A 114,631-nucleotide genomic window follows, 5' to 3' on the forward strand; every position below is an offset into this window, starting at 1 on the left:
CGACAGCGGGGTGCCGAGCAGCAGCTCGGTCATGCCCAGCACGCCGTTCATGGGCGTGCGGATCTCATGGCTGATCTTGGCCAGGAACTCGGCCTTGGCGTTGATCTCGGCGTTGCTGGCGGCCAGTTCGCGGCTGGCGCTGAAGCGCTCTTCGCTGATGCGCCGCAAGCGCTCGCTGACGGCCAGGTTGAGCAGCAGGCCGCTGAAACTGGTGAGCCCGAGGAGAATGAACAGCAGCCATTGGGTCGGCGTGCGGGTCAGGCCGAGCAGGGCCGGCAACACCACCAGGCAACCGATGTTGAACGCCAGCATGGCCAGGGCGAACAGCCGCGCCGGGGCATACCCCTTGTACCAGTGGTAGCTGGCCACCAGCAGCATGCTCAGGCTACCGACGGCCATCAGCGCATAGGTCATCAGGTTCAGCGGCAAGGTATCGACGAACAACAGCAACAGGCCGCACAGCGCGATCAGCAGCATCTCGCCCTGCAGCAGGCGGCTCAGGCGCGGTTGCTCGCAAGGCGTGAAGAAGCGCAGGGTAAAGGTCAGGCCGGCCAGCGATGCCAGCAGGGCAGTAAGGTAGGCCGCCGGTGTTTGTGCCGAATGCCAGAGGCTCCACCAGGGGCCGCTGAGGTTGAGCAGAATCAGTGCGCTGAGCAGCATCAGCGCGTGGTAGACCGCCAGGGCCAGGCTGGTACTGGAGCGTGAGTAAGCGAAGCGGATCAGGTTGTGCAGCATCAGCATCAGCAGGCAGCCGAACAACAGGCCGAAGAACAGCGGCTGGCGCTGGTCGGCGGCGGCCTGGGCGGCAGGCTCGAGGCTGATGGCCGGACGCAGCTGGTGTTCCGACACCAGGCGCAGGTACACATCCAGCGGTTGCGTGCTGTTGGGCAGGGCCAGGACATGGTCGCTGCTGCGCAGGTAAGGGTCGCCGCTGTCGCTCTGGCGACCGTTGTGGATCTGCTTGATCAGCCGGTCGCCTTGCAGGGCGTAGAGGTCCAGCCGTGACAGGTCGGGGGCGAACACCCGCAGCAGTTTTTCCTGCTGTCCGGGTTCCAGCCGATAGTGCAGCCACAACGCCTGGTCGGGCGTGGCAGCGTTGAGTTCGTTGAGTTCGAGGGGACTGAACTGGTTGCGGTAGCGTTCGGAACGTACATCGCTCAATTGCAGGCTGGCCTGGTCGTCAAGCAATACCGCCCAACCACTGCCCTGTTCGGCCACGGCCGGGAACAGGCAGAGCAGGGTCAGCAAGCTGACGGTGAGACCAATGGCAATCCTGAGCCAACGCAAGACGAAATCCCTTCTTAGCCAAATGCCGGATGGTAACTATGCGCGGCGCGCCAAGCCGAAGGCAAGGCCCATGGCGGGCCCTGTCGACGAGCCGGGGGCAGGGCGCTCGTCGCGCCGCTGCCACCAGGCACCGGTTTACTCCTGGTGTTCACCGCGTTCGCGGGCAATGGCACGGTAGCCGATGTCCTTGCGGTAGAAGCTGCCATCCCAGTTGATCTCGGCTGCCAGGCGGTAGGCTTGTTGCTGGGCCGACTCGACGCTGCTGCCCATGGCGGTGGCGCACAGTACGCGGCCGCCAGTGGCAACTACCTGGCCGTCCTTGAGCGCGGTACCGGCGTGGAACACCTTGCCTTCAATCTGCGCTGCAGCATCCAGGCCGTGGATGACCGCGCCTTTGCTGTAGTCGCCAGGGTAGCCGCCAGCAGCCAGCACCACGCCCAGGCTCGGACGCGGATCCCACTGCGCTTCGACCTTGTCCAGGGCCTTGGCGAAAGCGGCTTCGATCAGCAGCACCAGGCTCGACTCCAGGCGCAGCATGACCGGCTGGGTTTCCGGGTCGCCGAAGCGGCAGTTGAACTCGATGACTTTCGGGTTACCGGCTTTATCGATCATCAGGCCGGCATAGAGGAAGCCGGTGTAGACGTTGCCTTCCTCGGCCATGCCGCGCACGGTCGGCCAGATCACCTGGTCCATGACGCGCTGGTGCACGTCGGCGGTGACCACTGGCGCTGGCGAGTAGGCGCCCATGCCGCCGGTGTTGGGGCCGGTGTCGCCGTCGCCGACGCGCTTGTGGTCCTGGCTGGTAGCCATTGGCAGCACGTTGTGGCCGTCGACCATGACGATGAAGCTGGCTTCCTCGCCGTCGAGGAACTCTTCGATCACCACGCGCGAACCTGCGTCACCAAAGGCGTTGCCGGCGAGCATGTCGCGTACGGCGTCTTCGGCCTCGCCCAGGGTCATGGCGACGATCACGCCTTTACCGGCGGCCAGGCCGTCGGCCTTGATCACGATCGGTGCGCCTTTTTCCCGCAGGTAGGCCAGGGCCGGCTCGATCTCGGTGAAGTTCTGGTAGTCGGCAGTCGGGATCTTGTGGCGCGCCAGGAAGTCCTTGGTGAAGGCTTTGGAACCTTCCAGCTGGGCCGCGCCCTTGGTTGGACCAAAGCAGTCCAGGCCGCGGCTGCGGAACAGGTCGACGACACCGGCAACCAGCGGGCCCTCAGGGCCGACGATGGTCAGGGCGACATTTTTTTCGGCGAAATCGGCCAGTTGCTCCAAAGCGCTGACGTCGATGTCGACGTTCTCGCACTTGGCTTCAGTGGCGGTGCCAGCGTTGCCCGGGGCAACGAAGACTTTTTCGACCCGTGGGTCCTGAGCGACTTTCCAGGCCAGGGCGTGTTCACGACCGCCGCTACCGATAATCAAAACGTTCATGTCAAAACCTCTATGAAGCTAATTCGGATAATGCTGGTTGGCGGGACTCTTGTGGGAGCGGGCTTGACCCGCGATGCGCTGTAACTGACAGATCGCAATCGCGGGTCAAGCCCGCTCCCACAGAGCCTGGCACCAGGTCCTGGTATCAGTGACGGAAGTGACGCATACCGGTGAAGACCATGGCAATGCCGGCTTCGTCAGCGGCGGCGATGACTTCGGCATCGCGCATCGAGCCACCTGGCTGGATCACCGCGGTGATGCCGACCTTGGCAGCGTTGTCGATGCCATCACGGAACGGGAAGAACGCGTCCGATGCCATGACCGCGCCCTGAACCTGCAGGCCGGCGTGCTCGGCCTTGATCGCAGCGATACGGGCGGAGTTGACGCGGCTCATCTGGCCGGCGCCGACACCGATGGTCTGGCGGTTCTTGGCGTAGACGATGGCGTTGGACTTGACGTACTTGGCCACTTTCCAGGCGAAGATCAGGTCGTGGATTTCTTGCTCGCTCGGCGCACGCTTGGTGACCACTTTCAGGTCGCCCTCGGTGATCATGCCGATGTCGCGGCTTTGTACCAGCAGGCCGCCGGTGACGCGCTTGAAGTCCCAGGCAGCGGCACGTTCTGCCGACCACTCGCCGCAGGCCAGCAGGCGCACGTTGGCCTTGGCCGCCACCACGGCGCGGGCTTCGTCGCTGACGCTCGGGGCGATGATCACTTCGACGAACTGGCGCTCGACGATGGCTTTGGCGGTTTCGGCGTCCAGTTCGCGGTTGAAGGCGATGATGCCGCCGAACGCCGATTCGGTATCGGTGGCGTACGCCAGCTCGTAAGCCTGGCGGATACCGCCTTCAGCGTCGGGGCTGACCGCCACGCCGCACGGGTTGGCGTGCTTGACGATGACGCAGGCCGGCTTGACGAAGCTCTTCACGCATTCCAGCGCGGCGTCGGTATCGGCCACGTTGTTGTACGACAGCTCCTTGCCCTGCAACTGCACCGCGGTGGCGATGCCGGCTTCGGCCGGCTTGGCCTCGACATAGAACGCCGCGCTCTGGTGCGGGTTCTCGCCGTAGCGCATTTCCTGGGCCTTGGTGAACTGGCTGTTGAAGGTCCGCGGGAATTCGCTGCGACCTTCGGTGCTGAGGGTTTCAGCGGCCTGGTTCACGGTGCCCATGTAGTTGGCGATCATGCCGTCGTAGGCTGCAGTGTGCTCGAATGCCTTGAGCATCAGGTCGAAGCGCTGGGCGTAGGTCAGGCCACCGGCCTTGAGGCTTTCCAGGACCTGGCCGTAGTCGCTGGCGTTGACCACGATGGCGACGTCCTTGTGGTTCTTGGCCGCCGAGCGGACCATGGTCGGGCCGCCGATGTCGATGTTCTCGATGGCGGTCGGCAGGTCACAGCCCGGCTTGGAGATAGTGGCTTCGAACGGGTAGAGGTTGACCGCGACCAGATCGATCGGCTTGATCCCGTGCTCGGCCATGATGGCGTCGTCGGTACCGCGACGGCCGAGGATGCCGCCGTGGATTTTCGGGTGCAGGGTTTTGACCCGGCCGTCCATCATTTCGGCGAAGCCGGTGTAATCGGCAACTTCCACCGCGGCAACGCCATTGTCCTGGAGCAACTTGAAGGTGCCGCCGGTGGACAGGATCTCGACGCCGAGCTGTTGCAGCTCACGGGCGAATTCAAGGATCCCGGTCTTGTCGGAGACGCTGATCAAGGCGCGGCGGATCGGCAGGCGGGTAGTCTGGTCGGTCATTTCAGATTCCATAACGCGGTGGAGTCAGCAAAAAAGGCGACCTCATCGAATGGGAGCCGCCTTTTCTGGTTTGGATGCTTGCTTACAACAAATCGTACTGCTTGAGTTTCTTGCGCAAGGTGCCGCGGTTGAGCCCGAGCAGCTCGCTGGCCTTGGTCTGGTTGCCCTTGACGTAGTTCATTACGCTTTCGAGCAACGGCGCTTCGACTTCCGAGAGCACCAGGTTGTACACGTCCGTGACGGCCGCGCCCTCCAGATGGGCGAAATAGTTGTGCAGCGCCTTTTCCACACTGCCGCGAAGGGTCTGACCCTCTTCGCTCGGCGTATTCAGGTGCTGTTTCAGGTTGACGTTGTCGCTCACGGGCGTTGTTCCACTCACTAAAGTCTCGGTCATCATCGTCATGCGGCCACCCCTTGTCCGTCCTCTGTCTCAAGGCTCTGTTCACGCTCGCTGAAGAAGCCGCGAACGTTGGCGCACTGCGCTTGCGTGTCTTCCAAACGGTTGAACTGGGCGCGAAACTCCTTGGCGCCCGGTAGCGTTGCCAGGTACCAACCAACGTGCTTGCGGGCGATACGTACGCCCATCACATCGCCATAGAAGGCGTGCAACGCGGTCAGGTGCTCCAGCAGAATTCGTTCCACTTCGTCCAGCTGCGGTGCCGGCAGTTTTTCGCCGGTACGCAGGTAATGCTCGATCTCGCGAAAGATCCATGGCCGCCCTTGGGCAGCCCGGCCAATCAGCAGACCGTCGGCACCGGTGGCATCCAGCACCGCCCGGGCTTTTTCTGGCGAAGTGATATCGCCATTGGCAAAAACCGGGATCGACACCGCCTGCTTGATCGCCGCGATGGTGTCGTATTCGGCTTCACCGGTGTAGAGGTCGGCGCGTGTGCGTCCATGTACCGCCAGTGCCTGGATCCCGGCCTGCTCGGCGATCCTCGCCACAGTCAGGCCGTTCTTGTTGGCCCTGTCCCAGCCAGTGCGGATCTTCAGCGTGACCGGCACGTCCACGGCGGCAACCACCGCGTGGAGGATTTCGCTGACCAGGGCTTCATCTTTCAATAAAGCAGAGCCTGCGGCCTTGTTGCAGACTTTTTTTGCCGGGCAGCCCATGTTGATGTCGATAATCTGCGCGCCGGCCTCGACGTTGGCCCGGGCCGCCGCTGCGAGCATCTGCGCGTCACCGCCGGCGATCTGTACCGAGCGCGGCTCGGGATCACCTTCGTGAATCATGCGCAGGCGCGACTTGCGGCTGTTCCACAGGCTCATGTCGCTGCTGACCATCTCCGACACCACCAGGCCTGCACCCATTCGTCGGCACAACTGACGAAAGGGCTGGTCCGTGACCCCGGCCATGGGCGCGAGGATCAGGGCGTTCTGCAGTGTGTATGGGCCGATGCGTACCGCCGACATAGGAGTTCCCTGTTGTGGGGGCCGATCTTAGAGTTCGAAAAAGGGTTGGCATGATACCCGCTCTCGGTGACCGGATAAAGATCGATTTGGATAAAATCTGAACAGTTGGCTTTGAGCTGCAAGCTGCAAGCTTCAAGCCACAAGAAAAAGCAGACCCGTACGCTGATCCGTTTTCACTTGCGGCTTGAAGCTTACGGCTTGCAGCTCGCCGACTATTCCGGCGACCGAAACGACAGGCTGTAGTTGACCGCCTTGGGGCCCGGATCGAGGATGTCCAGGGCGATGTGGATCGGCGTCTGGCTGGGCATTTCGCCCTTGCCGGCCAGTTCACCGCTGAGGTACTCGGTGGGCTTGAAGCGGCGGCTGGCGATCAACTGGCCATTGAGATCGGCAAAGCGCAGCTCCAGCAGCGGGAACGGCTGGGCGAAGGGCGCCCGGTTGTAGATGATCGCATCGACGATCAAGGCACCGTTGAAGTCCGGGTGGCTGCGCACCACCAGGTTACTGCTCTTGATCCGGGCGATATCGACCCGCGACGGCACCTGGCAACCGACGGTCGGACAGACCGCCTGGAACCACGGTCGGTAGCGGTCCTGGCGGGCCAGTTCGTCGAACTGGTACCAGATGTATTGGCCGGCCAGGGCCGCAGCGGCCAGCAAAATCAACAGGATCCACAGCAGGCGCCGGGCCCAGTTGACCTTGGGCTTCTGCCAGTCGAGCTGGATCGGATCGTCGACCAGGTCGAGCAGCGGCTCCTTGCGCGCCGGGCGGTTGCTGACCGGGCCCAGGCCCGGTTCGCGGCGCTCGTCGAACTCGGGTTCGGGGCTGTCCAGAGGGTCCTCAGGCTCGCGCGCCGACAGACGCTCGCCGGGCAGTTCGTCATCATCGGCGCGTAGCGCAGCGGCAGGTGCCAGCGGGGCGTCGAGGTCGTCATCGATGGCATCCAGCGACAGCGACGGCTCGGTACGCTCGCCGGGTGCCGGCGCGAGGTCCAGGGCTTCCTGCTCGATCAGCGGCGGTTGCGGCGCGTCGAGCTCGGCACTGAGTTGCTCGCGCTCGGCGGCCGGGCTGCTGAACAGGCTGTCGGGCCAGTGCTGGTCGTCTTGCTCGGGGCTGTCGCGGTGCGCGCTGAGGCTCTCTTCGCGTGGTGCAGCGGCCTTGAACTCGGTGGTCGGCTGGATTTCGCGCTGTTCCAGGCGCGCCAGCTCCTGATCGAGGTCGAGCTGGTCGAGGTCCAGCTCGGCGGCGCTCCACTCGTGCTGGTTCGGTGCTTTTGCGGGCTCCGCCACTGGCTCGACCGGCACCGGCGCTGCAGGCGGGTTCTGCGCCGCGCTTTGCTCCAGCAGTTGCCGGGCGGCGTTGAACACTTGCAGGCAGGCGCCGCAACGCACCATGCCGCGGGCCACGCTCAACTGATTGTGGCTGACGCGAAAGCTGGTCTGGCAATGCGGGCACTGGGTGACGAAACTGTCGGTCATGCGGCGGTCCGGGTTATGCAGAAGGTTATTCTAGGCGCACTTAGCGGCGGCGACCACTGATGCGTACCCAGCCATCGCGTACGGCGATCGGGTCGAGGTCGAAGTCCTTGGCGTAGGCCGCGGCAACTTCATCACCCTGCTCGGCGAGAATCCCCGACAGCGCCAGCAGGCCACCCGGACGTACCAGCCCGGACAGTTGCGGGGCCAGCGAGACCAGCGGGCCGGCGAGGATGTTGGCGACCAGTACGTCGGCCTGCATGGCCGGCATGTGCTCGGGCAGGTACAGGGCGAATTTCTCGTCGGCGATGCCATTGCGTCCGGCGTTGTCGCGCGAGGCTTCCAGGGCCTGCACGTCGATGTCGGTACCGACCGCTTCACGGGCACCGAGCAGCAGCGCGGCGATGGCGAGGATGCCCGAGCCGCAACCGAAGTCGAGCACCTGGGTGTCTTTCAGGTCCTGGCCGTCGAGCCATTCCAGGCACAGTGCGGTGGTCGGGTGGGTGCCGGTGCCGAAGGCCAGGCCCGGGTCGAGCAGCAGGTTGACCGCCTCAGGCTCCGGTGCCGCGTGCCAGCTTGGCACGATCCACAGGCGCTGGCCGAAACGCATCGGCTGGAAGTTGTCCATCCAGCTGCGTTCCCAATCCTGGTCTTCGATGACTTCGGCCTGGTGCTCCGGCAGTTCGGCGCTGGTCAGCAACTGCAGGTGGGCGAACACCGCGCTGGCGTCGGTATCGGCTTCGAACAGTGCCAGCAGGTGGGTATGCGACCACAGCGGGGTGGTGTTGAGGTCCGGTTCGAAGATCGGCTGATCTTCGGCATCCATGAAGGTGACCGAAACGGCGCCTACTTCGAGCAGGGCATCTTCATAGGTTTCGGCTTGTTCCGGGCTGATGGCCAGACGTACTTGCAGCCAAGGCATGGCGGGCACCTTTGGAAAAATCTACAGGGGCAGCCCGAGGCTGCGAGAAGCCCGCCAGTTTACTTGAGTGCGAGGGGTTTGTGGGAACCCTGTGGGAGCCCCAAAAAAAGACCCCGGTCACGGGACCGGGGTCTTTTTTACATCACTGGCGAATCACTCCTGGCTAGCCAGTTTGTGTTCCAGGTAGTGAATGTTGACGCCGCCTTTGCAGAAACCTTCATCACGCACCAGGTCGCGGTGCAGCGGGATGTTGGTCTTGATGCCGTCGACGACGATCTCGTCCAGGGCATTGCGCATGCGTGCCATGGCTTCGTCGCGGTCCTTGCCGTAGGTGATCAGCTTGCCGATCAGCGAGTCGTAGTTCGGTGGAACTGCGTAACCGCTGTACAGGTGCGAATCGACGCGAACGCCGTTGCCACCCGGGGCGTGGAAATGCTTGACCGTGCCTGGGCTCGGGATGAACTTCTTCGGGTCTTCGGCGTTGATCCGGCACTCCAGCGAGTGACCGCGAATCACCACGTCATCCTGGGTGAACGACAGCTTGTTGCCAGCGGCGATGCTGAGCATCTCCTTGACGATGTCGATACCGGTGACCATCTCCGAAACCGGGTGCTCCACCTGAACACGGGTGTTCATTTCGATGAAGTAGAAACGACCGTTCTCGTAGAGGAACTCGAAGGTGCCGGCGCCACGGTAGCCGATCTCGATGCAGGCATCGACACAGCGCTTGTAGACTTCCTGGCGGGCTTTTTCATCGATGCCCGGTGCCGGCGCTTCTTCCAGTACCTTCTGGTGGCGGCGCTGCAGCGAGCAGTCGCGGTCACCCAGGTGCACGGCGTTACCCTGGCCGTCGGACAGGACCTGGACTTCCACGTGACGTGGGTTGGTCAGGAACTTCTCGAGGTAGACCATCGGGTTGCCGAAGGCTGCGCCAGCTTCGGTGCGGGTCAGCTTGGCCGAGGCGATCAGGTCCTCTTCCTTGTGCACCACGCGCATGCCGCGACCACCACCGCCACCGGCGGCCTTGATGATCACCGGGTAGCCGACTTCACGGCCGATGCGCAGGGCTTCTTCTTCGTCTTCCGGCAGCGGGCCGTCGGAACCTGGCACGGTCGGAACGCCAGTCTTGATCATCGCGTCCTTGGCCGAAACCTTGTCGCCCATCAGGCGAATGGTGTCGGCTTTGGGGCCAATGAAGGCAAAACCGGAGTTCTCGACCTGCTCGGCGAAATCGGCGTTTTCCGCGAGGAAACCGTAGCCTGGGTGAATGGCGGTAGCGCCGGTCACTTCAGCCGCGGCGATGATGGCCGGAATGTGCAGGTAGGACTGGCTGGCCGAAGCAGGACCGATGCAGACCGACTCGTCTGCCAGGCCCAGGTGCATCAGTTCGCGGTCAGCCGTGGAGTGTACGGCGACGGTCTTGATGCCCAGCTCTTTGCAGGCACGCAGGATCCGCAGGGCAATTTCCCCGCGGTTGGCAATCAGGACTTTTTCCAGCTTCGCAGACATCGTTGGCTCTCCGCGGTTCAAACGATGGTGAACAGCGGCTGGTCGAACTCAACCGGCTGACCGTCTTCTACCAGGATGGATTCGATCACACCGCTGGTTTCAGCTTCGATGTGGTTCATCATCTTCATGGCTTCGACGATGCACAGGGTGTCGCCTTTCTTCACGGTCTGGCCGACTTCAACGAAGGCTGGCGAGGCAGGCGAGGCTTTGCGGTAGAAGGTACCGACCATTGGCGAACGGGCAACGGTGCCGTTCAGTTTTGGTGCGGCAGCTTCGGCTGGAGCGGCGGCAGCGGCCGGGGCGGCGGCTGGTGCGGCAACAGGAGCGGCGACTGGAGCCGGAGCGTAGTACTGCTGGGCTGGAGTCTTGCTGTGGCGGCTGATCCGTACGGATTCCTCGCCTTCCTTGATCTCCAGCTCGTCGATGCCAGATTCTTCCAGCAGTTCGATCAGTTTCTTGACTTTACGGATATCCATTAATCATCAACTCCCAAGGTTCGGTCAGGGGCGTAAATATAAAAACGTGTTAGCAAACGTTTCTTGTGAGCCCCGGCCCATAGGCCAGGTTCTCGTCATCAGGGCTTTGCGTTAGCAGCCAGGTGTTCCAGGGCAGACTCCAGGGCCAGGCGATAACCGCTGGCACCCAGGCCGCAAATCACTCCTACGGCGACATCAGAGAAGTAGGAGTGATGGCGAAAAGGTTCGCGTTTGTGCACGTTGGACAGATGCACTTCGATGAATGGGATGCTCACCGCCAGCAACGCGTCACGTAATGCGACACTTGTATGTGTGAAAGCCGCCGGATTGATCAGGATGAAGTCCACACCTTCGCTGCGCGCGGCATGAATGCGGTCGATCAATTCGTACTCGGCGTTGCTTTGCAGGTATTGCAGATGATGGCCGGCGGCGCGGGCGCGCTGCTCCAGGTCCTGGTTGATCTGGGCCAGGGTCACGGCGCCATAGACGCCCGGTTCGCGGGTGCCGAGCAAGTTCAGGTTGGGGCCGTGCAGCACCAGTAGCGTTGCCATCTGTGGTTCCTTTTTATCGTTAGGAAACTTTGCGCGGCGACTATGCCGTAAACCGGCGGGCACTGTCCAGTTACCAGCAATAGCCAGCACGATGACCGATATTCACGCTAAATATGTGACTAATTTATTAATTTCGGTCATCGAAAGCGGCTTTTTAGCGGCCCGAAGAAGTTATAGACCCAGATCGGCGCGAATGCGCGTCAGATGCTCGGCAAATTCGCCGGCGTTTATCTCGCCAACCACACGATCGGCGGTGATTTCGCTGCCGTTCGCGGCAAAGAACAACAGCGCTGGCGGGCCGAACAGCTGGTAGCGGTCGAGCAGGGCGCGCTGTTCAGCGTTGCTTTCTGTGATATCGAAGCGCAGCAACTGATAGTCCTTCAGTTGTGCTAGCACTGCGGGTGCATTGAGCACCTCGTGCTCGATCACCTTGCAACTGATGCACCAGTCGGCGTACCAGTCCAGCAGCACCGGCTGGCCGGCGGCCTTGGCGGCGGCCAGGGCGCTGTCCAGCGCCGCCGGGGTGGTGAGGGTCTGCCAGGCGCTGGCGCTGCTGGCCTGGGCGCTTGCACCAGTACTGGCGTTACTGGCTTGAGGCAGCGGGCGCAGCGGGTCGGTCTGCCCGCTCAAGGCGCCGTACCAGCAGGTCAACCCATAGAACAGCAGGGCCAGGCCGAGCAGCTGCGCCAGGCGCTGCCGGGTGGTTTTCACCGTGAACTCCAGGGCGCCAAGGAACACCGCGGTACCGGCGGCCAGCAGGCCGACCAGCAGCAGCGTGACCTGCCCCGGCAGCACGCGGCTGAGCAGGCCAATGGCCAGGCCCAGCAACAGCACGCCGATGGCGTTTTTCACCGTTACCAGCCATGGCCCGCTTTTCGGCAGCCAGGCCGCACCGCCGGTAGCGATCAGCAGCAGTGGCGCGCCCATGCCCAGGCCCAGGGCGAACAGCTTCAATGCACCCCCCAGGGCATCGCCGCTGGCGCTGATATACAGCAGGGCGCCGGCCAGTGGCGCCGACACGCACGGCGATACCAGCAGGCTGGAGAACACCCCGAGGATCGCCGCACCCATCAGCGATCCGCCCTTGGTCTGGCCGACCAGACGTTCCAGGCGACTACTGATGGCATGCGGCAATTTGAGCTCGAACAGGCCGAACATGGCCAGGGCAAACAGTACGAAGAACAGCGCAAACGGCACCAGCACCCAGGCCGACTGCAAGCGTGCCTGCAGGTTGAGGCCGGCACCGAACAGGCCCATCAGCGCGCCGAGCAGGGCAAAGCAGGCAGCCATCGGCAGTACATAGGCCAGCGACAGGGCAAAACCGCGTACGCCACCGACCTGGCCGCGCAACACCACGCCAGAGAGGATCGGCAGCATCGGCAGCACACACGGGGTGAAGGTCAGGCCGACGCCGGCGAGGAAGAACAGCAGCAGGCCTTGCCAGTCCCAGCCGGCCTTGGCGACCGTGGTGGTAGCTGGCGGCGCACTGCTGGTGATGCCATCGATGCTCAGGCGTGCGGTTTCCGGCGGGTAGCACAGGCCCTTGTCGGCGCAGCCCTGGTAGCCCACCAGCAAGGTGAAGGGGCGTTGTTCGTTGGCCGGGCGGGGGATTTCGATGTCGAGGATGCCGTGATAGACCTCGACGTCACCGAAGAACTCATCGTGCTTGGCTTCACCCGGGGGGATCTGCGCCGTGCCCAGGGCTATGTCGGCAGGCTCGCTGCGAAACTGGAAGCGGTGGCGGTACAGGTAGTAACCGTCGGCGGCGACGAAGCGCAGTTTCAGGCTTTGCCCTTGATCCTCGACCAGGCTCAGCTTGAAGGCTTCGTGCACTGGCAGAAAGTCGCTGCTGTTGTTCAGCGACGCGGCGCCCAGGGTGGCGCTGGGGCGATTGTCGAGCAGGCCGGCGCCGACGGCGGGCAAGGCCAGGAGCAGAAACAGGAGGCAAAGCAGGCGGCGCATGGCGGTCTCGCAGTACAAAAGTGCCTGCATGATAACGGACTTTGCAGCCCTGTTGCCTTCATCGCGGGTCAAGTCGGATCGCCGCGACACATCCTCACAGGCGAAAGGCCCGCACCGCCGTATTCAACTCGCCACCCAGGCGAAGCAACTGCTCACCCTGCTCACGCCCTTCACCAATACGTTGCAGGTTGTCTTCACCCAAGCCATGAATCCGCTCGCTGTGGTCACGAATCTCGCTCACCGCGCCGCTCTGCTGGGCGGTGACATCGGCAATCCGTACCGCTGTGGCCGAGATGGTCTGGATTGCCGCGACAATTTCATCCAGCGCGCCATCCGCCGCCTGGGCCTGGTCAGCGGTGGCCTCGGCATGTTCGAGTTGCGCGCGCATGCCTTCAACCGATTCGCGGGCCGCCTGCTGCAGGCGCCCGATCAAGGTCTGGATCTCACCGGTAGCGCCGGTAGTGCGCAGGGCCAGGGAGCGTACTTCTTCGGCAACCACGGCAAAGCCACGGCCCATTTCCCCGGCCCGCGCCGCTTCGATCGCGGCATTGAGGGCCAGCAGGTTGGTCTGCTCGGCAATCGAGCGGATCACCGTCAGCACGCCGCCGATGGTCGCCGATTCCTCGGCCAGTTGTTCGATCATCTGCGCGTTGCCCTGTACTTCGTCGACCAGCGCCCGCAGCCCGGTCAGGCTCTGGCCTATCACTGCCTGGCCTTGCTCGACCGCACGCCCGGCGTCGTGGCTGGCGTCGGCCGCCTGGCTGGCGTCGCCGGCGACCTGGAGGATGGTCGCCTCCAGCTCGCCGAGGGCATCACGGATTTGCGCGGTGTCGCCGGCCTGGCGTTCGGCGCCGTCGTGCAGGGCGCTGCTCATGCCGGCCAGGGCGTGGCTGCTGCCAGCGACCTGCTCGGCGTTGTGGCGGAGGGTGCCGACCAGCTCGACCAGGTAGACCCGCAGGCGGTTGAGCGAGTCCTGGATATCATGCATTTCACGGTTGCTGCGGCCCAGGGCAATGGCCTGGCTGAAGTCGCCCTCGGCCCAGCGCGAGAGTGCCGGCGCGAGGTTGGTCAGCACCCGCGCCAGGCGCCGCTGCAGGGTGTCGATAAGCAGTGCGATCAGCAGGATCAAACCGATCATCAGGCCCTGGATCACCCGCACTTCGCCCTGGATGGCGGCATGCTGGCTACGCACACTGGGTTCGAGCTCGGCGATGGCCTGCTGCACGGCGCCGATGCGCTCGAAGGTGCTGCTGGCCAGGGCGCTGCGTTGCTGGATCTGCTCGCGGGTGCGCTGCAGCTCGCCGGGGTAGCGCTTGATCAGGCTGTTGAGTTCGCGTTTGAGCGCCACCCCGGTGTCTTCGGTCGCTGTGCTGGCCTGGGTCTCCAGGCCCATCAGCGCGGCAAAGTCGTCGGCGCTCGAAGCGCTGCTGGCGGTCACCCCCAGCAGCGGCAATTGTTCGAGTAACTGCGCCTGGGCGGCGATCTGCGCAAGTTCGCGCTCGACTTCATCGGCCAGTTCGCTGCGGCCGCTGCTGACCATTTTGTCCCGCGCCAGGGATAGCCGCGACAGGTGCAGGGAGGCGTTGAACAGCAGCGGCGAATAGCGCCCGGCATCGCTGCTGGTGCTGCTCTGGGCATAGTTGGCCAGTTGCTCGAGGCTCGCACCCAGTTCGCGTTCGGCCTGCAGCAACAGGGCCTGCGGGTCGCCGGCCAGCTTGCCGGCGCCCAGCAACTCGTTGGCGGTGAAGCGCTGCAGGTTGTCCAGGCTCGGGCGCAGGCGCTCGGCAAGCTCTGCCGGCAGTTGCTCCAGTTCACCCTGCAGGGCGGCGGTGGTCTGCAGCGCCGTGGCATGGCGCAGGGCGTCGCCGCTGCTCAGGTAGTCCTGGATATTGCGCGCCGCCTGGTTCTGGAATTGCTGCGACAGCGACAGATAGCGCTCCATTAATAAATAGGGGCGCTCCAGGGCGCGCTGCGACCACCACAGGGTCGCGCCCAGGGCGATGCACACGGTAACCAGCAACAGGGTATTGAAATTGGTGAGCAGCTTCAGGCGCATGTCCGGTGTCTACCAACGGCCGAATGGTAAGCGCCTGAAGTTATTGCGTTTTTATGACCGGGTTATGACGGAGCGGGCGGTTCGGTGAAAAAAACTGGCACTTTGCCTTTATGCTTCGACCCGTTGCACGCAGTTGCGCCCGGCACCCTTGGCGCGGTACAGCGCCTCGTCGGCGGAGGTGGCCATGCTCAGGGCGTCCAGGCCTTCGCTCAGTTGCACCACGCCGGCACTGAAGGTGCAGGACAAGTCGCGCGGCTGGGCCGGGTAATGGATCTCGGCAAAGCGCCGGCGAATTTCGTCGAGCACCTTGTGCGCCGAGCCCAGGTCGGTGTTGGGCATGACGATGGCAAATTCTTCACCGCCGTAGCGGCCAATGAAGTCGGTCTTGCGCAGGCGCTGCTTGAGGAACAGCGCCAGGCTCTTGATCACCCGGTCGCCCATGGGGTGGCCGTGGCTGTCGTTGACCTTCTTGAAGTGGTCGATGTCGAGCATGGCGAAGCTCAGTGGCTGCGCTTCGCGGCGCGCACGGAAGCTGCAGTCTTCGAGCAATTGCAGGATATGGGTGTGGTTGTACAGCCCGGTGAGGCTGTCGCGCACCATCCGCGCCTTGAGGTTGCGCGCCCGGGCGGCGCGGTTGCGCACGGTGGTGATCAGGTGCCGCGAGCGGATCGGCTTGGTCAAAAAGTCATCACCGCCCTCGCTCATGGCGTCGAGCTGTTTGTCCAGATCGTCCTCGGCCGACAGGTAGATGATCGGCACGCTGACATAACGGTCGTTGTGGCGGATCACCTTGGCAAGCTCGGTGCCGGTGCAGGCCGGCATGTACATGTCGAGGATGATCAGGTCGGGCTGGAAGTCGGCAAGCTCGGCCATGGTCTGGATCGGGTCGATCAGGGTGCGGGTGACGATCCCGGCGCTGTTGAGCAGGCGCTCGGTGTGCAGGGCCTGGGCCCGCGAGTCGTCGATGATCAGCACCTTGAATGGTTCGTACTGGGTGACGCTGGTCAGCAGCTCGACCTTTTCCAGCAGGCTCGAGGCTTCCAGGGTGCCGGTAAGGAACTCCTGGCCACCGGCGCGCACGGCGGCCAGGCGCGTCGGCGTGTCGGTTTCGTGCAGGCTGAAGAACAGCAACGGCACCCGCTGCTCCAGGCCCTGCTGGGCCTGGGCGGCCAGTTGCAGGCCGACACCGGGGCCGGTGAAGTCGACGTCCATGACGATTGCCGAGGGCAGCCGTTCGCTCATGGTCGCCTGGAACGCGGCGGCGCTGTACAAGGCCTGTACACCGAGGCCGAAGAATTCCAGTTGCTGGGCCAGACGCTCGGCGCGGTCGTGGTCCTGGAGCATGATGTACACCGGCTTGCGCAGCGGCGGCAGCGGCACTTGCTCAAGTTGGTCGCCCTGGCGCAGGCCGGTGCGCGACAAACGTTGCATCAGCCGGTTGAGGTCGCTGATCAGCTGGCTGCTCAGGCGCGCGCTGTTGGCTTCGACCGCCTCCAGGGCATGGCCGATGGCCTCGGCCAGCTGGCTGTGCTCGGGCTGCTCGAAGCGCTCGGCATAGCGTTGCAGGCGCAGGTTGGCTTCGCACAGCTCACCCAGGTCGCCAGTCGACCACTCGCTGCGCTGCAGGCGCTGCCAGATCTCGAGGATTTGCCGGGCCTGATGAATGACCCGCTGGGCAAAGTGTTGCTTGAGGCGCTCACGATTGGGGTCTTCTGGCTCGGTCATGTCCTGACTACTTATAAGGGGTGAGGCTGAGTTCGAGTGATGGCTCTATGCTAGCACCACTTTCCCGGCAATCGAGTGCCTTGTATCAATTAACTGTACAAGTCCGTTTATTCATTTGCTGACCCAATAGTCGCTTATGCGAAGCGCCGTGCTTGATTTATAGTGCAGCGATACTTGCCGACCCCGGCAGGTGGCGCGCGGCATTAAAAGCCCATCGCGCTGGCACGAAGCCCGGGGGTTGCGGTCGAACCCCTTGAACCGACGTGACTGAAAGGACAACGCCATGCTGGACTGGAAAAACCGTACAGGCAAAGCCGAGGCGCGTGAGCGGGTCGAACCGCGCACCGCTGCCACCCGCAGTTATTTTGGCGGGTTGTTCTTCAGCCGCGCCCTGGGCTCGCTGATCGGCCTGTACCTGCTGGTGTGCGTGGGCCTGGGCTGGTACTGGAGCGCCGAGCCCGACCTGTTCCCGGTGCAGCAGAACGCCCAGGCGGCCGCCGAGAAAACCGGCAAGCAGATGGTCGTCGGCTACACCACCATCGAAACCCTCAAGACCGTGGCCGGCACCCTGCTCAACAAGCCCGGCGGCTATATTTCCAACGACCGCTTCCCGCCTGGCCTGTGGATGGACAACATGCCCAGCTGGGAGTACGGCGTGCTGGTCCAGGTGCGTGACCTGAGCCGCGCCCTGCGCAAGGACTTTGCCCGCTCACAGTCGCAGTCCACCGAAGACGCTGACCTGGCCAAGGCCGAGCCGCGCTTCAACTTCGACAACAAGAGCTGGATCCTGCCGTCGAGCGAATCGGAGTTCCAGGAAGGCATCAACTCGCTGACCCGTTACCAGAACCGCCTGGCCTCGCCGGATCAGCAGGGCGCGCTGTTCTACACCCGCGCCGACAACCTCAACAACTGGCTGGGCGACGTCGCCACCCGCCTGGGTTCGCTGTCGCAGCGCCTGTCGGCAAGTGTCGGCCGGGTCAAGCTCAACAGCACCCTGAAGACCGAGTCGGTGCTGCCGGGCCAGGTGCCGCAGCTTGACGAAGAAGTGGTCGAAACCCCGTGGCTGCAGATCGACAACGTGTTCTACGAAGCCCGCGGCCAGGCCTGGGCGCTGTCGCACCTGCTGCGCGCCATTGAGGTCGACTTCGCCGATGTGCTGGCGAAGAAGAACGCCACGGTCAGCGTACGGCAGATCATCCGTGAGCTGGAAGCCTCGCAGGAGCCGCTGTGGAGCCCGATGGTGCTCAATGGCAGCGGCTTTGGCATGTGGGCCAACCACTCGCTGGTCATGGCCAACTACATCTCGCGGGCCAACGCTGCCGTCATCGACCTGCGTCAACTGCTGACTCAGGGCTGATCGGTGTCGATCTCCGAGCAGGAGGCAGCGCACCGCGCCGCCTCCGACCGCGAACTGATTGCCTGGGTCGACGAAAGCGACCGCCTGCTCGGCGCCGTGGCCCGCGCCGAGCTGCGCGAGCGCGGGCTGATTGGCCGCGGCACCTACATCCTCTTGTTTAATTCCGCTGGCCAGCTGTGCGTACACCGACGCACCCAGAGCAAGGCGATTTACCCCGGGTACTGGGATGTCGCCGCCGGTGGCATGGTCCAGGCCGATGAGAGCTATGCCGAATCGGCGGCCCGCGAACTGGAAGAAGAGCTGGGGGTCGGTGGGGTCGAACTCACCGCGCATGAATGTTTTTTCTTCGACCAGACCGGCAACCGGCTCTGGTGCGCGGTGTTCTCGGCGGTCTGGGACGGGCCTTTGCGCCTGCAGCCCGAAGAGGTCAGCGAGGCACGCTTCATCGCCGTCGAGCAGGCCCTGGCCGACAGCCAGCAACAGCCATATTGCCCCGATTCACTGGCTGCCTTGCGGCGCTACCTCGACCGTCGAGCCTGACGTCGCTAAACACATGCAAAATGGCGCAGTTTTGTACTTAGCATTCGCGACTTTTATCGTTACACTGCGCGGCCTTTAAAGGCTGCCGCACGCTTCATGCGGCAGTTGCGCTGCCCCTGCCAGAGTGGGGCTTCGCGGTCGGTACCCCGCCAGGGGCGTCGACCAGTTTTTATCCTCACCGTAGAGGATCAAAAGTGGCCAAGAAAGCCGCATCATTCGCCGCCCTCGGTGGCCTGGTGTTCTCCACTGATGCAGGCCGGCATTGCCCGGACTGCAGCAAACCCATAGATGCCTGCATCTGCAAACAGACGCTCATCCCCGAAGGCGATGGCATTGCTCGCGTGCGTCGCGAAAGCAAGGGCCGTGGCGGCAAGACGGTGACGACCATCAGCGGCGTGCCGCTGCCCCTGGAACAGCTCAAGGATCTGGCCAGCACGCTCAAGCGCCGCTGCGGAACCGGCGGCGCGTTGAAAGACGGGGTCATCGAAATCCAGGGCGATCATGTCGAGCTGCTGCTGGCCGAACTGATCAAACAGGGCTTCAAAGCGAAAAAGTCCGGCGGCTGAAGACTGCATCGCGATTTTTTGCAATTCGCTTTCTAAACTCGTTCCCGTAGGAAGGGTCTATCCCTGAACACGGATAATCGTCACTTTCAGGTTTTACACTGCGCCCGCCCCATGCAGGCCGGTGTTTTTCGACTTTCTATATAGGGGACTTCAATGTCCGTACGACGCACACGCAAAGACGATGGCAGCCAATGGACAGTTGCGGACAGCCGCAGTGTTTACGGCATTCGCCATTGGGGGGCCGGCTACTTCGCAATCAACGAGGCCGGGCGCGTCGAAGTCCGCCCGAACGGGCCTGGCAGCGCGCCGATCGACCTGTTCGAACAGGTCGACGAACTGCGCAAGAGCGGCCTGTCGCTGCCGCTGCTGGTACGTTTCCCGGACATCCTCCAGGACCGCGTGCGCCAGCTGACTGGCGCTTTTGACGCCAACATCGCGCGCCTGGAATACCAGAGCCAGTACACCGCGCTGTACCCGATCAAGGTCAACCAGCAAGAAGCGGTGGTGGAAAACATCATCGCCACCCAAAACGTTTCCATTGGCCTTGAAGCCGGCTCCAAGCCTGAGCTGCTGGCCGTGCTGGCGCTGGCACCGAAAGGCGGCACCATCGTCTGCAACGGTTACAAGGACCGCGAGTTCATCCGCCTGGCACTGATGGGCCAGAAACTCGGCCACAACGTCTTTATCGTCATCGAGAAAGAGTCGGAAGTGGCCCTGGTGATCGAAGAAGCCGCCGAGCTCAAGGTCAAGCCGCAAGTTGGCCTGCGCGTTCGCCTGTCGTCGCTGGCCTCGAGCAAGTGGGCCGATACCGGTGGCGAGAAGTCCAAGTTCGGCCTGTCGGCGGCGCAACTGATCTCGGTGGTGCAGCGTTTTCGCGATGCCGGCCTGGACCAGGGCATCCGCCTGCTGCACTTTCACATGGGCTCGCAGATCGCCAACCTGGCCGACTACCAGCACGGTTTCAAGGAAGCCATCCGTTACTACGGCGAGCTGCGCGCGCTGGGCCTGCCGGTCGATCACATCGACGTCGGCGGCGGCCTGGGTGTGGACTACGACGGCACCCACTCGCGCAACGCCAGTTCGATCAACTACGACATGGATGACTACGCCGGTGTCGTGGTCGGCATGCTCAAGGAGTTCTGCGATGCCCAGGGCTTGCCGCATCCGCATATCTTCTCGGAGAGCGGCCGCTCGCTGACCGCGCACCACGCCGTGCTGGTGGTGCAGGTGACCGACGTCGAGAAGCACAACGACGAAGTGCCGCTGATCGAGAACAAGGAAAGCCTGCCCGAGACCGTGCAGTGGCTGGCCGACCTGCTCGGCCCGACCGATATCGAGATGGTCACCGAAACCTACTGGCGCGCCACTCACTACATGAGCGATGTGGCCGCCCAGTATGCCGACGGCAAGATCACCCTGGCCGAGAAAGCCCTGGCCGAGCAGTGCTACTTTGCCGTGTGCCGGCGCCTGCACAACTCGCTCAAGGCCCGCCAACGCTCGCACCGCCAGGTGCTCGACGAACTCAACGACAAGCTGGCCGACAAGTACATCTGCAACTTCTCGGTGTTCCAGAGCCTGCCGGACACCTGGGCCATTGGCCAGGTCCTGCCGATCCTGCCGCTGCATCGCCTCGACGAAGAGCCGCTGCGCCGCGCCGTGCTGCAAGACCTGACCTGCGACTCGGACGGCAAGATCAACCAGTACGTCGACGAGCAGAGCATCGAGACCAGCCTGCCGGTGCACGCGATCAACGAAGGTGAAGACTACCTGCTGGGTATCTTCCTGGTCGGTGCCTACCAGGAAATCCTCGGTGACATGCACAACCTGTTCGGTGATACCGACTCGGTGAACATCTACCAGAACCCGAACGGCAGCGTGTACCACGCCGGTATCGAGACCCATGACACCATCGAAGACATGCTGCGCTACGTGCACCTGTCGCCGGAGGAGTTGATGACTCACTACCGCGACAAGTGCGCCAGCGCCAAGATCACCGCCCGTGAGAAGACCCAGTTCCTCGACGCCCTGCGTCTGGGTCTGACCCGTTCGTCGTACCTGTCGAGCTGATCAGTGGTGCGGGTCGCGTGCAGTCGCTGGCTGCGCGTCGACCCGACTTGACCCGCGATGCTTTCAACTACTTCCAGCCAGCTCATGCCTCACATCTTTAGTCCTCAGGACTTGTGGCTGTCAGCTCGATGATCAACGGAATAGCCTGATCGTTCTCCCTGAGAATGGCGATGCTGGAGAATCGGTACACCGTCGATTGTGTCCGTGCCCTGATCCGCCGCCCGTCTACAGCGACAATCGCCCCGGATTGGCGGGAGACGAGAAACGGCGTCTGATCTTGCAGGTTGTTGAGCACTGCTTTGTCGTCGGGTTGTCGTTCTGCAACGTAATAAAGGTAGGTGTGGCCAACGGTGGCGCCGCCGCTATCACTTAGTACTTCATAGACCGCACTGTGTGTTCCAACGGGCAGGGTATTCACCACCGCACTCAGATGTGGCTGAGGCGCACCGCTCATGAATATCCAGGCGAATTGCAGTACCGCGATAACAGTGAAAATGCCCACCAGCCATTTAGTAGCCGAAAGATTTCGCATATTCGATGCCGGCCTTGATCCATTCCTGATCTTGAGGGTCGTCGCCAAATGGGACGTCTCCCCACCACTTTCCAAAGCCTGAGTCACTGGTGCCCGCTCGGCTTTGCGCCCAACCGGCAGCTCTCAACAAGACGTTAGGTGAGATCCCTGCCGCAGTTCCACATGCGCCGTACCTTCGAATAGAACCAGGAAAAAAGAAAACCAGTGCCACCATTCTTGAAGAAATTTCGCTCGAGGCTGGCCGTTTGCATATTTGAATATATGGACGCGCCACCAGGTGCCGGAGGAGGATACATAAAGAGCTTCCTGCAAAAGTTAGACTGATACAACTGATTGCCCCTCCATGGGTCACCCAGTGTCAGGAATTGGACTTTTGCCGGTCAAACCCAAGTTGTGACATTTCTTCGCACGCCACTGAGGGCGCTGATGTAAATCCGCGCCATCATTTAGCGCACAAACCACCCATCCCGCCGCTGCAACCGCCAGCCCATCACCCCCAGCGTTACCCCGCGCAAGGCCATGAACAGCAGAAAGCCCAGCCACAGGCCGTGGTTGCCCAGATCGCGAGCCAGATAGGCAACCGGCAGGGCGATGAGCACGCTGAGCAGCATGCCGTTGCGCATCTCCCGCGCCCGCGTGGCGCCGATGAACAAGCCATCGAGCAGATAGCTCCACACCGCGATCAACGGCAGCAAGGCCAGGTACGGCAAGTACTGGTAGGCAGTTTCGCGCACGTTGGCGATGTCGGTCTGCATGTTGATGAACAGATGCCCACCGAGCAAAAACAACACGGCAAAGCCGCTGCTGGCCAGCAGCGACCAGCCGCAGGCGACGGTCAGTGAGCGGCGCAGCGCCTGGCGATCGCCAGCGCCGATGGCGTGCCCGCACAGCGCTTCGACCGCATGGGCCAGGCCATCAAGGGCGTAGGCGGTGAGCAGCAGGCCATTGAGCAGCAAGGCATTGGCTGCCACGGTCGCTTCACCCAGGCGTGCGCCTTGCACGGTAATCAGGAAGAACACCGCTTGCAGCGCCAGGCTGCGGATGAAGATGTCGCGGTTGACGCTCAGCAGCGGCCGCCAGCTCTGCCAGCGTGCCAGCAGTGCCCAGGCGATCTGCCCGGGGTAAGCGCGCAGGGCCGGGCGGGTCAGGGCCAGGCCGAGCAGGGCGGCGCTCCATTCGGCAATCACCGAGGCCCGCGCCGAACCGATCACGCCCCAGTCCAGGCCGAGCACGAACCACAGGTTGAGGGCGATGTTGAGCAGGTTGGTGGTCAGCAGGATCGCCAGCGGCGCCCTGGCGTTCTGGGTGCCGAGGAACCAGCCGACCAGGGCGAAGCTGGCCAGCGCCGCCGGCAGGCCAAGCAGGCGGGTCTGGAAGAAGTCGTGGGTCGACTGCTCCAGCGCTGCCGAGGGCTGCATAAGTTGCAGCGCCAGGTGGCTGAACGGCAGGGCCAGAACACCCAGCAGCAGGGCGAAAAACAGCGCCAGCAACAGGCCCTGGAGCAACACCTGGCGCAGTGCTGCGCCGTCGGCACGACCCGCCGCCTGGGCGGCGAAACCGGTCGAGCCCATGCGCAGAAAGCCCATCACCCAGGCCAGGAAGGTGTACAGGCTGGCGCCCACCGCCACCGCACCGAGCTGATGAGCATGGGGCAGGTGGCCAATCACGGCGCTGTCGACCAGGGCCACCAGCGGTACGGAAATGTTCGAAAGTATCATCGGCGCGGCCAGCGCCCAGACCTTGATATGGGTCGGGCGGTCGCGCCAGTCGGTCAGCAAACGGGACATGAAAGCTCCTGGCAAGCCGGCATTGTAGCCGCTGCGGGCACCAAATCGTGCGAAGGCGGTCTCACATCCGCTCGCCGCATCACTGTTGCGGCGCGGTTGATATATAGTGCACCCCTAAGATTCCGCTGCCCGAGAGTTACTACTCCCATGCTCAACAAAGGATTGTTGCTGGCCTGCGCGCTGGCCTTGCTCAGTGCCTGCGATTCGTCTGCCCCGGACAAACCGGCCCCCGCGGCCCCGCCTGCGCAGACCCAGGACCAACCCGCAGCCCCGGCCCCGGCCGCTCCGGCTGCACCCGCAGACGCGACCAAGCCCGCTGCGGCCAAGGACGATGCCGCGACCCTGGCCAAGCGTTATGCCGGTCGCGAGCTGAGCGTGGTGGATGTCTCGGAAGTGCAGGTCGATGGCGCCAGCGCCCTGGCCCTGACCTTCTCGGTGCCGCTGGATGACCAGCAGAACTTCGCTGACAAGGTGCACCTGGTCGATACCGTCAAAGGCAAGGTCGACGGCGCCTGGGAGCTTTCTGCCAACAAGATGGAGCTGCGACTGCGCCACCTGGAGCCCCAGCGCAAGCTGGTGCTGACCATCGACGCCGGGCTGCTCGCGGTCAATGGCAAGCGCCTGCCCGCCGAGTCGATCAGCCGCCTGGAAACCCGCGACATGCAATCGACCATCGGCTTCGCCAGCCGTGGCTCGCTGCTGCCGACGCGACTGGCCGAAGGCCTGCCGGTGATCGCCTTGAACGTCAACAAGGTCGATGTCGAGTTCTTCCGCATCAAGTCGGACAAACTGTCGCCGTTCCTCGCCACCTGGGGCCGCAACAGCAGCCTGTACTACTACACGTCCAAAGAAATCCTGGACATGACCGAGCTGGTTTACAGCGGCCGCTTCGACCTCAACCCGGCGAAGAACACCCGCGAAACCGTGCTGCTGCCGATTGCCGGCATCAAGCCGCTGCAAGAGCCAGGCGTGTACCTGGCGGTAATGCGCGCCTCCGGAACCTACGACTACACGCAACCGGCGACGCTGTTCACCCTCAGTGACATCGGCGTCTCGGCGCACCGTTACCAGAACCGCCTGGATGTCTTCACCCAAGGCCTGGAAGGTGGCAAGGCGCTGAGCGGTGTCGAGCTGGAACTGCTCGACGGCGAAGGCCGCGTGCTGGCCCAGGCCAAGACCGACAGCGACGGCCATGCCCAGTTGCCGACGCCACCCAAGGCCGAAACCCTGCTGGCCCACCAGGGCGTGCACACCACCATGCTGCGCCTCAATAGCGCTGCCCTGGACCTGGCCGAATTCGACATCACCGGCCCCCAGGCCAACCCGCTGCAGTTCTTCGTGTTCGGCCCGCGCGACCTTTATCGCCCGGGTGAAACCGTGCTGCTCAACGGCCTGTTGCGTGACCAGGATGGCCGCCCGCTCAAGCCGCAACCGGTGACGGTGGAAGTGCGCCGTCCGGATGAGCAGATCAGCCGCAAGTTCGTCTGGGAAGCCGATGCCAATGGCTTCTATCAGTATCAGCTGCAACTGGCCGATGAAGCGCCGACCGGGCGCTGGCAGTTGCTGTTCGACCTCGGCGGCGGCAAGAAGCAGGTGTTCGAGTTCCTTGTCGAAGATTTCCTGCCCGAGCGTCTGGCCCTGGAACTCAAGGGCAGCGACAAGCCGCTGAGCCCGGACCAGACTGCGCAGATCAAGGTCAACGGTCGCTACCTGTACGGCGCCCCGGCTTCGGGCAATCGCCTGAGCGGCCAGGCCTATGTGCGCCCGCTGCGTGAAGCGGTGCCGGCACTGCCGGGCTATCAGTTCGGTTCGATCACTGAAGAGGAACTGAGCCAGGACCTGGAGCTGGACGAAGTCAACCTGGACAGCAACGGCAAGACCACCCTGAACATCGAAAGCAAATGGTCCGAAGCCCGTTCGCCGCTGCAACTGACCGTGCAGGCCAGCCTGCAGGAGTCCGGTGGCCGGCCGATCACCCGCCGCCTTGAGCAACCGATCTGGCCGGCCGGGCGCCTGCCTGGCTTGCGCGGTCTGTTCGAGGGTGAAGAAACCGATGGCGAAGGCCCGGTGGAGTTCGAAGTGCTGGTGGCCGATCCGCAAGGCAACAAGCTGGCGGTCAACAACCTCAAGGTGCGCCTGGTCCGCGAGCGTCGCGACTACTACTGGAACTACTCGCAGAGCGACGGCTGGAGCTACAACTACAACGAGAAATTCCTCATCCAGAGCGAAGAGACGGTCAACGTCAAGGCCGGCTCCACCGCCCGGGTCAACTTCCTGGTTGATTGGGGCCCGTACCGCGTCGAGGTCGAAGACCCGCAGACCGGCCTGGTGTCGAGCGGGCGTTTCTGGGCCGGCTACCGTGCCCAGGACAACGCCGACGGCGGCGCCGTACGTCCGGACCAGGTCAAACTGGCCCTGGACAAACCGTCGTATGCCGATGGCGCTACCGCCAATATCACCGTCACTCCGCCTGCCGCAGGCACCGGCTACTTGATGGTCGAGTCCAGCGAAGGCCCGCTGTGGTGGGAAGAAATCGATGTACCGGCCGAAGGCAAGAGCTTTGCCGTCAAGCTCGATCCGAAGTGGGCGCGCCATGACCTGTATGTCAGCGCCCTGGTGATTCGCCCGGGCGAGCGCAAGGTCAATGCCACGCCGAAACGTGCCGTGGGTGTGCTGCACCTGCCGCTGGATCGCCACGAGCGCAAGCTGGCGGTAACCCTCAATGCCCCGGAAAAAATGCGTCCCAAGCAGCCGCTGACCGTCAAGGTGCAAGCGCGCAACGCCGACGGCAGCGTGCCCAAACAGGTGCATGTACTGCTGGCAGCAGTGGACGTGGGCATCCTCAACATCACCGAGTTCGAAACCCCCGACCCGTTTACCGGCATGTTTGGCCGCAAGGCCTATGGTGCTGACCAACTGGATATCTATGGCCAGTTGATCGAAGCCGGGCAGGGCCGTCTGGCCAGCCTGGCCTTCGGTGGTGATGCGGCCATGGCCAAGGGCGGCAAGCGCCCGAACACCACGGTGACCATCGTTGCCAAGCAAAGCGCCCCGGTAACCCTCAATGACAAGGGTGAAGGTGAAGCGACGGTCGATATCCCTGACTTCAACGGTGAGCTGCGGCTGATGGCCCAGGCCTGGACCGACGAGCGCTACGGCATGGCCGAAGGCAAGACCGTGGTTGCCGCGCCGTTGATTGCCGAGCTTTCGGCGCCGCGCTTCCTCGCCGGCGGCGACCGCACGACTCTGGCCCTGGACCTCTCCAACCTGTCGGGCAAGGCACAGAACCTGACCGTGCGCCTGAGCACCGAAGGCCAGTTGAATCTGCTCGGCGCCGCCGAACAAACCCTGAGCCTCACCGAAGGCAAGCGCGTCACCCTGCTGGTGCCGGTGCAGGCCAGCGGTGGCCTGGGCCAGGGCAAGGTCAAGGTCGAGGTGCAAGGGCTGCAACTGCCAGGCGAGTCGGCCACGGCCTTCAGCCGCGACTGGACCCTGGGCATTCGCCCGGCCTACCCGGCAATGCTGCAGCACTATCGCGTCGCTCTCAAAGACCAGCCCTGGACCCTGCCGGAAGCTGACCTGGCGCTGTTCGAGCCGGTGGGCCTCGAGGCCTCACTGGCGCTGTCGAGCCGCCCGCCGCTGAACCTGGCCGAGCAGATCCGCGCCCTCGAAGCCTACCCGTACGGCTGCCTGGAACAGACCACCAGTGGCCTGTACCCGTCGCTGTACGCCGATGCCGCGACGCTCAAGCGCCTGGGCATCAAGGGTGAGCCGGCGGACGTGCGCAAGCGCAAGATCGAGATGGGCATCGAGCACCTGCTGGGCATGCAGCGCTACAACGGCAGCTTTGGCCTGTGGAGCGCTGACGACGAGGAAGAATACTGGCTGACCGCCTATGTCACCGACTTCCTCCTGCGTGCACGCGAGCAAGGTTATGCCGTGCCGCCCGAGGCCCTGAAAAAAGCCAGCGAGCGCCTGCTGCGCTACCTGCAGGAGCGCAACCTGATCGAGATCAGCTACAGCCAGAACGCCGAGCACAGCCGCTTTGCCGTGCAGTCCTATGCTGCCCTGGTGCTGGCGCGTACCCAGCAAGCGCCGCTGGGCGCCCTGCGCAGCCTGTTCGAGCGGCGCAGCGATGCGCGTTCCGGCTTGCCGCTGGTACAACTGGCCATCGCCCTCGACAAGATGGGCGACAAGCCGCGTGCGCAACAGGCGCTGCAGGCCGGCCTGGCGGTCACCCGCAGCGAAAACTCCTGGCTGGCCGACTACGGCAGCCCGGTGCGTGACCAGGCGCTGATCCTGTCGTTGCTGACCGAGAACAACCTGGCCAGCGACAAGCTCGATGCACGGCTGTTCGAGCTTTCCGACCAGATGGCGGGTAACCGCTGGCTGTCGACCCAGGAGCGCAACGCGCTGTACCTTGCCGGTCGTGGCCTGCTGCGCAAGCCTGAAGGCAACTGGTCGGCACGCCTGGACAGCGCCGGTGAAGTGCGCGAATTCAACAACGAGCAATCGGGGATGAAACTCGAAGGCCCGCTGCTGGCCTCGCCGCTGACCATCCAGAACGAAGGCAGCGAGACGCTGTTCCAGCAACTGACCCTGTCCGGTTATCCGCGCCAGGCCCCGGTTGCCCGCGGCAGCGGCATGACCATCCGCCGCGAGTTCCTCGGCATGAATGGCCAGGCCCTGGACATCAAGGCGCTCAAGAGCGGTGACCTGGTGCTGGTGCACCTGGCGGTGACGGCCAATACCCAGGTGCCGGACGCGCTGGTGGTCGACCTGCTGCCGGCGGGCCTGGAGCTGGAAAACCAGAACCTGGCGCAAAGCGCGGCAAGCCTTGAGAACGCCAGCAGTGCAGTGAAGCAATGGCGCGAGTCGATGCAGAACGCCGCGGTCGTGCATCAGGAGTTTCGTGATGACCGCTACGTGGCGGCGCTGAGTATCGACCAGTACTCCACCACCCACCTGCTGTACCTGGCCCGCGCGGTAACCCCGGGGACCTACAAGGTACCGCCGCCGCAGGTCGAGTCGATGTACCGGCCGAACTACAACGCGGTGGGCGAATCGCCTGCCGAGCTGGTGGTTAAAGGCCGCTGACACAGGGCGTTGTGGGAGCGGGCTCATCCGCTCCCACACCTTCTATTTAGTCAGTGAATGATCCAGCTCAGCACCCACAAACCCAGCACCAGCCAGATGATGCCGAGTATGATCGAGGCGCGCATGAAGGCGCGGATCGCCGAGTACAGCAACATCAGGCCGATGATCAGGGCGAGGATGCTGACCAGCGAAGTGTCCATGCCCAGGGTGCGTGACAGGCCCTCGATGAAATTGCCACCGGCGTTGGCCAGCAGGTTGAACAACCCGCTCAGGCCGTCGACGATAAACCGGATCACCGCCCCCAGCGCCTGGCCGAGCCACTCGAAAAAACCTTCTACATGCATAGTTGCTTCCTGATGATCAATTCGGCGAATGCGCCGTTGCCAAGCCTTTGGCCATGCCAGGGCCGGGTCGGTTCCCTGCGTAGCTGCTACGCCAGGAGGGCCTGATGCACATCTTAGCTCGCCTGCGTGGCGTCATCGGCAAACCCCTGGGTTTGCTGCTCGCCATCCCCTTGCTGCTGATTGCCTTGCTATGGCTTGCCGACCGCATCTGGCCGTTGCCGATGCCGGCCGATGACCTCGCCCGGGTAGTCCTGGCCGAAGACGGCACGCCGCTGTGGCGCTTTGCCGATGCCGACGGGGTGTGGCGCTACCCGGTCACTGCCGAGCAGGTTTCGCCTTATTACCTGGAGGCGTTGCTGACCTACGAGGACCGCTGGTTCTACCATCACCCCGGTGTCAACCCGCTGGCCCTGGGCCGCGCGGCTTGGCAGAACCTGCGCGGTGGCCGGGTGCTGTCTGGTGGTAGCACCCTGTCGATGCAGGTCGCGCGCCTGCTCGACCCGCACTCGCGCACGCTGCCTGGCAAGCTGCGCCAGCTGTGGCGTACCGCGCAACTGGAATGGCACCTGTCGAAGGCGCAGATCCTCGAGATCTACCTCAACCGTGCGCCGTTCGGCGGCACCTTGCAGGGTGTCGCCGCGGCCAGCTGGGCCTATCTTGGCAAGTCGCCGATGCACCTGACGCCTTCAGAGGCGGCCTTGCTCGCCGTGTTGCCCCAGGCGCCCAGCCGCCTGCGCCCGGATCGGCACCCGGAGCGCGCCCAGGCGGCGCGGGACAAGGTCTTGCAGCGCCTGGCCGAGTACCAGGTGTGGCCGCAGCAACGGGTCGCCGAAGCAGAAGAGGAACCGCTGTTGCTGGCACCACGTCAGGAGCCGGCGCTGGCGCCATTATTGGCGCGACGGCTGAACCGCCCGCACAGCCCGCCGTTGATTCGCACCACCCTCGATGCCTCGTTGCAACGGCGCCTGGAAGACCTGCTGCTGGGCTGGCGTGCGCGCCTGCCCGAGCGGACCTCGGCGGCGATTCTGGTGGTCGAGGCGCAGAACATGGCGGTGCGCGCCTACCTGGGGTCGGTGGACCTGAATGACGAGCGCCGCTTTGGCCACGTCGACATGATCAGCGCCCTGCGTTCCCCCGGCTCGACCCTCAAGCCGTTCCTCTATGGCATGGCCATGGACGATGGCCTGATCCATTCCGAGTCCTTGCTGCAGGACGTGCCGCGCCGCTACGGCGACTATCGCCCGGGCAATTTCTCCATGGGTTTCAGCGGGCCGGTGGCGGCCAGTTCCGCCCTGGCCCTGTCGTTGAACCTGCCGGCGGTGCAACTGCTCGAAGCCTACGGGCCGAAACGCTTTGCCGCGCAGATGCGCAGTGGCGGCGTGCCGTTGATCTTGCCGCCGCTGGCCGATCCTAACCTGTCGCTGATTCTCGGCGGCGCCGGTAGCCGGCTGGAAGACCTGGTGGGCGGCTACGCCGCGTTTGCCCGCGATGGCCTGAGTGCGCCGATCCGCTTGCAACCCAATGACCCGCTGCTTGAGCGACGCCTGCTGTCGCCCGGCAGTGCCTGGATTATCCGGCGGATTCTCAGCGGCCAGGCACGCCCGGACCGCGACCCTCACGCAGAGCTAGTGCAGCGCCCGCAACTGGCGTGGAAGACCGGCACCAGCTATGGCTTTCGCGATGCCTGGTCGATTGGCGTCGGCCCGCGTTACCTGATCGGGATCTGGATCGGCCGCCCGGATGGCACGCCGGTGCCCGGCCAGTTCGGCCTGGCCTCGGCGGCGCCGTTGATGCTGCAGGTGCATGATGTGCTGAGCAACCGCGACAGCCAGCGCGGGATTGCCACACCCCTGGCGGCGGTGCCGGCCAACGTCGGGGTTGCGGCGATCTGCTGGCCGCTCGGCCAACCCATGGCCCGCCAGGACCCCAATTGCCGGCGCCAGCGTTTTGCCTGGACCCTGGACGGTACCACGCCGCCAACCCTGCTGGCCCAGGACCAGCCCTTGAGTGTCGGCTTGCGCGAGACGGTCTGGGTCAACGATCAGGGCTTGCGTGTCGACGCTACCTGCGCCGGCGCCCAGGCCCGGGAAATCGCCCTCTGGCCGTCGCCACTTGAACCGTGGCTGCCAAGGGTGGAGCGCCGCGAGGCGCGCTTGCCCAAGGTCGACCCGCAATGCCCGCCGCAGGTGCCGGCCAGTGCGCCGCCGCTGTCGATCGTCGGCGTGCGCCAGGGCGATCAGCTACGCCGCCCGGCCACCAGCAGCGAACCATTGCGTTTCAAGGTCTCGGCCCTTGGCGGTAACGGACGCCACTGGTGGTTCCTCAACGGTGCGCCGTTGGGCGAGACCAGCGGTCAGGAGAACCTCACGGCAAGCTTCGAGCAGGCCGGGCGCTTCGAGCTGAGCGCCCTGGACGAAAGCGGTGAAACCGCCCGGGTCGAATTCCAGGTCAATGACTGACGCTCTCTATTAGACGATGACAGGGCCAGCACCTACGCTTGGATTGACGAGGCCGCCGCCCTGGCGGCCTTGTACTGTTCGGGATCATGGAGTGTCCGATGCGTGCGTTGGCCGTCGCGATAGTGGGGTTGTCCTGGGTGAGCGTTGCCAGCAGCGAACCCCTGCCGCGTTTTCTCGACAGCCACGAAATCGAACGCAACCTGCCGGCCCCCAATCTGCCGGCCGATGCCTACCGGCCAAGCAACCCGGGAGTGCTGGTGCCGGTGCCGGTAACCCAGGCCCGGCCGTTGCTGCGCGACACGCGGATCTTCCTGCGCAAAGTGCGCTTCGAAGGCGGCAGCATCTACCCCTTGAGTGACCTGCGCGACAACTACCAGAGCCTGGCCGGCCGCGAGGTCAGCCTCGGCGAGCTGATCGACGCCACCCAGCGCCTGACCCAGCGCTACCAGCAGGACGGCTACCTGTTGTCGCATGCCTACCTGCCCGAGCAGGACTTCGCCGATGGCCGGGTGCGGGTGGTGCTGGTCGAAGGCTACATCGATGAACTCGAGCTGCACGGCGAGGTGGGCCCGGCGGCGGCCTACGTTGAGCAACTGGTGGGCCGGCTCAAGGCCGAACGGCCGCTGACCCGCGCCACCTTCGAGCGCTACGTCGCGCTGATGAGCCGCCTGCCGGGCTTCAGCGTGCAGGCAAGCCTTGCGCCTGCCAACCCTGTCAGTGGTACCAGCCGGCTGATCGTCGAGGCCAGGCGCCGGCCGTTCAGCGGCAACCTGACCGTCACTGATGGCACCCGCGATGACCCCCAGGCCTTGCTCAGCGTGAGCAGCAACGCGCAGACGGCGCTGGCCGAACAGTTCAGCGTCACCGCCCTGGCGCCGCGCGGGGAAGATCACGAAAGCTATTTTCGCCTGGACTACTCCCAGTACCTGGACGATCAGGGCAGCCAGTTGCACCTGTCGGCCTCGCGTTACGACAGCGACCCCAGTGCCCAGGTGCTGCTCGGCGATGGCACCCAGCTCAAGGCCCATCGCGAGAACGACCGCTTTTCGGCGGGCCTCAGCCAGGTGCTGCTGGCCGCGCCCGGTGAGTCGCTCAACGTTGCTGCGCGTTTCTACATGGTCAATGACGATGTTGAGTATCGCGCGGTCGACGCGCCCTTGCGGCTGAGCAATCGCACCGATGTGCGTGCCCTGGGCTTTGAAGGCGAGTGGCGCAAGGCCGATGCCGACCAACTGCGGATTGTCAGTGGTGGCGCCTATCAGGGCCTGGATTACCTGGGGGCGAAAAGCAACAGCGATTTCGACCTGGATTTCCTCCGCCTGCGTTTGTCCGGTTTGCAGAGCGATCGCCTGTTTGGCAATTGGCAAGGGGTGGCGTCGGCGGCCTCGTACTGGAGCCGCGACAGCCTGCCCGACAGCGAGCGGGTGGTGTTCGGCGGGCAGAGCTTTGCCCGCGGTTACCCCGCCGACCAGGCCCTGGGCGACAAGGGCTGGGGCCTGGCTTATGAGCTCAATTACAGTTTCAACGGCGACGGCCGCTGGGTGAAGTTGCTGCAACCTTATGCCGTACTGGACACCGCGCGCACCTGGTTCAACGAGGTGGACCTGCGCGATGCACACTTGAGTTCAGTGGCTTTGGGGCTGCGCATCGGTGACGGGCGTTTCTACAACCTGGCACTGGAGCTGGCCAAGCCGCTGTCGGATGTTGCCCTCGACAGCTTTGACCGCGAGCCACGGCTGAGTGTGAGTTTCAGCGTGCAGCTGTGAACCGGCTCCTACAGGGGCCGTAGCCCCCGCAGGTTCATTGCACCAGTTGCATCCGCGGTTTGGGGAACAGGTTGTCGAGGGTTTCCAGCAGGCGGTTGTGGTAGATCGGCTTGCGGAACAGGTCCAGCACCTGCAGGCGCAGCAGGTCGCTGATGTCGTCCATGTCGGCATGCCCGGAGGTGACGATCACCGGCAAGTGCTGGCGCGAGGTGTGCTCGCGCAGGCGCCTGATCAGTGATATGCCGCTCTCCTCCGGCATGCGCAGGTCGGTGATGACCAGGGCCACGTCCGGGTGGCGGGTGAGTTGTTGCAGGGCGAGTTTCACCGAGGTGGCGGTGTAGCAGCAAAAACCCTCGCCCTCCAGCAATTCGGCAAGTTCCAGCAAGGCGTCCTCTTCGTCATCCACCAGGAGTAGCTGTTGACGGGGGGAAGAGGTCGGCATGGGGCGGTCCTGTGATGGGGGAGTTGATCAGTGCATTGGCGTGAACCGATGAATCCACTCGTCAGCTACCACCACTGCCACCGCCCGAAGCAGGCGGCGCTTTTAGCGCGTTTTCAATCTTGGTCATGACCCCAGACACATTGGTAGAAATGGGCGTAATGAACGCTGTCAGCGCTACAGCAACCATGGCCGCGACAATCGCGTACTCGATGCCCGAGGCACCATCCTTGCGGTAGAAGAATTCTTTGCAGCTCTTGAGGACTCGGGAAAGACGCATGGCATTTCTCCTTGCGCCGGAGGCGCAGATGACAGGGGTATTCAGTGATTCCCCTTTGCCACCACAGCATCGTCAACGGGCCAAATCTCGGCAAATGTAAGAAGGTATTAATACTAAAGTTATAACCAAATACCGACGCCAATAAGCTGTTGTTTTATGGGGGTGTCGGCTTTGCGACGGAAAAAAATCTGACGGGTAATGGCATTTTGTCCTAGCTGCGCTACCGTCAAATAGCGAAATAGTTGTTTCCGACTGCAGTGCTGTGGGCCATTTCACAAAAGTGAGCCTGAAGGACAGCTTGGGGAGAAGGAGGGCCAGCATGAGCAGTCGCATTACCATCATCCTTGCAGGCCTCTTTTTGATCGGTGCGCTGCTGGCCGGCTACTGGGGGCTGATGCTCAGCCAGCCGCCAAGCGAGCCGGCGCCGGCAGCCGCCGTCGAACCCGCGCAGGCTCCGGTGACCCGGGTGGTCACTGAAGCAACAGACGAACTGCGCAAGCCGGTTGTCGTGCTGCGTCGCGATGTCAGTGCATATACCCCGCTGGTGGCCGAAGACCTGCTGATCGAACGCCTGCAGGTGGCGCCGCCGGGTAGTTTCCAGACCCTTGAACAAGTGCTCGGGCGCAGCAGCTGGCGCGCCTTGAGCGCCGGCACCTGGCTGGAGCAGGGCAGCTTCGAGGCCGGTGGCCCGCTGGCACGGATGATTCACCCCAGTGAGCGGGCGCTGGCGGTGGCGGTGGACGAAGTGGTCGGCGCCGCCGGGCAACTGCGCCCGGGTGACTATGTCGATGTGCTGGTGTTCCTGCGTGAAGACAACAGCAACCCGCAAGCCTCGGCCCAGGTAGTGTTGCCGGCCTTGCGCCTGCTCAGTGTCGGTGCGCAGCTGGGCCTGGCCAACGATGGCCAGCCTGCCGAGGCGCCCATGGATGACAAGGCCCGTCAGGAACAACAGCGCAACCCGGTGCGCACTGTGGTGCTGGCGGTCCCCGAAGCATTGGCCAGCCGCCTGCTGCTGGCCGCTCAGGCCGGCAGTCTGCGACTGGCGGTACGCAGCGCCGAGGAGAAGCGCCTGGCCCAGTACTGGACTGACCCGCATGCCAGCGCCAAGGCCGTCGACAACGCCAACCGTGAACTCTATCGCTTCAGCCAGCTCGCCCAGGTACCGGCCGCCCGACCTGTGGCCAGCGCAGCGCCGCCACGCGGCATGGAAATCATCCGCGGTAATCAAGCCAACACGCCAACCCCCTGACCAAGCAAGGATGCCCTTCAATGAGCAGTCGTTCCGAGCGGGTAATCAAGCAGATGCTCTGCGCCCTGTTGTGCGCCGTGCCGCTCGCCCCAACGGCGATGGCGGCGTCCGGCTGCGCGGCGCTGGAGCAGGTGCCGGGCGTCATCGAGATCGATCAGGGCCTGCAGCAGGAGGTGCGCCTGCCGGTGGCAATCACCCGCGCGGCGATTGGCGAGCCGAAGATTGCCGACGTACATGCCAGTGGCACTGACGCGGTGCTGCTGACGGCGGTCGGCCCCGGCGCCACCAGCCTGATGCTGTGGACTGCCTGCGCCAAGACACCGCGCCAGGCCATGGTGTTCGTCAAGGGCATTGCCAGCAGCGAGATGGCTGCCAGTGCGCTGCCGCCGTCCGAAGATCCGCTGCTGCCCAGCCAGGTGCAGGCCGATATCCGCTTTGTCGAAGTCAACCGCACCAAGTACAAGGAGGCCGGCGCGCGGCTGTTCTTCAAGGGCTCCAACAACACCCTGATCGGCTCACCGAGCACCGTGCCGAACACCACCGTAAGCCCGGGGCAGGTGCCCACCGTGCCCGGCACGCCGAACATTCCCCTGGACAACGGCGTGTTCAACATCATTTGGGGCGGTGGCAGCAGTCGCTTCCTGGCCGCGATCAATGCCCTGGAAACCAGCGGTTTCGCCTACACCCTGGCGCGCCCCAGCCTGGTGGTGCTCAGCGGCCTGACCGCAAGTTTCCTCGCCGGCGGCGAGATCCCCATCCCGGTGCCCAGCAGCGGCAGCGACAGTGTCTCGATCGAATACAAGGAGTTCGGTATCCGCCTGACCCTGTCGCCCACCGTGGTCAGCCGCAATCGCATCCTGCTGAAAGTCGCGCCGGAAGTCAGCGAACTGGACTACAACAAGGCGGTGAATATCGCCGGTACCCAGGTGCCCGGCCTGACCGTCAGGCGTACCGACACCAGCATCTCCCTGGCCGATGGCGAGAGCTTCGTCATCAGTGGCTTGATCAGCAGCCAGTCGCGCTCGACCGTCGACAAGTTTCCAGGCCTTGGCAACCTGCCGATCATTGGCGCGCTGTTTCGCCAGTCCTCGGTGCAGCGCGACGAGACCGAACTGCTGATGATCGTTACCCCGCACCTGGTCCAGCCGCTGGCGGCCGATGCCCAGTTGCCGTCGCTGCCGGGTGAGGGCCTGCGTAACTACGACCCGAGCTGGGGCCGGCTGTTCTTTCTGGAAAACGGCGACTTTGAACGTCGCAGCGGGTTATCCCAATGAGTGAAAGCCTGAGCCAGACCTTCCTTGCCATCACCCGCAACGATGGTGACCTGCAGTGGTTGCAGGGCGCATTGGCGCCGCTGGGGCAGGTGGTCGGTGCCGGCAGCGGCAGCCTTGACGAGTTGCTGGCGCTGGTCGATGTCACCTTCGCCAGCCTGGTGTTCGTCGGCCTCGACCGCGAGCAGGTGGTCAACCAGTGCGCGCTGATCGAGGGCGTGCTGGAAGCCAAGCCGATGCTGGCGATCGTCGCCCTCGGCGATGGCATGGACAATCAACTGGTGCTCAACGCCATGCGTGCCGGGGCGCGGGATTTTGTCGCCTACGGCTCGCGTTCCAGTGAAGTCGCAGGCTTGGTGCGGCGCTTGAGCAAACGCCTGCCGCCGGTGACCAGCAACCCCAGCCTGGGGGGGCTGACCGTGCTCTATGGGGCCCAGTGTGCCGCCGACGGCGCCTTGCTGACCACGCACATGGCGCGGGTGGTGCAGACCAGCGGCCAGCAGACCCTGCTGCTCGACCTTGGCCTGCCGCGGGGTGACAGCCTGGCGCTGCTCGGCCTGGAAGCCTCGTTTCATTTCGGCGATGCCCTGCGCCACCTGCGCCGGCTCGACAACACCCTGATCGACAGTGCCTTCACCCGCGAAAGCTCAGGCCTGCGCCTGCTGGCTTATGCCGAGACCGACGAGCCGCTGGAGCGCACCAGCGCGGCAGAGCTGTACATGCTGCTCAGCGCCTTGCGCCAGCACTTCCAGCACATCGTCGTGAACCTCACCGGCCAGGCTGACAGCGAAGCCCTGCGCACCTTCGTCAGCCACTGCGACAAGCTGATCTGGTACACCGACCAGAACGTCCTCGATTGCCGGCGCAACCTCGAAGTGCTGACCCAGTGGCGCGAGAAGGGCATGAAGCTCGAACACGCAAGCCTGTTGGTCGACCGCTACCTGCGCGGTGTCGCGCCGGATTCCGAAGCCTTGGGCAAGCGCTACGGCCTGCCGGTTCTGCGGGTCTTGCCCTATAGCCCGGAGGTGCGCCTGAACGCCAAGAACCAGGGCCTGACCCTGTTCGCGCTGGCGCCGCGCGAGCCGCTTACGCAACAGCTGAAAAGCCTCGGTGAACGCCTGGCGCGGCGCTCGGAAAACAACCCGCCGGTGGTCGCCACCTGGCTCAATCGGCTGTGGGGGCACAAGTGAGCGGCGACGAGTTGTTCGGTGGCCCACGGCATAACCTGGGGGCCGACCCACAGGCGCTCAAACGCGCCCTGCACCGTTACATCATCGACGCCATCGAGGACAGCGGCCGCAACCTGCTCGAAGGTTCGCGCCCGGCCCTGGCGCAGTTCGTGGTGGAACAGGTCGGCGATTACATTGCCCGCCTGCACCTGGCGTTGTCGCGCTACGAGATGGAACGCCTGGCCGAGGAAATCGTCGACGAGCTGACTGGTTTCGGCCCGCTGGAAGTGCTGCTGCGCGATGCCAGCGTCACCGAGATCCTGGTCAACGGCCCGCACCGGGTGTTCATCGAGCGGGCCGGGGTGCTGCAACAAACCGACCTGCGTTTTATCGATGCCCATCATGTCGAACGGGTCATGCAGCGGATTCTTGCGCCCCTGGGGCGGCGCCTGGACGAGTCCTCGCCGATGGTCGACGCGCGCATGCCCGATGGTAGCCGGGTCAACGCCATCATCCCGCCGGTGGCGCTCGACGGCCCGTGCCTGTCGATCCGCAAGTTTCGCAAGGACATGCTCAAGAGCGCCGACCTGCTGGCCACCCGCACCATCGACCAGGGCATGCTCGACTTCATCCAGCTGGCGGTGGCGCGGCGCTGCAACATCCTGGTCAGCGGCGGCACCGGCACCGGCAAGACCACCCTGCTCAACATCCTCAGTCAGTTGATCAGCCCCCACGAACGCCTGGTGACCATCGAGGACGTGGCCGAACTGCAGCTCGATCACCCGCACGTGGTGCGCCTGGAAACCCGTCCGCCGAATGCCGAAGGGCATGGCGAGATCAAGGCCAGCGAGCTGATTCGCAACGCCCTGCGGATGCGCCCCGACCGTATTCTGCTTGGCGAGATTCGCGGCGTCGAAGTGCTCGATGTGCTGACGGCGATGAACACCGGCCACGATGGTTCGATGAGTACCGTGCATGCCAACACTGCCCAGGATGCCTTGCTGCGCCTGGAAACCCTGGTCGGCCTGACCGGTCGCCAGGTGGCCGAGAAAACCCTGCGGCAGATGATCTGCGCGGCGCTCGATGTGGTCATCCAGCTGACCCGCCTGGCCGATGGCCGCCGCTGCGTCAGCGAGGTACTGGAGGTGGTCGGGGTGCGTGATGACGTGTACGTCACCAATACCCTGTTCCGGCTCGATCGGCGCACGGGCGAAGGCTTTTTGCGCGAAGCGCCGAACCCGGCCGGCGACAAGCTGCGCCGCGATTACTCGGAGCTCCAGCCGTGATCGCCGCGCTCCTCGGGCTGATTTGCCTGGCCTTGCTCGGCTTGTCGGTGCACCTGTTCTACCGCGGCATGCGCAAGTCTGCCCAGGAGCGCATCCTCCGGCGTCTGGGTCAGGTCGAGCAAGCCGCTGCGCTGGCGCCGGTCGGGCACGACTGGCTGGACCGCCTGCTGCAGCGTGCCGGTATCGAGCGGCGTAACGAGCTGTTGTGGCTTTGGCTGGCCCTCTGGCTGCTGGCCGCGCTGTTGACCGGGCGGGTCGTGGGCTGGGTGGCAGGCCTTGGCCTGTTGCTCATCGGCCCGCTGCTGGCCTGGTTGTACCTGGGCTGGCGCTATCGGCAGCGGCTGCAACGGATGATCGAGCAACTGCCGGTGCTGCTCGATCACAGCGTGCGCAGCCTCAAGGCCGGGCGCACCCTCAGCGATGCCGTGCTCGGTGCCATCGATGCTTCCCGCGAGCCGTTGCACGGCGCCTTGCAACGGGTGCGGCGCAATGTGCAGATGGGCGTCAGCCTCGACGATGCCATGGCTGAACTGGCCGAGTTGTATGACCAGGACGAACTGCGCCTGTTTGCCCTGGGCCTGCGTATCAACCATCGCTATGGCGGCAACGCCAGCGAGCTGCTGGAGAACCTGATCAAACTGATTCGCGAACGCGAGCAGGGCGCGCGGCAGTTGCGCGCCATGACCGGCGAAACGCGCATGACGGCTATGGTCCTGGGCCTGTTGCCGGTGGGCATGGCCGGTTACTTCCTGATCAGCAATCCCAACTATCTGCTGACCATGTGGCGCGACAGCAACGGCCAGTTCCTCCTGCTCGGGGCCTTCCTCCTGCAGGCCTTGGGCTGCCTGGCGCTGTGGCGCATGTTGCGGAGTATCTGAAATGGCCCTGTTGCTCAGTGCCCTGATGCTGTTTGCCGCCTTTGCCTTGCTGCTGGCTCAGTTCCTGCGCCAGCGGCATCGTCAGCGCCTGGTCGCCCAGCGCTTGCAGGGCCAGCTGGGCGCGGACAACCGCTTGGGCAACTGGCTGCAGCAGCTCGGCGCCAGCCGCCTGGGCCAGCGTTCGTTGAGTCTGGACGGCGAGACACGTTTGCTGCTTGATCGCATCGGCTGGCGGCGTAGCCGGCAACGGGCGCTGTTCGCTGCCTGCCAGGTGGGGGCGCCGCTTCTGGCGCTGGGAGTGGGGGTGATCGCGCAGGAAACCCTGTACCACACCAGCCAGACCCCGTGGCTGGTACTGCCGCTGTGCGCCATGGGCGCCGGTTACCTGTTGCCCAAGCGCTTGCTGGCCTGGGCGGCGGCGCGCCGTCAGCAGCAGGTGGCCCGGGAGGTGTCGACCTTTATTCCGCTGCTGCGGATCCTGTTCGAATCGGGCCTGGCGGTGGAGCAGGCCTTGCGCGTGCTGAGCCAGGAATCACGGCAACTGTTGCCGGTGCTGAGTGAGGAGCTGCGGGCGATTCTGCTGCGGGTCGACTCCGGCCTGGCCCTGGCCCCGGAGCTGGAAAAAACCGCGCTATTGCTCAGCGTCGATGAGTTCAGCGACAGCTGCGTGATCCTCCAGCAGTTGCTGAGCCAGGGCGGCGGGGCGATGAAGTCGTTGCTGGCACTCAAGCAACTGCTCGATGACCGGCGCCTGACGCGCATGCAGGAGCGAATTTCGAAGATGTCCGGGAAGATGTCGATAGTGATGATGGTGTTCCTGTTTCCGGCCTTGCTGATTGTGTTGGCAGGGCCCGGTTTCACAGCGTTGGCCAAGGCCTTGGGTTCATGAGCGGAGGGATGTGCATGAAAGCAGTCATGGTGATCATGAGCCTGGCGCTGCTCGCTGGCTGTACCACTCAGGACGGCGCACAGTGGCTGGCCTTGCCGGGTATGCCGGTCAGTTGCAGCAAGCCGGATTCGGCCCAGGAGCTGGCCTTGAGCATGGCCGACGAGATGCTCGCCGAGGGCCGCCCGCATGCCAGCCTGGCGCACCTGGAGGCGTTGCCGGCGGACATGGCCCAGGTGCGATTGCGCAAGGCCCGGGTGTCGCGCCTGCTCGGGCGCAGCGAAGCCGAACCGTTGTACCGCAGCCTGCTCGGTGGCTGCCTGGCAGCAGAAGGCGAGCATGGCCTGGGGCAACTGGCCTCGGCCCGTGGCGACAACCTCCAGGCCCAGCGCCACCTGTTGCGCGCGGTGCGCCTGGCGCCGACCGACGAAAAGGTGCGCAACGACCTCGGCGTGGTTTACCTGAACCTGGGCAATGTCGAGCAAGCGCGTTTCGAGTTCCTTACCGCCATCGAGCTCAAGGACAACAACGCCCTGGCGGCGGTCAACCTGGTGAGCCTGCTGCTGTACCAGGACAAGTTCCAGCAGGCCGCCGACCTGGTCAGCCGCCTGCACCTGACCCCGGCGCAATTCAGTGAAGCCCGGGCGCGCGCCGAGCAACTGAAGAAACCCGCGGCGCGGACCGACCAGGTCGCGGTGGTAACCCCAGAAGCCTCAAGCGTCACCCAACAGTGAGGTCGTGATGAACAGGTCATTGCTCCTGCTTGCCCTCAGTGCACTACCCCTGGCCGCCCTGGCGCTGGAGGGCGGGCCTTCGTCCAAGGCCCAGCAAACCACCGAAGCCTGGCTGCAGCTGCAGGCGCGCAACCTCGAGGCGTCGAAGATCCCGCAGACGGCCACGCCCAAGGAGCGCGACCAGAGCATGCAGCGCTGGCTCGACAGCTACAAATATGTGATCCCGGACTTCTACCGCTGGGAAAGTACCGGTGCGTCCGACAAGTGACTCAGCCGCCAAAGCGCACTCAGTGCGCCGTGACTCGCTGATGCAGGGGCGAGGAGCCGGGTGACAACGCCAGCGCCAGCTGGGTGCGGTTGTGCATGTGGGTCAGGCGCAGCACCTGCGACACGTAGAGTTTCACGGTGTTCTCGGTGATGCCCAGTTCGCAGGCGATCTGGTAGTTGGTCTTGCCCTTGCTGACCAGTTTGGCCACGTCCAGCTGGCGCGGTGACAACTTGTCGAACAGCGCTGGCAGGTTGTCGCTTTCAGCTTCCGGCTCGATATCGCTGGCGCGCCGGTGCGCACCGAGCCCGCGGGCCTTGTCCAGGTCCTGGTAGAGATCGTCGATCGACTCGGCGAGAAACTGCAGTTTCTGGTTCAGGTCACCCAGGTGCTGGTAGCTGCGGCGCCGCTCCAGCACGGCGGCCTCCTGGCGTTGTACCCCTTCAAGCAGCTCGTTGAGGTCGACCGGTTTTTGATAGTAGTCGGCAAAGCCTTCGCGCAGCGCCTTGATCACGTCCTGCTTGGCCGCGCGCCCGGTGAGCATGATCGCTTCGAACTGACGCTGCGGCCCGGCAATGGCCTTGAGCGCGCGCATCAGTTCGAGGCCATCGCAGTCGGGCATGTGCAGGTCGCACACCACCAGGGCAATCTCCTGATCGACACTGAACTGCTCGATGGCCTGGGTACTGGAATGACAGGGCAGGCAACGGTAGCCGCTGCCCTGGAGAAATTCGCACAACTCTTCGACTATCAGTGGCTGGTCGTCCACGACCAGCACCTTCAACTCACTGACTGGCTTGCTCACATGCAACTCCCTGCGCTATTCGCCTTGGTGTTCCCGCGGCCAGGTCGAGCCTGGATCCATTCCTGGCACACACTAGAAAGTAGTCGCACTTTTTGACTATGTACAAGGTTTGTACATCCTTTTGCGTGCGGTATTCGGCTAATTGATCCAGACCGCAGCCAGTAGAAAACCGACTAGCAGGAATGGCGCGAACGGCTGTTTTTTTGACGATTCTTCGCTCAATTGCTTCAGACGGTTCTTAACCTTCTGACTTAAAAGGGACCACAGCCAACGGCGGCTGAGCAGCCAGGCGACAACTGCGACCCCGGCACCGATAAATGTCCCCAACAGGTGCATGCGATCAGTGGCCAGGGCCAGGGCACCGAGCAATTTCACATCGCCGGCGCCGAGGCGGCCAAGCATGTAGCCGGGCAGGGTCAGCAGCATGACGATGGCCAGCGCCAGGCCGCCTTCACTGGCCTCGGCGCCAATCCAGGTGTGTCCGGTAACGAACAGGTAGCCCAGGGCGCAGGCGGCGGCGCCGAGGGTCAGGGTATTGGCGATCTGGCGTTCGCGCAGATCTTGTTCAGAGCACAAGGCAAGCCACAGCAGCAGAACAATGCTTTGCATTGGCGAAAGGCCATCCCTTTGTGGTGAATGATTCTATGCTGTCTTTCAGGTGTCACTGTCAGGGTAGACGCGATCATGCAAGCAAGCCTGTGCAAGCGGCAAAAAGGCGCGGCAGCCCTCGAGTTTGTCGCGGTATTCGTGATCTTCTTCGCGGTCTTCTACGGGGTGGTCAGCTACGGCCTGCCGATGCTGATGCTGCAATCGTTCAACCAGGCCAGCAGTGAAGCGGTACGCCGCTGTGTGGCGCTGGATCCTGCCAGCGCCACTTACGGCGCTGATGTCGAGGCGCTGGCCAAGCGCGTGCTCGGCGAGCAACTGGCGTGGATGCCAGCGCCGTTGGCTTTCCAGTTCAGCAGCGATGCCAAGGTTGTCCTTACCCCGGGCAAGCTGCTGACGGTGAAGATCAACTACGCCAAGAGCAAACTGACGGCGGTATTGCCGGTACTGAAACTGCCGGGCATCGGTGAGGTGCCGCGCCTGCCCGACAGCCTCAAGGCCGAAGCGAGCCTGCAGCTGTGAGTGGCGGGCAAAGCCTGTTCGAGCGCTGGCGCGGGCGCGCGGCGCCGGTCGAAGAGCCCGTGGCGCAAGCCCCCGAGGTGCCGGCGGTGGGCCTGCAACTGTGGCTCGATGGCGCGGCCAGGGTGTTGCGCCAGGCCGGCCCGCTGCGCGCGGCGCTGGCGCTGCCGACCCAGGCCGGGGTACGTCTGCACGACTACGTGCAGCCCTACAGCCTGCTGGTGCTCGAAGGCGAGCCGGCAGACTGGCAGGGGCAGCTTCTGGAACTGGACTTCAAGGCGGCCGGTGGCCACACCTTGCACACCCGCGGCTGGTTGCAAGCCCAGGGCGATGGCTGGTTGTTGCAACTATTCGATATCGGCGACCTGTTGCTGCACCGCCAGCAAGCCCTGGCTGCCGAGCGCCAGCAACACCTGACTGCGCACCTGGCCTGCGCCTTGCGCGCCTGCAGCATCGAACGCCTGCAAGCGGTGGCCGAAGAACAGCTCAACTGGCTGGTACGCCACTGGCGGGCCCGTGGCGCGGGAGTGCTGGTGCAAACCGAGCAGGGCTGGCAGATCTACGCCTGCAGTGGCGATGCGCTGCACTGGCTGCGTGACGAACAGCTTGCGCCGTTGCTCGATCGGCAGTTGCCGGCGAGCATGCTAAGCAGTGCCAGTGAGCCCGCGCTACAGGCCCTGTTTCCAGGGCTGGCGACTTACCTGTTGGCGTTTGCCCAGGGCCAGGTCAACCAGGCCTGGCTGATCTGCATCGAGCCGCAAGAGGTGCTGCAGGCCGAGGATGCCCTGCTGGTCGCCGCCGCCTTTGTCGAACCGCTGCTCGCTCGCCTGGCTGCGCACCAGTTGCACCAGCAGAGCGAGCGCCTGGACAGCCTGCAGCTGCAGTTGGGGGCCGGCTGGTGGCAATGGCGTCTGGACGAGCCGCAGTTGCATCTGGACCCGGCACTGGCCCAGAGCCTGGGCGTTCCGGCGGCGCTTACCCTTAACCAATGGCTGAGCCGCGTGCACCCGGCAGACCGCGAGGCGGTCCAGCTGGCGTTTGCCGAGCTGCAGCGCCAGGGCTGCGCCTTGCAACTGAGCCTGCGCCTGCTTGATCACAGCACCCAGGCGCAGCCGCGCTGGTATCGCTTGTGCGGCCAGGTGCACGGCAGCGGCGGCAATCGCCGGGTGCAGGGTTTTATGCTCGACATCAGCGACATCAAGGCGCAACAGCTGCAGGCCAGCGCTGCCCAGGCGCGCCTGGAAAACCTGATCGCCAGCTCGCCAGCGGTGATCTACATCCAGCGCTACGCCGAGGGCGCATTGCTCACCGAGTTCTGCAGCGCCAGCCTGACGCCGATGCTCGGCTGGCAGCCGCTGGCCGGCGAGCCCCTGCAACCGGGGCAGTGGCTGCACGCCGATGATCAGCTGCTGTGGCTGGAGCGCACGCGCATGCTCTTGCAGCACGGCCAGAGCCGCAGCCGCTATCGCCTGCGTGATCAGCATGGCGGTTATCACTGGGTACTGGATGAAGCGCGCCTGCTGCGCGATGACCTCGGTTTGCCGGTGGAGGTGGTGGGCATCTGGCTGGACGTCAGCGAGGCCACCGAGGCTACGGAAAAAATGCGCCAGAGCGAGGAGCGCTACCGGGTGTTGGTCGAGGATTCACCGGCGATGATCTGCCGCTACCGGCCGGACCTGAGCCTGGTGTTCGGCAATCAGCCTTTGGCTGATTACCTGGAATGCCCGCCTGCGCAACTGGCCGGCGTGAACCTCGGCCAGTGGCTGTCCGCGATCCAGCGCCAGGCCTTTGTCGAACGCCTGGCGGGCTTGACCCCGGAGCAGCCGGTGAGCAGCGCCGAGATCTGCCTGCAACTGCCAGGGCGCGAGCATGCCTGGTGGTTGTGGTCTGATCGCGGGTTATTCGACGAGCACGGCCAGTTGCAAGAAATCCAGGCGGTGGGCCGCGACAACACGCAAGTGCGGCGCACCCAGCAGCAACTGCTGCAAAGCGCGAAAATGGCCACCCTCGGCGAAATGGCCACCGGCCTTGCCCATGAGATCAACCAGCCGCTCAACGTCATGCGCATGGCCGTGGTCAACGCGCTCAAGCGTCTGGAAAACGGCAACGCCGAGGTCGACTACCTGCAAGACAAACTAAAACGTATCGATGCCCAGGTGCTGCGCGCCTCCAAAGTAGTCGACCACATGCGCGTGTTCGGTCGGCGTTCGGAGCTTGAGCAGCAACCGTTCGTGCCCTGGCAGGCGGTGGAGGGCGCCCTGTCGTTGCTGGCCGACGGCTTGCGCGGCAAGGGCGTGGAATTGCATGTGCAGGCACCTGGGCAGCAGGTGCAGGTCAGTGGTCATCAGGATCAGCTGGAACAGGTGCTGATCAACCTGCTGGTCAACGCCCGCGATGCCCTGTTGGCCCGCCGCGAGCAGCACCGCGAGCTGCAGCCGTGGATTGCCGTGAGGCTGGAGCAGGATGCCCGGCAGGTGCGGTTGCTGGTCGAGGACAACGGCGGCGGCATCGAGCCGCGTTTGCTCGAACGCATCTTCGAGCCGTTCTTCACCACCAAGCCGGTGGGCGTTGGCACTGGCCTGGGGCTGTCGGTGAGCTACGGCATCATCGACACCATGGGCGGCAGCCTGAGTGTCGAGAACGCCGAGCTGGGGGCGCGGTTCTGTATCGAGTTGCCGGTCTACAGCACCAGTTGAGCGCGGGAGCTGGAGCAGGTCAGGTTGGCACTGACCTCGACCGTGTTCAGGTCGATGCCGAGAACCTTGAGCAAGGCGTTGAGCAGGGGATCGACCAGCGGGCTGAGCAGGTTCTTGATCATCGGTTTGAGGATATTCGTCACCCCGGTCAGCACGCTGCTGGCAACACTGAGGATCTCGCCCAGCACATCACCGTTCTGTGGTTTGTAGACCTGCAAAGGAAGGGTATCGATGGTGGTGCTCAGGCTTTGCACCACGTTGATCGGTTGCATGCTCAGGTAAGGCGCAGGCTTGCCGATCTCCGGCAGGTTGGCGCCACTGAACAGCAGGTTCTCGTGGCGTGACAGTACCTGCAGCGGATCCGGCTTGATGCCCACGCCCCCGCCTACCCAGGGCACCCGGGTTGCGCATTTGGGAAACAGCCCGAGCACACTGGTGCAGATGTTGGTACCGATATCGATCAGCGGGATCGGGGTGACCGTGCCGCTACCGGTGCTGAAGAAGGTCGCCGGGTTGTCGATCTTGCCGATGGTGACCGTGGCTGCCGCGCTGTCGGTTGACGCAGTCAATTGCTTGTCGGGGCTGCAGCGGTAGGCGCTGACACGGCTGGTCGCCTTGACCGTGTCGATGCTGATATCAATGCGCGCAGCTTTGCTCAGGGCTTCGATGTCACTGACCTTGCACGGCACGCCGAGTGCGCAGGTCAGGGACTGTACGGTGCCCAGCAGGTTCAGGTGCAGCAGGTTGTTAAGGATATTGGTCAGCGGTGCGGCCAGCTTCAGCACCTCCGTGACGATACCGCCGAGGGTATCGACTACCGGCGTATTCAGCGACACCAGGGTGCGGATCTGTGCAGTCTGCACGCTGATGTCGTCGGTCTGCGGATTGCCGATGGCGGAAATTCGCGGCGGCTCGATGACCTTGATCTGCACCTTGCCGCTGACCAGCCCCAGGGCATTGAAGGGCAACTCGACCGAAGCGGCATTGTACTTGTCGGCCAGCAGGATCACCCCTTGCACCAGTTGCAGCAATTGCAGGCTGGTGTCCAGCCCGGCCTTGGCGGTGCCGGCCTGGATATCGAGGATTTCGTTGAGCTTGAGCACGCGGTTGTCATCGGTGGCGACGGTGAGCTTGCCCAGGTTGGTGGCGACGTCGATGGCGGTGTTGCTGCCTTGTTTGAATACGTCGATTGCCGCCTGGATCAGTTGCGTGGCCGACAGCTGCTTACCCAGCAGCTCGTCGTAGTTGCCGGCTTGTACACTGACGTTAATTGCCAGTTGGTCCAGGTACTTGAGCAGGTTGATATCCGTGTTGGCCAGGCCTTGCCAGCCCAGGGCATCCAGTTGCACCCGCCCACCCAACGGATCGAGCAGGGCATTGAGCAATGCCGACTTGCGTGAGTCGATGTCGGCCAGGGTTGTACGGATGCGCAATACGGCCAAGGGTGGCTTCGGCGTCGCCGCCACGGCCTGGGCCGTGAGGTTGGTGGTGGTAGGCAGGGTATTGCCGCGAACCAGCGCCTGCACCCCGGCGGCGATGCTGGTGGGCACGCTGTTCTGGGCGATAACCCTGATCGCATCGTTGCGTGCGGGGTTGACGGTAAAACGGCGCAGGCTGTCGACGCCGGTCTGCAGGGTGCCGCAAGCGGTGGCCAGGGTTCGCCCTTCGGCCAGGGTAAAACCATTGCGGCTGGCGCTGGTTTGGGCCAGGGCAGCGGCCTGGGGCCCGGGGCCGCTGCACACGGCGCTTTGCCCGGCTGCCTCCAATGCCGCCATATCGACCACCCGCTGCAACTTGCGCTGCTCCAGGTAGAGCCGCCCGCTGTCGACCACCAACAGCCCGAACAATAAGGCCATGCCCAGGGTCAGGGCGGCGATCAAGCCGATGGCGCCACGTTGCCGTGCTGGAAAGCGAGTAGACACGAGCACTCCTTTGCCGGCCCAAGGCCGCGCGGGGCAGCAGCAGTGCAAAGGAGTGTAGACAAGATAATGGCCAGTCGCCTGCATGGCGACTGGCGGGTGGGGTTCAGCGTGGTGGGTAGTTGCCCATCAGCTTGGCGACGGTGTTCTGGATTGCCGAGTTGCGCTCTTGCGGGCTTGGCGGGTAGTTGTTCATGATCTGCTCGGCACTGCCGCGCCACACCAGCTTGCCGTCGCGGGCGTCGAACAGGTCGACCTGGATGGTTGCCACCTTGTAGTCGACGCTGCGGGTTTCGTTGTACATCGGCCCACCCCAGTAGCCGCCCCAGTAGCCACCCCAGGCGCCGCCATAATTGGTCGTGACTTGTTGCTGGCGGTTCTCGACGATCAGGTAGGACTGCACCTTGAGGTCCGGGCGGCTGTTGCCCTGGGCCGGGCGCAGGCCACGCTGGTCAAGCTGGCCGGCCACCGCCTGGCGGATGCGTTGTTCGGTGAGGTCGCTCTTGATCCGCGGGTCATCCGGGCGGTATTGCAGCCCCGGCTCCTGCCAGGCCCAGCTGCGGTAAGCGGCGAAGTCGCGGCTGGCGTCGAAATCCTGGGTGACATTGTTGCTCTGGCAGGCGCCGAGCAGCAGCGCGAGCGAGAGTAAAGCGAGACGGCGCAACATGATGGTTCTCCGATTACCTTTAACTGGGAGGATAGCTGGCCAGGGCCTTTTGCACCGATTCGCGCACCGCGTCCGCGCGCTTGCCCTGGGAGTCCTGGCTGGCGGTCTCGGCGCTGGCGCTCCAGACTGGCTGGCCGTCGCGGGCGTCATACAGCTCGACGTGCACCACCATCACTTCGACCTCGTATGTGCGCACCAGCGGCACGCTGGCGTAGGCCCCGTAGCCATTGTGATAGCGGCCAAAACTGCCGTAGCCGCCGTAACCACCATAGGGGTAGTTGTCGTAGGGGTAGTAGTCTTCGCGCACCTGGCGCAGGCGCCGTTCCAGGCGCAGGTCGGCGCTCACCAGCAGGTCGCCTGCCTGGCCATTGCGCGCCGGGCGCAGGCCGCGCTGGTCGAGGGCGTTGCTGACCGCATCGGCCAGCTGTGCAGGCTCTGCATAGGTGCTGCCCGCCGGCAACTGGCCGTTGAGCCAGGCCCAGCTGTGGTAGCGGGCGTAGTCGCGCGGCGCGGCCGGGTAGGCGCTGGCATCGAAGGTCGTGGCGGCCTGTGCGGGGGCCGGGGGCAACGGGCGGGAGCTGGCCACATACGGGTTGCTGCCCTGGCAGGCGGCCAAGGCCAGGCACAGCAGGCCCAGGGTCAAACGGTACGGCATGTCACCCTCCCGGCGGGTGCGCTTCAGCGCGGTCGGCAGATCCAGTGCAGGTAGCGGCCCAGGCCGGCGAAGGCCGGGTGACGACGATGCGCCAGCTCCATTTCCAGCAGGTCGAGCAGCTCGGCCTTGGCCTGGAAATCGCGGGGCATGTAGTCGTGGAAAACCCGCACGCCACTTTCACTTTCGACCTGCCACAAGCCTTCAAGTTGCGCCTTGAGCGTGCGTGGATCAAGTGGTTTTTGCGGGGTCAGGCTCTGCTTTTCACCGGCCAGCTCGTTGCTGCGCAACTTGCGGAAATGGCCCTTGAGCAGGTTGCGGTACACCAGCGCGTCGCGGTTGTAGAACGCCAACGACAGCAGGCCATCGGTGCGGGTCAATTGATGCAGCACCGGCAGGATGGCCTCAGGTTCGGCCAGCCATTCCAGTACCGCGTGGCACAGCACCAGGTCATAGGGCTCGGTCAACTGGCCGAGCAGGTCCTGCCACGGTGCCTGGATGAAGGTGGCTTGCTGGCCGGCTTCGGCAAAGCGCTCTCGGGCGCCGTCGAGCATCGGCGCGGCGGGTTCGGCCAGAGTCACCTGGTGCCCGCGCTGGGCCAGCCATAGCGACATATGACCCAGGCCCGCGCCGATATCCAGTACCCGCAGCGGGCGATCAGGGAGCGCTTCGGCGAGGTCCGCCTGGAGTACTGCCAGGCGGATCGCGCCTTTGGCACCGCCATAGATTTTTTCGGCAAAACGGGTCGCCAGCTCATCGAAGTGACGGTCGTTCATTTGGCAAAACGCCTTTCGCTGTCGGCCAGTTTGCTTCTGACCACCTGCTCCATGTCCAGGCCCAGCTCGCTGCACAGCAGCAACAGGTAGAGGACGATATCGCCGACTTCCTGGCCGGCGTGTTCCAGCTGCTCGGGCGGTAACTGGCGCGACTGGTCTTCAGTCAGCCACTGGAATATTTCCACCAGCTCGGCCATCTCGACGCTGGCGGCCATGGCCAGGTTCTTCGGGCTGTGAAAGCCGCGCCAGTCGTTGTTGTCGCGGATGCGGTGCAGGCGTTCGGTCAGTTCTTGCAAATTCATCGGGGCTCTCCTCAAGCGGCATAGCTTCAGGCGGGCGCCGTCGCAACGCAAGAGGATGCTGTCAGCTCAGTGGCTGCCAGGCGCCGCGCATGTGCACCAGCTCGCCATGGCCGTCGAGCTGCAACTGGCCCTCGGCCGCGGCCGGGCTGGCATTGAGGATCACCTCGCTGGGCAGGCGCACCGGTTTAACGAAGCCCACCCCTATCTCATAGCCACTGACCGGCAGGTGCCCGCGCAAGGCGGCCAGGGCCATGGCCTTGCTCCACATGCCATGGGCAATGGCGGTAGGAAAGCCGAACAGCCTGGCGCTGGCGGCACTGAGATGGATCGGGTTGTAGTCGCCGCAGACCCTGGCGTAACGCCGGCCGATATCGCTGTCGGCGTACCAGCGGGTCAGTTCGCTCAAGGGCAGGGTTTCGGGCTCGTCTACCGCAGGCGCGTCGCCGCTCAGTTTCAGCCCTCGGCAGAGCATGCGGCTGGTTTCGGACCAGATCAGGCCGAGGCCGTCTTCGGCTTCGGTGATCAGGTCGCAGGTGGCGCCTTTTTCATGGGGCTGCAGGTTCTCTACATGCACGCTGAAACGCAGGCGACTGATGCCGCCCAGCGGGCGCAGCACACGAATGCTGTTGTGCAGGTGCACCAGCCCCAGCAGCGGCAAGGGAAAGTCCTTTGCGCTCAGCAACTGCACCTGCAGGGCGAAGGCCATGACATGCGGGAAGGTCGGCGGCAGGCGCCCGTCGTCGCTGAAATGGCAGAGTTTGCGGTAAGCCTCAAGCTGCTGCGGGTCGACGCTCAAGTGGCAGCGCAAGCCAGTGCCGGGCAGGCGGTCGCCGCTGATCTTGCGCTTGCGCGCGGCGCGCAGGTACAGCCCGGAAAGCGCCGCCGTGCTGCCCAACTCGATCCATGTGCGGCTCATGTTCAGGCCCCCATCACGGCTTGGCCGCAAACCCGCAGCACCTGGCCATTGACCGCGCCGCTGCCCGGTTGCGCCAGCCACGCCACCGCTTCGGCGACATCCTCGGGCAGGCCGCCCTGGCCCAGCGAACTCATGCGTCGCCCCGCTTCGCGCAGGGCGAAGGGAATTGCCGCGGTCATGCGTGTTTCGATAAACCCGGGGGCCACGGCGTTGATGCTGGCGCCGCGCTCGGCCAGCTTCGGTGCCCAGGCCTGGGCCAGGCCGATCAGCCCGGCTTTGCTGGCGGCGTAATTGGCCTGGCCACGGTTGCCGGCGATGCCGCTGATTGAAGCGAGCAGCACGATACGTGCGTTGTCGTGCAGGGCGCCGCTGTCGAACAGCGCCTGGGTCAGCAGTTGCGGGGCCTTGAGGTTGACCGCCAGCACTGAGTCCCAGAATTCCGGGGTCATGTTGGCCAGGGTCTTGTCGCGGGTAATGCCGGCGTTGTGCACGACGATGTCGATGCCGTCGGGCAGTCCTTCAAGCAATTGTGCCGGGGCGTCCGTCGCGCAGATGTCCAGGGCCAGGCTGCGCCCGCCCAGGCGCGCGGCCAGGGCCTCGAGGTCGGCCTTGGCCGGCGGTACATCGAGCAGGATCACTTCGGCGCCATCGCGGGCCAGGGTTTCGGCAATCGCCGCACCGATGCCACGGGCGGCGCCGGTGATCAGCGCCTTGCGCCCGGCCAGCGGCCGGCTCCAGTCCTGGACCGCTGTGCCGCAGGCCTCCAGGCGCAGGACCTGGCCAGAGATGAACGCGCTTTTGGGCGAAAGAAAGAATCGCAGGGCGCCTTCGAGTTGATCTTCGGCCGCTTCGTTCACATACAACAGTTGCAGGGTGCCGCCGGCGCGCAGTTCCTTGGCCAGCGAGCGGCTGAAGCCTTCGAGGGCACGCTGGGCAACCTGCGCCAGCGGGTCATCGAGTTGTTCCGGGGCGCGGCCGAGAATGACGATATGGGCGCTGGGCGCCAGGCTGCGCAGCAGCGGCTGGAAAAATTCGCGCAATTGCTTGAGCTGGTCGATATCGTCCAGTTCGCTGGCATCGAACACCACCGCCTTGAGCTTGGGCCCCAAGCCTGCCACCCATTCGCTGGCCTCAAGGTCGGGACTGGCAAAGCTGTACAACTCATCGGTCAGGCGCTTGGCGAAGGTTTCGACGGTCTTTGCCAGCGACCCGCCACCGAGCAGCAGGGCGCCCTCGATCGGCCGCAGGCGGCCGGCTTGCCAACGTTCCAGGCGCGCCGGGCTGGGCAGGCCGACGGCACCTACCAGACGGCGGCCAAGGTCGGAGTTGGCGAAGTCGATATAGCGGTCGCTCATGTGCGGTTCTCCCTGAAATAGCTTCAAAGTGTGGACCATGATTGGCCATTGGTCGTTCGACTGGGCAAAAAACACCTACGCTGTAGCGGACCGTTTCGTAAAAGAGGATGTTACGTATGCGCTCATTGCGCCGGGTCGCGATCATTGGCGGCAATCGAATTCCGTTCTCCCGCTCCAACGGCCCTTATGCCAAGGCCAGCAACCAGGCAATGTTCACCGCTGCCCTCGAAGGGCTGATCGAGCGCTACAGCCTGCATGGCCTGCGTTTGGGCGAGGTGGTGGGCGGCGCGGTGCTCAAGCATTCGCGTGACATGAACATCAGCCGCGAAAGCGTGCTCGGCTCGCGGCTATCGCCGCAGACACCGGCCTACGACGTGCAACTGGCCTGTGGCACGGGGCTGGAAACGGCGCTGCTGGTGGCCAACAAGATTGCCCTGGGGCAGATTGACAGCGCCATTGCCGGTGGCGTCGACACCACCTCCGATGCACCGATTGCGGTCAATGAAGGGCTGCGCCAGATACTGCTGCAAGCCAACCGCGCGCGCAGCACCGCCGACAAGCTCAAGGCCTTCTTGCACCTGCGCCCCGGGCATCTGAAGCCCGAGTTACCGCGCAATGGCGAAGCGCGCACCGGCCTGTCCATGGGCCAGCACTGCGAGCTGATGGCGCAGACCTGGCACATCCCCCGCCAGGATCAGGACGAACTGGCCCTGCGCAGCCACCACAACCTGGCCGCGTCGTTTGCCGAAGGCTGGCACGACGACCTGCTGACCCCGTTCCTGGGCCTGACCCGCGACAACAACCTGCGCCCGGACCTGACCCTGGAGAAACTCGCCAGCCTCAAGCCGGTGTTCGAGCGCAGTGACAAGGGCACGCTGACACCCGGCAACGCCACACCGCTGACCGACGGCGCCTCGGTGGTGCTGCTGGGCAGTGAAGACTGGGCCCGCGAGCGCGGCTTGCCGGTGCTGGCCTATCTGGTCGATGGCGAAACCGCCGCAGTGGATTTCGTCAAAGGCCATGAAGGGCTGCTGATGGCCCCGGCCTATGCCGTGCCCCGCTTGCTGGCGCGCAACGGCCTGAGCCTGCAGGATTTCGACTACTACGAAATCCACGAAGCCTTTGCCGCGCAGGTGCTGTGCACCCTCAAGGCCTGGGAAGACCCCGAGTACTGCAAGACCCGTCTGGGCCTGGATGCCGCACTGGGCTCAATCGACCGCAGCAAGCTCAACGTCAAGGGCAGTTCGCTGGCTGCCGGGCATCCCTTCGCCGCCACCGGCGGGCGCATTCTGGCCAACATGGCCAAGCTGCTGGCCAATGCCGGCAAGGGCCGTGGCCTGATCTCGATCTGCGCCGCCGGCGGTCAGGGGGTAACGGCGATCATCGAGCGTTGACCAGCGCCGCCGGGCTGGCTTGCCGGGCCGGGCGACTGGCGTAGTGCTCGGCCATGATCGAGCAGACGATCAGCTGCAACGGGTGGTAGATCATGATCGGCAACAGGATCAGCCCCAGCCCCGGGTGCCCGGCGAAAATCAGCGCGGCCATCGGTGCGCCAGCAGCGAGGGATTTTTTGCTGGCACAGAATACCGCCGCAATCTCGTCCGCCGGGCTGAAGTTCAGGGCCCGCGCGGTGCGGGTGGTCAGCAGCAGAATCAACCCCAGCAGCACGGCGCTGCCCACCAGGGCCATGGCGATTACCGAGGCGCCTTGCTGCTGCCACATGCCCGAAACCATCGAGTTGCAGAACGCCGCATACACCAGCAGCAGGATCACCAGCTTGTCCATGACATTGGTGTAGCGCTTGTGCCGGGCGAAAAAGCGCCCGAACCAGGGCCGCAGCAACTGGCCGAGCAGCAGCGGCAGCAACAGGAGTGCGCACAGGTCGAGCAGGGTTGCGCCCAGATCAATGCCGTCGCTGCCGCTGCCGAGCACCAGGCTCACCAGCCAGGGGGTGAGGAAGATGCCCAGCACGCTGGACAGGCTGGCATTGAGGATCGCCGCCGGCACGTTGCCGCCGGCACTGCCGGTCAGTGCTACCGACGAGGAAATGGTTGAGGGCAGGGCACACAGATAGAAGAAACCCAGCATCAGCAGCGCCGGCAACTGGCTGCCGAGCACTTTATTGCCCAGCCACCACAGCAGCGGGAAGACCAGGAAGGTAAAGCCCTGGACCATCAGGTGCAGGCGCCAGTTCTTCAGGCCGTGGCGGATCTGTTCACTGGACAGGTTGATGCCGTGCAGGAAGAACACCAGGAACACGCCGATATTGATCACCACCTCGGCATGCAGCGCTCCGCCGCTACGGCCGAACTGCGGGAACAGCCAGGCGAGGAAGGTGGCGAGGAACATGCCGCAGAGGAACCAGTCGGTTACTACGCGTTTGAGGTGTTTGAGCGCTTGCATAGGCGGGCCTGCGAATCATTTTGTATTCATCGAGCCCAGAGGCTACGCTCGGCAAGTGCTTACCGTCTTGCGACATAAGGCCAACTGATGCCGAGTAACGGACAAAAACTCAACGCTCGGGCGATTCCCCAATTGGAGCGCTTGCCCCGGCCCCTGTATGCCCGCGCCGAAAGCCTCGGTGCCGGCTCGTGGACGCCACGCCACCGGCATGACTGGGTGCAGTTCTCGTATGCGATCAGCGGCGTGCTCGGGGTCTATACCGCTGACGGCAGCTACTTTGCCCCACCGCAGTGGGGGGTATGGATTCCGGCCGGAGTCGAGCATGAGGTGCTGACCTCGATGCAGGCCGAGATGCGCAGCCTGTATGTTCGCCGCGAAGAAGCCAGCTGGGCCCCGGGGCAGTGCCGGGTGCTGGAGGTGACACCGCTGGCCCGCGAGCTGATCAAGCAGTTCTGCCTGTTGCCGGTGGACTATGCCGAGGGCGACAGCGCCGAGGCACGGCTGGTCGCGGTGTTGCTCGACCAGTTGCGGGCGCTGCCGGAGGTGGGCTTTTCGCTGCCGTTGCCGCAGCACCCGCGCTTGCTCGAGCTGTGTAACGAACTGCTCGAACAGCCCGAGCAGGGCCAGACGCTCGCGCAGTGGGCGCAGCGCCTGAACACCTCGGAAAAAACCCTGACGCGCCTGTTCCAGCGCGAAACCGGCCTGAGCTTTCGCGGCTGGCGCCAGCGCATGCGCCTGTTGTCATCGCTGACTGCGCTGGAGGCCGGGCAGAGCGTCACCGAAGCCGCGCTGGGCTGCGGTTACGACTCCACTTCGGCCTACATCGCCGCCTTCAAGGGCCTGTTCGGCTTTACCCCGGGCGAGCTGCGCCTGTAGCCCTCAGGTGCGAAAGCGCCGTACCAGCGCATCCAGTTCGTTGGACAAGCCGGCCAGGCTCTGCGAGTCCTGGCGCGCCGAATTGGCCAGCTCCGCCACCAGCTGTGCATCACCATGGATCTGGCTGATATGGCGGTTGATGTCCTCAGCCACCTGGTGCTGCTCTTCGGCGGCGGTGGCGATCTGCGTGTTCATGTCGCGGATGATGTCCACCGACTCGCGGATCTGCCCGAAGCTGTTGCGCGCCTGGCCGATACGGCTGACCGACTGTTGCGACACTTCCAGGCTGGCGTGCATCTGCTGGGCCACTTCACTGGTGCGGTTGGCCAGGTTGCCGAGCAGGTGGTCGATCTCTGCCGTGGAGTCGGCGGTGCGCTTGGCCAGCGCCCGCACTTCGTCGGCGACCACGGCAAAGCCGCGGCCCTGTTCACCGGCGCGCGCAGCTTCGATGGCGGCGTTAAGGGCCAGCAGGTTGGTTTGCTCGGCAATCGAGCGGATGGTGCCGAGGATCGACTGAATGGCATTGCTGTCGCGCTCCAGTTGCTGCATCGACTGCGCCGACTGTTCGATCTCCTGACTCAGGCGATCAACGCTTTGCACTGCCGCGTCGATCTGCTGTTGGCCTTCGCGGGCCTGCTGCTGGCCGCTGTCGGCGGAATCGGCGGCCTGGCTGCAGGAGCGGGCGACTTCGTTGGCGGTGGCGACCATTTCGTGGAAGGCGGTCGAGACCATGTCCACCGCTTCGCGCTGGCGCCCGGCGGCTTCGGCCATGTCATGGGAAACCTGGGTCGAGCTGCTGGAGGTGGCGAGGATTTTGTTCGCCGCCTGGCCGATGCTCTGGATCAGGTTGCGGATCGCGGCCAGGAACTGGTTGAACCAGTTGGCCAGTTGTGCGGTTTCGTCGCGCCCGCGCACCTCCAGGCTGCGGGTCAGGTCGCCTTCACCCTGGGCGATGCCTTCCAGGCCGCTGGTGACGCTGTGGATCGGGCGCACGATGAGCTTGGCAAAAGTCGCACCGACCAGGGCGAACACCGCCGCCAGCACGATGGCGATAGCGGCGACCAGCCAGGTCAGCTGGGTGGCGGTGTGCATCACTTCGTCATGGCGGATCAGGCCGATGAAATTCCAGCCCAGTTGCTCCGAAGGCCAGATGTTGGCCATGTAGCGTTCGCCGTCCAGCTCGACTTCGACCAGGCCCTTGCCGGCCTTGGCCAATTGCGCGTAACCCTCGCCGAGGCTGCCCAGCTGCTTGAAGTTGTGCCCCGGATCGCGTGGGTCGACCAGCACGTTGCCGTTGTCTTCGAGCAGCATCAGGTAGCCGCTTTCACCGAGCTTGATCTGCTTGACGATCTCGGTCAGCTGCTTGAGCGAGACGTCGATATTGACCACGCCGCCGGGGTTGCCGAGCTGGTTGGCCACGGCGCGCACGGTGCTCACCAGCACGGCGTCATCGCCGGCCCAGTAATAGGCGTCGGTGCGCAGGGTCTTGCCCGGGGTGGCCATGGCCGCCTGGTACCAGGGGCGTTGGCGCGGGTCGTAGTTGGCCATTTTCGCATCGCCCGGCCAGAACGCGTAACCGCCATCGCTCAGACCGTAGGACACGTAGGAGTAGGCCGGATGACTGGCGGCGAGGCTGGCAAAGAAGTCGTAGAGTTTCTTGTCATGCTCGCCCAGGGCGATTTGCGCGGCATCGGCGCCCAGGTACTTTTTCACCTCGCCGCCGGTAGCGCTGACCAGTGGCTGGGTGGCCAGGTAGTCGACGTTCTGGCTGATGCCTTCGAAGAACAGTTGCATGGCGTTGGCCACCTGGCGGATCTCGCGGCTGCTGCCGTCGACGAAGCCTTCGCGGGCTTCACTGCGCAGGTTGAGGACCACCAGGGTGGCGACCAGAATCACCGGCAAGCCGGCGATTACGGCGAAGGCCCAGGTCAGTTTTTGTTTTATGTTCATCCGCGCTCCAGAATTTTTCTTGTAAACGTACGAGGCTGCTGCAGACTACATCGGCCGTGTGCTCTGGAAATAAAGTGTTACTTGGGGGAAATCCCCCGTGTTTATTGGTAATTGCCGAATTTTGTGACCGTTTGGTCGCCTTCGGGCAGAAAAAGAATGGCAAGTCAGGCTGATTGCCGTTACAACGCAGTGCGGTCTTGCTTCAGCGACAAGCAGGTTGCAGAACCTGTGACCTATAACAATCCCGTGTTTGGCCAGACAGGACCCCCGACAGAAACCGATGAAGACTCCAAAACGCATTGAACCGCTGGTTGAAGATGGACTGGTCGACGAAGTACTACGACCGCTGATGAGTGGCAAGGAGGCTGCGGTGTATGTGGTCCGCTGCGGTCGGGAGCTACGGTGCGCCAAGGTCTACAAAGAAGCCAACAAGCGCAGTTTCCGCCAGGCCGCCGAGTACCAGGAAGGCCGCAAGGTACGCAACAGCCGCCAGGCCCGGGCCATGGCCAAGGGCTCCAAGTTCGGCCGCAAAGAGGCAGAAGACGCCTGGCAGAACGCCGAAGTGGCGGCGCTGTTCCGCCTGGCCAATGCCGGTGTGCGGGTACCCAAGCCGTATGATTTTCTCGATGGCGTGCTGCTCATGGAGCTGGTCGCCGATGAACATGGCGACGCCGCGCCACGCCTGAACGACGTACACCTGGAGCCTGAACAGGCCCGCGAATACCACGCCTTCGTGATTCGCCAGATCGTGCTGATGCTTTGCACCGGCCTGGTCCATGGTGACCTTTCGGAGTTCAACGTGCTGCTCGGGCCAGACGGCCCGGTGATCATCGACCTGCCGCAAGCGGTCGACGCTGCTGGCAACAACCACGCGTTCAGCATGCTCGAGCGCGATGTCGGCAACATGGCCGCCTACTTCGGCCGTTTTGCCCCGGAGCTCAAGCAGACGCGCTATGCTCGTGAAATGTGGGCCCTGTACCAGGCCGGCAAGCTGTTGCCGGAAAGCCCGTTGACCGGGGTGTTCGCCGATGACGAGCACAGTGCCGACGTTGACGGTGTCATGCGCGAGATCGACGCGGCGCGCATCGATGAAGCCCGCCGGCGTGCGGCCAAGGCCGACGCCGAGCGGGGTACGGTCAAGGACGAAGAACCGGCGCCGCCCTGGCTCCAGTAAACGCGTCAGTGACAGCAACTGCCGCCGGCTGCCAGGTCCTTGAGGATCGGGCAGTCCGGGCGGTCGTCGCCCTGGCAGTGGGCAACCAGTTCGCTCAAGGTGTCACGCAAGCTCACCAGTTCCTCGATGCGCCGGTTGAGGTCGTCGATGTGCTGGCTGGCCAGGGCCTTGACGTCGGCGCTGGCGCGCTGGCGGTCCTGCCACAGGGTCAGCAGGCGGGCGACTTCTTCTAATGAAAACCCCAGGTCCCGCGAGCGCTTGATGAATGCCAGTTGGTGCAGGTCTTCCTGATGGTACAGGCGATAGCCGCTGTCGCTGCGCAGGGCCGGCTTGAGCAGGCCGATCGACTCGTAGTAGCGGATCATCTTCGCGCTCAGGCCCGAGCGGCGGGCGGCTTGGCCGATATTCATTGGGCATCGTCCTCAGGCGGGGTGGTCGGCTTCCAGGTTTTCAGCAATAGCGCGTTACTCACCACGCTGACGCTCGACAGCGCCATGGCGGCGCCGGCGAGCACCGGGTTGAGCATGCCGAAGGCGGCCAGGGGAATGCCGATCAGGTTGTAGATGAACGCCCAGAACAGGTTCTGGCGGATCTTGGCGTAGGTCTTGCGGCTGATCTCCAGGGCCGCCGGTACCAGGCGCGGGTCGCCGCGCATCAGGGTGATGCCTGCCGCCTGCATGGCCACGTCGGTGCCGCCGCCCATGGCGATGCCGATGTCCGCAGCGGCCAGGGCCGGGGCGTCGTTGATACCGTCGCCGACCATGGCCACCACCCCGGACTGCTTGAGCGTGGCAACCGTGGCGGCCTTGTCGGCAGGCAGGACCTCGGCATACACGTCAGTGATGCCTAAGGCTTCGCCGACCACCTTGGCACTGCCGCGGTTGTCGCCGGTCAGCAGGTGGCTGCTGATGCCTTGCCCGGCCAATTGGCGAACCGCTTGACCGGCGCCAGGCTTGAGGCTGTCGCCGAAGGCGAACAGGCCCAGCACGCGCGGCTGCGGGCTGCGTTCGAGCAGCCACGACAGGGTCCGGCCTTCGGCTTCCCAGGCCAGGGCATTGGCGGCCAGCTCACCAGGCTGCAAGCCGCTTTCATCCAGCAGGCGGCGGTTGCCCAGGGCCAGCTCGCGACCGTCGAGGCTACCGGCGATACCCCGGCCGGTCAGCGACTGGCTGTTGCTGATATCAGCGACCCGCAGGCCTTGCTCTTCACAGGCATCGAGCACCGCCTTGGCCAGCGGGTGCTCGCTGCCGCGCTGCAGGGCGCCGGCCAGTTGCAGCAGCTGTGCCTGGTCACCGACCAGCGCACGGCTGTGGACGATGCGCGGGCTGCCGGAAGTCAGGGTGCCGGTCTTGTCGAATACCACGCGATTCACTGCATGGGCGCGTTCCAGAGCTTCGGCGTCCTTGATCAGGATGCCGTGGCGGGCCGCGACGCCGGTGCCGGCCATGATTGCCGTCGGTGTGGCCAGGCCCAAGGCGCACGGGCAGGCAATTACCAGCACGGCGACGGCGTTGATCAGCGCGGTTTCAATCGGCGCGCCGCTCAGCCACCAGCCCACCAGGGTAATCAGCGCCAGCACCAGCACGGCGGGGACGAACACCTGGCTGACCCGGTCGACCAGTTTCTGGATCGGTGCTTTGGCCGCCTGGGCGTCTTCGACCAGGCGAATGATGCGTGCCAGCACGGTTTCCGTGCCCAGCGCCAGGGTGCGGACCAGCAGGCGGCCTTCGCCGTTGATCGCGCCACCGGTGACCTTGTCGCCCGGTTGCTTCGGTACCGGCAGGCTTTCGCCGCTGATCAGTGCTTCGTCGGCGTGGCTCTGGCCCTCGACGACTTCACCATCGACCGGAAAGCGCTCGCCGGGCTTGACCAGCACCAGGTCATGCAGGCGCAGCTCGCTGATGGCGACATCGCGTTCCTGGCCGTCGACCAGCAACAGCGCGCGCTCCGGGCGCAGGGCCTCCAGGGCGCGGATGGCACTGGCGGTCTGGCGCTTGGCGCGGCTTTCCAGGTACTTGCCCAGCAGAATCAGGGCAATCACCACCGCCGAGGCTTCAAAGTACAGGTGCGGCATGACCCCGGCGCTGGCTGTGGCCCATTCGTAGAGACTCAGGCCGTAACCGGCGCTGGTGCCGATGGCCACCAGCAGGTCCATATTGCCGGCCCCGGCGCGCACGGCTTTCCAGGCCGCGACATAAAAACGCGCACCGAGGATGAACTGCACCGGGGTGGCCAGCACGAACTGCGCCCAGGCCGGCAGCATCCAGTGGATGCCGAAGGGTTGCAGGACCATTGGCAGCACCAGCGGCAGGGCCAGCAGCACCGCCAGGGCCACCGACCAGCGCTCCTTGCGCAGGCGGCGTTCGGCGTCGGCCTGGTTGACCTTGGCGCTCTGCGGCAGGCTGGCGCTGTAGCCGGCCTGGCTGACGGCATCGATCAGCACGTTGCTGTCGACCTGGCCCAGCAGCTGCAGGTGGGCGCGTTCGTTGGCCAGGTTGACGGTGACTTGCTGCACGCCCGCGACCTTGGCCAGGGCGCGCTCGACGCGCCCGGCGCAGGAGGCGCAGGTCATGCCGCCGATCTGCAGCTCGAGGTTTTGCGCGGGCACGCTGTAGCCGGCTTGTTCGACGGCTTCGACCAGCGCCGGCAAGCTGTCGGCCGGGGCCTGGATGCGGGCCTGTTCGGTGGCCAGGTTGACACTGACCTGTTCGGCACCGACGACCTTGCGCAGGGCGCGCTCGACCCGGCCAGCACAGCTGGCGCAGGTCATGCCGGCAATCGGCAGGTCGAACGTGGTAGATGCGGACATGGGGCACTCCTCCTTGGACAGGCCTCAAGCATCAACCTTGCCATGCGGGGAAGGTCAATAGCCCAGGCCGGCCCTGATCAGCTTGAGGCCATTCTGGTCCACGGCGATGCGGTATTTATTGATCTCGCCGGCCTTAAGCGTGAGCTTCTGGTTGCGCTGGTTCTCCAGGCCGTTCTGGCAGCCTGGCATCTGTGCCGGCAGCAGGCGCAGGCGCACCGCGACCTTGCCCGGCGGCAGGTTGAACGAGGTCGACTGTTCCTGGAACAGCCGCGCCGAAAGCTGGTCATTAAGGTACACGCCGATCTCGCACGAGGTCGCCACTTCCAGGCGCTCGCGGGAAATGGTCAGAATGCTGTAGTCGGCGTTGCCCTCGGCACTGGCCGCGGGCACCAGGCCCATTACTCCCAGCAGGCCGAAAAGGCCCAAAGCTGCCCTGCGCATGAATTCAAACTCCTGCAAATCGATTCTCAGGCTTGCAGCTTGGCGGAGCGGCGCGCTGATTTCCAGCCCGGCAGGCAATCCTCGCACTTGACCTTGCCCCGATGGCAAGCTTGAAACTGCGCTCAAACCCCACAGGAGGCTGTTGCAATGCAAGTATTCACTGTTCAAGGAATGACCTGCGGCCATTGCGCCAAAGCTATCACGCGTGCCGTTCGCGAGCATGATGATGAGGCTGTGGTCGAGATCGATCTGGCGCGCAAGCAGGTCAAAGTGCAGAGCGATTTGCCGGCAGACAATATTCTCAAGGCTATTCGTGCCGAGGGCTACGGCGCCGAGCCAGCCTGACCGCCGACGCCCGCGCGATGGATAAAAGATTCATCGCGCAGGCGTAACTCTGTCAGCGAAACCCCGGCAGGGCGGTTAGACTAGCGGACTTGCTTAGCCTGCTACGGATTTCCGATGAACCTGCGAACCATCCTGATTCTCGGCGCCTTGAGTGCGTTCGGGCCCCTGGCGATCGACTTCTACCTGCCCGGTTTCCCGGCCATGGCACTGGCCTTTGGCACCGACGAGAAGCACATCCAGACCACCCTCGCGGCATACTTCCTTGGCCTGTCGCTGGGCCAGCTGGCTTATGGGCCGGTGGCCGACCGCTTTGGCCGGCGCATTCCGCTGCTGGTCGGGGTGACCCTGTTCACCCTGGCGTCGCTGGCCTGCGCCTTCGCCCCGAGCCTCGATGCATTGATTCTGGCGCGTTTCGTCCAGGCCCTCGGCGGTTGCGCCGGGATGGTGCTGTCGCGGGCAATCGTCAGCGACAAGTGCGATGCGGTGGGGTCGGCCAAGGTCTTCTCGCAGCTGATGTTGGTCATGGGCCTGGCGCCGATCCTGGCGCCCATGCTCGGTGGCCTGATGGTCAACCTGTACGGCTGGCAGTCGATCTTCATTGCCCTGACCCTGTTCAGTGCCCTGTGCACCTTGGCCGTGGCCCTGGGCCTGCCGGAAAGCCTGCCGGCCAACCAGCCGCGCCCGCCGTTGTCCGGTTCGCTGCGCCAGTACGGCCGGCTGTTCAAGGACCGTATCTTCCTCGGCCACGCCTTGACCGGCGGCATCGCCATCGCTGGCATGTTTGCCTACATCGCCGGCTCGCCGTTCGTCTTCATCAAGCTCTATGGGGTGCCGGCCGAGCACTATGGCTGGCTGTTCGGCAGTAACGCAGCGGGGTTCATTCTGGTGGCGCAGGTCAACGCACGGCTGCTGGCCAAGCGTGGCCCGGCCTTCTTGCTGGCCCGGGCGGTGTGGGTTTACCTGGCGGCGGGCCTGACCTTGCTGGGCATCAGCGCCTTGCACCCGGAAGCGCTGTGGCCATTGCTGATTCCGTTGTTCATTTGTATCGCCAGCCTCGGCTGCATCATCCCCAATGCCTCGGCCTGCGCCATGAGCGGGCAGGGCGCCCGTGCTGGTAGCGCTTCAGCCCTGCTCGGTTGCCTGCAGTTCAGTGTGGCGGCCGCGGCGGCGGCGCTGGTGGGGGTGCTGCACGACGGCACGGCGGTGCCGATGGCCATCGTCATCAGCCTGTGTGGCCTGGCGGTGGTGAGCGTGGCGATGCTGACCCGCAGGCTGAACCTCAGCCGCTCCGTTTGAGCGGGTGGGGTGCCTGGAGACGGGTTTGCAGGGTGTTGACGAAGGCGCGGGCCTCGGCCTCGCTGCGAAAGCTGACCACGTGCTGGTCGAGCTGGACCTGCCAGGGGCAGCCGGGCTTTTTTGCTGATGCACTGACCTGGATATTCATATCTGCATACCTGAGGTTGGCGTTGGCTGATGCATTGTAGCGCCGGCCACGGGCAGCGGAATGACCTGGGTCAGTTGTCGGACTGACGGTCGCGCCCACCCCGTAAACGAGGTGGGCGCGCCTTTTCAGAAGCCTTCGAGGACGATCTTGCCCTTGGCCGCACCGCTTTCCAGCAGGGCATGGGCGCGGCGCAAGTTGGCGGCATTGATGGTGCCGAAGTGCTCGCCGAGGGTGGTTTTCAGCGTGCCGCTGTCGATCAGTTCGGCCACCCGGTTGAGCAGCTTGTGCTGTTCGAGCATGTCGGCGGTTTCGAACAGCGAGCGGGTGTACATGAACTCCCAGTGCAGCGACAGGCTCTTGCGCTTGAGTTTGGTCACGTCCAGCTGTTTGGGATCATCGATCAGCGCCAGTTTGCCTTGCGGTGCCAGGGCTTCGACCAGTTGATCAAGGTGCTGGTCGGTCTGGGTCAGGCTGGCCACGTGGGTGACCTGCTCGATGCCCTGGGCCTTGAGTGCGGCGGCCAGCGGCTGGCTGTGATCGACGACGTTATCGGCACCTAGCTCACGGACCCAGTCCTGGGTTTGCGGGCGCGAGGCGCTGCCAATCACGCTGAGGCCGGTGAGTTTGCTGGCCAGTTGCGTGAGGATCGAGCCGACCCCGCCGGCGGCACCGACGATCAACAGGCTCTGGCCCAGGTCCTGCTGGCCTTCAGCGATTTGCAGGCGTTCGAACAGCAGCTCCCAGGCCGTGATGGCGGTCAACGGCAGCGCCGCCGCTTCGGCAAAGCCGAGGGTTTTCGGCATGTGGCCGACGATGCGCTCATCCACCACGTGCAGCTCGCTGTTGCCGCCGGCACGGGCGATGGAGCCTGCGTAGTAAACCTTGTCACCCGGCTGAAACAGGCTGACCTCGCTGCCCACCGCCTTGACCACCCCGGCCACGTCCCAGCCCAGCACCTTGGCGGCGCCAGCCTCTGGCTGCACGTTCTGGCGCACCTTGGTATCCACCGGGTTCACCGAGATCGCCCGCACCTCCACCAGCAAGTCGCGTGGGCCAGGCTCCGGGGCTGGCAGTTCGATGTCCTGCAGGGCTGCTGCATCGCTGATGGGCAGGGAGTGATAGTAGGCAATGGCTTTCATGGAGATTCCTCGGTGGGGTAGTCAATGCGGGCCATGATTGGTGCTTTCACTTGCGGTTAAAAGCCGCTAAAACTACAGATACTTTCAATATTATTTTGATAATGGCGGGTGTGTTGGGTGCGTATCGATGATCTGCAGTTGTTCGTTCGTGCCGCCGAACTGGGCAGCCTGTCGGCGGCGGCGCGCCTGCTCGACTTGTCACCGGCGGTGGCCAGCGCCTCGCTCAAGCGTCTGGAGCAGCAATTGGGCGTGCGCCTGCTGGCGCGTTCGACCCGCAACCTGCGGTTGACCGCCGAGGGCGAGGGATTTTTGCAGCATGCCCGTTCCGCCCTGGCGAGCCTGGAGGAGGGCCGGCGAATCCTGGCCCATGGGCAGGATCAAGTCAGCGGTACCTTGCTGTTGTCGGCACCGTCCGATTTTGGTCGCAACGTACTGTTGCCGTGGCTGGATGAACTGCAGCACGAACATCCGCAACTGAACCTGCGCCTGTTGCTGGGCGACCGCAATGCCGACCTGTTTCGCCAGCCGGCCGATATCGCCCTGCGCTATGGCGCCCCGGAAGACTCAAGCCTGGTGGCCTTGCCAGTGTGCGCGGACAACCGTCGGGTGCTGTGTGCCTCACCCGCCTACCTGGCCCGGTACGGCGCGCCGATGGAAGTCGCGCATCTGGCCCAGCACAATTGCCTGCTGTACCAGCTTGGCAACCGCGTGCATGACCATTGGCGCTTTGGCGAGGGCGCCAATGAGGTGGGCGTGAGCGTCAGCGGCGATCGCTTTTGTGACGATGCCGATGTGGTTCGGCGCTGGGCGCTGGCGGGTGTCGGCATCGCTTACAAGTCCTGGCTGGATGTGGCCTATGACGTGCAGGCCGGGCGCTTGAGGTTACTGTTGCCTCACGTGCATGGTGAAGCCGCGCCGTTGAACCTGATGTGCACGCACCGGGCGCAACTGGGCAAGCCGGTGCAGTTGTTGCGAAATATGCTTCGAGCTCGTTGTCAGGCATTGTTTGAGAAGTTGCCTGGTATTACAGGCTAAAGTAATTTGAATTTCCCACATTCCTACGTGGTTAGCAGGTAGCATTTGTGAGTTACAGTAAAATTTATTGTAGGTTTTATCTGGCGATATAACGTCAAGAATAATCCGCCAGTTGCGGGCAAGATATGTAACGTGGGGCTTGGGCTGCAGATGTGCAAACGTCTCTGCAGAGCCTTTGAAGACGGCCCCTGCCAAGGTTGCCCATACCATGGAGATCCGCCGGATTAAGTTCGCGCAACGCGGCTTATAATGGATCCAGCAGTCATTTCCAGCGAGAGATACTTCCATGTCCAGGGCGGCAACTGACGCCTCTCACACGACGTTCTGATAACTTCCACTTCCTGCTTTTCTGGCATCGGACACCTCGCAGTAAATGCTGCCGACATGGTTAATCAATCGATATCAGACATGATCTCGCAGGGAGTTTGAGATATGAAGCCAGTAACAAGTATCAGCCAGATCGCCAGCTTGTTGGCCGACCCGAAACGCAGTGCAATGCTATGGGCCTTGATCGATGGTATGGCCCGTCCTTCCGATGAGCTTGCCAGCATGGCCGGGCTGACGCCTTCTTCGGCCTGTGCCCACCTGGCCAGGTTGTCGGCCAGTGGCTTGTTGAAGCTGGAGCCGCGGGGGCGCAAACGTTATTTCAGGCTGGCCGCGCCGGAGGTCGGCGCGGCTGTCGAAGCGCTGGCCAGTGTTCAGGTCAAAACCCCCGAAGACAGCCGCGAACAAGAGGTGGGCGGCATCCCGTTGTCCATGCGCCGGGCGAGGCTGTGCGGTGATCACCTGGGGGGCGAGCTGGCGGCGGACCTTTATCAGCGCCTGTTCGATGCTGGCTGGCTGGAGGGCAGCGAGCAGCACATCGAAGTCACCCAGTATGGACGTAGCCAGTTCGCCACCTACGGCATTTTCATCGAGGCGCTGGCCCAGCATCAACGTCGAAGCTTCAGCAGTTGCCGCTGTTGCAGTGAGTGGAGTGATCATCGCCCGCATCTGGGCGGCGCGCTGGGCAGTAGCCTGCTCAAGCTGTTCTTGCAGTCTGGCTGGATCCGCGAGAGTGAAACCTCGCGCATGCTGCAGATCAGTGCCGCAGGTCTGGCTCACATCAACCGTATGGCCCAGGTTGCCGTGTTGAAGACTGCTGGCTGAACCCAGGAGGTACGGTGTCTGGCGAGGTCGCTGCTGACAATGCGCCCGAAGGCAGATGCCGTGACACTCGGGGTTGGCACAACTTCCGGGGGGCGGAGTGGGAGCAGATTCACCGGTACGTCGGATCGACGCGAAGGACTGCATTGCAGTCCGGTCTTTGGGGCCGCTGTGCGACCCTTCGTGGCGAATCCGTTCCCACCTTCCGCCCGTCAGGGTTTGACCAACCGCGCATCCAGGCTGTTCTGCGCCAGGCGCCGTGCCTGTTCCTGGGTCATGCCCAGGTGTTCATGCAGGGCTTGGAAGTTCTCGGTGACGTAGCCACCGAAGTACGCCGGGTCATCGGAATTGACCGTGACCTTCACGCCACGCTCGAGCATGTCGAGGATGTTGTGCTGGCTCATATGGTCGAACACGCACAACTTGGTGTTGGACAGTGGGCAGACGGTCAGCGGGATTTGCTCGTCGATGATCCGCTGCATCAGCCGCTCGTCCTCGATGGCGCGCACGCCGTGGTCGATCCGCTGGATCTTGAGCAGGTCGATCGCTTCCCAGATGTACTCGGGCGGGCCTTCTTCACCGGCGTGGGCAACGGTCAGGAAGCCTTCACTGCGGGCACGGTCGAACACGCGCTGGAACTTGCTCGGCGGATGGCCCATTTCCGAGCTGTCGAGGCCGACGGCGATGAAGGCATCGCGAAACGGCAGGGCCTGGTCGAGGGTCTTGTGCGCTTCTTCTTCACTGAGGTGGCGCAGGAAGCTGAGGATCAGGCCGCTGCTGATGCCCAGTTGTTGCTGGCCATCCTTGAGTGCGCCGCTGATGCCGTTGAGCACCACTTCGAAAGGGATACCGCGATCGGTGTGGGTCTGCGGGTCGAAGAACGGCTCGGTGTGAATCACGTTCTGCGCCTTGCAGCGCTGCAGATAGGCCCAGGTCAGGTCGTAGAAGTCCTGCTCGGTGCGCAATACGTCGGCACCCTGATAGTAGAGGTCGAGAAATTCTTGCAGGTTGTTGAACGCGTAGGCGTCGCGCAGGGCTTCGACATCATTCCAGGGCAGGGCGATCTTGTTGCGCTCGGCCAGGGCGAACAGCAACTCGGGCTCCAGCGATCCTTCCAGGTGCAGGTGCAATTCTGCCTTGGGCAGAGCGTTAAGCCAGTCGTACATAGTGGTGAAATCTCATCAGGTGCGGTTGCCGCCATTCTACAGAGCTTGCGCTGCCCGCGCGGAGAAAGCTGACCAGGCGGTTGGCCGGGGAAACCTTCTACAGTGACTACAGTCACTAGCCAGTACCCACCTGCGCAGGGCCGCCGATGCTTGCACTTCTTAATCAGGAAAAGCCGCTGCTGCTCGCAGTGCTGCTGGCCGCGCTGGCCTGGCCGCTGCAGGGCCAGCTGCTCGGACATGGCCATGGCCTGGCGCTGTTTGCCGGCGCGGTGCTGGTGGCGGCGATCATCTGTGCCTCGATGCGCGTGGCCCAGCACGCCGAGCTGCTTGCGGAAAAAGTCGGCGACCCTTACGGCACCATGATCCTGACCCTGTCGGCGGTGATGGTCGAGGTGCTGATCCTGGCGATCATGATGAGCAACCAGGCGTCGCCGACCCTGGTGCGGGACACCATCTATTCGGCGGTGATGCTCGACATCAATGGCATCCTCGGCCTGGCCGCGCTGATGGGCGGGCTCAAGCATGGCGAGCAGTCGTACAACGATGATTCGGCGCGCACCTACAGCGTGATGATCATGACTGCCATGGGCGTGTCGATGGTAGTGCCGGAGTTCATTCCGCGGGCCGACTGGAAGCTCTATTCGGGGTTCACCATCGCCGCGATGGTGGTGCTCTATGCCTTGTTCCTGCGCATGCAGGTCGGGCCGCACAGTTACTTCTTCAGTTACAGCTATCCACAGAAAAAGCGCCGCGACCCGCAGGGCGGTACACCGGCGCCGGTGAATAAAGTCCGCTCGATCGCGATTCTGGTCAGCGGCGTGGTGATCATCGGCCTGCTTGCCGAAGTCATGTCGCACACCCTGGACTACGGCCTGGAAGGCAGCGGCGCGCCGCCGGTGCTGATGGCAATTGTGGTGGCGGCCATTTCTGCCGCCCCGGAGATTCTCACTGCCTTGCGCGCAGCATTGGCCAACCGCATGCAGTCGGTGGTCAATATCGCCCTGGGCGCGTCGCTGTCCACGGTGATATTGACCGTTCCGCTGATGGAGGCGATGGCGCTCTACACTGGCCAGCCGTTCCAGATGGCCATGACACCGGTGCAAACGGTGATGATCTTCATCACCCTGATTGTCAGCGCGATCAACCTGAACGATGGCGAAACCAACGCGATCGAGGGCATGACCCACTTCGTGCTGTTCGCCACCTTCATCATGCTGGCATTGCTCGGCCTTTGAGCCTTCAGCCAGCGATCAACTGGGCGGCGGCCTGACGGTGATCGGCGATCAGTTTCTGCACGTCGAGGCCTTCGATCTGGCCATCGGTCACCCGCCACTGGCCGCCGACCATGACCCGGTCAGCGCGGTCGGCGCCGCATAGCAGCAGCGCCGAGAGTGGATCGTGGCTACCGGAGAAGCGCAGTTCATCGAGTTTGAACAAGGCCAGGTCAGCCTGTTTGCCCACCGCCAGTTCGCCGATGTCGGTACGCCCGAGCAACTGCGCCGAGCCGCGGGTGGCCCAGCCCAGCACCAGCTCCGGGGTGATCGCCTCGGCGCCATAGCGAAGCCGTTGCAGGTACAGGGCCTGGCGCGCTTCGAGGATCATGTTCGATGCGTCGTTGGAGGCCGAACCGTCCACGCCCAAGCCCACTGGCGCGCCGGCGCCGGTCAGTTCCAGGGTCGGGCAGATGCCCGAAGCCAGGCGCATGTTTGAACTCGGGCAATGGCAGATGCCGGTGCCGGCGGCGCCCAGGCGGGCGATCTCGTCCGGATTGAAATGGATGCCATGGGCCAGCCAGGTGCGCGGCCCGAGCCAGCCGACGCTGTCGAGGTAATCGACCGTGCGCAGGCCGAAACGCTGCAGGCAGAAGTCTTCTTCGTCGAGGGTTTCAGCCAGGTGGGTGTGCAGGCGCACGTCCAGCTCTGCGGCGAGGTCAGCGCTGGCGCGCATGATCTCAGGGGTGACCGAGAACGGCGAGCAGGGGGCCAGGGCGATCTGGATCTGCGCACCGTCGCCACGCTCGTGGTAGCTGTGGATAAGTCGCTGGCTGTCGGCCAGGATCACTTCGCCCTGTTGCACTGTCTGTTGCGGCGGCAGGCCGCCGTCGGCTTCGCCCAGGCTCATGGAGCCACGGGTGAGCATGGCGCGCATGCCCAGTTTGCGCACCGCTTCGACCTGCACGTCGATGGCGTTTTCCAGGCCATCGGGGAACAGGTAATGGTGGTCGGCGGCAGTGGTGCAGCCCGACAGTAACAGCTCGGCCAGGGCCACGCGGGTCGCCAGTTCAAGCTTGGCCGGGGTCAGCCGGGCCCAGACCGGGTAGAGGGTTTTCAGCCAGGGGAACAAAGGCTGATTGACCACCGGCGCCCAGGCGCGGGTCAGGGTCTGGTAGAAGTGGTGGTGGGTGTTGATAAGCCCCGGCAGCACCACGTGTTCGCGGGCGTCGAAGACTTGTCCACAGGGGCGGGCCGGGGCTTGCCCTAGGCCGAGAACTTCGTTGATACGGCCGTCTTCGATGACCAGGCCGCCACGGGCGTCGAGGGTGTTGGCGGTGAAGATGGCCAGGGGGTTTTTCAACCAGATACGGGTCGCAGGCATGGTGCCGGCTCCTCTGAAAGTGGGTTCAGGTTAGCCAGCTCAGTGTTGCCCTGTCTGCTGATCCAGGTCCGCCGCGGTGGGCGAGGTGTCGAGTCTACACCCACCGCGCAAGGTTTCACCAGATCAGGTTTTCGCCTTTGTAGTTGATGAATTGCAGGCCGCCTTTGCCGGCATTGGCCTTGATCTGCTCAAGCATGCCGCGGGTGCTGGTGAGCACGTCGATCTCGGCGTTTTCCCCACCCATGTCGGTTTTCACCCAGCCCGGGTGCATGGCCAGGACGGTTTGCTGTGGCTGTTGCAGAGTAACGAAGCTGTTGATCATCGAGTTCAAGGCCGCCTTGCTGGCCTTGTACAGGCACATCTCGCTGCCGTCGGGAATGGCGACGCTGCCAAGGATCGAACTCATGAACGCCAGCACGCCGTCTTCGCGCAGTTGCGGGGCCAGGCGCTGGGCCACGCGAATGGGCGATACGGCATTGGTCAGGAACAGCTCGCCGACATCGGCCGGTTGCGCGCGCTCAGGGTTCTGGTCACCCGGGCCCATGACCCCGGCATTGACGAACAGCAGGTCAAACACCTGCCCCTGCAAACGTTGCTGGAGGGCATCCAGTTGGCTGCCACTGTTCATTTCCAGGGTTTCGACCTGCACGCCGGGCAGGGCGCTGAGGATATCGGCCTTGGCCGGGTCGCGCACGGTAGCGATCACGTTCCAGCCGTCTTCCACCAGGCGTTGCACCAGGCCAAGGCCCAGGCCGCGCGAGGCGCCGATGATCAGGGCGATTTTATTCGTGGACATGGAGAACTCCTTTCGAGGGTTATCAAACGTTGATCAAAGAATAACCAGTCTAGCCAAGCCGTGGCCCGGCAAGCCGTTGGCGCAGGGGTGCACGGCTTATCCACAGCTTGCTCCACAGTATTTGTGTGCAAGCATGCAGGCTGGGTACAAGCCGTGTAGTGGTGGCTTGCATGCGCAATAACTGGGGATAACTTACTGATTTTTCGCCAGTTCAAGCGCTGTCATGAAATCTTGATCAAAATATGATCGTTCTTCTGCAGGCCCCGTGGTTAAAGGCTCGCAGGCGAATGCCCAGAGCTTATCCACAGCCGGGCCCACAGTGAATGTGGGCAAATGTTCAGGCCCGTTCCAGCAGGATGCGGCCACGGCTGAGGTCGGCCAGCTGGCGTTGCAGCGCCTCGATCTGTTCCTCGCCCAGGGCCAGACGCAGGTCGACGCCATTGGCGGTGAACTGTTCGTCCAGCACCAGGCCATCAGCCTCGGCCACGCGCAATTTGAGCAGTGCCAATTCGCTGAAGCTGCAACTGCAGGTCAGTTCGCTGCGGCTGACCAGCAAGCGCTTTTCTGCCTGCTGCAGGCACTTGTTGGCGCCGCCGCCGTAAGCGCGGGCCAGGCCGCCGGTGCCCAGTTGAATGCCGCCGTACCAGCGGATCACCAAGACTACCACCTGGTCGCAGTCCTGCGCCTCGATGGCCGCCAGGATTGGCCGCCCGGCGGTGCCGCCGGGTTCGCCGTCGTCGCTGCTGCGGTATTGCCCGCCCAGTTTCCAGGCCCAGCAATTGTGGGTGGCGGCGAGGTCGCTGTGGCGTTCGATGAAGCTCATGGCTTCGGCCGGGCTGCTGATTGGCGCAGCCAGGGTGATGAAACGGCTCTTGCGAATCTCTTCGCGAAACTCGCAGGTGTCGAGCAGGGTAAAAGGCATAAGGCAGATTCAGTCGCGAGGTGTCAGGCCACAGCCTTTAAGAATGATTTGGATAAGATTGTTGCTGGCATCTTCCATGTCCTGCTTGGTCAGGCGGCTGCGGCCGGTGACCTGGCAGATCTGGGTGGCGAAGTCGGCATAGTGCTGGGTGCTGCCCCAGAGCAGGAAGATCAGGTGCACCGGGTCGACCGGGTCCATCTTGCCGGCGTCGATCCAGGCCTGGAACACTGCGGCACGGCCCTTGAACCAGGCACGGTAGTCTTCGCTGAAATAGTCGCTCAGGCACTGCCCGCCGCTGATGATCTCCATGGCGAAGATCCGCGAGGCTTGCGGGTTGCGCCGGGAGAATTCCATCTTGGTGCGAATGTAGCTGCTCAAGGCCAGGGCCGGGTCGTCGTCGACGGTCAGGGCGTTGAAGGTGCTGTCCCACAACTCGATGATGTTGCTCAGCACCGCCACATACAGGCCGAGCTTGTTGGTGAAGTAGTAATGCAGGTTGGCCTTGGGCAGCCCGGCCTTGAGGGCGATGGTGTTCATGCTGGTGCCCTTGAAACCGTGGCGGGCGAATTCGTCCTCGGCGGCCTGGATGATGGCCTGCTCGTTCTTCTGGCGAATGCGGCCGGCGGGCTTGCCCGAGGCTTGGAGGCGATGCGCAGGGACTTCAAAGGTCATGAACGATTCCAGACAAGGCAATGGGTATCTCTTATGACTGGCTAACCTACCAGCATTAGCCCTCAGCGAGTAGCCGCCAGGCTTTCGAGGAAGCTTTCCAGGACCAGGTGCGGGCGCCGGCCCTTGCGCGTCACCCAGCACAGGCTCAGGTCATAAAAGCGCTCGGCGGGCTTGAGTGCCCGCAGCCGGCCTTGTTGTACCCAGAAGGTCGCGTAGTGGTCGGGCAGGTAGCCGATGTAGCGCCCGGTCAGAATCAGGAAGGCCATGCCTTCGCGGTCAGAGGCACTGGCGGTGCAGTTGAGCGCCTGGTAATGGGCCTGGACATCGGCGGGCAGGCGGAAGGTCGGGGCGATGGCGTCCTGGCTGTTGAGGCGCTCATCGTCCAGTTGCCGGTCGTCGGCGTAAAACAACGGATGACCGACCGCGCAGAACAGCAGTGAACGTTCGCTGTACAGCGGCTGGTACTCAAGGCCCGACAGCGGGCTGGTCTGCGGCACCACGCCAACGTGCAGGCTGCCATCGAGCACGCCTTGCTCGACCTGGCTGGGGGCGATCATGCGGATCTGGATACGCACGTCCGGGCCGCGGTCCTTGAGCTGGGCCAGGGCATGGGTGATGCGCATGTGCGGCAGGGTCACCAGGTTGTCGGTCAGGCCGATGTTCAGCTCGCCACGCAAATGCTGGTGCAGGCCGTTGACCTCGGTGCGAAAGCTTTCCAGGGCGCTGAGCAATTGCAACGCCGATTGATACACCTCGCGGCCCTCCTCGGTCAGCGAAAAACCGGCGCGCCCGCGCTGGCACAGGCGCAGGCCCAGGCGCTGCTCAAGGTCGCTCATCTGCTGGCTGATGGCCGAGCGGCCGATGCCCAGGACGTTCTCGGCGGCCGAAAAGCCGCCGCACTCCACCACGCTGCGGTAGATCTTCAGCAGGCGGATATCGAAATCGCTGACCTGGGCCAGGGGTTGTGGACGTTTCACGCGGTGCCTTTGCGTTGAGGAACATGAAAGGCAGACAACATACGCTGATCAGACATTCTCGCGCCAGCGGCGCGCCTGGACGAGCAGGGCCGGGGCAAAGTGCAACAGCAGCATGCGCACCAGGTGGTGCGACAGCACCAGCACCACGTTCAGCCCACCGCTGAAGGCGACGATGGCAATGGTTTCGATGGCCCCGGGCATGTAGGCCAGCCACAAAGTGAATGGATCACTGCCCAGCACCTTGGCGGCCACGCCGGCAAAGACGGCAGCGACCAGCAGCATCAGGCCCACCGACATCAGCCCGGCGCCGCCGTGACGAACCAGCTCCTTGAAGCTGATTTCCCTGAACCTGGCGCCGATCAGCACACCGAGGATCAGCGCGGCAAAATCGACGCTCCAGCCGGGCAGATGAAACGCCTGGAGCAAGCCCATCTTTACATAGGCCGCCGTGGCGATGATCGCCGTGAGCATGAAGGGCGCAGGAACACCAAGCTTGAGCAGCAGGCGCCCGAGCAGGATGCACAGGGCAAGCAGCGACGCCAGGGTCAGCAACAGGCCTGGATTAAGCGCGGTGCTCGCGCTTGCAGGGACATCGCTACCGGCGCGAATGCTCAGGCTGACCAGCAGGGTAATCGACACCAGGCGCATCAGGTGCACAACGATCACCTTGCTCGAAGCCCGTTCCGACTCGAGCAAGTCGAACACCGCAGCCAGGGCGCCGGGGTACACCGCCAGCAGTGAATCCTTGAGGTTCCAGCCGCACCCCCTGAACAGCCACAGGCCGGCGATGGCAATCTGCGCACTCAGGCACAGCAGCAGAAAACCCAGGCTCGGCAGGATGCTGGCCACCGTGTCGCTGTCCCAGGCTTCGAACATCAAGCCGGTGGCGATACCCATGACCAGTTGCACGTATTCCAGACCAAAGCGCAGGTCGGGGGTAAAGCGCAGCCGGCTGACCAACATGGCGCTGGCGACGATGGCGCCCAGCAACAGCCCGTGAGGCACACCGGCAAACTGTACGGCGGCGCCAACCAGGGCGCAGATCAGTAAACACAGGATGGTTTTCATGGTGAGTGTGCTTGCGCGTCCTGCGCCAAGTCTCCTGAAGGGGCCGCCCGCATCATGCGCCTTGCCGGGGTGCATGGAAACACTTTGTAACATCGTTGCGGCTGGATGTTGTGAATTAATGTTTAGCCGGTGGTGATCTGAAGATTAGAAAAGCCAGATTTTCCAAACCTTAAGCCCATGCCAATTTAGGCACAACAACACTTGTCGCTGCCCAATTGCCTTGCGAGGACTTGTCCGATGAATCTGCCTGAAAACGCTCCTGTCGGTCTGGCCAGCCAGCTCAAGCTGGACGCCCACTGGATGCCCTACACCGCCAACCGCAATTTTCAGCGCGATCCACGGCTGATCGTCGCCGCCGAAGGCAGCTACCTGACCGACGACAAGGGCCGCAAGATTTATGACGCCCTGTCCGGCTTGTGGACTTGCGGCGCCGGTCACACCCGTAAGCAGATCCAGGAAGCAGTATCGCGCCAATTGGGCGTGCTCGATTACTCGCCGGCTTTCCAGTTCGGCCACCCGCTGTCGTTCCAGCTGGCCGAGAAAATCACCGACCTGACCCCGGGCAACCTCAATCACGTCTTCTATACCAACTCCGGTTCCGAGTGCGCCGACACCGCGGTGAAGATGGTCCGTGCCTACTGGCGCCTGAAAGGCCAGGCCACCAAGACCAAGCTGATCGGCCGTGCCCGTGGCTATCACGGGGTGAATATCGCCGGTACCAGCCTGGGTGGCGTCAACGGCAACCGCAAGCTGTTCGGCCAGTTGCTCGACGTCGATCACATTCCGCACACCCTGCTGCCGGGCAATGCCTTCACCAAAGGCATGCCGGAGGAGGGCGGTATCGCCCTGGCCGATGAAATGCTCAAGCTGATTGAGCTGCACGATGCTTCGAACATCGCCGCGCTGATTGTCGAGCCGCTGGCCGGTTCCGCAGGTGTACTGCCACCGCCGAAGGGCTACCTGAAGCGTCTGCGGGAAATCTGCGACCAGCACAACATCCTGCTGATCTTCGACGAAGTCATCACCGGCTTTGGCCGCATGGGCTCGATGTTCGGTGCCGATGCCTTCGGCGTCACCCCGGATCTGATGTGCATCGCCAAGCAAGTCACCAACGGCGCCATCCCGATGGGCGCGGTGATCGCCAGCAGCGAGATCTACCAGACCTTCATGAACCAGCCGACCCCGGAATACGCGGTGGAATTCCCCCACGGCTACACCTACTCGGCGCACCCGGTCGCCTGCGCCGCCGGTCTCGCCGCGCTGGACCTGCTGGAGAAAGAAAACCTGGTGCAATCGGCCGCCGAACTGTCGCCGCACTTCGAGAAGGTGCTGCACGGGGTCAAGGGCGCGAAGAACATCATCGACATCCGTAACTACGGCCTGGCCGGCGCCATCCAGATTGCCGCCCGCGACGGTGACGCCATCGTGCGTCCATACGAGATCGCCATGAAGCTGTGGAAAGCCGGCTTCTATGTACGCTTCGGCGGCGACACCCTGCAGTTCGGCCCAACCTTCAACAGCCAGCCGCAGGAACTGGACCGCCTGTTCGATGCGGTCGGCGAGGCCATCAACCAGGTCGATTGATTGTCCCTCTATATATAAGCAGCGGGCGCGAGTGATCTCGCGCCCAGGCATACCCTCTTTCTGGAGTTCTGCATGAGCACTGTTCAACACCTGATCAACGGCGAACTGGTTGCTGCCGACACGCGCACCGCCGATGTCTTCAACCCGTCCACTGGCCAGACTATCCACAAGGTTGCCCTGGCCAGCAAGCAAACCGTGCAGCAGGCCATCGACTCGGCCAAGGCCGCCTTCCCGGCTTGGCGCAACACGCCGCCGGCCAAACGCGCCCAGGTAATGTTCCGCTTCAAGCAACTGCTGGAGCAGAATGAAGCGCGTATCTCCCAGCTGATCAGCGAAGAGCACGGCAAAACCGTGGAAGACGCCGCCGGTGAACTCAAGCGCGGTATCGAGAACGTCGAGTTTGCCTGCGCCGCGCCGGAAGTGCTCAAGGGCGAGTACAGCCGCAACGTTGGCCCGAACATCGATGCCTGGTCCGACTTCCAGCCGCTGGGCGTAGTGGCCGGTATTACCCCGTTCAACTTCCCGGCCATGGTGCCGCTGTGGATGTACCCACTGGCAATCGCCTGCGGTAACTGCTTCATCCTCAAGCCATCGGAACGTGATCCGAGCTCGACCCTGCTGATTGCCCAACTGCTGCATGAAGCCGGCCTGCCTAAAGGCGTGCTCAACGTTGTGCACGGTGACAAGGAAGCGGTGGATGCGCTGATCGAGGCGCCAGAGGTCAAGGCCCTGAGCTTCGTTGGCTCGACGCCGATCGCCGAGTACATCTATGCCGAAGGCACCAAGCGCGGCAAGCGCGTTCAGGCCCTGGGCGGGGCGAAGAACCACGCGGTGCTGATGCCTGATGCCGACCTGGACAACGCGGTCAGCGCGCTGATGGGCGCAGCCTACGGTTCTTGCGGCGAGCGCTGCATGGCGATCTCGGTGGCCGTTTGCGTTGGCGACCAGGTGGCCGATGCGCTGATCGCCAAACTCGAACCACAGATCAAGGCGTTGAAGATTGGTGCCGGTACCTCCTGCGGCCTGGACATGGGCCCGCTGGTTACCGCCGCAGCCCGTGACAAGGTGGTTGGCTACATCGACCAAGGTGTGGCTGCTGGTGCGCAGCTGGTGGTCGACGGCCGTGGCTACCGGGTTGCCGGTAATGAAGACGGCTACTTTGTCGGCGGCACCCTGTTCGACCGCGTGACGACCGAGATGAGCATCTATAAAGAAGAGATCTTCGGGCCGGTACTCTGCGTGGTACGCGTCGACAGCCTGGAAGAGGCCATGCGCCTGATCAACGAACACGAATACGGCAACGGCACCTGCATCTTTACCCGTGACGGTGAAGCGGCGCGCCTGTTCTGCGACGAGATCGAAGTGGGCATGGTCGGCGTCAACGTCCCGCTGCCGGTGCCGGTGGCTTACCACAGCTTCGGCGGCTGGAAGCGTTCGCTGTTCGGCGACCTGCATGCCTATGGCCCGGATGGCGTGCGTTTCTACACCCGCCGCAAAGCCATTACCCAGCGCTGGCCGCAACGTGCCAGCCATGAAGCGTCGCAGTTTGCCTTCCCGAGCCTTTAAGGCTTTAGCAGCGACTAGCTGCAAGCTGCAAGCTGCAAGCTACAAGTTGAAAGCGGTGCTGCCGCTTTTACTTGCAGCTTGCAGCTTGTGGCTAATAGCCAAAACGCCCCCGCTGAAACAAAGTTGAAATAAGTCCTTGACGCCCCCGCGGATGTGTCTATAATTCGCCCCACTTCCGGCGCAGTCGGAACTGAAAACTCCTTGAGTTTCAAAGAGTTAGCGGTTCCAGGGTCATCCGGAAGGGCTTCGATCGAAAGATCGGCAGCGGTGAAAAAGGCAGTTGACAGCGGTTTGAAACGCTGTAGAATTCGCCTCCCGCTACGAGAGATCGCAGCGAGTCAAGTGTTTGAAGCGAAACGAAAAACTTCAAAATAAACGCTTGACAGGCTCTGAGGAAAGCGTAGAATGCGCGCCTCGGTTGAGACGAAAAGCTCTTAACCAACCGCTCTTTAACAACTGAATCAAGCAATTCGTGTGGGTGCTTGTGAGCTCAGACTGATAGTCAAAAAGATTATCAGCATCACAAGTGGCTACACGAAAATCGAAAGATTTGAAAGTAAGTCATTTGAGATTGCTGAGCCAAGTTTAGGGTTTTCTCAAAACCCAAGCAGTATTGAACTGAAGAGTTTGATCATGGCTCAGATTGAACGCTGGCGGCAGGCCTAACACATGCAAGTCGAGCGGATGAGAGGAGCTTGCTCTTCGATTCAGCGGCGGACGGGTGAGTAATACCTAGGAATCTGCCTGGTAGTGGGGGACAACGTTTCGAAAGGAACGCTAATACCGCATACGTCCTACGGGAGAAAGCAGGGGACCTTCGGGCCTTGCGCTATCAGATGAGCCTAGGTCGGATTAGCTAGTTGGTGAGGTAATGGCTCACCAAGGCGACGATCCGTAACTGGTCTGAGAGGATGATCAGTCACACTGGAACTGAGACACGGTCCAGACTCCTACGGGAGGCAGCAGTGGGGAATATTGGACAATGGGCGAAAGCCTGATCCAGCCATGCCGCGTGTGTGAAGAAGGTCTTCGGATTGTAAAGCACTTTAAGTTGGGAGGAAGGGTACTTACCTAATACGTGAGTATTTTGACGTTACCGACAGAATAAGCACCGGCTAACTCTGTGCCAGCAGCCGCGGTAATACAGAGGGTGCAAGCGTTAATCGGAATTACTGGGCGTAAAGCGCGCGTAGGTGGTTTGTTAAGTTGGATGTGAAATCCCCGGGCTCAACCTGGGAACTGCATCCAAAACTGGCAAGCTAGAGTAGGGCAGAGGGTGGTGGAATTTCCTGTGTAGCGGTGAAATGCGTAGATATAGGAAGGAACACCAGTGGCGAAGGCGACCACCTGGGCTCATACTGACACTGAGGTGCGAAAGCGTGGGGAGCAAACAGGATTAGATACCCTGGTAGTCCACGCCGTAAACGATGTCAACTAGCCGTTGGAATCCTTGAGATTTTAGTGGCGCAGCTAACGCATTAAGTTGACCGCCTGGGGAGTACGGCCGCAAGGTTAAAACTCAAATGAATTGACGGGGGCCCGCACAAGCGGTGGAGCATGTGGTTTAATTCGAAGCAACGCGAAGAACCTTACCAGGCCTTGACATGCAGAGAACTTTCCAGAGATGGATTGGTGCCTTCGGGAACTCTGACACAGGTGCTGCATGGCTGTCGTCAGCTCGTGTCGTGAGATGTTGGGTTAAGTCCCGTAACGAGCGCAACCCTTGTCCTTAGTTACCAGCACGTTATGGTGGGCACTCTAAGGAGACTGCCGGTGACAAACCGGAGGAAGGTGGGGATGACGTCAAGTCATCATGGCCCTTACGGCCTGGGCTACACACGTGCTACAATGGTCGGTACAGAGGGTTGCCAAGCCGCGAGGTGGAGCTAATCTCACAAAACCGATCGTAGTCCGGATCGCAGTCTGCAACTCGACTGCGTGAAGTCGGAATCGCTAGTAATCGCGAATCAGAATGTCGCGGTGAATACGTTCCCGGGCCTTGTACACACCGCCCGTCACACCATGGGAGTGGGTTGCACCAGAAGTAGCTAGTCTAACCTTCGGGAGGACGGTTACCACGGTGTGATTCATGACTGGGGTGAAGTCGTAACAAGGTAGCCGTAGGGGAACCTGCGGCTGGATCACCTCCTTAATCGACAGACATCAGCTGTCTTATGAGCTCCCACACGAATTGCTTGATTCATTGAAGAAGACGATTGGGTCTGTAGCTCAGTTGGTTAGAGCGCACCCCTGATAAGGGTGAGGTCGGCAGTTCGAATCTGCCCAGACCCACCAATTACATGTGGTGCAGCCTGTAGCAATACGGGGCCATAGCTCAGCTGGGAGAGCGCCTGCCTTGCACGCAGGAGGTCAGCGGTTCGATCCCGCTTGGCTCCACCACCTTACGTCAAAGCTTAGAAATGAATATTCGTATCGAATATTGATTTCTGAACTTTTTCAGAATCGTTCTTTAAAAATTTGGGTATGTGATAGAAAGATAGACTGGACAGCACTTTCACTGGTGTGTGTTCAGGCTAAGGTAAAATTTGTGAGTAATTACAAGTTTTCGGCGAATGTTGTCTTCACAGTATAACCAGATTGCTTGGGGTTATATGGTCAAGTGAAGAAGCGCATACGGTGGATGCCTTGGCAGTCAGAGGCGATGAAAGACGTGGTAGCCTGCGATAAGCTTCGGGGAGTCGGCAAACAGACTTTGATCCGGAGATCTCTGAATGGGGGAACCCACTCAGCATAAGCTGAGTATCTTGTACTGAATACATAGGTGCAAGAGGCGAACCAGGGGAACTGAAACATCTAAGTACCCTGAGGAAAAGAAATCAACCGAGATTCCCTTAGTAGTGGCGAGCGAACGGGGACTAGCCCTTAAGTGGCTTTGAGATTAGCGGAACGCTCTGGAAAGTGCGGCCATAGTGGGTGATAGCCCTGTACGCGAAAATCTCTTAGTCATGAAATCGAGTAGGACGGAGCACGAGAAACTTTGTCTGAATATGGGGGGACCATCCTCCAAGGCTAAATACTACTGACTGACCGATAGTGAACCAGTACCGTGAGGGAAAGGCGAAAAGAACCCCGGAGAGGGGAGTGAAATAGATCCTGAAACCGTATGCGTACAAGCAGTGGGAGCCTACTTTGTTAGGTGACTGCGTACCTTTTGTATAATGGGTCAGCGACTTATATTCAGTGGCGAGCTTAACCGAATAGGGGAGGCGTAGCGAAAGCGAGTCTTAATAGGGCGTTTAGTCGCTGGGTATAGACCCGAAACCGGGCGATCTATCCATGGGCAGGTTGAAGGTTAGGTAACACTGACTGGAGGACCGAACCGACTACCGTTGAAAAGTTAGCGGATGACCTGTGGATCGGAGTGAAAGGCTAATCAAGCTCGGAGATAGCTGGTTCTCCTCGAAAGCTATTTAGGTAGCGCCTCATGTATCACTGTAGGGGGTAGAGCACTGTTTCGGCTAGGGGGTCATCCCGACTTACCAAACCGATGCAAACTCCGAATACCTACAAGTGCCGAGCATGGGAGACACACGGCGGGTGCTAACGTCCGTCGTGAAAAGGGAAACAACCCAGACCGTCAGCTAAGGTCCCAAAGTTATGGTTAAGTGGGAAACGATGTGGGAAGGCTTAGACAGCTAGGAGGTTGGCTTAGAAGCAGCCACCCTTTAAAGAAAGCGTAATAGCTCACTAGTCGAGTCGGCCTGCGCGGAAGATGTAACGGGGCTCAAACCATACACCGAAGCTACGGGTATCACTTAGGTGATGCGGTAGAGGAGCGTTCTGTAAGCCTGTGAAGGTGAGTTGAGAAGCTTGCTGGAGGTATCAGAAGTGCGAATGCTGACATGAGTAACGACAATGGGAGTGAAAAACTCCCACGCCGAAAGACCAAGGTTTCCTGCGCAACGTTAATCGACGCAGGGTTAGTCGGTCCCTAAGGCGAGGCTGAAAAGCGTAGTCGATGGAAAACAGGTTAATATTCCTGTACTTCTGGTTATTGCGATGGAGGGACGGAGAAGGCTAGGCCAGCTTGGCGTTGGTTGTCCAAGTTTAAGGTGGTAGGCTGAGATCTTAGGTAAATCCGGGATCTTAAGGCCGAGAGCTGATGACGAGTTGCCATTAGGCGACGAAGTGGTTGATGCCATGCTTCCAAGAAAAGCTTCTAAGCTTCAGATAACCAGGAACCGTACCCCAAACCGACACAGGTGGTTGGGTAGAGAATACCAAGGCGCTTGAGAGAACTCGGGTGAAGGAACTAGGCAAAATGGCACCGTAACTTCGGGAGAAGGTGCGCCGGTGAGGGTGAAGGACTTGCTCCGTAAGCCCATGCCGGTCGAAGATACCAGGCCGCTGCGACTGTTTATTAAAAACACAGCACTCTGCAAACACGAAAGTGGACGTATAGGGTGTGACGCCTGCCCGGTGCCGGAAGGTTAATTGATGGGGTTAGCTAACGCGAAGCTCTTGATCGAAGCCCCGGTAAACGGCGGCCGTAACTATAACGGTCCTAAGGTAGCGAAATTCCTTGTCGGGTAAGTTCCGACCTGCACGAATGGCGTAACGATGGCGGCGCTGTCTCCACCCGAGACTCAGTGAAATTGAAATCGCTGTGAAGATGCAGTGTATCCGCGGCTAGACGGAAAGACCCCGTGAACCTTTACTATAGCTTTGCACTGGACTTTGAATTTGCTTGTGTAGGATAGGTGGGAGGCTTTGAAGCGTGGACGCCAGTTCGCGTGGAGCCATCCTTGAAATACCACCCTGGCAACTTTGAGGTTCTAACTCAGGTCCGTTATCCGGATCGAGGACAGTGTATGGTGGGTAGTTTGACTGGGGCGGTCTCCTCCTAAAGAGTAACGGAGGAGTACGAAGGTGCGCTCAGACCGGTCGGAAATCGGTCGTAGAGTATAAAGGCAAAAGCGCGCTTGACTGCGAGACAGACACGTCGAGCAGGTACGAAAGTAGGTCTTAGTGATCCGGTGGTTCTGTATGGAAGGGCCATCGCTCAACGGATAAAAGGTACTCCGGGGATAACAGGCTGATACCGCCCAAGAGTTCATATCGACGGCGGTGTTTGGCACCTCGATGTCGGCTCATCACATCCTGGGGCTGAAGCCGGTCCCAAGGGTATGGCTGTTCGCCATTTAAAGTGGTACGCGAGCTGGGTTTAGAACGTCGTGAGACAGTTCGGTCCCTATCTGCCGTGGACGTTTGAGATTTGAGAGGGGCTGCTCCTAGTACGAGAGGACCGGAGTGGACGAACCTCTGGTGTTCCGGTTGTCACGCCAGTGGCATTGCCGGGTAGCTATGTTCGGAAGAGATAACCGCTGAAAGCATCTAAGCGGGAAACTTGCCTCAAGATGAGATCTCACTGGAGCCTTGAGCTCCCTGAAGGGCCGTCGAAGACTACGACGTTGATAGGTTGGGTGTGTAAGCGCTGTGAGGCGTTGAGCTAACCAATACTAATTGCCCGTGAGGCTTGACCATATAACACCCAAGCAATTTGAGCGAAAGCCAGATTGCGGTGTTGTGAAGACTGCACAGCCGAAGATTTGTAACTCACAAACATCACATACCCGATTCGCTGGAGTGTCTGAACAAGACCTTCTGGCAACAGAATTTCTTGACGACCATAGAGCATTGGAACCACCTGATCCCATCCCGAACTCAGCAGTGAAACGATGCATCGCCGATGGTAGTGTGGGGTTTCCCCATGTGAGAGTAGGTCATCGTCAAGATTAAATTCCGAAACCCCTATCTGCGCATGCAGGTAGGGGTTTTGTCTTTCTGGCTGTTGCACAACACAGTCAGGCTCGCCGAGCATGATAAGGTTTCCCTCTGCCCGCACAGCCTCAAGGATGCCCAATGCCGCACACAAACCCACTCCTACCAGGTTTCATGGTGGTTCACGGCAACCGCCTGGATGAACTGCGCAGCCTGGTGGTGAGCTGGATGCGGCGTTACCCGCTGGCACCGTTGGAAAACGAAATCGCCCTGGTGCAGAGCAACGGCATCGCCCAGTGGTTGAAGCTGGCCCTGGCCGAAGATCCTGAAGATGACGACCAGGGCGGCTGCGGCATCGCTGCGGCGGTCGAGGTGCAGCTGCCCGGCAGTTTCATGTGGCAGCTGTACCGCAAGGTGCTGGGCCGCGAAGAAATCCCCGAGGTGTCGCTGCTCGACAAGGCGCCGCTGACCTGGCGCTTGATGCGCCTGCTACCAGAGGTCATCGACAAGCCGCACTTCGAGCCCTTGCAGCGCTTTCTCACCGACGACAGCGACCTGCGCAAGCGCTACCAGCTGGCCGAGCGCCTGGCCGACCTGTTCGACCAGTACCAGGTGTATCGCGCCGACTGGCTCAAGGACTGGGCCGCTGGCCGTCATGTGCTCAATACCGCCCGTGGCGAATCCAAGCCGCTGCCGCCCGCCAACTGCTGGCAGGCCGAGCTGTGGCGCGCCTTGTTGCTGGATGTCGGCGAAGAGGGCATGGCCCAGAGCCGCGCCGGTGTGCACCAGCGCTTCATCGAACGGATCAACAGCCTGGAGCAGGCGCCCGCTGGCCTGCCGTCCCGGGTTATCGTTTTTGGTATTTCGTCGTTGCCTGCCCAGGCGCTGGAAGCCCTCGCCGGCCTGGCGCGTTTCAGCCAGGTGCTGCTCTGCGTGCACAACCCCTGCCGTCACCATTGGGCCGACATCGTCGCCGACAAGGACCTGTTGCGCCATCAGTACAAGCGCCAGCAACGCAAGCAGGGCATGCCCAGCCTGATCGACGCCGAAACCCTGCACCAGCACGCCCACCCCTTGCTGGCTGCCTGGGGCAAGCAGGGCCGCGACTACATCAACCTGCTCGACAGCTACGACGACCCTGGCAGTTACCGCGCAGCCTTCAGCGACGGGCGTATCGACCTGTTCAGCGAAAGCGAGCCCAAGACCCTGCTCAACCAGTTGCAGGACGACATTCTCGAGTTGCGCCCGCTGGCCGAAACCCGCGAGCTGTGGCCTGACGTCGACCCCGGCAAAGATCGCTCGGTGCGTTTTCATATCGGCCACAGCCCGCAACGTGAAGTGGAAATCCTCCACGACCAGTTGCTCGCCCGCTTCAGCGCCGATCCGGCGCTGCGCCCCCGCGACATCATCGTCATGCTCCCGGACATCAACACCTACGCGCCGCACATCCGCGCCGTGTTCGGCCAGCTCGACCGCAACGACCCGCGTTTCATCCCCTTCACCCTGACCGACCAGGGCCAGCGTGGCCGCGACCCGTTGCTGATCGCCCTGGAGCACCTGCTGAAGTTGCCCGACAGCCGTTTCGCCGTCAGCGAGATCCTCGATCTGCTCGATGTGCCGGCCTTGCGCGCGCGCTTCGCGATCAAGGAAAGCGACCTGCCGACCTTGCACCGTTGGATCGAAGGCGCGGGCATTCGCTGGGGGCTGAACGCCGAGCAACGCGCCGGTCTCGGTTTGCCGGCGGACCTTGAACAGAACAGCTGGCGATTCGGCTTGCGACGCATGCTGCTGGGTTACGCCGTCGGTGTCGGCGAAGGCTGCGACGGGATCGAGCCGTTCGATGAGATTGGCGGCCTGGATGCCGCCTTGATCGGCCCGTTGGTGGCCCTGCTCGATGCCCTGGAAATTGCCCACGAGCAGCTCTCCCAGTCGGCGACGGCTGCCGAGTGGGGCGAGCGCCTGCATGCCTTGCTGCAAGTGTTCTTCCTCGCCGAAACCGAGCATGACGACTACCTGCTGGTGCAACTGCAGACCCTGCGCGAAACCTGGTTGCAGACCTGTGAGTCGGTCGGCCTGCAAGACTTGCTGCCGCTCACGGTGGTCCGTGAAGCCTGGTTGGCCGGGCTCGACCAGGGTCGGCTGTCCCAGCGCTTTCTCGCAGGTTCGGTGAACTTCTGCACCTTGATGCCCATGCGCGCGATCCCGTTCAAGGTGGTCTGTCTGCTGGGTATGAACGATGGCGACTATCCACGCGCACAGCCGCCGCTGGACTTCGACCTGATGGGCAGTGACTACCGTCCAGGTGATCGCTCGCGGCGCGAGGACGATCGCTACCTGTTGCTCGAGGCGCTGCTGTCGGCCCGTGATCAGTTGTACGTCAGTTGGGTCGGGCGCAGCATTCGCGACAACAGCGAACGCCCGGCCTCGGTGCTGATCGGCCAGTTGCGTGATCATCTGGCGGCGGGTTGGCGCCTGGCCGGTGCCGAGGTGGGCGGCAAGCTCAACGCCGGTGAGCAGTTGTTGCATGCGCTGACCGTGGAGCATCCGTTGCAGCCGTTCAGCGCCCGCTACTTTCACAAGGGCAGCAACCTGTTCAGCTATGCCCGTGAGTGGCGCTCCCTGCATCTGCCTGGCGAACAACAGCTCAAGCCTGAGGATGAGCTGCCGGCTTACAGCAGCGATGAACCGCTGACCCTGACCTTGCTGCAAGACTTCCTCCGCCATCCGGTACGACACTTCTTCAGCCAGCGTTTGAAGGTGTTCTTCGAGTCGGTGGAAGCGCCCTTGGCCGATGAAGAGCCATTCGTGCTCGATGCCCTGCAGCGCTACAGCCTGAGTGAAAGCCTGCTGGCAGCAGCCCTGGCCGACCCGCAAGACAGCGAGCGGGCGTTGACCACCCAGGCCAGGCGCCTGCAGGGCTACGGGCTGCTGCCGCTGGCAGGTTTTGGTGAATGCCTGCAGGCCGAACTGATCGAGCCGTTGCCCGACCTGCTGCAGCGTTATCAACAGCTGCTGCAGCAGTGGCCGTTGCCTGTGGATAACGCCGTGCCGATCCGCTTCGAGTATCGCCAGCTCAAGCTTGAAGGCTGGTTGGGCCGGGTCTACCAGCGCGAAGACGAGTCCTTGCTAAGCATCACCACCTTGCCCAATGGCATCAGCAGTGGCCGCACCCTCAAGTGGCACCGGCTGACGCCAACCTGGGTCATGCACCTGGCCGCCTGTGCGGTGGACCTGAAGCTGCACAGCGCCGTGGTCGCCACCGACGTTACGCTATTGTTGGCGCCGCTCGAACAAGCCCGTGCCGCTGAACTGCTGGGCGACCTGTTACTGGCCCGGCAAACGGGCATGAACGCACCGCTGCCGGTGGCGGTGAAAACGGCCTTTGCCTGGCTAGCCCAGAGCGATGCCGACAAAGCCCTGGCCGCAGCGGCCAAGGCCTACGACGGCGATGGCCAGAACAGCTTTGGCGAGCGCAGCGAAAGCACCGCGCTGGCCCGGCAGTTCAGCGATTTTGCGGCACTCAGTGCCAGTGAAGAATTCGAAGGCTGGTGCGAGGCCCTGTACCGCCCGATGTTCGAAGCGCCCTGGCAGACGCTGGGCAAAGAGGAGAGTGCTCGATGAGCCGTGGAGTTGCCCCTGCCCCCCTGGCCCTGACCTTTCCCCTGCACGGCAGCCAGCTTATCGAAGCCAGCGCCGGTACCGGCAAGACTTTCACTATCTCGGCGCTGTACCTGCGCCTGGTGCTCGGCCATGGCGGCGAGCAGGGCTTTGGCCGCGAGCTGTTGCCGCCGCAGATTCTTGTCGTGACCTTTACCGACGCCGCCACCAAGGAGTTGCGCGAACGCATTCGTACTCGCCTGGCAGAAGCTGCGCGCTATTTCCGTGGCGAGTTGAGTGAAGCCGACCCTTTGCTTGAGCAACTGCGCGATGACTATGAGCCGTCGCTGTGGGCCGCCTGCGCCAATCGCCTGGACGTGGCCGCGCAATGGATGGACGAAGCTGCGGTGTCGACCATCCACAGCTGGTGCCAACGCATGCTGCGCGAGCACGCCTTCGACAGCGGCAGCCTGTTTACCCAGACTCTGGAAACCGACCACAGCGACCTGCTCGGCCAGGTCATGCGCGACTACTGGCGGCGCTTCTGCTACAGCATGCAGGGCGATGCGCTGGCCTGGGTGCGGGCCCATTGGGTCAGCCCCGAAGCATTGTTGCCACGGGTGCGCGCGCTGTTCGGCCGCCAGCGCATCGAGAGCGACGAAGAAGAGCCCCAGGCCCTGATCGAGGCGGTGCTGCAACAGCATACCGAGTTGCTGCAAACGCTCAAGGCACCCTGGGCGCAATGGTCCGACGAGTTGCTGCAGATCTGCCGGGACGGCCTGGCCGCCAAGCAGGTCGATGGGCGCAAGATGCAGGCACGCTATTTCGAGCCCTGGTGCGAGAAGCTCAAGGCCTGGGCCGAAGACCACCAGGCACTGGAGCTGGACCTGGGCACCGGCTTCAGCCGCTTTACCCGCGCCGGCATGGCCGAAGCCTGGAAGGGCGAACCGCCAGCGCACCCGGCATTGCAGGCAATGGAGGCGCTGCGCGACCAGCTTCAGGGCCTGCCCACGCCTGATGCCTGTCTGCTTGAGCACGCTGCGGCCTGGGTTGGCGCCCGCTTCGAGCAGGAAAAGCGCCGCCGCGCCGAAATGGGCTTCGACGACATGCTCCTGCGCCTCGACCATGCGCTGCACGGTGACGCCGGCGAGCGCCTGGCCGGGCTGATTCGCGAGCAGTTCCCGGTGGCGCTGATCGACGAATTCCAGGACACCGACCCGGTGCAGTACCGGATCTTCCAGCGCATCTACCGGATTGAAGAGAACGTCCGCGACACCGGCCTGTTCCTGATCGGCGACCCCAAGCAGGCGATCTATGCCTTCCGCGGCGCCGACATCTTCACTTACCTGGGGGCACGCCGGGCCACGGCCGGGCGCCTGCACAGCCTGGATACCAACTACCGCTCCAGCCAGGCCATGGTCACGGCGGTCAACCATGTGTTCATGCAGGCTGAAGTGCGTGAGTCGGGCCGTGGCGCCTTCTTGTTCCGTGACGGCAATGACAACCCGGTGCCGTTTCTCGAGGTCAAGGCCAAGGGCCGCAGCGAGCAATTGCAGGTCGATGGCGTGCCGGTGCCAGCACTCAACCTCTGGCAACTGAGCAGTGAAGAACCGGTTTCCGGCGCCGTTTACCGGCAGCAGCAGGCTGCCAGCTGTGCCAGCCAGATCGTCGCCTTGCTCAATGGCGGACAGCAGGGGCGCAGCGGTTTCATGCAAGCCGATCAGTCGCTGCGTGGCTGCCTGCCTTCGGATATCGCCATCCTGGTGCGCGATGGCCGTGAGGCGCAGCTGATTCGCGGCGAACTGGCGGCTCGCGATGTGCGCAGTGTGTACCTCTCCGACAAGGATTCGGTATTCGCCGCCCAGGAGGCCCATGACTTGCTGGCCTGGCTCAAGGCCTGCGCCGAGCCGGATGCCGAGCGCCTGCTCAAGGCGGCACTTGCCAGCATCACCCTCAACCTGCCGCTCAGCGCCCTGGCGCAATTGAACCAGGATGAGCGGGTATGGGAGCGCTGGGTCATGCAGTTTCGCCAGTACCGGCTGATCTGGCGTAGCCAGGGTGTGCTGCCGATGCTGCGGCGCCTGCTGCACGATTTCGACTTGCCTCAAGTGTTGATGGCCCGCAGTGATGGCGAGCGGGTGCTGACCAACCTGCTGCACCTTGCCGAACTGCTGCAACAGGCGGCCACCGAGCTGGATGGCGAGCAGGCGTTGATTCGCCACCTGGGCGAGCACCTGGCCAGCTCGGGTCAGGCTGGCGAAGAGCAGATCCTGCGCCTGGAAAGCGACGAACAACTGGTCAAGGTGGTAACCATCCACAAATCCAAAGGCCTGGAATACCCCCTGGTGTTCCTGCCCTTCATCTGCACCAGCAAGCCGGTCGATGGCTCGCGCTTGCCCCTGGCCTGGCACGACGGCGAAGGCCAGGCGCACCTGACCCTGACCCCTGATGCCGAACAGATCGCCCTGGCTGACGACGAGCGCCTGGCCGAAGACCTGCGCCTGCTGTACGTGGCCTTAACCCGCGCCCAGCATGCTTGCTGGCTCGGTGTTGCCGACCTCAAGCGTGGCACCGGCAAGGCCTCGACCCTGCATCGCTCGGCCCTGGGTTACCTGTTGGGTGGCGGCACGCCCCTGGCGGCTTCGACCCAACTGGGTGATTGGCTGCAGGCCTTGCAGTCCGGCTGCCCGGCCATCGCCAGCATCGAGTTGCCAGCGCCGGATGAACAGGCCTACAGCGCCCCGCGCAACCAGGCCGAACTGCTGCCTGCACGCCAGCCCAAACGCCGGGCTGCGGAGAACTGGTGGATCGCCTCCTACAGTGCTTTGCGCATCGGCGAAGAGGCCATGACCCTGGCAGCCGACAGCTCTCAGGCGCAACAACTGCTCGATGACGAGCGGCCTGACGCGCAGCAGCTGCGTGAAGTGATGCCCGGTAGTGGCGACATCCACCGCTTCCCGCGCGGGCCGAACCCCGGCACCTTCCTCCACGGCTTGCTTGAGTGGGCCGGGCACGAAGGGTTCGCCCAGGTCAGCGGCGACCCCGAGCAATTGACCCGCACCGTCGGCCAGCGCTGCAACCGCCGCGACTGGACCGGCTGGATCCCGACCCTCAGCCAGTGGTTGCAGCAACTGCTCGCACAGCCCATGGCCCTGGCACCTGATAGCTCACCGTTGTCCTTGAGCCAGCTAAGCCAGTACCAGATCGAAATGGAGTTCTGGTTCGCCAGCCACAAGGTCGATGTCGGCCGGCTCGACCAGCTGGTGTGCGAATACACCCATCAGGGCGTCGCGCGCCTGGCTGCGCAACCGGCGCTGCTCAATGGCATGTTCAAGGGTTTTATCGACCTGGCCTTCGAACACGACGGCCGTTATTACGTGGCGGACTACAAATCCAACTGGCTGGGGCCTGATGACCTGGCCTACAGCGAACTGGCCATGGAAGGCGCGATCCTCAGCCACCGCTATGACCTGCAATACGTGCTCTACCTGCTGGCCCTGCATCGCCAGTTGCGCGCGCGGCTGCCGGGTTATGACTACGACCTGCATGTCGGCGGGGCACTGTTCATCTTCCTGCGTGGCGTCGATTCGGCTTCTCGCGGCCTGTATTTCGTCAAGCCACCGCGTGAGCTGATCGAGCAGCTCGATGCGCTGTTCCGCGGCGTCAGTGCCCCGCAGCAACACGACCTGTTTTTCGGAGACGCCCCATGAGCCGTAGCCTCGACGACCTGTTGCCGACGCCGCTGGATGCCGGCCACCTGGCGGCCCTGCAGCCGCTGAGCAAGGGCGCAGACCTGCTGGCCTTGCTTGATCGCTGGGTCGAGCGGGGCTGGTTGCGTGCCCTGGACCGGGCCTTTGTGAGTTTCCTCGGTGAGCGCGATCCTGGCGGCGAGCCCTTGGTGCTGCTGGCGGCGGCCCTGGCCAGTCATCAGCTGGGCCACGGGCATGTCTGCCTCGACCTGGGTGAAACTTTGGCCGAGCCGGATTTTGCCCTGTCGCTGCCGCCGGAGGGGGACGCCCTGGCCGGGCCATTGCTGTTGCCCTCGCAACTGCTCGAGCGCCTGACCCTCGACACCTGGCTGCAGCAACTGGGCCGCAGCCGGTTGGTGGCCCATGGCAGCAACAGCGAAGACAGCGCCCGCCCGCTGGTGCTCAATGGCCAGCGCCTGTACCTGCGCCGTTACTGGGCCTACGAGCGGCGTATCGACAACGCCTTGCGCGAGCGCCTGCAGCAGGTCGAGCCAACCCCGGCGGACCTCTCGGCGCGGCTGGCGCAACTGTTCGAGGGTGGCGTTCCTGGCGCTCAGGTGGACTGGCAAAAGCTGGCCTGTGCCCTGGCCACCCGCAGCGCCTTCAGCATCATTACCGGCGGCCCGGGTACCGGTAAAACCACCACGGTGGTGCGTTTGCTGGCCCTGTTGCAGGCGCCTGCGGTGGAGGCGGGGCGACCGCTGCGCATTCGCCTGGCGGCACCCACCGGCAAGGCCGCCGCGCGTCTGACCGAGTCCATCGGCCAGCAGGTCGAGCGCCTGGCGGTGGCTGCCGAGGTCCGAGACAACATTCCCACCGACGTCTCCACTGTTCACCGTCTGCTCGGCAGCCGCCCGGGCTCACGGCATTTCCGGCACCATGCCGGCAACCCGCTGCCGCTGGATGTGCTGGTGGTCGACGAAGCCTCGATGATCGACCTGGAGATGATGGCCAACCTGCTTGGCGCCTTGCCGCCCCATGCGCGCCTGGTGCTGCTGGGCGACAAGGACCAGCTTGCTTCGGTGGAAGCCGGCGCGGTACTCGGTGACCTGTGCCGCGATGCCGAGGCCGGGCGCTACAGCCCCGAGACCCAGGCCTGGCTGGAGCAGGTCAGTGGTGAAACCCTGGCGGGCAGCGAACTGCTGCCGGGCAGCGCCGGGCAGTATCCGCTGGCGCAGCAAGTGGTGATGCTGCGCTACTCGCGGCGCTTTGGCGAAGGCAGCGGCATTGGCCAGCTGGCACGCCTGGTCAACCGCCAGGAGGCCGATCAGGCCCGGGCCCTGCTCAACCAGAAACAGGACGATGTGTTTGCCCTGACCCTGCGCGGTGAGCAGGACCGCAACTTCGATCGCTTGCTGCTCGAAGGCCTGGGCCGTGGCAGTGATGGCCCCCAGGGTTATCGCAGCTACCTGCAGACCCTTCGCCAGCAGCGCCCGCAACCTGGTACGCCGGTGGATGATCCACGCTGGGAAACCTGGGCCATGCAGGTGTTGCAGGGCTTCGAGACCTTTCAGTTGCTGTGTGCCGTGCGCAAGGGGGCCTGGGGTGTCGAAGGCCTGAACCAGCGGGTCAGCCGGGTGCTCGGCGCGGCGGGGCTGATCGACAGTGAGCAGCCCTGGTATGAAGGCCGCCCGGTACTGATGACCCGCAACGACTACAGCCTGGGTTTGATGAACGGTGATATCGGCATCGCCCTGCGCCTGCCCGATGAGCAGCATGAGGGGCAACAGGTACTGCGCGTGGCTTTTGCCCGCAACGACGGGCACGGCGGCGTGCGTTTCGTCTTGCCGAGCCGGCTCAATGAAGTCGAAACCGTGTTCGCCATGACCGTGCACAAGTCCCAGGGCTCGGAGTTCACCCACACCGCGCTGGTGCTTCCAGACGCCCTGAACCCGGTTTTGACCAAGGAGTTGATCTACACCGGTATCACCCGGGCCAAGACCTGCTTTAGTTTGATCGAGCCACGCCAGGGTGTGTTTGAAGACGCGGTGCGGCGTAAGGTCAAACGTATCTCGGGGCTGATGCTGGAGCAGGTTTAAGCACGGCGATTCGGCCTATTACCGGATCGCCGGGGAGGTGCTCCCTCGCTGGAAAATCGGCCTCTGTGCTATCGTTGCGGCATCATCCTGCGTGGTTTTAAGAGATTTCCCTCATGAATGTGGCCGCCCCGACATCGGGACGTGTGACGAGCCTGACGCGTTCGCTGCTGGCCGCGATGCTGTTGCTGTTCGCCGCGCAGGCCGGTGCCGAGGCTGAGGTCACGTCGAACCTGGCCGAGCAGCGAGCCAAGGCAGTCACCCAGGTTGTGCTGGGTATCCTCAGTTACGCACGCTGGCCGGTTGAGCCGGCACAACTGCGCCTGTGCCTGATCGGCCCGACCGAATATGCCGACGATCTGGTCAAAGGCACCACCCAGGCCACCGGTCGCCCGGTGCTGGTGCGCCGCTTGCTGGCCAGCGACCCGCGCATCGCCAATGAGTGCGATGCGATCTATATCGGCAAGCTCAGCCAGGACGAACGTAGCCGGTTGTTCACGGCGTTGAGCGGTCATCCGGTGCTGAGCATGAGCGAGGCCGATGACCCGTGCACAGTCGGCAGCCTGTTCTGCCTGCGGGTCGGCGATCGCCAGGTAGCGTTCGACGTCAACCTCGACTCGGTGGCGCGCAGCGGCGTGCGCATCCACCCCAGCGTGCTGCAGCTCTCGCGGCGGCGGGCGGCGCAACCATGATCGGCTTTGGCAAGGGGCGCGAGCGCCCGACCCTGCGTGCCGTGCTTGGCCGCCGCCACCTGAGCGTGGCGCTGCTTGCCGTCGGCCTTGCCGGGGTCTCGCTGACCCTGCTCGGCGTGCTGGCCTTGCGCGTTTACGCCAATCACAACCTGCACCTGATTGCCCGTTCGATCAATTACACCGTGGAAGCGGCAGTGGTATTCAACGACGCCGGAGCGGCCAACGAAGCGCTGGCGTTGATTGCCACCACGGAAGAAGTCGCCGACGTCAAGGTGTTCGACGACAATGGCGAGCTGCTGGCGCGCTGGCAGCGCAATGACAGCGGCCTGCTGGCGCAGACCGAGCAACTGATCGCCCGCAGCCTGCTGGAAGAGCCGATCATTCTGCCGGTGCTGCACCAGGGCCAGCAGGTCGGGCGTATCGAACTGGTGGGGCAGGGCGGCAGCCTGGTGCGCTTCCTGCTCAGCGGCCTGGCCGGGATCCTGTTGTGCACGGCGCTTAGTGCCTTCAGTGCGCTGTACCTGTCGCGGCGAATGTTCGGCGACATCGTCGGGCCGCTGCGCAGCCTGGCCAATGTCGCCCACGCCGCGCGCCGCGAGCGCAGTTTCGACCGCCGCGTGCCACCGGCGCAGATCGCCGAGCTCAACGAGCTGGGCAACGACTTCAACGCCTTGCTTGACGAGCTGGAGTCGTGGCAGAGCCACTTGCAGAGCGAGAACGAAAGCCTGGCCCACCAGGCCAGCCATGACAGCCTCACCGGCTTGCCGAACCGGGCGTTTTTCGAAGGCCGCCTGAGCCGCACTCTGCGCAATGCGCAAAAGCACAATGAACACCTGGCCTTGCTGTTTCTCGACAGCGACAACTTCAAGGAGGTCAACGACAACTTTGGCCACGCCGCTGGCGATGAAGTGCTGATCAGCGTGGCCACCCGGGTGCGTGCGCAGCTTCGTGAAAATGATCTGGTGGCTCGCCTGGGCGGTGACGAATTCGCCGTGCTGCTGGCGCCACTGCACGCGCACGAAGACGCCCGGCGCATCGCCGAGAAGATTGCCGCCAGCATGAAACTGCCAATCCGCCTGAGCGAAGGGCAGATCATCGTCACGTCGCTGAGCATCGGTATTGCCTATTTTCCCGACGACGGCGGTAATCCTTCCGACCTCCTCAATGCCGCTGATGCGGCGATGTATCAGGCCAAGCGCAACTTGCGTGGCCAGGGGCAAATGGCAGAGCCGGAGCGCTCTGCTCATCATGTAAAAAACAGGAGCTGAACCGTGATTCACTTGAGCCAACGACTACGTTTTCATTTTATCTGCCTGGCCCTGGCCTTGTTCGCCCTGGGCGGCTGCCAGAGCGTGCCACCCAAAGGGTTGACCGCCGAACAGATTGCCCTGCTCAAGCAGGAGGGCTTTCAGCTCACCGATGAAGGCTGGGAGTTCGGCCTGTCGAGCAAAGTGCTGTTCGGCAGCGATGTCGACACCCTCAACGCCCAGAGCCGGACGATTGTCGAGCGCATCGGCAAGTCGCTGCTGTCGGTGAACATCCAGCGCGTGCGGGTCGACGGCCATACCGATGCCTCGGGCCGCGCGGCCTACAACGAACAACTGTCCAAGCGCCGCGCACAGAGCGTGGCCAATGTGCTGGTCGGCGTCGGCATGCGCCCGGAAAACGTCGAAACCCGCGGCCTGGGCAGCAGCGAGCCGGTGGCCAGCAACGACACCCGCGCCGGACGCCTGGAAAACCGCCGGGTGTCGATCGTGGTCGCCTCCGACTGATCAGTCGGCAAAGCTCATCGCGCGCGACTCGCCCATCAGCAGCGGGGTGTTGCGCTCGGTGACATCGCGGATGTAATCCCACAACAGGGTGATCCGCTTCAACTTCCTCAAATCCTCCCGGCAGTACATCCAGAACTGCCGGGTAATCTCTACCTCCTCCGGCAGAATCGCCACCAGGCGCGGGTCTTGTGCGGCCAGAAAACACGGCAGGATCGCCAGGCCACGGCCCTGCTGCGCCGCTACATACTGGGCGATCACGCTGGTACTGCGCAGGTTGGCGCTGGCGGCCGGAATCAGGTTGGCCAGGTACAGGAGCTCGGAACTGAAGGCCAGGTCGTCGACATAACTGATGAACTGATGGCGGGCCAGGTCGCTGCTGCGGGTGATCGGCTCGTGGCTGTCCAGATATTCCTGGGTGGCGTACAGGCGCAGGCGGTAATCGCACAGCTTGCAGCACACGTAGGGCCCGTGTTCCGGGCGCTCGAGGGCGATGACGATGTCGGCCTCGCGCTTGGACAGGCTGATGAAGTGCGGCAGCGGCAGGATGTCCACCGAGATCGCCGGGTAGGCATCAACGAAATGGCTCAGTTGCGGGGTGACGAAGAAGCTGCCAAATCCTTCGGTGCAGCCCATGCGTACATGCCCCGACAACGCCACGCCGGAGCCGGAAACCTGCTCGCAAGCCATGTGCAGGGTGCTTTCGATGGATTCGGCATAGCTGAGCAGGCGCTGGCCTTCGGCGGTGAGGACAAAGCCGTTGGTCCGCGACTTTTCGAACAACAGAGTGCCCAGCGCCACTTCCAGCGAACTGATCCGCCGCGACACCGTGGTGTAGTCGACGCCCAGGCGTTTGGCCGCGCTACTGGCCTTGCGGGTACGCGCCACTTCAAGGAAAAACTTCAGGTCATCCCAGTTCAGCGACCCCAGGGAGGTGATGTTTTTTTGCATGTTGGTCCGGCTTTTATGTGCGTTCTTATTAGATGTTTGCACATCTATACTCCAAAAAAGCCCTGGACCCAAGCGCCCGCCGTGGCTGACCCGGTGGCGTCGATCTCTCCCTAACAACAATTTCAGGAGAACGCACATGAACGCATCCCTTACTCCCGGCCAGACCAAGGTCGAGCAGGTCAAGCTGCTGATCGACGGCCAATGGGTCGAATCGAAAACCAGCGAATGGCGCGACGTGGTCAACCCGGCCACCCAGCAAGTGCTGGCCCGCGTCCCCTTCGCCACCGCCGAAGAAGTCGACGCCGCCATCGCCGCCGGCCAGCGTGCGTTCAAGACCTGGCGCGACACCCCGATCGGCGCGCGCATGCGCATCATGCTCAAGCTGCAGGCGCTGATCCGCGAACACTCCAAGCGCATCGCCGTAGTCCTCAGCGCTGAACAGGGTAAGACCATTGCCGACGCCGAAGGCGATATCTTCCGCGGCCTGGAAGTGGTCGAGCATGCCTGCAGCATCGGCACCTTGCAGATGGGCGAGTTCGCCGAAAACGTTGCCGGTGGCGTCGACACCTACACCCTGCGCCAGCCGATCGGCGTCTGCGCCGGTATCACCCCGTTCAACTTCCCGGCGATGATCCCGCTGTGGATGTTCCCGATGGCCATCGTCTGCGGCAACACCTTCGTGCTCAAACCGTCCGAACAGGACCCGCTGTCGACCATGCTGCTGGTGGAGCTGGCGGTCGAAGCCGGTGTGCCGGCCGGCGTGCTCAACGTCGTCCATGGTGGCAAGCAGGTGGTCGATGCGCTGTGCACCCATACCGATATCAAGGCGATCTCTTTCGTTGGCTCCACCGAGGTCGGCACCCACGTCTATAACCTGGCGGGGCAGCACGGCAAGCGCGTGCAATCGATGATGGGCGCCAAGAACCACGCCGTGGTGCTGCCGGACGCCAATCGCACGCAAACCCTCAATGCCCTGGTTGGTGCCGGTTTCGGCGCGGCCGGCCAGCGCTGCATGGCCACCTCGGTGGCGGTGCTGGTGGGCAAGGCCCGCGAGTGGCTGCCGGAGCTCAAGGAGCTGGCTTGCAAACTCAAGGTCAACGCTGGCAGCGAGCCGGGCACCGATGTCGGCCCGCTGATTTCCAAGCGCGCCAAGGAGCGGGTGCTGGGCCTGATCGAAAGCGGTATCAAGGAAGGCGCCACGCTCGAGCTCGACGGCCGCGAGGTCAGCGTGCCGGGCTACGAGCAGGGCAACTTCGTCGGCCCGACCCTGTTCTCCGGGGTGACCACCGACATGCAGATCTACACCCAGGAAATCTTCGGCCCGGTGCTGGTGGTGCTGGAAGTCGACACCCTCGACGAAGCCATCGCCCTGGTCAACCGCAACCCCTTCGGCAACGGCACTGGCCTGTTCACCCAGAGCGGCGCGGCGGCGCGCAAGTTCCAGAACGAGATCGACGTCGGCCAGGTCGGCATCAACATCCCGATCCCGGTGCCGGTACCGTTCTTCAGCTTCACCGGCTCGCGCGGCTCCAAGCTCGGCGATCTGGGCCCGTACGGCAAACAAGTGGTGCAGTTCTACACTCAGACCAAGACCGTCACCAGCCGCTGGTTTGATGATGACAGCGTCAACGATGGCGTGAACACCACCATCAGCCTGCGCTAAGGAGCTCATCATGCGTATTGCATTCATCGGCCTTGGCAACATGGGCGCGCCCATGGCCCGCAACCTGATCAAGGCCGGGCATCAGCTGAACCTGTTCGACCTGAACAAGACCGTGCTGGCAGAGCTTGCCGAGCTCGGCGGGCAGATCAGCAGCTCGCCGCGCGATGCCGCGCAGCAGAGCGAACTGGTGATCACCATGCTGCCGGCCGCCGCCCATGTGCGCGGCGTGTACCTCAACGAAGATGGCGTGCTGGCCGGGGTAAAGGCCGGGACCCCGGTGGTCGACTGCAGCACCATCGACCCGCAGACCGCCCGTGACGTAGCGGCCGCAGTGGCCAAACAGGGCGTTGACCTTGCCGATGCGCCGGTGTCCGGTGGTACCGGCGGTGCCGCAGCCGGCACCCTGACCTTCATGGTCGGCGCCAGCGACACGCTGTTCGCCACCTTGCAGCCGGTGCTGGCGCAGATGGGGCGCAACATCGTCCATTGCGGTGAGGTCGGCACCGGGCAAATCGCCAAGATCTGCAACAACCTGCTACTGGGTATCTCGATGATCGGCGTGTCCGAAGCCATGGCGTTGGGCAACGCGCTGGGGATCGACACCAAGGTGCTGGCCGGGATCATCAACAGCTCGACCGGCCGTTGCTGGAGTTCGGACACCTACAACCCGTGGCCGGGCATCATCGACACGGCCCCGGCATCGCGCGGCTATACCGGTGGCTTTGGTGCCGAGCTGATGCTCAAGGACCTGGGCCTGGCGACAGAAGCCGCGCGTCAGGCGCACCAGCCGGTGATTCTCGGCGCGGTGGCCCAGCAGCTGTACCAGGCCATGAGTTTGCGCGGCGAGGGTGGCAAGGATTTCTCGGCGATTGTCGAAGGTTATCGCAAGCCCGAGTAAAAGAGCATCGCCAGCAAGGCTGGCTCCCACAGGTACTGCGCACACATCATTCTGTGGGGGCTGGCCTTGCCAGCGATGGGCTGCCAAGGCGGCCCCAACGGTCAGGCAAAAACGAAGTACTTGCGCACCGTCTCCACCACCTCCCAGGTGCCTTTCATCCCAGGTTCGATGACGAACACGTCACCGGCCTTCAAATGTACCGGCTGCTCACCTTCCGGGGTGATCACGCAGTAGCCGTCGAGGAAGTGGCAATACTCCCACTTCTGGTAATGGACCTGGAACTTGCCCGGCGTACAGATCCAGGTGCCCATGATCTTGCTGCCATCGGCCGACACATAGGCGTTGAGGTTGACGGTGTGCGGGTCGCCGCCGATGCGTTGCCACTTGGTCGCATCCAGCACGGGGGTAGGGCAGGTCTCGCGCAACACGGTGATGAAATCGGACATTCCAGGCTCCAGAGGATGACTCAAAGGTCCATCACCATAGGCGCGATCGGCGCCGGGCAGATGTCTGGTCTCGACCTTTGGCTGTCTGGGAGCGCAAACCTTCGATTAGCGCTCGAGGCTGTCACCAAAACCGCGGATCACTTCCAGCAGCGCCTTGACTCGCTGCGGCAAGCTGCCGGCCGGGTACACCGCGTGCATTTGTGGGCTGTCGCCGTTGCTGGCGGTCAGCCGGTACTCGGCACAAACCCGCTGCAAGCGCCCGGCCTGCACCTCGGGTTCGGCCAGCCAGTCGGCCAGGCGGGCGATGCCGACGCCGGCCAGGGCGGCCTGGAATACAGCGATCCCGGAGCTGAAGCGAAACTTTGGATGCACCCGCAGGCTGACGGCCTGGTCGGCGCTGCGAAACTGCCATTCCTTGAGGATCCGCGGCGCGGTATGCAGGATCAGCGCGTGTGCTTCCAGCGCCTCGATTGAGGCGGGCATGCCGTGTTTTTGCAGGTAGGCAGGGCTGGCATACAGGGAGCGCGAGTAGCGCCACAGCGGATAACCGATCAGTTCGCTGTCCTGGGCAAAGGCGCCACGAATGGCGAAGTCCAGTTTGCTCTTGGCCGGGTCGATCGGCTCGTCGCTGAAGATCACATCGACGTTCACCTGCGGGTAGCGTTCGCCATATCGCGCAATCAGGCCAGGCAATACCGGCGCCAGTGATTCGGGGGCGCAGAACCGCACCCAGCCGGAGGCCAGGCCGCTGAGCCCGGCCAGCTCCTCATCGGCCTCACGTTGCAGATCAAGCATTTTGTCGGCATAGGGCAGCAGGCGCTCGCCGGCCTCGGTAAGGCTCACGGCATTGGCCGAGCGGTTGAACAGCTTGGCCCCGGCGTTTTCCTCAAGGGCCTGCACAGCGCGGGTTACAGCACTGGGCGAGCGCCCCAGAGCGCGTGCCGCAGCGACGAAGCTGCGCTTGCGGGCAACCATTGCGAAGGCTTCCAGCTCCGCGAGCATATCCAGGGCCATGCACTACCTCGTTGCAGTTTTTGCAATATGGCATTGCAACACAAAACCCGGCCGTTGGTTAACCTTGGCGCGCCCTTCTTTGACTGCCAGAGCCTGAAACCCATGGTCGATATCGTTGTGCTTTGCGTGTTTGCCTTTGCCGCCGGGCTGATCGATGCGGCAGTCGGTGGTGGCGGGCTGATCCAGATTCCGGCGCTGTTCAACGTGCTGCCAGCATCGCCCCCGGCTGCCTTGCTGGGCACCAACAAGGTTGCCTCGGCCTGCGGCACGGCGTTTGCCGCCCGCTCGTTCGTGCGCAAGGTGGTGATCGACTGGGGGCTGGTGGTTCCGGCGGCCTGTGCGGCCTTTGCCATGGCCTTCGTCGGCGCCGCCACGGTATCGCTGGTGCCGCAAGGGCTGATGCGCCCGGCGGTACTGGTGTTGATCGTGCTGATGGCGATCTACACCTTCTGGAAAAAGGACTTCGGTGCCCTGCACAAACCGATGCGCATCGGCACCCGCGAAAAATTGCTGGCGATCGTCATCGGCGGCGCCATCGGTTTCTACGATGGCCTGTTCGGACCGGGCACCGGCAGCTTTCTGATCTTCCTGTTCATTCGCTGCTTCGCCTTCGACTTCCTGCATGCCTCGGCGTCGGCGAAACTGGTGAACATCGCCACCAACGTCGCCGCACTGATGTTCTTCATTCCCACCGGCAACGTGCTCTACCTGATCGCCATTCCCATGGCCGCCTTCAACATCCTTGGCGCGCTGACTGGCACCTGGCTGGCAGTGCGCAAGGGCGTACCCTTCGTGCGCGCGCTGTTCCTGGTGTTGCTGCTGATACTGATCGGCAAGCTGTCCTACGATCTGTTGGTATAACGCTTACGCCCACCAGTAACGCACGAAGTGGAAGAACACCGGCGCGGCGAAGCATACCGAGTCCATGCGGTCGAGCATGCCGCCGTGGCCTTCGATCATGTGGCCCCAGTCCTTGACGCCGCGATCGCGCTTGATCGCCGACATCACCAGGCCGCCGGCAAAGCCCATGAGGTTGACGGTCAAGGCCATCAGCGCCGCCTGCCAGAAGCTGAACGGCGTGATCCAGCACAGGGTGGCGCCAATCAGGGTGGCCAGGGCCACGCCGCCAACCAGGCCTTCGACGGTCTTTGACGGCGACAGCTTCGGCGCCACCTTGTGCTTGCCGAACAGCTTGCCGCAGACGTACTGCAGCACATCGGAGATCTGCACCACGAGGATCAGCCAGGCGATCAGCAGCAGGTTGCGGCCTTCGTATCCGGGGATGTCCAGGGTCATCAAGGCCGGTACCGAAGACAGGCAGTAGACCGCGATCATCAAGCCCCACTGCACCTTCGAGGCACGCTCCAAAAAGCGCGTAGTGTCGCCGCCGAAGCTGGCGAGAATCGGCAGCAGCAGGAACAGGTAGACCGGGATGAAAATGCTGAACAGCCCGTACCAGTCCATGGCGATCAACAGGTACTGCACCGGCAGGGCGACGTAAAAGGCCGCGACCAGTGCCGGGTAGTCGCTGCGCCGGGTGGGTGTCAGGGTGAGGAATTCACGCAAGGCGTAAAACGACACGCAATAGAACAGCAGGATCACGCCCAGCTTGCCGAACAGAAACGCCAGGCCGATGACCAGGACCATCACCCACCAGGCGTTGATCCGCGCGTTGAGGTTGTCGATTACCGCGTGGGGGGCGGGGCCGGCGCGCCATTTGAGCAGGCGGCCGATCAGGCTGGCGAGCAGCAGCAGGCCGCCGATGCCGGCGAACAGCGAAAGGGTGTTGTTGTCCATCTCAGGATTCCTTCGGGGCCAGGGCCAACAGGGCCTGGCGGGCCCGGTCGAGAAACGCGTGCTTGCTTTCGTCCGCTTGCAGGTGCAGCGGCTCACCAAAGCTCAGGGTGCACAGCAAGGGCAGCGGCAGGGCGCGGCCCTTGGGCATGACCCGGTTGAGGTTGGCGATCCACACCGGGATCACCTCGACCTGCGGGTGGGCGCTGGCCAGGTGAAACAGGCCGCTCTTGAACGCCAGCAACGGTTCGTCGCTGAGGTTGCGCGTGCCTTCGGGGAAGAAGATCAGCGAATCGCCCTGGGCCAGCGCATCCTGGATAGGTTGCAGGGGATTGCTTTGGGCGTCGTTGTGCTGGCGATCGATCAGCACGCCATTGAACACCCGCTTGATCAGGAATTGACGAATGCCGGGTTTTTGCCAGTAATCGGCACCGGCCACCGGCCGCGTGTGCTGGCGCAGCGGCTGGGGCAGCGAGGCCCAGATCAGCACGAAGTCGCCGTGGCTGCTGTGGTTGGCGTAGTACAGCCGTTGCACCGGTTGCGGCGTGCAGCCCAGCCACAAGGCGCGGGCGCCGGTGATCAGGCGGGCGACCGAGGTGATGGCAAAGGCGGTGAGGGCAGCAAGCATGGGCAAGGTCCTTATCCGGCGAAATGAAGCAAGGGCAAAAGCAAAATGCCGACCAGCGCCAGCACGGCCTGTACGGCAAAGCACAGCAGTTGTTTGCGCAGCAGGCCCAGCGTCGCCAGGCCGCGTGCCTGCCAGTCGCGGTTATCGGCCGGGTTGGCTTTCAGGCCCAGGCTGAACAACGACTGGTCCAGCGCCTGGGTGTGTTGCCCAAGCTGATCGCTGCGCGTGGCCAGGTGCGCAAACAGGTCGGCGTCCAGCGCGACGCGCATGGCAAAGAACTTTTGCAGCAAGCCTGCCAGCAACAACAGGCCGCTCAGTACTGCGCAGTATCCCGGGGCAGGCGAGCCGATCAGCAGCGCCGCCAGGCCAAGCAGCACCGCCAGCAGGCTGATGCCGTCGGCCAGGCGCTCGACCTGGCGGCCGCGCTTGAGCAGGCTGGCAACCACGGCCAGGTGGATTTCATCGCTCACAGGCAAGGCTCCGTTTGCAGGCGTTCGATTACCCGCAGGTGCTGCGGGTGCAGGACCACCCCAGGGCGAGCCTGGCTGATGCGCTGTTGCGCTTGCCCGGCATCGGCGCAACGGCCGCTGAGCACCAGCCAGGCGGCTACGGCGCTGGCGCTTCGCGAATAACCGAGCGCGCAACAGACCAGCACCGGGCCCTGGGCACGCAGCTGTTCGATGGCCGCCGCCGCTTCCCGGCAGCGCTCGGCCGTGGGCACCACCAGGTCGAGGCTGGGCAGCGCACGATAAGCCTGGCCCGGGGCAACCGAGGCGGGTAGTTCGGCGCACAGGTCGACGATGGCGGCGAACTGCGCCGCTTGCCCCTTGCCCGGAATCCGCCCCAGGTACACGCCGTCGCAAACTTCATCCGCTTGCGGATGGCGCCGGGTCCACCAGCGCGAATTGAGCCAGGCGCCGATCAGGTAGGGCGCCAGCAGCCAGCGCGTGGCGTACGACAGCTGGCCGTCGGCGCCTTTCTGAAAACCTTCGGCGCCCAGTTGCGCGTAGTTGAGTGCCACCACCAGCAGCGCCACCGCCGGCCACAACAACCACAGGGCAACGCCTGCAAGGTACAACGCCAGACCACCCAGCAGGGCGGCGCCGGCGAAGTAACGCAAGGCCAGGCGCCAGCGCTGCGGATCACGGGCAAGTTGCATAGGGCGCAGTACCGGCTGACCCGCAACCGGCCACAGCCAGCAACACAGCATCCCCACCAGCGCGCCGCTGGGCAGGTCGATAAAGTGGTGTTGCCAGGTGGTCAGCACCGACACGCCGATCAACGCCATCCAGCCATGCACCAGCAAGCGCGGCAGCCTGGCGTGGATATGCCGGGCAAACATCGCCCAGATGATCACCAGCAAGGCGATGTGCAGTGATGGTGCCTGGTTGAAGGGTTTGTCAAAGCCCATCAGCACATCGAACAGCCAGCCGAACAGGCCATCCAGCGCGGGCCGCTCGACGGTAAAACGCAACGGCCAGAGCAGAAACCCGAGGATGCAGATGACTTGCGCACTGAGCAGGCGCAGGGCGTGGCGGTCCATCTCCAGGCGACTTAGCGGCAACAGGAACGACAGCCCGTAAAGCAGGTCGATCGACCAGTAGGGGATGATGGTCCAGGGCCACAGCGGGATATGGCCTTCCCAGGCGAACACCAGGCTGCCGACGTCGCTGCGCCCGGCGGTGTAGGTGTTGGTCAGGCCGTAGCTGAGAAAGAACAACGGCCCCAGCAACAGCAGCCAGAGCACCCCGCGCTTGATCAAGCCTGGCTCGCGTGCCGTGCTCATCAAACGACCCGCTGGGCCAGGCTGACGCTGAAGATGCCCCACTCATCAATACGCTGGCAGACCTTGCGAAAGCCGGCCGCCTCGACCAGTTGGTCCATTTCCACCTGACTGCGCCGGCGCATCACCCAGGCCTGGCCGGCGCGGTGGCTGGTCAGGGCGCGGGCGATCATCTCCAGCTGCGGGTGCCAGGGCTGGCCGGTGTACACCAGGTAACCACCGGGCTCCACCGCCTGGGCCAGGCCGCTCAGGGAGTCGCCAACCATCTGGTTGCTGGCGAACAGCTCATACAGGCCCGAAACCACCGCCAGGGTCGGGCGTGGATCGAGGCTGGCCAGGCTCTGGGCATCGAAGGCATCACCCTGGACGAAGCGGGCAATGTCGGCCAGGCCCTTTTCGGCGATCAGCGCGCTGCCCTGCTGGACATTGAGCTCGCTGTAGTCGCGCAGCAGGATCGACTCCGGCTTGCGTTCCAGGCCCTGCAACGCTTCGAGGATGTAGCGGCCATGGCCGGCAGCGATATCGACGATATCCACCGGCTTGCCCTGTTCGCGCAGGCGTTCGATGGCCAGGCGCAGCAGCTCTTCGACATGCAGTTTGCGCTGGCGGATGCCGCGCCAGCCGATGGCGTTGAGGTAGTTCTGGTCGATCATGCGCCCGATCGCGCCCTTGCCGGTGGGCTGGTTGCGGTAGATGTAGTCCAGCGTGCTGCCCGAGTCGAAGCCGGTGTCAAAGCCCAGCTTGACCCCGTCCGACAAACCCTTGCCCAGCCGCAGGCCGGCGCGGGTGGCGCGCCAGTAAAGATCGGCCGGCGAGTTGCGCGGCAGCGGCGCGGCCAGGCTTTCGGCTTCGGCGCAGCTGGCGCCCAGTTGGTCGGCAGCGAGCAGAGAAGGGCGCTGCGGCGCCAGGCTGAAGCAGTGCTCGATAAACCGCCGGATCCGCGCCAGGGCATGGCTGCGGTCACGCTCGCCAAGGGTGTCGTGGAAGAATCCGGGGAGGATGTGTTTCTCTTTGTGCACGCTGCCCAGGCGTTCGAAGAACTGCTCCTGGGGTTTGCGCTTGACCACGAAATCGGCGCCGGAAATCAACAGCTGGGTCGGCACCTGAATCGCCTGGGCATCGGCCACCACGCGGTCGGCGGCTTCATACAGGCCAAGCAGCATGGTCACCGAAATCGGCCGGCTGATCAGCGGGTCGCTTTCGTACGAGGCGATGCGCTCGGGGTCGTGGCTGAGCAGGCGCGGCTTGACGTAGCTGTTGACGAAGAAGTTGCCGCGCCAGGCGCGCATCAGCTTCAGCCCCGGGCGGGCGAAAGGCACGTAGAGCTTGACCTTGAAGGCCGGCGAGGCCAGTACCAGGCAGCGTACCTTGGGCGCGTAGTCGTGGGCCCAGGTGGCGATCAGTACGGCGCCGACGCTTTGCGCCAGCACCGCCATGTCCTCTTCGGCGATGCCGTGCTCGCGGGCGATGTGCTCGATGAAGGTCTGCACGTCGCGCACGCTGCAGGCAAAGCTTGGGCTGTCGCCACGGGCGCCGGGCGACTGGCCGTGGCCACGGGCGTCCCAGGCGAAGAAGTCGTGGTCGGGCAGTTGCAGCTCATCGGCCAGATGGGCCATGCGCCCGCCGTGTTCGTGGCCGCGGTGGAACAACACCACGGCACGCCGTGGCTGGTCGTCAGCAACGTCGGCGGGCCAGTGGCGGTAATGCAGTTCGACGCCGTCGTGGGTGGTGAAGTGCAGCGATTGCGCGTTGCGCATGGCAAATATCCTTATCTGGCACAAAGTGCTTCAGCGGGTTTGCGCCAGACCGCGGCTGACCCGGTTGTAGAGGGTATAGAGCGAGAGCAGCAAGATCACCAGCAGCACGCCGTTGAGCCAGCTGGCCGGCAACAGGCCGCTGGCAACGCCGGCACCGAGCACGCCGAAGGCAAAGGCCCGGTCGCTTTTGCCCATCGGGCCGTCGTAGCGGCGTTCAGCGCCGACCAACGGGCCCATGACCCCGGCGTATTCGCTGATCAGCGCCGCCAGCACGACGATCACCACTAGCGCCGACGACACCCCCGGCAGCAGCGCGAAGGGCAGGTACAGGGCGCTGTCGGCGACCAGGTCGCAGAGTTCGTTGTAGTAGGCGCCGAGCTTCGATTGCTGGCCGAATTCGCGGGCGAGCATGCCGTCGATGGCATTGAGGGCCATGCGCAGCAGCATCCATACCGGCACCAGGGCGAACAGCCAGGTGAGGTGTGGCAGCCAGGCCAGCAACAGGCCGAGCAGAACGGAAACCACGGCGGCGCTCAGGGTTACCTGGTTGGCAGTGACGCCGCGTTGGTACAGGCGCTCGACCGTCGGGCGCAACAGCGCCTGGAAGCGGGGTTTGAGCTGGTAGATCGACGGCACGGTGAAACTCCCTTTTACGACTCGGTTGGCGATCAGTGCAGCAACAGCTAGGTCCGCGGGGGCGATTGTCGGTGGATTGCCCCTGCCGGAGCAATAGCGCTGGCACTCAGGCAGTCGATCAAGGCCTGGGCATGCCCGGGCAGGCTGGCAAAATCCCGGCTGCACAGGCGAAGCTGGCGTTTTGCCCAGGGCTCGTTCAGCGCCAGGCTGTGCAACGGCAATAGCCCCTGCCAGCGCTGCACCGCGGCCATCGGCACGATGCCCAGGCCAGCGCCGTGGGCGACCATGCGGATCACCCCGTCAAACCCTTCGGCGCGCACCCGCACCTGCAGGCGCCGGCCCAGATGCAGGGCTTGTTCTTCAAGGTGCAGGGCCAGGGCGCTGTCGGCCTGCAGGCCAACGTAGCCGTGGCCGAGGGTGTCGGCAAAGCGCAGGTTGGGGTTGGCGGCCAGCGGATGGGCGGGCGGCATGATCAACATCAGCGGGTCGTCGCGAAACGCCAGGGTTTGCAGGTGTTCGCTGGCCACCGCGCTGGAGATGATGCCGATATCGGCCACGCCCTGGGTGATGGCCTGGACGATGCGCAGGCTCGGCAGTTCGTGGATGTCGATATCGATGGCCGGGTATTGCCGGAGAAACCCGGCGAGCAATTCCGGCAGGTATTCGGTCAGCGCTGCGGTATTGCACAACAGCCGCACCTGGCCCTGCAGGCCCTGGGCGTATTGCCCGAGGTCGAACTGCAGGCGCTCGACCTGCTGGGCGATCAGCCGCGCATGCTGCAGCAGCGCCTGCCCGGCAGGCGTGGCCTGCACCCCGCGACGGTTGCGTTCAAGCAGCGGCGTACCCAGCGAACTTTCCATGGCGCGGATGCGCGCGCTGGCGGCGGGCAGCGACAGGTGGCTGCGCTGGGCGCCGGCGGTGATGTTGCCGCACTCCAGGGTGTGCTGGAACAGGCGCAGGTCAATCAGGTCGAAATGCATCAGCCTCTTCCTGGGCAATAGTCTGGCTGAGTATATGGCAGATTTTCAGCCTGGGTGGCAGGGTGCAGGATAGTGCCATGACTACCTTCTTTGGCTTCTATCAGGATATCGGTCCAGCGCTGTCGCTGCTGGTCATTGTCACCTTCGTGCTGGCCGGTGCGGTCAAGGGTGTGATCGGCCTTGGCCTGCCGACCATCGCCATGGGCCTGCTCGGCATGGCTATGTCTCCGGCGCAGGCAGCGGCCTTGCTGATTGTGCCTTCGACCCTGACCAACCTCTGGCAACTGGCCTTTGGCGGGCACCTGCGCGCCTTGCTGAAACGGCTGTGGCCGATGCTGGCGCTGATCTTTATCGGCACCTTGCTCGGTAGCGCCTGGCTGGGCATCAACAGTGGCGCCTGGGCGGCACATGCCTTGGGTGGGGCGTTGCTGGTGTATGCGTTGTACGGCCTGCTCGGCCACGGGCTGAGCCTGGCGCCTGCGCATGAGTCCTGGATCGGGCCTTTTTGCGGGCTGATCACCGGGGTGATCACGGCGGCCACCGGAGTCTTTGTGATTCCCGCAGTGCCTTATCTGCAAAGCCTGGGCCTGAGTCGCGAGGAAATGGTCCAGGCCCTGGGCCTGTCATTCAGCGTCTCGACCCTGGCCCTGGCAATTGGCCTGGCCGGCCAGGATGCGCTCGGCGCCCAGGCCCTGGGCGCGTCAATGCTGGTGCTGGCGCCGGCGCTGCTGGGCATGCTCGGCGGCCAGTGGCTGCGTCAGCGCATTAGTGCGGTGCTGTTCAAGCGCTGCTTCTTTATCGGCCTGGCGCTGCTCGGCACGCACCTGTTGCTCAACGGCTAGCCGAGGAGGGGCTGAGCATTTCGATCAGCTGAATATCGAAGTCGCGCTCCAGGTAGTCCATGCGTTTTTCGAAGAACGCCGCCATGTGCGGCAGGGCCGAGTGCACATCCAGTGCGGCCTTGCTGGCCCAGATCTCGTAGAACACAAACAGGCTTGGGTCCTGCTGGTCGCGCAGCATGTGGTATTCGATGCAGCCCGGTTCCTGGCGGCTGGGCTCGACGTAGGCGCGAAACAGCGTTTCGAAGGCTTCGGACATTTGCGGTCGGGTCTTGGCTTTGAGGATGAAACCGTACTGCTCGCTCATGGAGATGCCTCTAAATGGAAGAAGTGAAACGATTCTATGGCAACAATAAGCGTTTGATTCGTGCTTTTTAGGCAAATGTATTTTGCCCCGGCACGGCTGTTTCCCCGCGAGGCCTGCCTCTAATCTGCCGCCATCAAATTCACTCGGTCACAGGCTTCTTTGCCCCTGATCGAACATAGATGAGGCACCCCATGAAAAAAGTCCTGTTGCTCAACGGTGGCAAGAAGTTCGCCCACTCCGATGGCCGCCTGAACGAAACCCTGCACGAAGCCGCGCTGGCCTTCCTGGACCGCGCAGGGTTCGATGTGAAAACCACCTACATCGATGGCGGCTACGACAACGCCGAAGAAGTGCAGAAATTTCTCTGGGCCGACGTCATCATCTATCAGATGCCCGGCTGGTGGATGGGCGCCCCCTGGACCGTCAAGCAGTACCTGGACGAAGTCTTCACTGCTGGCCATGGCAGCCTCTACGCCAACGACGGCCGCACCCGTTCCGATGCGTCGCAAAAGTACGGCAGCGGTGGCCTGATCCAGGGCAAACAGTACATGCTGTCGCTGACCTGGAACGCACCGCAGCAGGCGTTTGACGACCCGGCCGACTTCTTCGAAGGCAAGGGCGTGGACGCGGTGTACTTCCCGTTCCACAAGGCCAACCAGTTCCTCGGCATGAGCGGCCTGCCGACTTACCTTGCGGTGGATGTGATGAAACGCCCCAACGTCGAGGCCGCTGTGGCCGCCTACGAGCAGCACCTGGCCGAGGTTTTCCAGACCCAGGCCTGATGAAGCCTTGCGCAAGCCGCGCCAAGCGGCTATCTATCACGGCTGTTGCCAACCCCGGGGTACAGCCGTGAAAGCCAGGTCCGATGAATTGCAGGTGTTCGTCTCGGTGATCGAGTGCGGCTCGATTTCCGCGGCCGCCGAGCAGGGCGGGCAGACGCCGTCGGCGATCAGCCGCACCCTGTCGCGCCTGGAAACCAAGCTCGGCACCACCCTGATCAACCGCACCACCCGGCGCATGGACCTGACCGAAGAAGGGCGGTTTTTCTTCGAGCGGGCCAAGTCGATCCTGCAGCAGATGGACGAGCTCGAAGAGCACCTGTCGGTGCACCACCAGACGCCGTCCGGGCGCTTGCGCATCAACGCCGCGCTGCCGTTCATGCTCCACGCCATCGTGCCCTGGGTCGGTGAGTTTCGCGCGCTGTACCCGCAGATCCAACTGGAGCTCAACACCAGCGACCTGATCATCGACCTGATCGAGCAGAGCACCGACGTCGCCATTCGCATCGGCGAGCTGGCCGACTCCAGCCTGCATGCCCGCGCCCTCGGTTGCAGCCCGTTGAACCTGCTGGCCAGCCCCGAGTACCTGGCCCGGCATGGCACGCCCGAGCGGGTTGAAGACCTGCAAGGCCACGCGCTGCTTGGCTTTACCCAGACCGAAACCCTCAACCACTGGCCGCTGCGCCATGCCGAAGGCGACCGCCTGCTGATCCGCCCGGCGCTGTCGGCCTCCAGCGGTGAAACCCTGCGCGAACTGGCCTTGGCCGGTGAGGGCATCGTCTGCCTGTCGCACTTCATGACCCATGAAGACATCCGCAGCGGGCGCCTGCAGGTGCTCCTGGCCGAGCACAACAGCGGCTATCGCCAGCCGATCAATGCGGTGTACTACCGCAACACCCAGCTGGCGCTGCGCATCCAGTGCTTTCTCGATTTCATTCAGAACAAGCTGGCGATCTACGCCTGCTGAAGCGTCCATCTGCGACAGCTTCTGCCTATGCGCGGCGAAAACTCCTACGGTGTTTGATAACTCGTCTGACATCAGCCTTAATGGCTGTTCAACGAAAACAACACTAAGGAAGCTCTCATGCGCGTTGTGATGTTCCGATCCCTGGCCCTCGGCGCCGCGATCCTCGCCAGTAACGCGGCTTACGCGGTTACCCTGGAGGGCGGTGCAGTTGCGGCACCCGATCAATATGGTGCACAGGTCGCCGCCGATATCCTGAAAAAAGGCGGCAACGCGGTGGATGCGGCCGTGGCCACCGCCTTCACCCTGGCGGTCACCTACCCCGAGGCGGGCAACATCGGTGGTGGTGGTTTCATGACCCTGTATGTCGACGGCAAGGCCTACTTCCTCGACTACCGCGAAACCGCGCCGAAGGCCGCCAGCCGCAACATGTACCTGGACGACAAGGGCGAGATCATCGAGAACCTCAGCCTGGTCGGTTCCCGCGCTGCCGGCGTGCCCGGTACGGTGATGGGGCTGTGGGAGGCGCATCAGAAATTCGGCAAGCTGCCGTGGGCCGAACTGCTGACCCCGGCGGTCGGTTATGCCAAGAACGGCTTCAAGGTCGCCTCCAAACAGTACCAGTACCGCGAAGACGCCCTGGGCCTGTTCAAGGACAGCACCAACTTCAACGACTATTTCGGCAGCATGAAAGTCGGCGAGACTTTCAAGCAGCCGGAGCTGGCGCAAACCCTGGAGCGCATTGCCGACAAGGGTGTCAGCGAGTTCTACCAGGGCAAGACCGCCGACCTGCTGGTGGCGCAGATGCAGGCCGACAAGGGCCTGATCAGCAAGGACGACCTCAAGGACTACAAAGCCGTCTGGCGCGAGCCGATGAAGATCGACTGGCGTGGCAACACGGTCTATACCGCGCCGCTGCCAAGTTCGGGCGGCATCGCCCTGGCCCAGCTGCTGGGCATCAAGGAAGCGCGCGCCGCCGACTTCAAGGGCGTCGAGCTGAACTCGGCGCGCTACATCCACCTGCTGGCCGAGATCGAAAAACGCGTGTTCGCCGACCGCGCCGACTACCTTGGCGACCCGGCGTTCTCCAAGGTGCCGGTCGAGCAACTGATCGCCAAGGACTACATCGCCAAGCGCGCCCAGGAGGTCAACCCGACGGCCATCTCGGACACCGAGAAAGTCCGCCCTGGCCTTGAACCACACCAGACCACGCACTTCTCCATCGTCGACAAGGACGGTAATGCGGTCAGCAACACCTACACCCTGAACTGGGACTACGGCAGCGGTGTGGTGGTCAAGGGCGCAGGCTTTTTGCTCAACGACGAAATGGACGACTTCAGCTCCAAGCCGGGCGTGGCCAACGCCTTTGGGGTGGTCGGTGGCGACGCCAACGCGATCGAGCCGGGCAAGCGCATGCTGTCGTCGATGAGCCCGAGCCTGGTGACCCGCGATGGCAATGTCACCCTGGTACTGGGTACCCCCGGTGGTTCGCGGATTTTTACCTCGATCTTCCAGGTGTTGAACAACCTCTATGACTACAACCTGCCGCTGGAAAAAGCCGTGGCTGCGCAGCGCGTGCATCACCAGTTGCTGCCCAAGGACACGATTTATTTCGATGCTTTTGCACCGCTTAACGGCAAGGTTGCTGAAGAGCTGAAGAAGATGGGCTACACCCTGGAAGATCAGGGTTGGGAGATGGGCGACATCCAGGCGATCCGGGTTAATGGCACGGCGCTGGAAACCGCTTCCGATCCGCGTGGGCGGGGGGTAGGGCAGATCGTTAAATAGGTGTTGAGTTGATCGCGGGTCAAGCCCGCTCCTACAAACCTGTAGGAGCGGGCTTGACCCGCGATGCGTTTAAACGCGGAAGTGGCTGACCATGGTCTGCAACTGGTTGCCCAGCCGCGCCAGTTCAACACTCGACGCCGCGGTCTCGTCACTGGCCGCGGCGGTCTGCTCGGACACATCGCGAACATTGAGAATGCTGCGGCTGATCTGTTCGGCCACTGCGCTCTGTTGCTCCGCCGCCGCCGCAATCTGCTGGTTCATCGACTGAATGTTCGACACCGTACGCGTGATGCTTTCCAGCGAAGCACCGGCCTTGCGGGTCAGCTCGACGCTGCTGTCGGTCAGGTTGCGGCTGCCAAGCATGACATTGGCCACCTGCTGGGTACCGCTCTGCAGGCCGGCGACCAGCTCTTCGATCTCTTCGGTGGACTTCTGCGTACGCTGGGCCAGGCCGCGAACTTCGTCGGCGACCACGGCAAAACCACGCCCTGCTTCACCGGCGCGGGCCGCTTCGATGGCCGCGTTGAGGGCCAGCAGGTTGGTTTGCTCGGCCACCGACTTGATCACGTCCATGACGCTGCCGATCTTCTGGCTTTCCTGTTGCAGCAGGCCCATGGCCTCGGTGGAGCGGTGCACCTCTTCGGCCAGGCGTTCGATCTGGCTGATCGCTTCGGCGACAACCTGGTCACCGGCACGGGCCTGACCATCGGCTTCGGTGGCAGCCTCGGAAGCATGCTCGGCATTGCGCGCAACTTCCTGCACGGTGGCGGCCATTTCGTGCATGGCGGTGGCGACCTGGTCGGTTTCAACTTTCTGGCTGTTGACCCCGGCGCTGGTCTCTTCGGTAACAGCCGAGAGTTCTTCGGCAGCGCTGGCGATCTGGGTGACGCCGTCGCGGATGCCGGTGATCAGGTCACGCAGGGTCGAGCCCATGCGCTGGATGCCTTGCTGCAACACGCCCAGTTC

At 63.5% G+C, this 114,631-nt stretch carries 94 protein-coding genes, 2 tRNA genes, 3 rRNA genes and 2 pseudogenes (2 of these 101 only partly in view); 45 read left to right on the forward strand and 56 right to left on the reverse strand.

The features are described 5' to 3' along the window. The 13 genes from LOY22_RS02835 to LOY22_RS02895 all read right to left on the reverse strand — a co-directional run. Window positions 1-1,287, reverse strand: partial view of a hybrid sensor histidine kinase/response regulator gene (locus LOY22_RS02835; RefSeq protein ID WP_045196995.1) — the beginning only. Its footprint begins 1,485 nt before the window's first position; the window shows 1,287 of its 2,772 coding nt (coding positions 1-1,287); it begins with the start codon at window positions 1,285-1,287; its stop codon lies beyond the left edge, outside the window. 135 nt (window positions 1,288-1,422) lie between these two features. Beyond that, window positions 1,423-2,718 carry a phosphoribosylamine--glycine ligase gene (purD, locus tag LOY22_RS02840; RefSeq protein WP_213602567.1) on the reverse strand — a complete coding sequence of 432 codons (1,296 nt, stop codon included), beginning with the start codon at window positions 2,716-2,718 and terminating at the stop codon, window positions 1,423-1,425. A gap of 145 nt (window positions 2,719-2,863) precedes the next feature. Continuing rightward, window positions 2,864-4,471 carry a bifunctional phosphoribosylaminoimidazolecarboxamide formyltransferase/IMP cyclohydrolase gene (gene purH, locus LOY22_RS02845; protein WP_045196998.1) on the reverse strand — a complete coding sequence of 536 codons (1,608 nt, stop codon included), beginning with the start codon at window positions 4,469-4,471 and terminating at the stop codon, window positions 2,864-2,866. Window positions 4,472-4,553: 82 nt separating this feature from the next. Further along, window positions 4,554-4,874: a DNA-binding transcriptional regulator Fis gene (fis, locus tag LOY22_RS02850; RefSeq protein WP_003186237.1), complete on the reverse strand. Its 321-nt coding sequence runs from the start codon at window positions 4,872-4,874 to the stop codon at window positions 4,554-4,556. Continuing rightward, a complete protein-coding gene (gene dusB, locus LOY22_RS02855; RefSeq protein ID WP_045197001.1) occupies window positions 4,871-5,884 on the reverse strand; it encodes a tRNA dihydrouridine synthase DusB in 1,014 nt (337 codons plus the stop codon). The genes fis and dusB overlap by 4 nt, the downstream gene beginning before the upstream one ends. A 212-nt stretch (window positions 5,885-6,096) precedes the next feature. After that, window positions 6,097-7,362: a DUF3426 domain-containing protein gene (locus LOY22_RS02860; RefSeq protein ID WP_093376537.1), complete on the reverse strand. Its 1,266-nt coding sequence runs from the start codon at window positions 7,360-7,362 to the stop codon at window positions 6,097-6,099. Between the two features lie 40 nt (window positions 7,363-7,402). Beyond that, window positions 7,403-8,281, reverse strand: a complete 879-nt coding sequence (gene prmA / locus LOY22_RS02865) for a 50S ribosomal protein L11 methyltransferase (protein ID WP_093376532.1) — start codon at window positions 8,279-8,281, stop codon at window positions 7,403-7,405. A 153-nt stretch (window positions 8,282-8,434) separates the two neighbouring features. Then, a complete protein-coding gene (gene accC / locus LOY22_RS02870; RefSeq protein WP_045197008.1) occupies window positions 8,435-9,790 on the reverse strand; it encodes an acetyl-CoA carboxylase biotin carboxylase subunit in 1,356 nt (451 codons plus the stop codon). Between the two features lie 17 nt (window positions 9,791-9,807). Then, complete coding sequence (gene accB / locus LOY22_RS02875) at window positions 9,808-10,266, reverse strand: acetyl-CoA carboxylase biotin carboxyl carrier protein (RefSeq protein WP_093376528.1); 459 nt, start codon at window positions 10,264-10,266, stop codon at window positions 9,808-9,810. A gap of 98 nt (window positions 10,267-10,364) precedes the next feature. Then, the gene (gene aroQ / locus LOY22_RS02880; protein ID WP_028945755.1) at window positions 10,365-10,817 is read right to left on the reverse strand and encodes a type II 3-dehydroquinate dehydratase; all 453 of its coding nucleotides are present in this window, start codon (window positions 10,815-10,817) and stop codon (window positions 10,365-10,367) included. A 171-nt stretch (window positions 10,818-10,988) separates the two neighbouring features. Continuing rightward, complete coding sequence (locus tag LOY22_RS02885) at window positions 10,989-12,779, reverse strand: protein-disulfide reductase DsbD (protein WP_258597779.1); 1,791 nt, start codon at window positions 12,777-12,779, stop codon at window positions 10,989-10,991. Window positions 12,780-12,873: 94 nt separating this feature from the next. After that, window positions 12,874-14,835: a methyl-accepting chemotaxis protein gene (locus LOY22_RS02890; RefSeq protein ID WP_258596213.1), complete on the reverse strand. Its 1,962-nt coding sequence runs from the start codon at window positions 14,833-14,835 to the stop codon at window positions 12,874-12,876. Window positions 14,836-14,943: 108 nt separating this feature from the next. Then, complete coding sequence (locus LOY22_RS02895; protein WP_093376519.1) at window positions 14,944-16,560, reverse strand: diguanylate cyclase; 1,617 nt, start codon at window positions 16,558-16,560, stop codon at window positions 14,944-14,946. A 283-nt stretch (window positions 16,561-16,843) separates the two neighbouring features. On the opposite strand from LOY22_RS02895, the gene LOY22_RS02900 reads away from it, so the two are divergent. The 4 genes from LOY22_RS02900 (at window position 16,844) to speA (ending at window position 21,090) form a co-directional block, all read left to right on the forward strand. Then, window positions 16,844-17,917: a DUF2333 family protein gene (locus LOY22_RS02900; RefSeq protein WP_045197016.1), complete on the forward strand. Its 1,074-nt coding sequence runs from the start codon at window positions 16,844-16,846 to the stop codon at window positions 17,915-17,917. 3 nt (window positions 17,918-17,920) lie between these two features. Beyond that, window positions 17,921-18,457: an NUDIX hydrolase gene (locus LOY22_RS02905; protein ID WP_045197017.1), complete on the forward strand. Its 537-nt coding sequence runs from the start codon at window positions 17,921-17,923 to the stop codon at window positions 18,455-18,457. Between the two features lie 194 nt (window positions 18,458-18,651). Beyond that, window positions 18,652-19,023, forward strand: a complete 372-nt coding sequence (locus LOY22_RS02910; RefSeq protein WP_010221702.1) for a translation initiation factor Sui1 — start codon at window positions 18,652-18,654, stop codon at window positions 19,021-19,023. A gap of 153 nt (window positions 19,024-19,176) precedes the next feature. Continuing rightward, window positions 19,177-21,090, forward strand: a complete 1,914-nt coding sequence (gene speA, locus LOY22_RS02915; protein WP_045197019.1) for an arginine decarboxylase — start codon at window positions 19,177-19,179, stop codon at window positions 21,088-21,090. A 97-nt stretch (window positions 21,091-21,187) separates the two neighbouring features. On the opposite strand, the gene LOY22_RS02920 is transcribed toward speA, so the two are convergent. The 3 genes from LOY22_RS02920 to LOY22_RS02930 all read right to left on the reverse strand — a co-directional run bounded on the left by LOY22_RS02920 (window position 21,188) and on the right by LOY22_RS02930 (window position 23,409). Then, window positions 21,188-21,670: a hypothetical protein gene (locus LOY22_RS02920; protein ID WP_258596225.1), complete on the reverse strand. Its 483-nt coding sequence runs from the start codon at window positions 21,668-21,670 to the stop codon at window positions 21,188-21,190. Then, window positions 21,600-21,836, reverse strand: coding sequence for a polymorphic toxin type 44 domain-containing protein (locus LOY22_RS02925; protein WP_258596227.1), 237 nt, complete (start codon window positions 21,834-21,836; stop codon window positions 21,600-21,602). The genes LOY22_RS02920 and LOY22_RS02925 overlap by 71 nt, the downstream gene beginning before the upstream one ends. Window positions 21,837-22,068: 232 nt before the next feature. Beyond that, a complete protein-coding gene (locus LOY22_RS02930) occupies window positions 22,069-23,409 on the reverse strand; it encodes an MATE family efflux transporter (RefSeq protein ID WP_258596229.1) in 1,341 nt (446 codons plus the stop codon). Between the two features lie 147 nt (window positions 23,410-23,556). Between LOY22_RS02930 and LOY22_RS02935 the strand changes: the two genes are divergently transcribed. Then, the gene (locus LOY22_RS02935) at window positions 23,557-28,506 is read left to right on the forward strand and encodes an alpha-2-macroglobulin (protein WP_258596231.1); all 4,950 of its coding nucleotides are present in this window, start codon (window positions 23,557-23,559) and stop codon (window positions 28,504-28,506) included. 50 nt (window positions 28,507-28,556) lie between these two features. On the opposite strand, the gene LOY22_RS02940 is transcribed toward LOY22_RS02935, so the two are convergent. After that, window positions 28,557-28,850: a hypothetical protein gene (locus LOY22_RS02940; protein WP_038997361.1), complete on the reverse strand. Its 294-nt coding sequence runs from the start codon at window positions 28,848-28,850 to the stop codon at window positions 28,557-28,559. A 104-nt stretch (window positions 28,851-28,954) separates the two neighbouring features. On the opposite strand from LOY22_RS02940, the gene pbpC reads away from it, so the two are divergent. Together pbpC and LOY22_RS02950 are read left to right on the forward strand one after the other, a co-directional pair. Further along, a complete protein-coding gene (gene pbpC, locus LOY22_RS02945) occupies window positions 28,955-31,309 on the forward strand; it encodes a peptidoglycan glycosyltransferase PbpC (protein WP_258596233.1) in 2,355 nt (784 codons plus the stop codon). Between the two features lie 98 nt (window positions 31,310-31,407). Further along, window positions 31,408-33,075 (forward strand): ShlB/FhaC/HecB family hemolysin secretion/activation protein, encoded by a 1,668-nt coding sequence (locus LOY22_RS02950; protein WP_258596235.1) that lies wholly within the window; start codon window positions 31,408-31,410, stop codon window positions 33,073-33,075. A gap of 34 nt (window positions 33,076-33,109) precedes the next feature. On the opposite strand, the gene LOY22_RS02955 is transcribed toward LOY22_RS02950, so the two are convergent. After that, window positions 33,110-33,517 carry a response regulator gene (locus LOY22_RS02955; RefSeq protein WP_045197030.1) on the reverse strand — a complete coding sequence of 136 codons (408 nt, stop codon included), beginning with the start codon at window positions 33,515-33,517 and terminating at the stop codon, window positions 33,110-33,112. Between the two features lie 61 nt (window positions 33,518-33,578). Further along, window positions 33,579-33,794 (reverse strand): Flp family type IVb pilin, encoded by a 216-nt coding sequence (locus LOY22_RS02960; protein ID WP_045197032.1) that lies wholly within the window; start codon window positions 33,792-33,794, stop codon window positions 33,579-33,581. A 319-nt stretch (window positions 33,795-34,113) separates the two neighbouring features. Here LOY22_RS02960 and cpaB point away from each other — a divergent pair, with 319 nt between their 5' ends. Genes cpaB through LOY22_RS03000 form a run of 8 tightly spaced genes read left to right on the forward strand, consistent with a single transcriptional unit; the run spans window position 34,114 to window position 41,535 of the window. Next, window positions 34,114-35,043: a Flp pilus assembly protein CpaB gene (gene cpaB, locus LOY22_RS02965; RefSeq protein WP_045197034.1), complete on the forward strand. Its 930-nt coding sequence runs from the start codon at window positions 34,114-34,116 to the stop codon at window positions 35,041-35,043. Between the two features lie 20 nt (window positions 35,044-35,063). Continuing rightward, window positions 35,064-36,317, forward strand: coding sequence for a type II and III secretion system protein family protein (locus LOY22_RS02970; RefSeq protein ID WP_093376485.1), 1,254 nt, complete (start codon window positions 35,064-35,066; stop codon window positions 36,315-36,317). Then, window positions 36,314-37,504 carry a pilus assembly protein gene (locus LOY22_RS02975; protein ID WP_258596238.1) on the forward strand — a complete coding sequence of 397 codons (1,191 nt, stop codon included), beginning with the start codon at window positions 36,314-36,316 and terminating at the stop codon, window positions 37,502-37,504. The genes LOY22_RS02970 and LOY22_RS02975 overlap by 4 nt, the downstream gene beginning before the upstream one ends. After that, entirely contained in the window at window positions 37,501-38,769 is a 1,269-nt protein-coding gene (locus LOY22_RS02980; RefSeq protein ID WP_045197040.1) for a CpaF family protein, read from the forward strand. Before LOY22_RS02975 ends, LOY22_RS02980 begins: the two co-directional genes overlap by 4 nt. Further along, complete coding sequence (locus tag LOY22_RS02985; RefSeq protein WP_195885601.1) at window positions 38,766-39,647, forward strand: type II secretion system F family protein; 882 nt, start codon at window positions 38,766-38,768, stop codon at window positions 39,645-39,647. The genes LOY22_RS02980 and LOY22_RS02985 overlap by 4 nt, the downstream gene beginning before the upstream one ends. A gap of 1 nt (window position 39,648) precedes the next feature. Further along, entirely contained in the window at window positions 39,649-40,536 is an 888-nt protein-coding gene (locus tag LOY22_RS02990; protein WP_258596241.1) for a type II secretion system F family protein, read from the forward strand. A gap of 14 nt (window positions 40,537-40,550) precedes the next feature. Further along, window positions 40,551-41,267 carry a tetratricopeptide repeat protein gene (locus tag LOY22_RS02995; protein WP_195885603.1) on the forward strand — a complete coding sequence of 239 codons (717 nt, stop codon included), beginning with the start codon at window positions 40,551-40,553 and terminating at the stop codon, window positions 41,265-41,267. Between the two features lie 7 nt (window positions 41,268-41,274). Beyond that, complete coding sequence (locus LOY22_RS03000; RefSeq protein WP_045197046.1) at window positions 41,275-41,535, forward strand: DUF3613 domain-containing protein; 261 nt, start codon at window positions 41,275-41,277, stop codon at window positions 41,533-41,535. 19 nt (window positions 41,536-41,554) lie between these two features. Here the strand turns inward: LOY22_RS03000 and LOY22_RS03005 are convergent, their stop codons facing one another. Further along, on the reverse strand, window positions 41,555-42,337 hold the full coding sequence (locus LOY22_RS03005; RefSeq protein ID WP_045197049.1) for a response regulator transcription factor: 783 nt from the start codon (window positions 42,335-42,337) through the stop codon (window positions 41,555-41,557). 138 nt (window positions 42,338-42,475) lie between these two features. Continuing rightward, window positions 42,476-42,946 carry a prepilin peptidase gene (locus LOY22_RS03010; protein WP_093376466.1) on the reverse strand — a complete coding sequence of 157 codons (471 nt, stop codon included), beginning with the start codon at window positions 42,944-42,946 and terminating at the stop codon, window positions 42,476-42,478. A 75-nt stretch (window positions 42,947-43,021) separates the two neighbouring features. On the opposite strand from LOY22_RS03010, the gene LOY22_RS03015 reads away from it, so the two are divergent. Both LOY22_RS03015 and LOY22_RS03020 read left to right on the forward strand, forming a co-directional pair. Beyond that, window positions 43,022-43,465 (forward strand): TadE/TadG family type IV pilus assembly protein, encoded by a 444-nt coding sequence (locus tag LOY22_RS03015; protein ID WP_045197053.1) that lies wholly within the window; start codon window positions 43,022-43,024, stop codon window positions 43,463-43,465. Continuing rightward, the gene (locus LOY22_RS03020; RefSeq protein ID WP_258596244.1) at window positions 43,462-46,158 is read left to right on the forward strand and encodes an ATP-binding protein; all 2,697 of its coding nucleotides are present in this window, start codon (window positions 43,462-43,464) and stop codon (window positions 46,156-46,158) included. Before LOY22_RS03015 ends, LOY22_RS03020 begins: the two co-directional genes overlap by 4 nt. Here LOY22_RS03020 and LOY22_RS03025 read toward each other — a convergent pair. From LOY22_RS03025 to LOY22_RS03055, 7 genes are all read right to left on the reverse strand, one after another. Further along, complete coding sequence (locus tag LOY22_RS03025; RefSeq protein WP_249744380.1) at window positions 46,143-48,080, reverse strand: pilus assembly protein TadG-related protein; 1,938 nt, start codon at window positions 48,078-48,080, stop codon at window positions 46,143-46,145. The two genes, LOY22_RS03020 and LOY22_RS03025, sit on opposite strands and share 16 nt — an antisense overlap. A 103-nt stretch (window positions 48,081-48,183) precedes the next feature. After that, a complete protein-coding gene (locus tag LOY22_RS03030) occupies window positions 48,184-48,744 on the reverse strand; it encodes a DUF4136 domain-containing protein (protein WP_093376454.1) in 561 nt (186 codons plus the stop codon). 19 nt (window positions 48,745-48,763) lie between these two features. Next, window positions 48,764-49,399, reverse strand: coding sequence for a DUF4136 domain-containing protein (locus tag LOY22_RS03035; protein WP_213602545.1), 636 nt, complete (start codon window positions 49,397-49,399; stop codon window positions 48,764-48,766). 23 nt (window positions 49,400-49,422) lie between these two features. Further along, entirely contained in the window at window positions 49,423-50,172 is a 750-nt protein-coding gene (locus LOY22_RS03040) for a methyltransferase domain-containing protein (protein ID WP_093376449.1), read from the reverse strand. Next, complete coding sequence (locus LOY22_RS03045) at window positions 50,169-50,474, reverse strand: MazG-like family protein (RefSeq protein ID WP_045197063.1); 306 nt, start codon at window positions 50,472-50,474, stop codon at window positions 50,169-50,171. The genes LOY22_RS03040 and LOY22_RS03045 overlap by 4 nt, the downstream gene beginning before the upstream one ends. Window positions 50,475-50,535: 61 nt before the next feature. Then, window positions 50,536-51,390 carry a MaoC/PaaZ C-terminal domain-containing protein gene (locus LOY22_RS03050; protein ID WP_258596248.1) on the reverse strand — a complete coding sequence of 285 codons (855 nt, stop codon included), beginning with the start codon at window positions 51,388-51,390 and terminating at the stop codon, window positions 50,536-50,538. A gap of 2 nt (window positions 51,391-51,392) precedes the next feature. After that, window positions 51,393-52,745, reverse strand: coding sequence for a 3-oxoacyl-ACP reductase (locus LOY22_RS03055; protein WP_093376441.1), 1,353 nt, complete (start codon window positions 52,743-52,745; stop codon window positions 51,393-51,395). Window positions 52,746-52,861: 116 nt separating this feature from the next. Here LOY22_RS03055 and LOY22_RS03060 point away from each other — a divergent pair, with 116 nt between their 5' ends. Next, on the forward strand, window positions 52,862-54,139 hold the full coding sequence (locus LOY22_RS03060; RefSeq protein WP_093376436.1) for an acetyl-CoA C-acetyltransferase: 1,278 nt from the start codon (window positions 52,862-52,864) through the stop codon (window positions 54,137-54,139). Here LOY22_RS03060 and LOY22_RS03065 read toward each other — a convergent pair. After that, window positions 54,126-55,148 (reverse strand): bile acid:sodium symporter family protein, encoded by a 1,023-nt coding sequence (locus LOY22_RS03065; RefSeq protein WP_258596252.1) that lies wholly within the window; start codon window positions 55,146-55,148, stop codon window positions 54,126-54,128. The two genes, LOY22_RS03060 and LOY22_RS03065, sit on opposite strands and share 14 nt — an antisense overlap. A gap of 87 nt (window positions 55,149-55,235) precedes the next feature. Between LOY22_RS03065 and LOY22_RS03070 the strand changes: the two genes are divergently transcribed. Further along, window positions 55,236-56,024: a helix-turn-helix transcriptional regulator gene (locus tag LOY22_RS03070; RefSeq protein ID WP_213602537.1), complete on the forward strand. Its 789-nt coding sequence runs from the start codon at window positions 55,236-55,238 to the stop codon at window positions 56,022-56,024. A 3-nt stretch (window positions 56,025-56,027) separates the two neighbouring features. On the opposite strand, the gene LOY22_RS26965 is transcribed toward LOY22_RS03070, so the two are convergent. Continuing rightward, entirely contained in the window at window positions 56,028-56,795 is a 768-nt protein-coding gene (locus tag LOY22_RS26965; protein ID WP_404944413.1) for a methyl-accepting chemotaxis protein, read from the reverse strand. 90 nt (window positions 56,796-56,885) lie between these two features. After that, a pseudogene (locus LOY22_RS26970) lies at window positions 56,886-57,974 on the reverse strand (cache domain-containing protein); the annotation flags it as partial. Between the two features lie 280 nt (window positions 57,975-58,254). Here LOY22_RS26970 and LOY22_RS03080 point away from each other — a divergent pair. Further along, a complete protein-coding gene (locus LOY22_RS03080) occupies window positions 58,255-59,148 on the forward strand; it encodes a PA4780 family RIO1-like protein kinase (RefSeq protein ID WP_045197075.1) in 894 nt (297 codons plus the stop codon). A 5-nt stretch (window positions 59,149-59,153) separates the two neighbouring features. Here LOY22_RS03080 and cueR read toward each other — a convergent pair whose 3' ends face one another. From cueR to LOY22_RS03095, 3 genes are read right to left on the reverse strand one after another with little or no spacing between them, the layout of a single operon-like run. After that, on the reverse strand, window positions 59,154-59,558 hold the full coding sequence (gene cueR / locus LOY22_RS03085) for a Cu(I)-responsive transcriptional regulator (RefSeq protein ID WP_258596256.1): 405 nt from the start codon (window positions 59,556-59,558) through the stop codon (window positions 59,154-59,156). Continuing rightward, on the reverse strand, window positions 59,555-61,957 hold the full coding sequence (locus tag LOY22_RS03090) for a heavy metal translocating P-type ATPase (protein ID WP_258596266.1): 2,403 nt from the start codon (window positions 61,955-61,957) through the stop codon (window positions 59,555-59,557). Before LOY22_RS03090 ends, cueR begins: the two co-directional genes overlap by 4 nt. A 54-nt stretch (window positions 61,958-62,011) precedes the next feature. Then, entirely contained in the window at window positions 62,012-62,398 is a 387-nt protein-coding gene (locus tag LOY22_RS03095; RefSeq protein WP_045197115.1) for a hypothetical protein, read from the reverse strand. A 147-nt stretch (window positions 62,399-62,545) separates the two neighbouring features. Between LOY22_RS03095 and LOY22_RS03100 the strand changes: the two genes are divergently transcribed. Continuing rightward, the gene (locus LOY22_RS03100; protein WP_045197079.1) at window positions 62,546-62,743 is read left to right on the forward strand and encodes a heavy-metal-associated domain-containing protein; all 198 of its coding nucleotides are present in this window, start codon (window positions 62,546-62,548) and stop codon (window positions 62,741-62,743) included. Window positions 62,744-62,857: 114 nt separating this feature from the next. Next, entirely contained in the window at window positions 62,858-64,039 is a 1,182-nt protein-coding gene (locus LOY22_RS03105) for a multidrug effflux MFS transporter (RefSeq protein WP_195885615.1), read from the forward strand. Here LOY22_RS03105 and LOY22_RS03110 read toward each other — a convergent pair. Together LOY22_RS03110 and LOY22_RS03115 are read right to left on the reverse strand one after the other, a co-directional pair. Continuing rightward, window positions 64,023-64,187 carry a hypothetical protein gene (locus LOY22_RS03110; RefSeq protein WP_176794194.1) on the reverse strand — a complete coding sequence of 55 codons (165 nt, stop codon included), beginning with the start codon at window positions 64,185-64,187 and terminating at the stop codon, window positions 64,023-64,025. The genes LOY22_RS03105 and LOY22_RS03110 overlap by 17 nt on opposite strands. Window positions 64,188-64,312: 125 nt before the next feature. After that, window positions 64,313-65,326, reverse strand: coding sequence for a zinc-binding alcohol dehydrogenase family protein (locus LOY22_RS03115; RefSeq protein ID WP_195885616.1), 1,014 nt, complete (start codon window positions 65,324-65,326; stop codon window positions 64,313-64,315). 117 nt (window positions 65,327-65,443) lie between these two features. On the opposite strand from LOY22_RS03115, the gene LOY22_RS03120 reads away from it, so the two are divergent. Then, on the forward strand, window positions 65,444-66,361 hold the full coding sequence (locus LOY22_RS03120; RefSeq protein ID WP_045197085.1) for a LysR family transcriptional regulator: 918 nt from the start codon (window positions 65,444-65,446) through the stop codon (window positions 66,359-66,361). A gap of 432 nt (window positions 66,362-66,793) precedes the next feature. Further along, window positions 66,794-67,510 (forward strand): helix-turn-helix transcriptional regulator, encoded by a 717-nt coding sequence (locus LOY22_RS03125; RefSeq protein WP_045197087.1) that lies wholly within the window; start codon window positions 66,794-66,796, stop codon window positions 67,508-67,510. Window positions 67,511-67,719: 209 nt separating this feature from the next. Here LOY22_RS03125 and LOY22_RS03130 read toward each other — a convergent pair whose 3' ends face one another. After that, window positions 67,720-68,673, reverse strand: coding sequence for an adenosine deaminase (locus LOY22_RS03130; protein WP_045197089.1), 954 nt, complete (start codon window positions 68,671-68,673; stop codon window positions 67,720-67,722). A gap of 146 nt (window positions 68,674-68,819) precedes the next feature. Here LOY22_RS03130 and LOY22_RS03135 point away from each other — a divergent pair, with 146 nt between their 5' ends. Next, complete coding sequence (locus LOY22_RS03135; RefSeq protein ID WP_093376411.1) at window positions 68,820-69,908, forward strand: calcium:proton antiporter; 1,089 nt, start codon at window positions 68,820-68,822, stop codon at window positions 69,906-69,908. A gap of 4 nt (window positions 69,909-69,912) precedes the next feature. Here the strand turns inward: LOY22_RS03135 and LOY22_RS03140 are convergent, their stop codons facing one another. The 6 genes from LOY22_RS03140 to LOY22_RS03165 form a co-directional block, all read right to left on the reverse strand. Beyond that, the gene (locus LOY22_RS03140; protein ID WP_093376407.1) at window positions 69,913-71,268 is read right to left on the reverse strand and encodes an 8-oxoguanine deaminase; all 1,356 of its coding nucleotides are present in this window, start codon (window positions 71,266-71,268) and stop codon (window positions 69,913-69,915) included. Between the two features lie 115 nt (window positions 71,269-71,383). Next, window positions 71,384-72,064, reverse strand: a complete 681-nt coding sequence (locus LOY22_RS03145; protein ID WP_093376403.1) for an SDR family oxidoreductase — start codon at window positions 72,062-72,064, stop codon at window positions 71,384-71,386. 337 nt (window positions 72,065-72,401) lie between these two features. After that, the gene (locus LOY22_RS03150; RefSeq protein ID WP_093376399.1) at window positions 72,402-72,986 is read right to left on the reverse strand and encodes a YigZ family protein; all 585 of its coding nucleotides are present in this window, start codon (window positions 72,984-72,986) and stop codon (window positions 72,402-72,404) included. A gap of 9 nt (window positions 72,987-72,995) precedes the next feature. Next, window positions 72,996-73,658, reverse strand: a complete 663-nt coding sequence (locus tag LOY22_RS03155; RefSeq protein WP_093376396.1) for a TetR/AcrR family transcriptional regulator — start codon at window positions 73,656-73,658, stop codon at window positions 72,996-72,998. 62 nt (window positions 73,659-73,720) lie between these two features. Continuing rightward, window positions 73,721-74,635: a LysR family transcriptional regulator gene (locus tag LOY22_RS03160; RefSeq protein WP_195885622.1), complete on the reverse strand. Its 915-nt coding sequence runs from the start codon at window positions 74,633-74,635 to the stop codon at window positions 73,721-73,723. 48 nt (window positions 74,636-74,683) lie between these two features. Further along, the gene (locus LOY22_RS03165; protein ID WP_258596292.1) at window positions 74,684-75,703 is read right to left on the reverse strand and encodes an AbrB family transcriptional regulator; all 1,020 of its coding nucleotides are present in this window, start codon (window positions 75,701-75,703) and stop codon (window positions 74,684-74,686) included. 237 nt (window positions 75,704-75,940) lie between these two features. On the opposite strand from LOY22_RS03165, the gene LOY22_RS03170 reads away from it, so the two are divergent. The 13 genes from LOY22_RS03170 (at window position 75,941) to LOY22_RS03230 (ending at window position 96,441) form a co-directional block, all read left to right on the forward strand. Continuing rightward, window positions 75,941-77,287, forward strand: a complete 1,347-nt coding sequence (locus LOY22_RS03170) for an aspartate aminotransferase family protein (RefSeq protein WP_093376384.1) — start codon at window positions 75,941-75,943, stop codon at window positions 77,285-77,287. Between the two features lie 72 nt (window positions 77,288-77,359). Then, window positions 77,360-78,853 carry a CoA-acylating methylmalonate-semialdehyde dehydrogenase gene (locus tag LOY22_RS03175; RefSeq protein ID WP_093376381.1) on the forward strand — a complete coding sequence of 498 codons (1,494 nt, stop codon included), beginning with the start codon at window positions 77,360-77,362 and terminating at the stop codon, window positions 78,851-78,853. 615 nt (window positions 78,854-79,468) lie between these two features. After that, window positions 79,469-81,005, forward strand: a 16S ribosomal RNA gene (locus LOY22_RS03180). Between the two features lie 66 nt (window positions 81,006-81,071). Then, window positions 81,072-81,148 (forward strand) — tRNA-Ile (locus LOY22_RS03185). Window positions 81,149-81,177: 29 nt separating this feature from the next. Next, window positions 81,178-81,253 (forward strand) — tRNA-Ala (locus LOY22_RS03190). 214 nt (window positions 81,254-81,467) lie between these two features. Further along, window positions 81,468-84,358, forward strand: a 23S ribosomal RNA gene (locus LOY22_RS03195). Window positions 84,359-84,493: 135 nt separating this feature from the next. Beyond that, window positions 84,494-84,609: ribosomal RNA gene (gene rrf / locus LOY22_RS03200) — 5S ribosomal RNA — on the forward strand. The 16S, 23S and 5S rRNA genes sit together here with 2 tRNA genes alongside, the layout of an rRNA operon. A gap of 127 nt (window positions 84,610-84,736) precedes the next feature. After that, the gene (gene recC, locus LOY22_RS03205; RefSeq protein WP_258596294.1) at window positions 84,737-88,216 is read left to right on the forward strand and encodes an exodeoxyribonuclease V subunit gamma; all 3,480 of its coding nucleotides are present in this window, start codon (window positions 84,737-84,739) and stop codon (window positions 88,214-88,216) included. Further along, window positions 88,213-91,902 (forward strand): exodeoxyribonuclease V subunit beta, encoded by a 3,690-nt coding sequence (recB, locus tag LOY22_RS03210; RefSeq protein WP_258596296.1) that lies wholly within the window; start codon window positions 88,213-88,215, stop codon window positions 91,900-91,902. Before recC ends, recB begins: the two co-directional genes overlap by 4 nt. Next, window positions 91,899-93,980: an exodeoxyribonuclease V subunit alpha gene (gene recD, locus LOY22_RS03215; RefSeq protein WP_258596298.1), complete on the forward strand. Its 2,082-nt coding sequence runs from the start codon at window positions 91,899-91,901 to the stop codon at window positions 93,978-93,980. Before recB ends, recD begins: the two co-directional genes overlap by 4 nt. A 113-nt stretch (window positions 93,981-94,093) precedes the next feature. Next, window positions 94,094-94,669 (forward strand): YfiR family protein, encoded by a 576-nt coding sequence (locus tag LOY22_RS03220; RefSeq protein WP_045195814.1) that lies wholly within the window; start codon window positions 94,094-94,096, stop codon window positions 94,667-94,669. Continuing rightward, window positions 94,666-95,937 carry a diguanylate cyclase domain-containing protein gene (locus LOY22_RS03225; protein ID WP_045195816.1) on the forward strand — a complete coding sequence of 424 codons (1,272 nt, stop codon included), beginning with the start codon at window positions 94,666-94,668 and terminating at the stop codon, window positions 95,935-95,937. The genes LOY22_RS03220 and LOY22_RS03225 overlap by 4 nt, the downstream gene beginning before the upstream one ends. Window positions 95,938-95,949: 12 nt before the next feature. Further along, a complete protein-coding gene (locus LOY22_RS03230; protein WP_371128691.1) occupies window positions 95,950-96,441 on the forward strand; it encodes an OmpA family protein in 492 nt (163 codons plus the stop codon). Here LOY22_RS03230 and LOY22_RS03235 read toward each other — a convergent pair whose 3' ends face one another. Then, complete coding sequence (locus LOY22_RS03235) at window positions 96,442-97,389, reverse strand: LysR family transcriptional regulator (protein WP_045195818.1); 948 nt, start codon at window positions 97,387-97,389, stop codon at window positions 96,442-96,444. Window positions 97,390-97,525: 136 nt separating this feature from the next. Here LOY22_RS03235 and LOY22_RS03240 point away from each other — a divergent pair, with 136 nt between their 5' ends. Both LOY22_RS03240 and mmsB read left to right on the forward strand, forming a co-directional pair. Then, window positions 97,526-99,052 (forward strand): CoA-acylating methylmalonate-semialdehyde dehydrogenase, encoded by a 1,527-nt coding sequence (locus LOY22_RS03240; RefSeq protein ID WP_093387789.1) that lies wholly within the window; start codon window positions 97,526-97,528, stop codon window positions 99,050-99,052. A gap of 10 nt (window positions 99,053-99,062) precedes the next feature. Beyond that, the gene (gene mmsB, locus LOY22_RS03245) at window positions 99,063-99,950 is read left to right on the forward strand and encodes a 3-hydroxyisobutyrate dehydrogenase (protein ID WP_258596317.1); all 888 of its coding nucleotides are present in this window, start codon (window positions 99,063-99,065) and stop codon (window positions 99,948-99,950) included. 101 nt (window positions 99,951-100,051) lie between these two features. On the opposite strand, the gene LOY22_RS03250 is transcribed toward mmsB, so the two are convergent. Together LOY22_RS03250 and LOY22_RS03255 are read right to left on the reverse strand one after the other, a co-directional pair. Continuing rightward, the gene (locus tag LOY22_RS03250) at window positions 100,052-100,396 is read right to left on the reverse strand and encodes a cupin domain-containing protein (protein WP_258596319.1); all 345 of its coding nucleotides are present in this window, start codon (window positions 100,394-100,396) and stop codon (window positions 100,052-100,054) included. Window positions 100,397-100,501: 105 nt separating this feature from the next. Continuing rightward, window positions 100,502-101,410 (reverse strand): LysR family transcriptional regulator, encoded by a 909-nt coding sequence (locus LOY22_RS03255; RefSeq protein WP_258596320.1) that lies wholly within the window; start codon window positions 101,408-101,410, stop codon window positions 100,502-100,504. A gap of 102 nt (window positions 101,411-101,512) precedes the next feature. On the opposite strand from LOY22_RS03255, the gene LOY22_RS03260 reads away from it, so the two are divergent. Beyond that, window positions 101,513-102,271, forward strand: coding sequence for a TSUP family transporter (locus tag LOY22_RS03260; protein ID WP_045196566.1), 759 nt, complete (start codon window positions 101,513-101,515; stop codon window positions 102,269-102,271). A gap of 3 nt (window positions 102,272-102,274) precedes the next feature. Here the strand turns inward: LOY22_RS03260 and LOY22_RS03265 are convergent, their stop codons facing one another. Genes LOY22_RS03265 through LOY22_RS03295 form a run of 7 tightly spaced genes read right to left on the reverse strand, consistent with a single transcriptional unit; the run spans window position 102,275 to window position 108,988 of the window. Beyond that, on the reverse strand, window positions 102,275-103,207 hold the full coding sequence (locus LOY22_RS03265) for a phosphatidate cytidylyltransferase (RefSeq protein ID WP_045195828.1): 933 nt from the start codon (window positions 103,205-103,207) through the stop codon (window positions 102,275-102,277). 1 nt (window position 103,208) lies between these two features. Next, on the reverse strand, window positions 103,209-103,832 hold the full coding sequence (locus LOY22_RS03270) for a 1-acyl-sn-glycerol-3-phosphate acyltransferase (RefSeq protein ID WP_093387795.1): 624 nt from the start codon (window positions 103,830-103,832) through the stop codon (window positions 103,209-103,211). 11 nt (window positions 103,833-103,843) lie between these two features. Further along, the gene (locus tag LOY22_RS03275) at window positions 103,844-104,302 is read right to left on the reverse strand and encodes a hypothetical protein (RefSeq protein WP_093387797.1); all 459 of its coding nucleotides are present in this window, start codon (window positions 104,300-104,302) and stop codon (window positions 103,844-103,846) included. Continuing rightward, window positions 104,299-105,618 (reverse strand): phosphatase PAP2/dual specificity phosphatase family protein, encoded by a 1,320-nt coding sequence (locus LOY22_RS03280; protein WP_093387800.1) that lies wholly within the window; start codon window positions 105,616-105,618, stop codon window positions 104,299-104,301. The genes LOY22_RS03275 and LOY22_RS03280 overlap by 4 nt, the downstream gene beginning before the upstream one ends. Then, window positions 105,618-107,372, reverse strand: coding sequence for a bifunctional alpha/beta hydrolase/class I SAM-dependent methyltransferase (locus tag LOY22_RS03285; protein ID WP_258596334.1), 1,755 nt, complete (start codon window positions 107,370-107,372; stop codon window positions 105,618-105,620). Before LOY22_RS03285 ends, LOY22_RS03280 begins: the two co-directional genes overlap by 1 nt. Window positions 107,373-107,402: 30 nt before the next feature. Next, window positions 107,403-108,008, reverse strand: coding sequence for a CDP-alcohol phosphatidyltransferase family protein (locus LOY22_RS03290; RefSeq protein ID WP_045195837.1), 606 nt, complete (start codon window positions 108,006-108,008; stop codon window positions 107,403-107,405). Window positions 108,009-108,055: 47 nt separating this feature from the next. Then, entirely contained in the window at window positions 108,056-108,988 is a 933-nt protein-coding gene (locus LOY22_RS03295) for a LysR substrate-binding domain-containing protein (protein WP_045195838.1), read from the reverse strand. 77 nt (window positions 108,989-109,065) lie between these two features. Between LOY22_RS03295 and LOY22_RS03300 the strand changes: the two genes are divergently transcribed. Further along, complete coding sequence (locus LOY22_RS03300) at window positions 109,066-109,830, forward strand: sulfite exporter TauE/SafE family protein (protein WP_258596336.1); 765 nt, start codon at window positions 109,066-109,068, stop codon at window positions 109,828-109,830. On the opposite strand, the gene LOY22_RS03305 is transcribed toward LOY22_RS03300, so the two are convergent. Then, window positions 109,820-110,134: a putative quinol monooxygenase gene (locus LOY22_RS03305; RefSeq protein ID WP_093387814.1), complete on the reverse strand. Its 315-nt coding sequence runs from the start codon at window positions 110,132-110,134 to the stop codon at window positions 109,820-109,822. The two genes, LOY22_RS03300 and LOY22_RS03305, sit on opposite strands and share 11 nt — an antisense overlap. 191 nt (window positions 110,135-110,325) lie before the next feature. On the opposite strand from LOY22_RS03305, the gene LOY22_RS03310 reads away from it, so the two are divergent. The 3 genes from LOY22_RS03310 to ggt all read left to right on the forward strand — a co-directional run bounded on the left by LOY22_RS03310 (window position 110,326) and on the right by ggt (window position 113,665). Then, window positions 110,326-110,916: an NAD(P)H-dependent oxidoreductase gene (locus LOY22_RS03310; RefSeq protein ID WP_045195845.1), complete on the forward strand. Its 591-nt coding sequence runs from the start codon at window positions 110,326-110,328 to the stop codon at window positions 110,914-110,916. A 67-nt stretch (window positions 110,917-110,983) separates the two neighbouring features. After that, complete coding sequence (locus tag LOY22_RS03315) at window positions 110,984-111,880, forward strand: LysR family transcriptional regulator (RefSeq protein WP_045195847.1); 897 nt, start codon at window positions 110,984-110,986, stop codon at window positions 111,878-111,880. A 117-nt stretch (window positions 111,881-111,997) separates the two neighbouring features. Next, window positions 111,998-113,665, forward strand: coding sequence for a gamma-glutamyltransferase (gene ggt / locus LOY22_RS03320; protein ID WP_093387817.1), 1,668 nt, complete (start codon window positions 111,998-112,000; stop codon window positions 113,663-113,665). A gap of 69 nt (window positions 113,666-113,734) precedes the next feature. On the opposite strand, the gene LOY22_RS26975 is transcribed toward ggt, so the two are convergent. Then, window positions 113,735-114,598 carry a methyl-accepting chemotaxis protein gene (locus LOY22_RS26975; RefSeq protein WP_371128692.1) on the reverse strand — a complete coding sequence of 288 codons (864 nt, stop codon included), beginning with the start codon at window positions 114,596-114,598 and terminating at the stop codon, window positions 113,735-113,737. Then, window positions 114,590-114,631 (reverse strand): annotated as a pseudogene (locus LOY22_RS26980) (methyl-accepting chemotaxis protein) (its annotated part continues 1,023 nt past the right edge of the window); the annotation flags it as partial. The pseudogene LOY22_RS26980 and the gene LOY22_RS26975, both read right to left, overlap by 9 nt.

This window comes from Pseudomonas sp. B21-035 (assembly GCF_024748945.1).
Lineage (GTDB): Bacteria > Pseudomonadota > Gammaproteobacteria > Pseudomonadales > Pseudomonadaceae > Aquipseudomonas.

Excerpts from the sequence above, each read along its gene's own strand:
- purD (WP_213602567.1), bottom strand. The coding sequence starts at position 2,718 with ATGAACGTTTTGATTATCGGTAGCGGCGGTCGTGAACACGCCCTGGCC.
- LOY22_RS03095 (WP_045197115.1), bottom strand. The coding sequence starts at position 62,398 with ATGCGCAGGGCAGCTTTGGGCCTTTTCGGCCTGCTGGGAGTAATGGGC.
- LOY22_RS03220 (WP_045195814.1), top strand. The coding sequence starts at position 94,094 with ATGAATGTGGCCGCCCCGACATCGGGACGTGTGACGAGCCTGACGCGT.
- LOY22_RS03105 (WP_195885615.1), top strand. The coding sequence starts at position 62,858 with ATGAACCTGCGAACCATCCTGATTCTCGGCGCCTTGAGTGCGTTCGGG.
- LOY22_RS26975 (WP_371128692.1), bottom strand. The coding sequence starts at position 114,598 with ATGGGCTCGACCCTGCGTGACCTGATCACCGGCATCCGCGACGGCGTC.
- LOY22_RS03145 (WP_093376403.1), bottom strand. The coding sequence starts at position 72,064 with ATGTCCACGAATAAAATCGCCCTGATCATCGGCGCCTCGCGCGGCCTG.
- recC (WP_258596294.1), top strand. The coding sequence starts at position 84,737 with ATGCCGCACACAAACCCACTCCTACCAGGTTTCATGGTGGTTCACGGC.
- LOY22_RS03070 (WP_213602537.1), top strand. The coding sequence starts at position 55,236 with ATGCCGAGTAACGGACAAAAACTCAACGCTCGGGCGATTCCCCAATTG.
- LOY22_RS03285 (WP_258596334.1), bottom strand. The coding sequence starts at position 107,372 with ATGCGCAACGCGCAATCGCTGCACTTCACCACCCACGACGGCGTCGAA.
- mmsB (WP_258596317.1), top strand. The coding sequence starts at position 99,063 with ATGCGTATTGCATTCATCGGCCTTGGCAACATGGGCGCGCCCATGGCC.
- LOY22_RS02925 (WP_258596227.1), bottom strand. The coding sequence starts at position 21,836 with ATGGTGGCACTGGTTTTCTTTTTTCCTGGTTCTATTCGAAGGTACGGC.
- LOY22_RS03250 (WP_258596319.1), bottom strand. The coding sequence starts at position 100,396 with ATGTCCGATTTCATCACCGTGTTGCGCGAGACCTGCCCTACCCCCGTG.
- LOY22_RS03135 (WP_093376411.1), top strand. The coding sequence starts at position 68,820 with ATGCTTGCACTTCTTAATCAGGAAAAGCCGCTGCTGCTCGCAGTGCTG.
- LOY22_RS03155 (WP_093376396.1), bottom strand. The coding sequence starts at position 73,658 with ATGACCTTTGAAGTCCCTGCGCATCGCCTCCAAGCCTCGGGCAAGCCC.
- LOY22_RS02940 (WP_038997361.1), bottom strand. The coding sequence starts at position 28,850 with ATGCATGTAGAAGGTTTTTTCGAGTGGCTCGGCCAGGCGCTGGGGGCG.
- purH (WP_045196998.1), bottom strand. The coding sequence starts at position 4,471 with ATGACCGACCAGACTACCCGCCTGCCGATCCGCCGCGCCTTGATCAGC.
- LOY22_RS03100 (WP_045197079.1), top strand. The coding sequence starts at position 62,546 with ATGCAAGTATTCACTGTTCAAGGAATGACCTGCGGCCATTGCGCCAAA.
- LOY22_RS03175 (WP_093376381.1), top strand. The coding sequence starts at position 77,360 with ATGAGCACTGTTCAACACCTGATCAACGGCGAACTGGTTGCTGCCGAC.
- LOY22_RS03015 (WP_045197053.1), top strand. The coding sequence starts at position 43,022 with ATGCAAGCAAGCCTGTGCAAGCGGCAAAAAGGCGCGGCAGCCCTCGAG.
- prmA (WP_093376532.1), bottom strand. The coding sequence starts at position 8,281 with ATGCCTTGGCTGCAAGTACGTCTGGCCATCAGCCCGGAACAAGCCGAA.
- aroQ (WP_028945755.1), bottom strand. The coding sequence starts at position 10,817 with ATGGCAACGCTACTGGTGCTGCACGGCCCCAACCTGAACTTGCTCGGC.
- LOY22_RS03080 (WP_045197075.1), top strand. The coding sequence starts at position 58,255 with ATGAAGACTCCAAAACGCATTGAACCGCTGGTTGAAGATGGACTGGTC.
- LOY22_RS02900 (WP_045197016.1), top strand. The coding sequence starts at position 16,844 with ATGCTGGACTGGAAAAACCGTACAGGCAAAGCCGAGGCGCGTGAGCGG.
- LOY22_RS02990 (WP_258596241.1), top strand. The coding sequence starts at position 39,649 with ATGGCCCTGTTGCTCAGTGCCCTGATGCTGTTTGCCGCCTTTGCCTTG.
- LOY22_RS03170 (WP_093376384.1), top strand. The coding sequence starts at position 75,941 with ATGAATCTGCCTGAAAACGCTCCTGTCGGTCTGGCCAGCCAGCTCAAG.
- LOY22_RS03110 (WP_176794194.1), bottom strand. The coding sequence starts at position 64,187 with ATGAATATCCAGGTCAGTGCATCAGCAAAAAAGCCCGGCTGCCCCTGG.
- accC (WP_045197008.1), bottom strand. The coding sequence starts at position 9,790 with ATGTCTGCGAAGCTGGAAAAAGTCCTGATTGCCAACCGCGGGGAAATT.
- LOY22_RS03165 (WP_258596292.1), bottom strand. The coding sequence starts at position 75,703 with ATGAAAACCATCCTGTGTTTACTGATCTGCGCCCTGGTTGGCGCCGCC.
- LOY22_RS02930 (WP_258596229.1), bottom strand. The coding sequence starts at position 23,409 with ATGTCCCGTTTGCTGACCGACTGGCGCGACCGCCCGACCCATATCAAG.
- LOY22_RS03240 (WP_093387789.1), top strand. The coding sequence starts at position 97,526 with ATGAACGCATCCCTTACTCCCGGCCAGACCAAGGTCGAGCAGGTCAAG.
- dusB (WP_045197001.1), bottom strand. The coding sequence starts at position 5,884 with ATGTCGGCGGTACGCATCGGCCCATACACACTGCAGAACGCCCTGATC.
- LOY22_RS03060 (WP_093376436.1), top strand. The coding sequence starts at position 52,862 with ATGCGCTCATTGCGCCGGGTCGCGATCATTGGCGGCAATCGAATTCCG.
- recD (WP_258596298.1), top strand. The coding sequence starts at position 91,899 with ATGAGCCGTAGCCTCGACGACCTGTTGCCGACGCCGCTGGATGCCGGC.
- LOY22_RS02955 (WP_045197030.1), bottom strand. The coding sequence starts at position 33,517 with ATGCCGACCTCTTCCCCCCGTCAACAGCTACTCCTGGTGGATGACGAA.
- LOY22_RS03305 (WP_093387814.1), bottom strand. The coding sequence starts at position 110,134 with ATGAGCGAGCAGTACGGTTTCATCCTCAAAGCCAAGACCCGACCGCAA.
- LOY22_RS03295 (WP_045195838.1), bottom strand. The coding sequence starts at position 108,988 with ATGCATTTCGACCTGATTGACCTGCGCCTGTTCCAGCACACCCTGGAG.
- LOY22_RS03225 (WP_045195816.1), top strand. The coding sequence starts at position 94,666 with ATGATCGGCTTTGGCAAGGGGCGCGAGCGCCCGACCCTGCGTGCCGTG.
- LOY22_RS03280 (WP_093387800.1), bottom strand. The coding sequence starts at position 105,618 with ATGAGCACGGCACGCGAGCCAGGCTTGATCAAGCGCGGGGTGCTCTGG.
- fis (WP_003186237.1), bottom strand. The coding sequence starts at position 4,874 with ATGACGATGATGACCGAGACTTTAGTGAGTGGAACAACGCCCGTGAGC.
- LOY22_RS03065 (WP_258596252.1), bottom strand. The coding sequence starts at position 55,148 with ATGCAAGCGCTCAAACACCTCAAACGCGTAGTAACCGACTGGTTCCTC.
- LOY22_RS03255 (WP_258596320.1), bottom strand. The coding sequence starts at position 101,410 with ATGGCCCTGGATATGCTCGCGGAGCTGGAAGCCTTCGCAATGGTTGCC.
- cpaB (WP_045197034.1), top strand. The coding sequence starts at position 34,114 with ATGAGCAGTCGCATTACCATCATCCTTGCAGGCCTCTTTTTGATCGGT.
- cueR (WP_258596256.1), bottom strand. The coding sequence starts at position 59,558 with ATGAATATCGGCCAAGCCGCCCGCCGCTCGGGCCTGAGCGCGAAGATG.
- LOY22_RS03130 (WP_045197089.1), bottom strand. The coding sequence starts at position 68,673 with ATGTACGACTGGCTTAACGCTCTGCCCAAGGCAGAATTGCACCTGCAC.
- LOY22_RS02885 (WP_258597779.1), bottom strand. The coding sequence starts at position 12,779 with ATGCGCCGCCTGCTTTGCCTCCTGTTTCTGCTCCTGGCCTTGCCCGCC.
- LOY22_RS03265 (WP_045195828.1), bottom strand. The coding sequence starts at position 103,207 with ATGGACAACAACACCCTTTCGCTGTTCGCCGGCATCGGCGGCCTGCTG.
- LOY22_RS03010 (WP_093376466.1), bottom strand. The coding sequence starts at position 42,946 with ATGCAAAGCATTGTTCTGCTGCTGTGGCTTGCCTTGTGCTCTGAACAA.
- LOY22_RS03140 (WP_093376407.1), bottom strand. The coding sequence starts at position 71,268 with ATGCCTGCGACCCGTATCTGGTTGAAAAACCCCCTGGCCATCTTCACC.
- accB (WP_093376528.1), bottom strand. The coding sequence starts at position 10,266 with ATGGATATCCGTAAAGTCAAGAAACTGATCGAACTGCTGGAAGAATCT.
- LOY22_RS03235 (WP_045195818.1), bottom strand. The coding sequence starts at position 97,389 with ATGCAAAAAAACATCACCTCCCTGGGGTCGCTGAACTGGGATGACCTG.
- LOY22_RS03000 (WP_045197046.1), top strand. The coding sequence starts at position 41,275 with ATGAACAGGTCATTGCTCCTGCTTGCCCTCAGTGCACTACCCCTGGCC.
- LOY22_RS02975 (WP_258596238.1), top strand. The coding sequence starts at position 36,314 with ATGAGTGAAAGCCTGAGCCAGACCTTCCTTGCCATCACCCGCAACGAT.
- LOY22_RS03050 (WP_258596248.1), bottom strand. The coding sequence starts at position 51,390 with ATGAGCCGCACATGGATCGAGTTGGGCAGCACGGCGGCGCTTTCCGGG.
- LOY22_RS03270 (WP_093387795.1), bottom strand. The coding sequence starts at position 103,832 with ATGCTTGCTGCCCTCACCGCCTTTGCCATCACCTCGGTCGCCCGCCTG.
- LOY22_RS02950 (WP_258596235.1), top strand. The coding sequence starts at position 31,408 with ATGCGTGCGTTGGCCGTCGCGATAGTGGGGTTGTCCTGGGTGAGCGTT.
- LOY22_RS02895 (WP_093376519.1), bottom strand. The coding sequence starts at position 16,560 with ATGACCGAGCCAGAAGACCCCAATCGTGAGCGCCTCAAGCAACACTTT.
- LOY22_RS02970 (WP_093376485.1), top strand. The coding sequence starts at position 35,064 with ATGAGCAGTCGTTCCGAGCGGGTAATCAAGCAGATGCTCTGCGCCCTG.
- LOY22_RS03115 (WP_195885616.1), bottom strand. The coding sequence starts at position 65,326 with ATGAAAGCCATTGCCTACTATCACTCCCTGCCCATCAGCGATGCAGCA.
- LOY22_RS03040 (WP_093376449.1), bottom strand. The coding sequence starts at position 50,172 with ATGAACGACCGTCACTTCGATGAGCTGGCGACCCGTTTTGCCGAAAAA.
- LOY22_RS02995 (WP_195885603.1), top strand. The coding sequence starts at position 40,551 with ATGAAAGCAGTCATGGTGATCATGAGCCTGGCGCTGCTCGCTGGCTGT.
- LOY22_RS03300 (WP_258596336.1), top strand. The coding sequence starts at position 109,066 with ATGACTACCTTCTTTGGCTTCTATCAGGATATCGGTCCAGCGCTGTCG.
- LOY22_RS02960 (WP_045197032.1), bottom strand. The coding sequence starts at position 33,794 with ATGCGTCTTTCCCGAGTCCTCAAGAGCTGCAAAGAATTCTTCTACCGC.
- LOY22_RS02860 (WP_093376537.1), bottom strand. The coding sequence starts at position 7,362 with ATGACCGACAGTTTCGTCACCCAGTGCCCGCATTGCCAGACCAGCTTT.
- ggt (WP_093387817.1), top strand. The coding sequence starts at position 111,998 with ATGCGCGTTGTGATGTTCCGATCCCTGGCCCTCGGCGCCGCGATCCTC.
- speA (WP_045197019.1), top strand. The coding sequence starts at position 19,177 with ATGTCCGTACGACGCACACGCAAAGACGATGGCAGCCAATGGACAGTT.
- LOY22_RS03030 (WP_093376454.1), bottom strand. The coding sequence starts at position 48,744 with ATGTTGCGCCGTCTCGCTTTACTCTCGCTCGCGCTGCTGCTCGGCGCC.
- LOY22_RS03260 (WP_045196566.1), top strand. The coding sequence starts at position 101,513 with ATGGTCGATATCGTTGTGCTTTGCGTGTTTGCCTTTGCCGCCGGGCTG.
- LOY22_RS03045 (WP_045197063.1), bottom strand. The coding sequence starts at position 50,474 with ATGAATTTGCAAGAACTGACCGAACGCCTGCACCGCATCCGCGACAAC.
- LOY22_RS03125 (WP_045197087.1), top strand. The coding sequence starts at position 66,794 with ATGAAGCCAGTAACAAGTATCAGCCAGATCGCCAGCTTGTTGGCCGAC.
- LOY22_RS03310 (WP_045195845.1), top strand. The coding sequence starts at position 110,326 with ATGAAAAAAGTCCTGTTGCTCAACGGTGGCAAGAAGTTCGCCCACTCC.
- recB (WP_258596296.1), top strand. The coding sequence starts at position 88,213 with ATGAGCCGTGGAGTTGCCCCTGCCCCCCTGGCCCTGACCTTTCCCCTG.
- LOY22_RS26965 (WP_404944413.1), bottom strand. The coding sequence starts at position 56,795 with ATGGCCGAAGCCGCCGGGCGCCAGCGCGAAGCGGTGGACATGGTCTCG.
- LOY22_RS03035 (WP_213602545.1), bottom strand. The coding sequence starts at position 49,399 with ATGCCGTACCGTTTGACCCTGGGCCTGCTGTGCCTGGCCTTGGCCGCC.
- pbpC (WP_258596233.1), top strand. The coding sequence starts at position 28,955 with ATGCACATCTTAGCTCGCCTGCGTGGCGTCATCGGCAAACCCCTGGGT.
- LOY22_RS03090 (WP_258596266.1), bottom strand. The coding sequence starts at position 61,957 with ATGTCCGCATCTACCACGTTCGACCTGCCGATTGCCGGCATGACCTGC.
- LOY22_RS02890 (WP_258596213.1), bottom strand. The coding sequence starts at position 14,835 with ATGCGCCTGAAGCTGCTCACCAATTTCAATACCCTGTTGCTGGTTACC.
- LOY22_RS03150 (WP_093376399.1), bottom strand. The coding sequence starts at position 72,986 with ATGCCTTTTACCCTGCTCGACACCTGCGAGTTTCGCGAAGAGATTCGC.
- LOY22_RS03055 (WP_093376441.1), bottom strand. The coding sequence starts at position 52,745 with ATGAGCGACCGCTATATCGACTTCGCCAACTCCGACCTTGGCCGCCGT.
- LOY22_RS02935 (WP_258596231.1), top strand. The coding sequence starts at position 23,557 with ATGCTCAACAAAGGATTGTTGCTGGCCTGCGCGCTGGCCTTGCTCAGT.